This window comes from Campylobacter concisus (assembly GCF_003048605.1).
GTDB classification, from domain to species: domain Bacteria; phylum Campylobacterota; class Campylobacteria; order Campylobacterales; family Campylobacteraceae; genus Campylobacter_A; species Campylobacter_A concisus_BM.
This window is the reverse complement of record NZ_PIRX01000004.1, coordinates 114,848-228,019: the sequence shown is the minus strand read 5'-3', so window position 1 is coordinate 228,019 and position 113,172 is coordinate 114,848. Positions and strand designations below refer to the sequence as shown.

107 protein-coding genes, 1 tRNA gene and 6 pseudogenes (1 of these 114 running past the window's edge) are annotated in these 113,172 nt (G+C 40.0%); 60 read left to right on the top strand and 54 right to left on the bottom strand.

Features of this window, described 5'->3' with window-relative positions; all coding sequences use genetic code 11:
* Positions 1 to 565 precede the first annotated feature (565 nt).
* Positions 566 to 1,093: pseudogene (locus tag CVS86_RS04725) on the top strand (isoaspartyl peptidase/L-asparaginase); the annotation flags it as partial.
* Between the two features lie 54 nt (positions 1,094 to 1,147).
* On the opposite strand, the gene nrfD reads toward CVS86_RS04725, so the two are convergent.
* Genes nrfD through CVS86_RS04695 form a run of 6 tightly spaced genes read right to left on the bottom strand, consistent with a single transcriptional unit; the run spans position 1,148 to position 7,183 of the window.
* Complete coding sequence (gene nrfD / locus CVS86_RS04720) at positions 1,148 to 2,032, bottom strand: NrfD/PsrC family molybdoenzyme membrane anchor subunit (protein ID WP_103649806.1); 885 nt, start codon at positions 2,030 to 2,032, stop codon at positions 1,148 to 1,150.
* A gap of 10 nt (positions 2,033 to 2,042) precedes the next feature.
* Positions 2,043 to 2,681 (bottom strand): molecular chaperone, encoded by a 639-nt coding sequence (locus tag CVS86_RS04715; protein WP_107791134.1) that lies wholly within the window; start codon positions 2,679 to 2,681, stop codon positions 2,043 to 2,045.
* A gap of 10 nt (positions 2,682 to 2,691) precedes the next feature.
* Complete coding sequence (locus CVS86_RS04710) at positions 2,692 to 3,243, bottom strand: 4Fe-4S dicluster domain-containing protein (protein WP_012140509.1); 552 nt, start codon at positions 3,241 to 3,243, stop codon at positions 2,692 to 2,694.
* An 11-nt stretch (positions 3,244 to 3,254) separates the two neighbouring features.
* Positions 3,255 to 5,546, bottom strand: coding sequence for a molybdopterin-dependent oxidoreductase (locus tag CVS86_RS04705; RefSeq protein ID WP_107791133.1), 2,292 nt, complete (start codon positions 5,544 to 5,546; stop codon positions 3,255 to 3,257).
* Between the two features lie 22 nt (positions 5,547 to 5,568).
* A complete protein-coding gene (locus tag CVS86_RS04700) occupies positions 5,569 to 6,462 on the bottom strand; it encodes a hypothetical protein (protein ID WP_107791132.1) in 894 nt (297 codons plus the stop codon).
* 10 nt (positions 6,463 to 6,472) lie between these two features.
* Positions 6,473 to 7,183, bottom strand: a complete 711-nt coding sequence (locus CVS86_RS04695; protein WP_103559024.1) for a disulfide bond formation protein B — start codon at positions 7,181 to 7,183, stop codon at positions 6,473 to 6,475.
* Between the two features lie 473 nt (positions 7,184 to 7,656).
* Between CVS86_RS04695 and CVS86_RS04690 the strand changes: the two genes are divergently transcribed.
* Positions 7,657 to 8,805, top strand: a complete 1,149-nt coding sequence (locus CVS86_RS04690; protein WP_107791131.1) for a hypothetical protein — start codon at positions 7,657 to 7,659, stop codon at positions 8,803 to 8,805.
* Positions 8,806 to 8,807: 2 nt separating this feature from the next.
* On the opposite strand, the gene CVS86_RS04685 is transcribed toward CVS86_RS04690, so the two are convergent.
* Entirely contained in the window at positions 8,808 to 9,404 is a 597-nt protein-coding gene (locus tag CVS86_RS04685) for an effector protein (RefSeq protein ID WP_107791130.1), read from the bottom strand.
* Between the two features lie 147 nt (positions 9,405 to 9,551).
* Positions 9,552 to 10,394 (bottom strand): DUF3737 family protein, encoded by an 843-nt coding sequence (locus CVS86_RS04680; RefSeq protein ID WP_107791129.1) that lies wholly within the window; start codon positions 10,392 to 10,394, stop codon positions 9,552 to 9,554.
* 113 nt (positions 10,395 to 10,507) lie between these two features.
* Between CVS86_RS04680 and dcd the strand changes: the two genes are divergently transcribed.
* The 8 genes from dcd (at position 10,508) to CVS86_RS04645 (ending at position 18,485) form a co-directional block, all read left to right on the top strand.
* The gene (gene dcd / locus CVS86_RS04675; RefSeq protein WP_107791128.1) at positions 10,508 to 11,068 is read left to right on the top strand and encodes a dCTP deaminase; all 561 of its coding nucleotides are present in this window, start codon (positions 10,508 to 10,510) and stop codon (positions 11,066 to 11,068) included.
* A 217-nt stretch (positions 11,069 to 11,285) separates the two neighbouring features.
* The gene (gene pseB, locus CVS86_RS04670) at positions 11,286 to 12,281 is read left to right on the top strand and encodes a UDP-N-acetylglucosamine 4,6-dehydratase (inverting) (protein WP_107791127.1); all 996 of its coding nucleotides are present in this window, start codon (positions 11,286 to 11,288) and stop codon (positions 12,279 to 12,281) included.
* Positions 12,278 to 13,390: a UDP-4-amino-4,6-dideoxy-N-acetyl-beta-L-altrosamine transaminase gene (pseC, locus tag CVS86_RS09890; RefSeq protein ID WP_199906519.1), complete on the top strand. Its 1,113-nt coding sequence runs from the start codon at positions 12,278 to 12,280 to the stop codon at positions 13,388 to 13,390. The genes pseB and pseC overlap by 4 nt, the downstream gene beginning before the upstream one ends.
* A 3-nt stretch (positions 13,391 to 13,393) precedes the next feature.
* On the top strand, positions 13,394 to 14,071 hold the full coding sequence (gene pseF, locus CVS86_RS09885) for a pseudaminic acid cytidylyltransferase (protein WP_199906518.1): 678 nt from the start codon (positions 13,394 to 13,396) through the stop codon (positions 14,069 to 14,071).
* A 27-nt stretch (positions 14,072 to 14,098) separates the two neighbouring features.
* Complete coding sequence (pseG, locus tag CVS86_RS04660) at positions 14,099 to 14,944, top strand: UDP-2,4-diacetamido-2,4,6-trideoxy-beta-L-altropyranose hydrolase (protein WP_234399231.1); 846 nt, start codon at positions 14,099 to 14,101, stop codon at positions 14,942 to 14,944.
* Positions 14,929 to 15,387: a UDP-4-amino-4,6-dideoxy-N-acetyl-beta-L-altrosamine N-acetyltransferase gene (gene pseH, locus CVS86_RS04655; protein WP_107791125.1), complete on the top strand. Its 459-nt coding sequence runs from the start codon at positions 14,929 to 14,931 to the stop codon at positions 15,385 to 15,387. Before pseG ends, pseH begins: the two co-directional genes overlap by 16 nt.
* Before the next feature lie 3 nt (positions 15,388 to 15,390).
* Positions 15,391 to 16,422 (top strand): pseudaminic acid synthase, encoded by a 1,032-nt coding sequence (gene pseI / locus CVS86_RS04650; RefSeq protein WP_107791124.1) that lies wholly within the window; start codon positions 15,391 to 15,393, stop codon positions 16,420 to 16,422.
* The gene (locus CVS86_RS04645; RefSeq protein ID WP_107791123.1) at positions 16,419 to 18,485 is read left to right on the top strand and encodes a motility associated factor glycosyltransferase family protein; all 2,067 of its coding nucleotides are present in this window, start codon (positions 16,419 to 16,421) and stop codon (positions 18,483 to 18,485) included. The genes pseI and CVS86_RS04645 overlap by 4 nt, the downstream gene beginning before the upstream one ends.
* A gap of 319 nt (positions 18,486 to 18,804) precedes the next feature.
* On the opposite strand, the gene CVS86_RS04640 is transcribed toward CVS86_RS04645, so the two are convergent.
* Positions 18,805 to 20,316 carry a flagellin B gene (locus CVS86_RS04640; RefSeq protein ID WP_087581428.1) on the bottom strand — a complete coding sequence of 504 codons (1,512 nt, stop codon included), beginning with the start codon at positions 20,314 to 20,316 and terminating at the stop codon, positions 18,805 to 18,807.
* Between the two features lie 201 nt (positions 20,317 to 20,517).
* On the opposite strand from CVS86_RS04640, the gene topA reads away from it, so the two are divergent.
* From topA to crcB, 4 genes are all read left to right on the top strand, one after another.
* Positions 20,518 to 22,635 (top strand): type I DNA topoisomerase, encoded by a 2,118-nt coding sequence (topA, locus tag CVS86_RS04635; protein WP_107791122.1) that lies wholly within the window; start codon positions 20,518 to 20,520, stop codon positions 22,633 to 22,635.
* 59 nt (positions 22,636 to 22,694) lie between these two features.
* Positions 22,695 to 23,414: a leucine-rich repeat domain-containing protein gene (locus CVS86_RS04630; RefSeq protein ID WP_107791121.1), complete on the top strand. Its 720-nt coding sequence runs from the start codon at positions 22,695 to 22,697 to the stop codon at positions 23,412 to 23,414.
* Positions 23,415 to 23,807: 393 nt separating this feature from the next.
* Positions 23,808 to 24,647, top strand: coding sequence for a biotin synthase (locus CVS86_RS04625; RefSeq protein WP_107791120.1), 840 nt, complete (start codon positions 23,808 to 23,810; stop codon positions 24,645 to 24,647).
* On the top strand, positions 24,647 to 25,000 hold the full coding sequence (crcB, locus tag CVS86_RS04620) for a fluoride efflux transporter CrcB (protein WP_107791119.1): 354 nt from the start codon (positions 24,647 to 24,649) through the stop codon (positions 24,998 to 25,000). Before CVS86_RS04625 ends, crcB begins: the two co-directional genes overlap by 1 nt.
* Positions 25,001 to 25,006: 6 nt before the next feature.
* Here the strand turns inward: crcB and CVS86_RS09880 are convergent, their stop codons facing one another.
* Positions 25,007 to 25,150 (bottom strand): hypothetical protein, encoded by a 144-nt coding sequence (locus CVS86_RS09880; RefSeq protein ID WP_199906517.1) that lies wholly within the window; start codon positions 25,148 to 25,150, stop codon positions 25,007 to 25,009.
* A gap of 377 nt (positions 25,151 to 25,527) precedes the next feature.
* The gene (locus CVS86_RS04615; protein ID WP_107791118.1) at positions 25,528 to 26,010 is read right to left on the bottom strand and encodes a hypothetical protein; all 483 of its coding nucleotides are present in this window, start codon (positions 26,008 to 26,010) and stop codon (positions 25,528 to 25,530) included.
* A 115-nt stretch (positions 26,011 to 26,125) separates the two neighbouring features.
* On the opposite strand from CVS86_RS04615, the gene CVS86_RS04610 reads away from it, so the two are divergent.
* Genes CVS86_RS04610 through CVS86_RS04600 form a run of 3 tightly spaced genes read left to right on the top strand, consistent with a single transcriptional unit; the run spans position 26,126 to position 29,369 of the window.
* The gene (locus CVS86_RS04610; RefSeq protein WP_107791117.1) at positions 26,126 to 27,289 is read left to right on the top strand and encodes a cation:proton antiporter; all 1,164 of its coding nucleotides are present in this window, start codon (positions 26,126 to 26,128) and stop codon (positions 27,287 to 27,289) included.
* A 2-nt stretch (positions 27,290 to 27,291) separates the two neighbouring features.
* Complete coding sequence (locus CVS86_RS04605) at positions 27,292 to 28,569, top strand: citrate synthase (protein WP_009294940.1); 1,278 nt, start codon at positions 27,292 to 27,294, stop codon at positions 28,567 to 28,569.
* Positions 28,566 to 29,369: a 3'(2'),5'-bisphosphate nucleotidase CysQ gene (locus tag CVS86_RS04600; protein ID WP_107791116.1), complete on the top strand. Its 804-nt coding sequence runs from the start codon at positions 28,566 to 28,568 to the stop codon at positions 29,367 to 29,369. Before CVS86_RS04605 ends, CVS86_RS04600 begins: the two co-directional genes overlap by 4 nt.
* 2 nt (positions 29,370 to 29,371) lie before the next feature.
* On the opposite strand, the gene CVS86_RS04595 is transcribed toward CVS86_RS04600, so the two are convergent.
* Genes CVS86_RS04595 through CVS86_RS04560 form a run of 8 tightly spaced genes read right to left on the bottom strand, consistent with a single transcriptional unit; the run spans position 29,372 to position 35,396 of the window.
* Positions 29,372 to 29,836 (bottom strand): damage-inducible protein, encoded by a 465-nt coding sequence (locus CVS86_RS04595; RefSeq protein ID WP_107791115.1) that lies wholly within the window; start codon positions 29,834 to 29,836, stop codon positions 29,372 to 29,374.
* A 1-nt stretch (position 29,837) separates the two neighbouring features.
* Positions 29,838 to 31,394 carry a class I SAM-dependent methyltransferase gene (locus CVS86_RS04590; protein ID WP_107791114.1) on the bottom strand — a complete coding sequence of 519 codons (1,557 nt, stop codon included), beginning with the start codon at positions 31,392 to 31,394 and terminating at the stop codon, positions 29,838 to 29,840.
* 9 nt (positions 31,395 to 31,403) lie between these two features.
* Positions 31,404 to 31,901: a redoxin family protein gene (locus CVS86_RS04585; protein WP_103608543.1), complete on the bottom strand. Its 498-nt coding sequence runs from the start codon at positions 31,899 to 31,901 to the stop codon at positions 31,404 to 31,406.
* Positions 31,902 to 31,937: 36 nt separating this feature from the next.
* Positions 31,938 to 32,612 (bottom strand): molybdate ABC transporter permease subunit, encoded by a 675-nt coding sequence (gene modB / locus CVS86_RS04580; protein WP_107791139.1) that lies wholly within the window; start codon positions 32,610 to 32,612, stop codon positions 31,938 to 31,940.
* Positions 32,612 to 33,469, bottom strand: coding sequence for a sulfate/molybdate ABC transporter ATP-binding protein (locus tag CVS86_RS04575; RefSeq protein ID WP_107791113.1), 858 nt, complete (start codon positions 33,467 to 33,469; stop codon positions 32,612 to 32,614). The genes modB and CVS86_RS04575 overlap by 1 nt, the downstream gene beginning before the upstream one ends.
* A 2-nt stretch (positions 33,470 to 33,471) precedes the next feature.
* The gene (locus tag CVS86_RS04570; protein ID WP_107791112.1) at positions 33,472 to 33,861 is read right to left on the bottom strand and encodes a TOBE domain-containing protein; all 390 of its coding nucleotides are present in this window, start codon (positions 33,859 to 33,861) and stop codon (positions 33,472 to 33,474) included.
* Positions 33,858 to 34,613, bottom strand: coding sequence for a molybdate ABC transporter substrate-binding protein (gene modA / locus CVS86_RS04565; protein ID WP_107791111.1), 756 nt, complete (start codon positions 34,611 to 34,613; stop codon positions 33,858 to 33,860). The genes CVS86_RS04570 and modA overlap by 4 nt, the downstream gene beginning before the upstream one ends.
* Positions 34,614 to 35,396, bottom strand: coding sequence for a TOBE domain-containing protein (locus CVS86_RS04560; protein WP_107791110.1), 783 nt, complete (start codon positions 35,394 to 35,396; stop codon positions 34,614 to 34,616).
* Between the two features lie 154 nt (positions 35,397 to 35,550).
* Between CVS86_RS04560 and CVS86_RS04555 the strand changes: the two genes are divergently transcribed.
* Genes CVS86_RS04555 through CVS86_RS04545 form a run of 3 tightly spaced genes read left to right on the top strand, consistent with a single transcriptional unit; the run spans position 35,551 to position 39,322 of the window.
* Positions 35,551 to 36,267, top strand: a complete 717-nt coding sequence (locus CVS86_RS04555) for a VacJ family lipoprotein (RefSeq protein WP_103639566.1) — start codon at positions 35,551 to 35,553, stop codon at positions 36,265 to 36,267.
* Between the two features lie 2 nt (positions 36,268 to 36,269).
* Positions 36,270 to 36,872, top strand: a complete 603-nt coding sequence (locus CVS86_RS04550) for an ABC transporter substrate-binding protein (protein WP_103608536.1) — start codon at positions 36,270 to 36,272, stop codon at positions 36,870 to 36,872.
* Entirely contained in the window at positions 36,872 to 39,322 is a 2,451-nt protein-coding gene (locus tag CVS86_RS04545) for an efflux RND transporter permease subunit (protein WP_107791109.1), read from the top strand. Before CVS86_RS04550 ends, CVS86_RS04545 begins: the two co-directional genes overlap by 1 nt.
* Before the next feature lie 2 nt (positions 39,323 to 39,324).
* On the opposite strand, the gene CVS86_RS04540 is transcribed toward CVS86_RS04545, so the two are convergent.
* Positions 39,325 to 39,900: a BON domain-containing protein gene (locus CVS86_RS04540; protein WP_002940841.1), complete on the bottom strand. Its 576-nt coding sequence runs from the start codon at positions 39,898 to 39,900 to the stop codon at positions 39,325 to 39,327.
* A gap of 75 nt (positions 39,901 to 39,975) precedes the next feature.
* On the opposite strand from CVS86_RS04540, the gene CVS86_RS09820 reads away from it, so the two are divergent.
* Positions 39,976 to 40,073: transfer RNA gene (locus tag CVS86_RS09820), tRNA-Sec, on the top strand.
* A gap of 119 nt (positions 40,074 to 40,192) precedes the next feature.
* Here the strand turns inward: CVS86_RS09820 and CVS86_RS04535 are convergent.
* The 4 genes and pseudogenes from CVS86_RS04535 to CVS86_RS10240 form a co-directional block, all read right to left on the bottom strand.
* Positions 40,193 to 40,534: a hypothetical protein gene (locus CVS86_RS04535; RefSeq protein ID WP_103594608.1), complete on the bottom strand. Its 342-nt coding sequence runs from the start codon at positions 40,532 to 40,534 to the stop codon at positions 40,193 to 40,195.
* A 2-nt stretch (positions 40,535 to 40,536) separates the two neighbouring features.
* Entirely contained in the window at positions 40,537 to 41,859 is a 1,323-nt protein-coding gene (locus tag CVS86_RS04530) for an NFACT RNA binding domain-containing protein (protein WP_107791108.1), read from the bottom strand.
* 71 nt (positions 41,860 to 41,930) lie between these two features.
* Positions 41,931 to 42,455 (bottom strand): methyl-accepting chemotaxis protein, encoded by a 525-nt coding sequence (locus tag CVS86_RS10245; protein ID WP_103575376.1) that lies wholly within the window; start codon positions 42,453 to 42,455, stop codon positions 41,931 to 41,933.
* A 771-nt stretch (positions 42,456 to 43,226) separates the two neighbouring features.
* Positions 43,227 to 43,745 (bottom strand): annotated as a pseudogene (locus tag CVS86_RS10240) (cache domain-containing protein); the annotation flags it as partial.
* 554 nt (positions 43,746 to 44,299) lie between these two features.
* Between CVS86_RS10240 and leuC the strand changes: the two are divergent.
* Positions 44,300 to 45,565, top strand: coding sequence for a 3-isopropylmalate dehydratase large subunit (gene leuC / locus CVS86_RS04520; RefSeq protein WP_103598671.1), 1,266 nt, complete (start codon positions 44,300 to 44,302; stop codon positions 45,563 to 45,565).
* A gap of 325 nt (positions 45,566 to 45,890) precedes the next feature.
* Here leuC and CVS86_RS04515 read toward each other — a convergent pair whose 3' ends face one another.
* Positions 45,891 to 46,148 (bottom strand): SemiSWEET family transporter, encoded by a 258-nt coding sequence (locus CVS86_RS04515; protein WP_021093289.1) that lies wholly within the window; start codon positions 46,146 to 46,148, stop codon positions 45,891 to 45,893.
* Positions 46,149 to 46,368: 220 nt separating this feature from the next.
* On the opposite strand from CVS86_RS04515, the gene CVS86_RS04510 reads away from it, so the two are divergent.
* From CVS86_RS04510 to CVS86_RS04495, 4 genes are all read left to right on the top strand, one after another.
* Positions 46,369 to 46,944 carry a molybdenum cofactor guanylyltransferase gene (locus tag CVS86_RS04510; protein ID WP_107791106.1) on the top strand — a complete coding sequence of 192 codons (576 nt, stop codon included), beginning with the start codon at positions 46,369 to 46,371 and terminating at the stop codon, positions 46,942 to 46,944.
* Positions 46,937 to 47,905 (top strand): phospholipase A, encoded by a 969-nt coding sequence (locus CVS86_RS04505; protein WP_107791105.1) that lies wholly within the window; start codon positions 46,937 to 46,939, stop codon positions 47,903 to 47,905. Before CVS86_RS04510 ends, CVS86_RS04505 begins: the two co-directional genes overlap by 8 nt.
* Before the next feature lie 165 nt (positions 47,906 to 48,070).
* Entirely contained in the window at positions 48,071 to 49,465 is a 1,395-nt protein-coding gene (locus CVS86_RS04500; RefSeq protein ID WP_107791104.1) for a GntP family permease, read from the top strand.
* Entirely contained in the window at positions 49,462 to 50,592 is a 1,131-nt protein-coding gene (locus tag CVS86_RS04495; RefSeq protein WP_107791103.1) for a glycerate kinase, read from the top strand. Before CVS86_RS04500 ends, CVS86_RS04495 begins: the two co-directional genes overlap by 4 nt.
* A gap of 290 nt (positions 50,593 to 50,882) precedes the next feature.
* On the opposite strand, the gene CVS86_RS09815 is transcribed toward CVS86_RS04495, so the two are convergent.
* From CVS86_RS09815 to CVS86_RS04440, 12 genes and pseudogenes are all read right to left on the bottom strand, one after another.
* The gene (locus CVS86_RS09815) at positions 50,883 to 51,041 is read right to left on the bottom strand and encodes a hypothetical protein (RefSeq protein ID WP_159070810.1); all 159 of its coding nucleotides are present in this window, start codon (positions 51,039 to 51,041) and stop codon (positions 50,883 to 50,885) included.
* A gap of 43 nt (positions 51,042 to 51,084) precedes the next feature.
* Positions 51,085 to 51,189 (bottom strand): annotated as a pseudogene (locus tag CVS86_RS10025) (hydrogenase); the annotation flags it as partial.
* A gap of 75 nt (positions 51,190 to 51,264) precedes the next feature.
* Positions 51,265 to 52,125 (bottom strand): AMIN domain-containing protein, encoded by an 861-nt coding sequence (locus tag CVS86_RS04485; protein ID WP_107791102.1) that lies wholly within the window; start codon positions 52,123 to 52,125, stop codon positions 51,265 to 51,267.
* 5 nt (positions 52,126 to 52,130) lie between these two features.
* Entirely contained in the window at positions 52,131 to 52,313 is a 183-nt protein-coding gene (locus tag CVS86_RS10155) for a hypothetical protein (protein WP_180385140.1), read from the bottom strand.
* A gap of 104 nt (positions 52,314 to 52,417) precedes the next feature.
* Positions 52,418 to 53,668 carry a phosphopyruvate hydratase gene (eno, locus tag CVS86_RS04475; RefSeq protein ID WP_103633987.1) on the bottom strand — a complete coding sequence of 417 codons (1,251 nt, stop codon included), beginning with the start codon at positions 53,666 to 53,668 and terminating at the stop codon, positions 52,418 to 52,420.
* Positions 53,668 to 54,765, bottom strand: a complete 1,098-nt coding sequence (gene recA / locus CVS86_RS04470; protein ID WP_002940852.1) for a recombinase RecA — start codon at positions 54,763 to 54,765, stop codon at positions 53,668 to 53,670. The genes eno and recA overlap by 1 nt, the downstream gene beginning before the upstream one ends.
* Positions 54,766 to 54,827: 62 nt before the next feature.
* Positions 54,828 to 55,316 (bottom strand): addiction module antitoxin, encoded by a 489-nt coding sequence (locus CVS86_RS04465; RefSeq protein ID WP_107791101.1) that lies wholly within the window; start codon positions 55,314 to 55,316, stop codon positions 54,828 to 54,830.
* Between the two features lie 8 nt (positions 55,317 to 55,324).
* Positions 55,325 to 56,125 carry a UDP-N-acetylmuramate dehydrogenase gene (locus tag CVS86_RS04460; RefSeq protein WP_107791100.1) on the bottom strand — a complete coding sequence of 267 codons (801 nt, stop codon included), beginning with the start codon at positions 56,123 to 56,125 and terminating at the stop codon, positions 55,325 to 55,327.
* Positions 56,122 to 56,391 (bottom strand): annotated as a pseudogene (gene fliQ / locus CVS86_RS04455) (flagellar biosynthesis protein FliQ). Before fliQ ends, CVS86_RS04460 begins: the two are co-directional and overlap by 4 nt.
* Positions 56,388 to 57,203, bottom strand: coding sequence for an MqnA/MqnD/SBP family protein (locus CVS86_RS04450; RefSeq protein ID WP_234399055.1), 816 nt, complete (start codon positions 57,201 to 57,203; stop codon positions 56,388 to 56,390). The pseudogene fliQ and the gene CVS86_RS04450 overlap by 4 nt, the downstream one beginning before the upstream one ends.
* 112 nt (positions 57,204 to 57,315) lie before the next feature.
* Positions 57,316 to 57,813 (bottom strand): chemotaxis protein, encoded by a 498-nt coding sequence (locus tag CVS86_RS04445; RefSeq protein WP_107791098.1) that lies wholly within the window; start codon positions 57,811 to 57,813, stop codon positions 57,316 to 57,318.
* Positions 57,814 to 57,821: 8 nt separating this feature from the next.
* A complete protein-coding gene (locus CVS86_RS04440; RefSeq protein ID WP_107791097.1) occupies positions 57,822 to 58,910 on the bottom strand; it encodes a nicotinate phosphoribosyltransferase in 1,089 nt (362 codons plus the stop codon).
* 44 nt (positions 58,911 to 58,954) lie between these two features.
* Between CVS86_RS04440 and CVS86_RS04435 the strand changes: the two genes are divergently transcribed.
* The 3 genes from CVS86_RS04435 to CVS86_RS04425 all read left to right on the top strand — a co-directional run bounded on the left by CVS86_RS04435 (position 58,955) and on the right by CVS86_RS04425 (position 61,108).
* Complete coding sequence (locus CVS86_RS04435; RefSeq protein WP_107791096.1) at positions 58,955 to 59,239, top strand: molybdenum ABC transporter permease; 285 nt, start codon at positions 58,955 to 58,957, stop codon at positions 59,237 to 59,239.
* A gap of 85 nt (positions 59,240 to 59,324) precedes the next feature.
* Entirely contained in the window at positions 59,325 to 59,777 is a 453-nt protein-coding gene (accB, locus tag CVS86_RS04430) for an acetyl-CoA carboxylase biotin carboxyl carrier protein (RefSeq protein WP_002940019.1), read from the top strand.
* Positions 59,777 to 61,108 carry an acetyl-CoA carboxylase biotin carboxylase subunit gene (locus CVS86_RS04425; protein WP_107791095.1) on the top strand — a complete coding sequence of 444 codons (1,332 nt, stop codon included), beginning with the start codon at positions 59,777 to 59,779 and terminating at the stop codon, positions 61,106 to 61,108. Before accB ends, CVS86_RS04425 begins: the two co-directional genes overlap by 1 nt.
* A gap of 170 nt (positions 61,109 to 61,278) precedes the next feature.
* Here the strand turns inward: CVS86_RS04425 and CVS86_RS04420 are convergent, their stop codons facing one another.
* The 8 genes from CVS86_RS04420 to CVS86_RS04385 all read right to left on the bottom strand — a co-directional run bounded on the left by CVS86_RS04420 (position 61,279) and on the right by CVS86_RS04385 (position 66,579).
* Positions 61,279 to 61,830: a DUF2393 family protein gene (locus CVS86_RS04420; protein WP_103636268.1), complete on the bottom strand. Its 552-nt coding sequence runs from the start codon at positions 61,828 to 61,830 to the stop codon at positions 61,279 to 61,281.
* Positions 61,830 to 62,360, bottom strand: a complete 531-nt coding sequence (locus CVS86_RS04415; RefSeq protein WP_107791138.1) for a DUF2393 family protein — start codon at positions 62,358 to 62,360, stop codon at positions 61,830 to 61,832. The genes CVS86_RS04420 and CVS86_RS04415 overlap by 1 nt, the downstream gene beginning before the upstream one ends.
* On the bottom strand, positions 62,350 to 63,084 hold the full coding sequence (hisIE, locus tag CVS86_RS04410; protein ID WP_107791094.1) for a bifunctional phosphoribosyl-AMP cyclohydrolase/phosphoribosyl-ATP diphosphatase HisIE: 735 nt from the start codon (positions 63,082 to 63,084) through the stop codon (positions 62,350 to 62,352). The genes CVS86_RS04415 and hisIE overlap by 11 nt, the downstream gene beginning before the upstream one ends.
* A 2-nt stretch (positions 63,085 to 63,086) precedes the next feature.
* Complete coding sequence (locus CVS86_RS04405; protein ID WP_004317857.1) at positions 63,087 to 64,199, bottom strand: prohibitin family protein; 1,113 nt, start codon at positions 64,197 to 64,199, stop codon at positions 63,087 to 63,089.
* A gap of 16 nt (positions 64,200 to 64,215) precedes the next feature.
* Positions 64,216 to 65,130 (bottom strand): branched-chain amino acid transaminase, encoded by a 915-nt coding sequence (locus CVS86_RS04400; protein ID WP_002939975.1) that lies wholly within the window; start codon positions 65,128 to 65,130, stop codon positions 64,216 to 64,218.
* Between the two features lie 100 nt (positions 65,131 to 65,230).
* Positions 65,231 to 65,872 (bottom strand): thiol:disulfide interchange protein DsbA/DsbL, encoded by a 642-nt coding sequence (locus tag CVS86_RS04395; RefSeq protein WP_103630214.1) that lies wholly within the window; start codon positions 65,870 to 65,872, stop codon positions 65,231 to 65,233.
* Between the two features lie 9 nt (positions 65,873 to 65,881).
* The gene (gene bcp / locus CVS86_RS04390) at positions 65,882 to 66,379 is read right to left on the bottom strand and encodes a thioredoxin-dependent thiol peroxidase (RefSeq protein WP_107791093.1); all 498 of its coding nucleotides are present in this window, start codon (positions 66,377 to 66,379) and stop codon (positions 65,882 to 65,884) included.
* Complete coding sequence (locus tag CVS86_RS04385; protein WP_103633434.1) at positions 66,376 to 66,579, bottom strand: tautomerase family protein; 204 nt, start codon at positions 66,577 to 66,579, stop codon at positions 66,376 to 66,378. The genes bcp and CVS86_RS04385 overlap by 4 nt, the downstream gene beginning before the upstream one ends.
* A gap of 113 nt (positions 66,580 to 66,692) precedes the next feature.
* Between CVS86_RS04385 and CVS86_RS04380 the strand changes: the two genes are divergently transcribed.
* A complete protein-coding gene (locus CVS86_RS04380; protein ID WP_107791092.1) occupies positions 66,693 to 67,097 on the top strand; it encodes a hypothetical protein in 405 nt (134 codons plus the stop codon).
* On the opposite strand, the gene CVS86_RS04375 is transcribed toward CVS86_RS04380, so the two are convergent.
* Positions 67,094 to 70,414, bottom strand: a complete 3,321-nt coding sequence (locus CVS86_RS04375; protein ID WP_107791091.1) for a DUF748 domain-containing protein — start codon at positions 70,412 to 70,414, stop codon at positions 67,094 to 67,096. The genes CVS86_RS04380 and CVS86_RS04375 overlap by 4 nt on opposite strands.
* Before the next feature lie 175 nt (positions 70,415 to 70,589).
* Here CVS86_RS04375 and CVS86_RS04370 point away from each other — a divergent pair, with 175 nt between their 5' ends.
* The 15 genes and pseudogenes from CVS86_RS04370 (at position 70,590) to carB (ending at position 87,318) form a co-directional block, all read left to right on the top strand.
* On the top strand, positions 70,590 to 72,122 hold the full coding sequence (locus CVS86_RS04370) for an ABC transporter substrate-binding protein (RefSeq protein WP_107791090.1): 1,533 nt from the start codon (positions 70,590 to 70,592) through the stop codon (positions 72,120 to 72,122).
* A gap of 12 nt (positions 72,123 to 72,134) precedes the next feature.
* Complete coding sequence (locus CVS86_RS04365; protein WP_107791089.1) at positions 72,135 to 73,073, top strand: ABC transporter permease; 939 nt, start codon at positions 72,135 to 72,137, stop codon at positions 73,071 to 73,073.
* Positions 73,070 to 73,870: an ABC transporter permease gene (locus CVS86_RS04360; protein ID WP_107791088.1), complete on the top strand. Its 801-nt coding sequence runs from the start codon at positions 73,070 to 73,072 to the stop codon at positions 73,868 to 73,870. The genes CVS86_RS04365 and CVS86_RS04360 overlap by 4 nt, the downstream gene beginning before the upstream one ends.
* Positions 73,867 to 74,547 carry an ATP-binding cassette domain-containing protein gene (locus tag CVS86_RS04355; protein WP_107791087.1) on the top strand — a complete coding sequence of 227 codons (681 nt, stop codon included), beginning with the start codon at positions 73,867 to 73,869 and terminating at the stop codon, positions 74,545 to 74,547. Before CVS86_RS04360 ends, CVS86_RS04355 begins: the two co-directional genes overlap by 4 nt.
* Positions 74,544 to 75,293, top strand: a complete 750-nt coding sequence (locus CVS86_RS04350; protein WP_107791086.1) for an ATP-binding cassette domain-containing protein — start codon at positions 74,544 to 74,546, stop codon at positions 75,291 to 75,293. The genes CVS86_RS04355 and CVS86_RS04350 overlap by 4 nt, the downstream gene beginning before the upstream one ends.
* A gap of 194 nt (positions 75,294 to 75,487) precedes the next feature.
* Positions 75,488 to 77,179: pseudogene (locus CVS86_RS10015) on the top strand (molybdopterin-dependent oxidoreductase); the annotation flags it as partial.
* A gap of 123 nt (positions 77,180 to 77,302) precedes the next feature.
* Positions 77,303 to 77,980, top strand: a complete 678-nt coding sequence (locus CVS86_RS10010) for a molybdopterin dinucleotide binding domain-containing protein (RefSeq protein ID WP_320205273.1) — start codon at positions 77,303 to 77,305, stop codon at positions 77,978 to 77,980.
* A 3-nt stretch (positions 77,981 to 77,983) separates the two neighbouring features.
* A complete protein-coding gene (locus CVS86_RS04340) occupies positions 77,984 to 78,541 on the top strand; it encodes a hypothetical protein (protein ID WP_107791085.1) in 558 nt (185 codons plus the stop codon).
* 46 nt (positions 78,542 to 78,587) lie between these two features.
* Complete coding sequence (locus CVS86_RS04335) at positions 78,588 to 79,664, top strand: epoxyqueuosine reductase QueH (protein ID WP_107791137.1); 1,077 nt, start codon at positions 78,588 to 78,590, stop codon at positions 79,662 to 79,664.
* A gap of 110 nt (positions 79,665 to 79,774) precedes the next feature.
* The gene (gene fabZ, locus CVS86_RS04330) at positions 79,775 to 80,221 is read left to right on the top strand and encodes a 3-hydroxyacyl-ACP dehydratase FabZ (protein WP_004317884.1); all 447 of its coding nucleotides are present in this window, start codon (positions 79,775 to 79,777) and stop codon (positions 80,219 to 80,221) included.
* Between the two features lie 24 nt (positions 80,222 to 80,245).
* Positions 80,246 to 81,034 (top strand): acyl-ACP--UDP-N-acetylglucosamine O-acyltransferase, encoded by a 789-nt coding sequence (gene lpxA, locus CVS86_RS04325; protein ID WP_009295380.1) that lies wholly within the window; start codon positions 80,246 to 80,248, stop codon positions 81,032 to 81,034.
* The gene (gene clpX / locus CVS86_RS04320) at positions 81,034 to 82,266 is read left to right on the top strand and encodes an ATP-dependent Clp protease ATP-binding subunit ClpX (RefSeq protein ID WP_012140425.1); all 1,233 of its coding nucleotides are present in this window, start codon (positions 81,034 to 81,036) and stop codon (positions 82,264 to 82,266) included. Before lpxA ends, clpX begins: the two co-directional genes overlap by 1 nt.
* 9 nt (positions 82,267 to 82,275) lie before the next feature.
* Positions 82,276 to 83,313 carry a rod shape-determining protein gene (locus tag CVS86_RS04315; protein WP_107791084.1) on the top strand — a complete coding sequence of 346 codons (1,038 nt, stop codon included), beginning with the start codon at positions 82,276 to 82,278 and terminating at the stop codon, positions 83,311 to 83,313.
* On the top strand, positions 83,303 to 84,058 hold the full coding sequence (gene mreC / locus CVS86_RS04310; RefSeq protein WP_035142556.1) for a rod shape-determining protein MreC: 756 nt from the start codon (positions 83,303 to 83,305) through the stop codon (positions 84,056 to 84,058). Before CVS86_RS04315 ends, mreC begins: the two co-directional genes overlap by 11 nt.
* Entirely contained in the window at positions 84,058 to 87,318 is a 3,261-nt protein-coding gene (gene carB / locus CVS86_RS04305; protein WP_107791083.1) for a carbamoyl-phosphate synthase large subunit, read from the top strand. The genes mreC and carB overlap by 1 nt, the downstream gene beginning before the upstream one ends.
* Before the next feature lie 50 nt (positions 87,319 to 87,368).
* Here the strand turns inward: carB and CVS86_RS04300 are convergent, their stop codons facing one another.
* Together CVS86_RS04300 and CVS86_RS04295 are read right to left on the bottom strand one after the other, a co-directional pair.
* The gene (locus CVS86_RS04300) at positions 87,369 to 88,508 is read right to left on the bottom strand and encodes an NAD(P)/FAD-dependent oxidoreductase (RefSeq protein ID WP_107791082.1); all 1,140 of its coding nucleotides are present in this window, start codon (positions 88,506 to 88,508) and stop codon (positions 87,369 to 87,371) included.
* The gene (locus tag CVS86_RS04295; RefSeq protein ID WP_107791081.1) at positions 88,505 to 89,806 is read right to left on the bottom strand and encodes an MFS transporter; all 1,302 of its coding nucleotides are present in this window, start codon (positions 89,804 to 89,806) and stop codon (positions 88,505 to 88,507) included. The genes CVS86_RS04300 and CVS86_RS04295 overlap by 4 nt, the downstream gene beginning before the upstream one ends.
* 113 nt (positions 89,807 to 89,919) lie before the next feature.
* On the opposite strand from CVS86_RS04295, the gene CVS86_RS04290 reads away from it, so the two are divergent.
* Positions 89,920 to 90,561, top strand: coding sequence for a non-canonical purine NTP pyrophosphatase (locus CVS86_RS04290; RefSeq protein ID WP_107791080.1), 642 nt, complete (start codon positions 89,920 to 89,922; stop codon positions 90,559 to 90,561).
* On the opposite strand, the gene CVS86_RS04285 is transcribed toward CVS86_RS04290, so the two are convergent.
* From CVS86_RS04285 to CVS86_RS04275, 3 genes are all read right to left on the bottom strand, one after another.
* Positions 90,554 to 91,276: a tetratricopeptide repeat protein gene (locus CVS86_RS04285; RefSeq protein ID WP_107791079.1), complete on the bottom strand. Its 723-nt coding sequence runs from the start codon at positions 91,274 to 91,276 to the stop codon at positions 90,554 to 90,556. The two genes, CVS86_RS04290 and CVS86_RS04285, sit on opposite strands and share 8 nt — an antisense overlap.
* 70 nt (positions 91,277 to 91,346) lie before the next feature.
* Positions 91,347 to 91,910 carry a hypothetical protein gene (locus CVS86_RS04280; protein ID WP_021089388.1) on the bottom strand — a complete coding sequence of 188 codons (564 nt, stop codon included), beginning with the start codon at positions 91,908 to 91,910 and terminating at the stop codon, positions 91,347 to 91,349.
* Complete coding sequence (locus CVS86_RS04275; protein WP_021089423.1) at positions 91,900 to 93,297, bottom strand: AAA family ATPase; 1,398 nt, start codon at positions 93,295 to 93,297, stop codon at positions 91,900 to 91,902. The genes CVS86_RS04280 and CVS86_RS04275 overlap by 11 nt, the downstream gene beginning before the upstream one ends.
* Before the next feature lie 93 nt (positions 93,298 to 93,390).
* Here CVS86_RS04275 and CVS86_RS04270 point away from each other — a divergent pair, with 93 nt between their 5' ends.
* Both CVS86_RS04270 and rmuC read left to right on the top strand, forming a co-directional pair.
* On the top strand, positions 93,391 to 94,602 hold the full coding sequence (locus CVS86_RS04270) for a saccharopine dehydrogenase family protein (RefSeq protein ID WP_021086069.1): 1,212 nt from the start codon (positions 93,391 to 93,393) through the stop codon (positions 94,600 to 94,602).
* Between the two features lie 246 nt (positions 94,603 to 94,848).
* Positions 94,849 to 96,381 carry a DNA recombination protein RmuC gene (gene rmuC, locus CVS86_RS04265; protein WP_107791078.1) on the top strand — a complete coding sequence of 511 codons (1,533 nt, stop codon included), beginning with the start codon at positions 94,849 to 94,851 and terminating at the stop codon, positions 96,379 to 96,381.
* A 17-nt stretch (positions 96,382 to 96,398) separates the two neighbouring features.
* Here rmuC and CVS86_RS04260 read toward each other — a convergent pair whose 3' ends face one another.
* The 3 genes from CVS86_RS04260 to CVS86_RS04250 form a co-directional block, all read right to left on the bottom strand.
* A complete protein-coding gene (locus tag CVS86_RS04260; protein ID WP_107791077.1) occupies positions 96,399 to 97,031 on the bottom strand; it encodes a DUF6803 family protein in 633 nt (210 codons plus the stop codon).
* Positions 97,032 to 97,162: 131 nt separating this feature from the next.
* Positions 97,163 to 97,876, bottom strand: a complete 714-nt coding sequence (locus CVS86_RS04255; protein WP_107791076.1) for a molecular chaperone — start codon at positions 97,874 to 97,876, stop codon at positions 97,163 to 97,165.
* Complete coding sequence (locus CVS86_RS04250; RefSeq protein WP_107791075.1) at positions 97,869 to 99,542, bottom strand: 4Fe-4S dicluster domain-containing protein; 1,674 nt, start codon at positions 99,540 to 99,542, stop codon at positions 97,869 to 97,871. Before CVS86_RS04250 ends, CVS86_RS04255 begins: the two co-directional genes overlap by 8 nt.
* A gap of 154 nt (positions 99,543 to 99,696) precedes the next feature.
* On the opposite strand from CVS86_RS04250, the gene selA reads away from it, so the two are divergent.
* From selA to CVS86_RS04190, 12 genes and pseudogenes are all read left to right on the top strand, one after another.
* Complete coding sequence (gene selA, locus CVS86_RS04245) at positions 99,697 to 101,022, top strand: L-seryl-tRNA(Sec) selenium transferase (protein ID WP_107791074.1); 1,326 nt, start codon at positions 99,697 to 99,699, stop codon at positions 101,020 to 101,022.
* Positions 101,019 to 102,839, top strand: coding sequence for a selenocysteine-specific translation elongation factor (selB, locus tag CVS86_RS04240; RefSeq protein WP_107791073.1), 1,821 nt, complete (start codon positions 101,019 to 101,021; stop codon positions 102,837 to 102,839). The genes selA and selB overlap by 4 nt, the downstream gene beginning before the upstream one ends.
* A 53-nt stretch (positions 102,840 to 102,892) precedes the next feature.
* On the top strand, positions 102,893 to 103,600 hold the full coding sequence (locus CVS86_RS04235; RefSeq protein ID WP_004317675.1) for a thioredoxin domain-containing protein: 708 nt from the start codon (positions 102,893 to 102,895) through the stop codon (positions 103,598 to 103,600).
* Positions 103,601 to 103,879: 279 nt separating this feature from the next.
* A complete protein-coding gene (locus tag CVS86_RS04230; protein WP_004317725.1) occupies positions 103,880 to 104,086 on the top strand; it encodes a twin-arginine translocation signal domain-containing protein in 207 nt (68 codons plus the stop codon).
* A gap of 11 nt (positions 104,087 to 104,097) precedes the next feature.
* Positions 104,098 to 104,358, top strand: a pseudogene (locus CVS86_RS10005) (hypothetical protein); the annotation flags it as partial.
* Positions 104,359 to 104,418: 60 nt separating this feature from the next.
* Complete coding sequence (locus CVS86_RS04220; protein ID WP_234399229.1) at positions 104,419 to 107,073, top strand: formate dehydrogenase subunit alpha; 2,655 nt, start codon at positions 104,419 to 104,421, stop codon at positions 107,071 to 107,073.
* A 10-nt stretch (positions 107,074 to 107,083) separates the two neighbouring features.
* Positions 107,084 to 107,644: a formate dehydrogenase FDH3 subunit beta gene (fdh3B, locus tag CVS86_RS04215; RefSeq protein WP_021084543.1), complete on the top strand. Its 561-nt coding sequence runs from the start codon at positions 107,084 to 107,086 to the stop codon at positions 107,642 to 107,644.
* Positions 107,645 to 107,958: 314 nt separating this feature from the next.
* Positions 107,959 to 109,902, top strand: a complete 1,944-nt coding sequence (locus CVS86_RS04210) for an FTR1 family iron permease (RefSeq protein WP_107791071.1) — start codon at positions 107,959 to 107,961, stop codon at positions 109,900 to 109,902.
* Between the two features lie 20 nt (positions 109,903 to 109,922).
* Positions 109,923 to 110,444: an iron transporter gene (locus CVS86_RS04205; RefSeq protein WP_107791070.1), complete on the top strand. Its 522-nt coding sequence runs from the start codon at positions 109,923 to 109,925 to the stop codon at positions 110,442 to 110,444.
* Between the two features lie 51 nt (positions 110,445 to 110,495).
* Positions 110,496 to 111,875 carry a Fe-S-containing protein gene (locus CVS86_RS04200; protein WP_107791069.1) on the top strand — a complete coding sequence of 460 codons (1,380 nt, stop codon included), beginning with the start codon at positions 110,496 to 110,498 and terminating at the stop codon, positions 111,873 to 111,875.
* Positions 111,872 to 113,164 (top strand): ABC transporter permease, encoded by a 1,293-nt coding sequence (locus tag CVS86_RS04195; RefSeq protein ID WP_009294899.1) that lies wholly within the window; start codon positions 111,872 to 111,874, stop codon positions 113,162 to 113,164. Before CVS86_RS04200 ends, CVS86_RS04195 begins: the two co-directional genes overlap by 4 nt.
* Positions 113,151 to 113,172, top strand: the start of a protein-coding gene (locus CVS86_RS04190) for an ABC transporter permease (protein WP_107791068.1). The gene runs 1,121 nt beyond the window's last position; the window shows 22 of its 1,143 coding nt (coding positions 1–22); the start codon lies at positions 113,151 to 113,153; the stop codon falls past the right edge of the window. Before CVS86_RS04195 ends, CVS86_RS04190 begins: the two co-directional genes overlap by 14 nt.

Sequence of the window (113,172 nt, the reverse complement as noted above, 5' to 3'; positions counted from 1 at the left end):
TGCTCCATCTCGAACCAAGAAGCTAAGCTCGTCCTGGCTGATGATACTCTCCCTTACTGGGATGTTGGAAAAGTAGGTCGTTGCGGGCTTTGTTGTTAATCTGCTTTTAATTCTTATATTATTAATCTTGGTTTTTTATTAGTATTTATTTCTGTTTAAGTATATGATATTAGTTTTTACTTTTTTTAATTAGTTTTTATTGATTAAATGTAGTAAATTTTTTATATTTGTTTTTATGTTATTGGGTTTATTCATTTTTTAATTTAGTTTCTTGTTATTTCTAAAAGTTTTTTATTTATTATTCTTTATGGATTTTTTTGTTTGGTTTAATCTGTTTATTTTTATGAAGTAGTCTTTTTAATGGAAAATTGCAAATCATGACGAGATAGTGTTAAGGTATGATTATGATACTCTCGGTCTATGAAAATATTAATAGTATGAAATAGGTCTTTTCAAAAAAATACTTATATGATGATGTTAAATTTTTAAGTATAAAAAATGTATAGACTGCTAATTGGCCAAAGAAAACGGCCTAGAGATGGTTGATTAAAAGTACTTTTTCACACAGTTTAGATATGACGCACTCCAAAGGGCAAAAGAGAAACAAAAGCTCATGCTTGATAGTGAAAAGACAAAGAAAACTTCACTAAATTTATATGAGCGTCCATATCTTGGCACTGTTGGAGCGATAGCACTTGATAAAAATGGCAACCTAGCTGCAGCAACAAGTACTGGTGGCATGACAAATAAAATGACTGGCCGAATAGGTGATAGTCCGATAATCGGCTCTGGAACCTATGCAGATAATGATTCAGTGGCAGTCTCTTGTACGGGCACAGGTGATATTTACATGCGTGTAAATGCTGCTCATGAGGTCTCAGCTCTTTATAAATACAAAACTTCAGATGTGCAAAAAGCAGCCGGAGAGGCTGTAAAAGAGGTAGCAGCACTAGGTGGCAGTGGTGGTATCATCTCTATTGATAAGTTTGGCAAGACTGGCTTTGCTTGGACTAAAGATAAGTTTGGTATGTATCATGGTGAGGCAAGACTAGGAGTTAAACCAGTTGTTTACTGGCCACTTGGCGAGAAATGATTAGATAGCTAGGCCAGATCCTATCCGGCCTAGTTTTTAAAGGGAGAAAGTTTATTAAAATATATAAATTGCTCCAAGAACGATAAATGCTCTTAGGCAAAAACCGCCGACTAAAACACCATATTCATTATATACGCAGCTTTTGATGCCTTCGCTACATCCGCATACTGCTCCGTCTTTTGTTACGCTACATCTTTGTAGCATAAATTTACTGCCGCCAATTAATGGCAGTGCAAGACCAAGCACTATAAAACCTATCCAAAACATCGGTGCTAGAGAGCCTGATACTATTTTGGTTATGCTAGCCATGCCAGCAGCTTCGTTTCTAACGCTTGCAAATAGCATCAAGAGGGCAAAAATTTCAAGCGCTACTAAGATAGTGTGAAATTTATGCGACTCATGGCTTAAAACGCCACCACCACTTAGCACAGATATAGCGTTTGCGCTAAGACCTGTTGATATGGCTGAGATAGTAAATAGTATCGGTAGCCATATACTTGCCCATAGTGGGATCGCTTTAACAACATATAAAAGTAGTCCAGTATAACCCATCACTCCAATAGCTAGTAGCGAGCCAAGGCTAAGCATCATATCGCAAATTTTGCCACCTTTTTTAACTTGTAAAAGCACGAGTACGCTAACTATTATGAAAAATGTTAGAAGATATGTGCCGATACTCATTATAGAAACTGGTCTTGTGTAAAGGCCTATGATCTTAGCTGGATTGATCGCCGCACTTGGTGCTAGGTCAAATAGCAAAAGTAAAGTTCCAACTATGACCGCTATTGGCGCTAGCAAAAATCCAAATTTGTAAAATTTCTCATCTAGTTTGCCCAAAAAGCCTTTATAGGCTAAAGCCGAGCACAAAAATGCCCCAGCACCTAAACCGCCCAAAAACAGATATATGACTATGAGCCATCCCCAAGTTGTTTGTTCCATTGTCTATCCTTTAACTCTTAAAAGTTAGAAGAGCTCTTGACTGCTCTATCTCGTTTTCAAGATATAAATTTAAAAAATCAGCAAAGCTCACATAGGCTTCTAAATTTGTAGACTCCTTACAACGAGAGCTAAATTTATAAAACCACTCAAACGGATGAGTGCGGATGAAGTCATATTTTTTATGTAAAATTTCATCCATTTTCTCTTTTTCGTCTGCTTGTAAGGCATTGAAACTTAGAAAGTAAAGGTATTGCAGCTCGTATCCGATGAAATCATCTGGAAATTTATCAAACTGCTCTTTACTAAGCTTTAGTCCAGAGCTCTCATAAAAGCCACGCACCTGCATAGTCTTCTCACCAAACATCGTTTTATAATCAAAATAAACCGACTCGTATGGCTCAGCTTTTGGGTGTCTTGGCCCTACAAATAGCCTATTAAATTCATATCTTAGCTCGTCTAGCAAATTTAGATCATCTTTGCACTTATTTATCCAAAGTATGAAGTCATGATTTTTAAATTTATCACTAAAATTAAGGCTTATGCTTATGAGCTCATCTAAATTTTGCTCTCTAAGCTCTACTAAGAAAAATCGCCTTAAAAAGTCTTCAACACTAAGGCTAACGCTAAGCTTTTCTTTGACCTTATCCATCTTTTACTCTTTAGTGTATGAATTCGTTTCGCTTCATTCTTGGATAAAAGCGGATGTTTGGCTTGGTAAAGAAGTGTTTAAAGCCTGGCATCTCTTTTTGCATACCAGCGCTGTCGCTAACGTTGCTATCAACTAGTTTTAGTACTCCACATGGACAGCCTGCTACACAAGCTGGCTCTTCGCCACGCTCAAGTTTTTCGGCGCAGAGATTACACTTTTGAGCTTTACCGTCTTTACCTTTTGTGATAGAGCCATAAGGGCAAGCCATCAAGCAGTATCCGCAGCCTATGCACTTATCATGGAGTGGCTGTACGACACCATTTTCTAGCTTGATATAAGCCCCAACTGGGCAGACATCCATACAGGCTGGCTCGTCGCAGTGATGGCAAGAGTGAGTTATAAAGATCTCTTTTTCTATGCCATCTTCATGTATCATAAGGCCATCAACATGTCTCCAGTTTATATCTGGATCTTGGTTATGATAGACTTGACATGAAATTTCACAAGCCTTGCAGCCTATGCAAAAGTTATAATCAAATAAAAAACCTTGTTTTCTTTTCATCTTAGACCCCTTTACATCTCTTGTTTAGCTGCTTTTTTTACTTCACAAAAGCTAGCTGTATAAGTTGAGCCATTTCCTAGATCGCTAACGCCATCAGAGCAAAGTATGTTTGCTCCAGTTCTTGATTTTGTCACTTTTACCCAGATGTTGTTCCACGCATAGACTATGCCTGGGTTCATTTGATTTGTCTCGACTGCTGTAAAGACGGCTGTTCCTTTTTCGTTTGTTGCCTCAACTGTATCTCCATTTTTTATACCGCGTGCTTCCATATCTTCACGTGTCATAAATAGCTCAGCATTGCCCTTAACGATAACTCTTTTTAAGATATAAGGCATATTGCCCCAGTTTGAGTTGTCTTGGAGCTGAGTACCTGGCGTCATGAAGTAAAGCGGATATTTTTTAAGATAGTCTTTTCCAAATTTATTGCTCTTTTCATAGTAGTCCCAGTCAGTTTCAAGGTCTATTACTGGATGATATCCTGCGTCTTTAAAGGTTTGCGAATAAAGCTCGCATTTTCCACTCTTTGTACCAAAGACTAGTTTGTCTTTTGGCGCATAAGGGTAGTATGGGAACTGATCTTTCATCGTTTCAGGCGTTCTAAATGGTTTGATCCAGCCGACTGACTTTAGTTTTTCATAGGTGATATTTTGTTTTTTGGCAAATTCTGTATCCAAAAAGCGTCTGCAAACCGTTTCACTATCCCAGTTAAAGCACTCTTCTGTATAGCCCATAGCTTTTGCAAGAGCGTTAAAGAACTCTAAATTTGTCTTAGCTTCACCAAGAGGTTTTACACTTTGAGCGTTGTAGCAGACATATCCAGAAATTTGGTCGTTTTGGATATCCTCACTCTCCATAAATGTAACACCAGGTAGAACATAGTCGGCATAGTCACAGGTATCTGTTTCGTAAGGATCAATTACAACCAAAAAGAAGTCATCGTCCATTACACGCTTTTTGATCAAATTTGTATTTGGAGCTGTTACCATTAAATTTGAGTTGTAGTTGATGCATGCTCTAATGACCGTGTTTATAGGCTTATCAAGATATGTTGGATTTTCTTTTTGTATGCCTTTACCAAATTCTATATAGCTTACTTGCTGTCTTTCTATCTTTTTGCCATCTTTATCTTTTGGAGAGAGATCTGGCATGCAGTTGTCGAAATTAAAGCAGCCTTTTACATGCACATACGCCCAAAATAGTCCGCCACCAAGCTTTGTCAAGGCGCCAGTTAAAACTGGTAAAAATGTAACCGCACGAACAAGTCTTGCTCCGTTAAAGTGTCTTTGTCCGCCGTCGCCGTGCATGATAGCTGGTGCTTTTGCGTGAGCGTACTCTCTAGCAAAAACTTTGATCTGATCCACACTTGCTCCGCACATCTCAGATAGCTCGCCATAGGTGTAGAGTGAGCACTCGTGCACTAGATCTTCAAAGCCTGTTGTATATTTTTTTACAAATTCATGATCATATAGATCTTCTTCTATTAAAAATTTACAGACCGCTAGACAAAATGCAGGGTCACTAGATGGTTTTAGCTGGATAAACATATCTGCTTGGTTTGCTAGAGGAATTCTTATTGTATTTATGACGATGATCTTTCCGCCTCTTTTTTTAACACGGTGAGCAAATCTTATCCAGTGTACGGCCGTATAAGCTTCGTTTGATCCCCAGCTAATGTACATATCGCTCTCATCGATCTCAAGTGCATCTTTTGAGAAGTCGGTACCTATAACGCTAGGAGTACCAGCGTATCTTGGCCAGTCACAAGGGTTTCTAACAAGTCTTGTGGCTCCATATTTTTCAAAGAAATTTCCTGGTGCGATAGTTTTTGAGATATGTCCCTCGTTGCCAGAGTAGACAAACTCGGTCAAGGCTTCGCCGCCAAATTTCTCTTTTATCTCAGTTAGCTTTGCAGCTATCTCTTTTAAGGCTTGATCCCAGCTTATCTTCTCCCATTTTCCTTCACCTTTTTTACCGACTCTTTTCATAGGGTGCATGATGCGATCAGCGTTATATAGGTGCATGGCATAGGTGTGACCCTTGACGCAGACTGTGCCTTGCGTTAGCGGGTGCTTCGGATCTCCTTTTATGCTTACCATTTTGCCGTCTTTTATCTCAGCGATCATCGAACAGGCATCGCGGCAGTTTCTAGGACAGGTTAGGTAGTGGTACTCTACATTTTCCTCGTTCTTATAGGATTTTGGGTTAAAATCCACCTCAAATTGCTCCATACCAAATAGGCTAGGAGCTGTTCCAACTGCTGCTAGAGCTGCTCCGGTGCCTTTTAGGAAAGAACGTCTTTGCATGTTTTCTCCTTAAATTTGATAGCTATTTCATCTCAAAGATAAAAACTTTATTCTCTTTGCCTTCTCGTGAGAATATGTAAAATTTATTATCTTTGATTGCTAATGCTCTTGGGTTATTTACCCCACTAAAACTAAATGCCTCGTCTATCTCTTTGGTGGTTAAATTTAACTTTAAAATAGTTGAGAAATTTTTGCTTAAAAGATAGAGCGCATCAGGCTCTGCGTCGATGCCAGTAATATAGTAGTTGTTTAAATTTCTACCCTCTTTTAGCTGCAAATTTGCTCCAGCTTTTGGCACAAATTCTTCTAAGATCATCTTGTCGTCACCATCAAATATAGTCACACTCCAGTAGTCTCTAACGTCATTTGGCACGCTAGCTGTGAAAAATTTATTCTCACTTTCTAAGTAGTCCCAGCCTAAGATGTACTGCTGTTTTGATCTAATGGTAGAAAATCTACCCTTGTTGCCAAGGTCATTTAGCTTCCACGCGTCATATCCAGCCAATAGGTGCCTCCACTGGCTATTTTGCTCATCTTTACCAAGGTTGCTAGCTGGCTCATAAAAGACAAAAGTTTTGTTGTAACTTATCATGCCAAGCTCATTTTTATACCAGCTAGCTCCAACTGTTGCTTCCATTTCCATTATAAAATGACGGTCGTGTTTGGCGTAGCTAACTGGCTTTAAATTTTCATCTGCGATGTAAAATTCGTTGTCGTTTGAGACAAGAGCGAACTGCTTTTTGCCCTCATCGTAGTCAGCTCCAGTTATTGCATTATCATTTTGCAAATTTAGAGTGATCGTCTCTTTAAGGCCTAGCTCTTTTGTGTTTTGGATAGCTCCATTTTTGCTATCCATGTCAAAGCTAAAACCAAAAGCAAGGCTTGCCAATGCGATAAAAAATATTAGCTTTTTCATCTTTTACTCCTTACTTTGCTAGGTCTGGAAGCTCAGGGTTCCAGTCAAATCTAAAGTCAAGTGAGCTATCCCAGTGGTCTTTTTCCCAGAACCATTTTGAAGGATCGATGCTCATTCTTGGTGGTGTGCTAGATCCTAGATATGGCGGTGGACCAGAAGCTATAAAGGCTTGAACGCAGTTTGCAAGTATGATCACGATAAAGACTAAATTTGCAAATTTGCCAAGTGGCAAGTAGCTTAGAAAGTTGCCATATTCGCCATTTGAGCTTTTTTGCATTATAAGGCCCAAATTTTTGCTAAACAAAAATATAAGAGCCAAAAATATGATCACACAAAAATCAACAACCATAACCCAAAACTGGGTGTGAGCACCTAAAATTTCAAGGCCAAAACCTTGTTTGATGTCAAGATAGCCGCCAAATGTTCCATCTAGGCTGTAGTGGATAAAGCCATTGAATATGCCCCAGCAAGCCATTAGTAAAAGTGCTGCTAGATAGCCAGGCTTTAGTCCGTACCTGATGATGAAAAGCGCTATTAGGCTGATAGCTATCATCGTGATCCTCTCGGCCCAGCACATTATGCAAGGGTTATCGCCTAGTCCAAAGCCAAGCACCAAGCAGGCGATACCGACTGGAAGTGCCACAAGAGCGGTGATGGCTAACGACATAAGGTTGAAAAAGCCTTGTTCGTTTGCTGGGATTTCATTTTGTTTTGTTTGCATCTTGCCCCCCTAAAAGTTGCCTATTGGCAAGACTACCCATAAATTTACGTAAAACTCTAGTGCAACTAGTATTACGCACCCCAAAGCCATACAGGACGTTGCTATTTTCTTCATTTGTGGCTTTATGTATAGGATAAGACCACTGATCAGAAATAGCGTCAAAATTAGAAATTCCATTTTGAGCTCCCAATTTGTAAATTTTAAAATCTAAGCATGATTATCTGAGAAAAATAATATAACTATAATTATTAAATTTAGTTTAAAATATATATTTTTATAGCTAATTTTTACTTTATATAATAAAAATTCGTAAATAAAAATAGATTTATACAAAAATATTTTATATAATTAAGCTATATTTAATTAAATTAATATTAGTTTTTATAAAATTATTTTTATTAGCTAGCTTATAAATTCAAATTAGCTTAAAGAATAGTTATGTAATATTTTTGCAAAGGTAAAAAGGGGTAGTAATGGAAAATATATTTTTAGAATCATACGATGTTTTTAAGGTATGTAAATCCCCAAGCAAATTAAAAATTTATGATGAATTTTTGCAAAATAACAAAAGGTACTCTATAACGCGTTGCTACTACGTAATTGTAGTGGATAATACCTTTTTAACCTACTCACATCTAATGGTCTATGAGCAGCTGCTCTATCTTTTATACTCACAAAACAAGCTAAAAAATGGCGACTTTTCGCTCACCCTTAAAAAAGCAGAGCTTGCTAAGAAATTTAAAACAGATATCACCAAAAGTGCCACAGATACGATAAAGTGCTTTTACGAGATGCAGGATGTGAAAATTTCAATCTTTGTTAAAGACAAGATCGAAAAGCAGATGAATATCATCGAATTTATAGATGCAGATCAAACTGAAAAATATGGCGATCTACAAGATGAGATAAATGTTAGGCTAAACCCAGAATTTGTAAAGCTTTACCGATGTATATACCTTGATAAGATCGAGTATTTAAACAGCTTTGACATAGAGCAAGGCAGCTTCATAAGATACTTCATGCAGCACGAGCTAGATGGTGGCGTAAGAAGCTCAGCTATTATCGATAAAATGGGCGTTTTAAACTATTTGCCTTTTGCTTATAAAAAGCGTTTCGAGCAAGAGGTGGCAAATGTTAGCTTTTATTATAAAAATGAAAAATACGAGATAAAAGATGGCTTTGTAGTCGTCACAAATCACGAAAATAGAGTGATGGATAATCAAAATGCCTCTATTGAGCTTTTTGGTCTTATCTACGAGCAGATCACCAAAAACTGCACCAAAAACATCGTGCTAAATGATGCAAATTTGCAAAATTATTACGCAAGGTTTGGTAAATTTGAGACAAATCAAACTATATTTAAAATTTTTAGTAACATGGAGCTCATGCTAAATCACTCAATGCAAAAAGAAAATGCCAAAATTTCTTTCTTCTCTCACTTTTTTGAAAGCATAGTCTGCAAAAGAGATACGGAGCTTGAAATTTTGATCGAGCTAAATCAAAAAGGCTTTGAGTATATCATCTCGCGAAGTGCGAATTTAGACTTTTATAACGTTGAGTCAGCTGACTACGGACTTACTTCATATCCAGCTAGCTCGTGTGCGGTGGGTGGAAATTTCTAAATTTAGTTGATTTTAGCTTTTAGTTTGGTGATCACTTCGTCAAGCTTGCCGCTATCTTGAGCGTTTTTTAGGCATTCGTTTATCTCGGTCATCTTTTTTGTAAATTCGTTTTTTATAATGTCAGCCACAAAGTCCTCGCTGCTAGTCTCGTCCAAGATAGGATACATGTCTCGCCAGATATCTTTGATCCACCAGCCGCATTTTGATATGCAAGGAAACTCTTTAAGCTCGCCAAGCTTTAGGCTCATCATAACCTCATCAGAGCATTTGATATCGTCTGTGACAAAGTCTTTATGAGCGCTATCAAAGCTCGTAAACATGCGGTAGCCAAGGCTTGATACGTTGTTTTCAGAGCAAATTCTAAACTGAAAAATATTATCTTCATAGTCTAAATTCGATATGCAAATTTGATGTTTCTGGGTGAAATTTGGAAATGAGTTAAACCTTTTATCATCTATGCTAAGCTGCCACTTTGAGCCACTATCGCTAGTTAAAAACTCTTTAAAGCTTAGTTGTACAAATTCTTTATAGCTCATCTCATCAGCTGTGAAAAAGTCATAGTTACTACTGTTTTTTTCTTTAAAATCTTTAAATTTCATATCATTTCCGATCAAAAAAGTGTAACTATTTTACTACTTCTTAGGATAAAAGTTATTAAATTTTATGAAATTTATAAGAACTTTTATTAGCGAGGTATTTCGGCTTTAGAAATTTAAGTTGTGTAGCAAATGTTTTTTAAAAATAAATCAAATTTCATCCGTGATGATCTCTATCTTGCTTGCATCGACTAAGCTGCCATCTATGATGATCTCCTCTATCTTGCCAGCTCTTATGACGCCACTTTTTGGGTTTTTTACGCTTTTTATCGTGCTTTTTGTGTTAACATCGAGGCTTGAATACTCAAAAGCAAGGCTAGTATCCATAAAAATGCAATCTTTTACAACCAAATTTTCTACGTAGCAAAGCGCTTGCAAGCTCTTTATTGTGCAGTTTATGAGCGTCACATTTTTCGCGTTCCAGGCTAGGTATTCGCCTGAGATGAGGCAGTTTTGCGCGAGCACGTTTTCGCAGTTCCAAAAGGCGTCTTTTGAGATGAGTTTTGAGTTTGTGATGCGAAGATTTTTGCAGCCGTCAAAGCAGTAGTTGCCGTCTAAGCTTAGCCCATCAACCTCTAAATTTTCACTATTTGCCCCAAAGTAATCCCCTTTTGCAAAGACATTTTTAAGCTTTACGTCCACACAACCCCAAAGTGTCTCGGCAGCGTCTGAGAAATTTACATTTTCTAGCAAAATTTGCGAGCTTTTTCTAAAGCTTTTTGGCGCATTTATGAGCACGTCTTTGAAGCTTAAATTTTTACTGTACCACATGCCAGCCCTTGCTAAAGGCTCGAGGTAGCCGCCATTTAGCGTGATATCACTTGCATACCAGAGCGGATACTTGTAGGCAAAAACGCACTCATTTAGCTCTAAATTTGAGCTGTGCTTTAGCGGTGACTCGCCGTCTTCAAAGATGCAGTTTGTAAATTTTGCCCCTTTTGCGCCAAACATCGCGCGTTCTCCTGTGAAAATTTCTGCATTTCTCTCTTGCATTTTTGTCCTTTATGAAATTTCGCTCTCAAAATTATACTAGTTTTACTGCAAAGTGCCATTAAATTTACTTTAAAGACGCAAAGCGTTATAATCGCCCAAAAAAAGGAGCAAAAATGGGTTTAAAATCAGACTCTTGGATAAGGAAAATGTCGGTTGAAAAGAAGATGATCGTGCCATTTGCCGAGGAGCAAGTGGGTCGTGGCGTCGTTAGTTACGGCGTTTCTAGCTACGGCTATGATATCCGCGTGGGTGATGAGTTTAAAATTTTCACAAACATCGGCGGAACGGTCGTTGATCCAAAGAATTTTGATGAGAAAAATGTGGTTGATTTTAAGGGCGACGTCTGCATAGTGCCACCAAATTCTTTTGCCTTAGCACGCACGGTCGAGTACTTTAACATGCCTGATAACGTGCTAGCGATCTGCCTTGGCAAGAGCACATACGCAAGGTGCGGCATCATCGTAAATGTGACACCTTTTGAGCCGGGATTTAAGGGGCATATCACGATTGAAATTTCAAATACGACGCCACTTCCTGCTAAAATTTACGCAAACGAGGGCATTGCACAGGTGCTATTTATAGAGGGTGATGAGCCTTGCAAGGTGACGTATGCTGATAAAAACGGCAAATACCAAGCTCAAGAAGGCATCACGCTGCCTAGAATTTTAAAATAATTTTCATGCCTTTGCGACCTTGCAAAGGCTAAATTTATCGCCCACTTTTTATAAAAACCCTAAACAATAACGAAATTTTGACGAAATAGAAGCTAGAAATAGCGAAGCTTTGATAAATAAATTTTAAATTTGGCACAGCTTTTGCTTAAAAATTTATAAAAAATAATTCAAATTAGCCATTTATAAATCAAAAAAATGACTAGCAAAAAGGCGCAAAATGTTTAACAACAAATCGATATTAATCACCGGCGGAACAGGAAGTTTTGGTAAAAAGTACACCGAAATTTTGTTAAAAAAATATAAGCCAAAAAGGCTAGTTATCTACTCGCGCGACGAGCTAAAGCAATACGAAATGGCCCAAATGTTTAAAGACAAGGCCATGCGCTTTTTCATTGGCGACGTGAGAGACTATAAGCGCTTAAGAACCGCGATGAATGGCATAGACTACGTCATCCACGCAGCTGCGATAAAACACGTACCAATCGCAGAATACAACCCAATGGAGTGCATCAAAACAAACATAGATGGCGCTCAAAACGTCATCGACGCCTCTTTGGAGTGTGGCGTTAGCAAAGTGATCGCACTCTCAACTGATAAAGCATGCAACCCTGTAAATTTATATGGAGCTACAAAGCTAGCGAGCGATAAGCTCTTTGTCGCTGCAAATAACATTGTTGGAGACAAAAAAACAAGATTTAGTGTCGTAAGATATGGAAACGTCGTTGGCTCTCGTGGTTCAGTCGTACCGCTTTTTAAAAAGCTGATCGCACAAGGAGAAAAAGAGCTTCCTATCACGCATGAGAAGATGACTAGGTTTTGGATCACGCTTGAACAAGGCGTAAATTTCGTCCTTAAAAACTTTGAGAGGATGAAAGGCGGCGAAATTTTCATACCAAAGATCCCATCAATGACGATGGTCGATCTCGCAAAAGCCCTTGCACCAGATCTTGGCGTCAAGATCATAGGCATTCGCCCAGGAGAAAAGATGCATGAGATGATGATCTCAAGAGACGACGCGCATCTTACATATGAATTTGATGATTACTACGTTATTAGTCCATCTATCCAGTTTTTAACAGCGCAAGACTTCTCAACAAATGCTCTTCATCAAAAGGGCAAACCAGTTAGTGAGGACTTTGAATATAGCTCAAATACAAATAAAATTTGGCTCGATAGAGCAGGCCTTCTTGAGATGATAGGAGATGCTAAATGATCCCTTACAGCCGTCAGCAGATCACAGAAGAGGACATAAAGGCAGTCACAGATGCCTTAAAAGATGACATCTTAACAGGTGGCCAAAAGGTCAGTAAATTTGAAGAGGAGCTGGCAAAGTATGTTGGCGTAAAGCACGTGATCGCTATGAACTCAGCCACTTCGGCCCTTCACGTAGCCTATCTTAGCCTTGGCGTAAAGGCTGGCGATGAAGTGATCACGACACCCATCACCTTTGCAGCCACTGCAAATGCGGCTTTGATGGCAGGAGCACAGGTCAAATTTTGCGACGTAAAAGCAAATGGCAACATCGATGAAGAGAAAATTCCAGCTCTAATCACGCCAAAAACAAATGTGATAACAGCGGTTGATTACGGCGGTAACCCAGTGGAGCTAGATAAGATCATAAATTTAGCCAAAAAGCACGGCATAAAAGTGATAGATGACGCCTCTCACGCCCTTGGTAGCGTGCAAAACGGCGTAAAAGTGGGCGTTAAGGCTGATATTAGCATATTTAGCTTCCACCCGGTTAAGCCTATCACCACGCTTGAGGGTGGCGCACTTGCCACAAACGACGATGAACTAGCAAGGCTAGCAAGGCTATATAGAAGCCACGGCATCGCTAAAACAAAGCTTTGGGATAGCGACATGAGCCTGCTTGGATACAACTACAGGATAACAGACGTGGCCTGCGCTTTGGGGCTTAGCCAGCTAAAAAGACTGGACGACTTTATCGCTAAAAGAAATGAGATAGCTAAATTTTATGATGAGAAATTTAGTGGATGTGAATATTTTAAAACCATAAAAATCCCAGCAAATACAACTAGCTCAAGGCACCTATATCCAGTGCTTTTGGATGAGAAATTTTGGGATAAAAAAGAGCAAATTTTTGAAGCGCTTTTGCAAAAGGGCGTTGGTGTGCAGGTACATTATAAGCCAACATATAAATTTAGCTTTTACAAAGCGCTACTTGGCGAAATTTCACTACCAAATGCGGAGAAATTTTATAGCGCCGAGCTTAGCTTGCCGTGCCACCATGGCATGAGCGTGGATGATGCCAAATTTGTCGCAAGCACGCTTTTTGATGTGCTAAAAAGCTTTAGCGAGTAAAAAATGATCTGTATCATACCAGCAAGAGGCGGCAGTAAGAGAATACCTGGCAAAAATATAAAAGACTTTTTAGGCAAGCCTTTGATCGCTTATAGCATCGAGGCTGCGTTAAATTCTAAAGTTTTTAGCGAAGTGATCGTAAGTACTGATGACGAAGCGATCGCAAATGTGGCTAGAGAATTTGGAGCTAGCGTGCCATTTTTTAGAGATGCGAGCCTAAGCGATGACTACGCGACAAGCACTGACGTGATAAAAGACGCGATAAGGCGCGTAAATTCTGGCTTTGACGTCTGCTGCCTTTATGCCACAGCACCGCTCATAACGGCTGAAATTTTAAAAGAGGCCGCAGGAGAGTTTAAAAAGCAGGAGTGTAAATTTTTATTTTCAGCGACTGCGTTTGATTTCCCTATACAAAGGGCGATAAAACTTGATGAAAATGCTAGAGTTAGCATGTTTTACCCGCAGTTTGAAAAGACACGCTCGCAAGACCTTGAGCCTGCGTTTCATGACGCTGGGGCCTTTTATTTTGGTAAAAAAGAGGCTTGGTTGGAGTGCAGTGCTATCTTTGCGCCACACTCAAAGGCATATTTATTGCCAAGAAATTTAGTCTGCGATATCGATACGCTAGAGGATTTTGAGTTTGCTAAGAAGCTTTATTTGATAAATAATGGAAAGATCTGATTGAAAGAATTTAAAGGACTCTCCTTGATAAAAACGCTCGTGCGCGCTGATAGTAGCAGCAAGATAGGGCATGGGCACATCAGGCGAGACCTTTTGCTTGCTAAAAAATTTAGCAACATCTCATTTGCATCTTTAAGGCTAGATGGTGACATTTTTGATGAGATAAACTACCCTAAATTTAGTTTAAGTAGTGGCGAGATAGATGAGCTTTGCGAGCTTATCAAAGATAATAAATTTGAACTTCTCATCATCGATCACTACGGCTTTAGCTTTGAAGATGAAAGAGCTATAAAAGAAAAAACTGGCGTTCAAATTTTATCATTTGACGACACTTACGAAAAACATTTTGCAGACTATATTTTAAATGTAAATTTATATGCGCAAAAGGCAAGATATGAGGGGCTTGTAGAAAAAAGTTGTGAGGTATTTTGTGGGAGAGAGTTTTTGCTAGTTAGAGATGAGTTTTATGAAGAAGCGCAGGTAAAAAGGGAGAAAATTTACGACTATGCTATCATTCTTGGAGGCACTGATATTTCAGGTCTTAGCGCTAAAATTTCAGAAAAACTACTCTTAAAAGGGCTAAAAACAGCGGTCATAACAACTAGTGGAAATAAAAACTTAAGCGCACTAAAAGAGTTATCAAGTAAAAATGAAAATTTTAGCCTTTTTGTAGATAGTAAAAATGTAGCAAAGCTGATGAATGAAGCCAAAATGCTCATCATAACAGCAAGCTCGCTTGTAAACGAGGCTTATGTTTTAGGAGCCAAATTTAAAGCCATTTGCGTAGCGGAGAATCAAAAAAAGATCTTTGCTTGGCTCAAAGAAAATGGATATGAAGCTTACTGGGGAGATGAAATTTGCTTGAGCTTATAAATTTTACCTTGCTTAGTGACGAGCAAAAGCTGATGGTCTTAAAGTGGCGAAACGACGAGCGCATAGCCAAATTTATGAAAAACAAAAGCGTTGGCAAAGAGGAGCATTTTGCTTTTTTAGAGAGATTAAAGAGCATTCAAGATAAGATCTATTTTTTAGTAAAAGATGAGAGCGAATTTATAGGAGTGATAAGCTTTGTTGATATCACGAAAGAGAGTTGTGAATTTGGCGTTTATAAAAACCCAGAGCTAAAAGGAGTGGGCAAAAAGCTGCTTGATCTCATAAAAGACTACGCTTTTTTTACATTAAAAGTTGGCTCGCTAAAGGCAAAAGCTTATAACAACAACGAAAAAGCGCTCGCACTTTATGAAAATTTCGGCTTTAGGATCTACGCAAAAGATGATGAATTTAGCTATCTTGAGCTTAAAAAAGAAACGGACTAGCGGATGAAAATAGGAAATTTTGATACAGACAAAAAGGTCTTTATAATAGCAGAGCTCTCTGCTAATCACAGCGGTAGCCTAAAAACGGCGGTAGATACGATAAAGGCGGCTAAGCACGCTGGAGCTGACGCGATAAAGCTTCAGACATATACGCCCGATAGCCTGACTCTAAATTCACGCCTAGATGATTTTGTCATAAAGGGCGGACTTTGGGATGGGAGAAATTTATACGAGCTTTACCAAGAGGCGCTAACGCCAAGAGAGTGGCATGCTGAGCTTTTTAAAGTGGCAAAAGAGGAGGGGCTTGTCTGCTTTTCAAGCCCATTTTGCAAGGACGATGCCAACTTCTTAGAGCAGTTTAACCCGCTAGCTTATAAGATCGCAAGCTTTGAAGTGACGGACTATGATTTTGTAGAGTTTGTAGCCAAAAAAGGTAGGCCCATCATCATCTCAACTGGCATAGCCTATGAAGAAGAGATACAAGACGTGGTGCAAATTTGCAAAAATGCGGGCAATAGCGACATCGCCCTTTTAAAATGCACTTCAAGCTACCCAGCGCCGCTAAATGGCATGAATTTACAAACGATAGCTGATATGAGAGAGAAATTTGGCGTTGAAGTGGGCTTTTCAGATCACACTTTAGGCGTGACAGCCCCAGTTGTTGCGGTTAGTTTGGGCGCTAGGATAGTTGAAAAACATTTTATACTTGATAAAAGCGTAAAAAGCGTTGATAGCGCATTTAGCCTTGATGAGAGTGAATTTGCTCTTATGACAAAGTGTGTTAGAGAGGCCGAGGAGCTTTTGGGCAAAGTAAGCTATGAACTAGATGAAAAAGCGGTTTTAAACAGGAGATTTTCACGATCACTTTATGCAAGCGAAGATATAAAAAAAGGTGAAATTTTTAGTGAGCAAAATGTAAGGAGCGTGCGCCCAGGATATGGCTTGCACCCTAAATTTCTAAAAGAGCTAGTTGGCAAAAAAGCAAAAAGAGATATAAAATTTAGTGAGAGGATAACAAAGGAGGATCTGATATGAGTGATGAAAATAAAGTTTATAAGCTAGATGACCTTGAGGTATCTAAAAATAAAAAACGTAAAAAGATAGATGAGGCAAAGAGAAAAGTACTCGAAAGTAAGATGACAAATATAAAGAATCCTATCTTTCAAAAAAACCTCCAAGCACTTTTTCAACAAGATGAGATTTTAGCTGCTAGGCTTTGGTCTATTGTTGGCAATAAAGATTACGAAATCTTTATAGGAAAAGACCCTATTGATATAAATTTAATAAACAAACATACTTTTAAATATATATATGATAATCCAGCTACCGATATACTAAAACTACTTGAAGATACAGAAAAGGACTATAAACGTTATCCGATGTTATTTTTTTATGGTCTGGGCAATGGCATACTTTATAAAGCACTAGCAAAAAATGAAACTCATCAAAAAATAGTAGTTATAGAACCAGAGATCGAAATTATATATCTTGTTTTAAATGTCGTTGATCTTTCAAATGAGCTAGCAAGTGGGCAGATAATACTTTTTTACTCAAAATTTGCAACATATACGCATTTTTATTACCTAGTGACAGAAGCTAAGCTAAATTCGTATGCCAAGACTTACGATCTCAAGGTTCATGCACCTTTTTATGATCAATATGAAGAAGATTATATAAGGATAAATAAAGAGATTACAAGAGCATTTTCTCAGATAGTAGTATCTCATGGTAATAGTATTGATGATCTTTTGCTTGGCACAAGGCAAAACTGCGAAAATTTAACGCCTATGATTAAAAATTATTGTTACGCAAGTCTTGTAAAGAAAAGACATGGCTTGATGGATACAGCTATCATCGTCTCAACTGGTCCGAGCTTGGACAAACAGCTTAAAACGCTTAAAGAATTTGCACCATACGCTACTATTATAAGTGTTGATGCTTCTTACCCAATCCTTGCAAAGCATGATATAGCTCCTGACTATGTAATATCTATGGAAAGAGTATTGCCTACTTCAACTTTTTTTGAGAAAAAATATCCAAAGATCGATGATAATATTTATTTTATAGTTGCCTCTGTTACACATAAACAAACTATAAAAAACATCTTGCCAAGAAGGCTAGTTTTAACCATGAGACCTCAACAAGAAGAACAAATGTTTGGTATGAAAAGATATGGATATTTGGGCGTTGGACATAGTTGTGCCAATATGGCTTATCAACTAGCTTATGTTTTAGGTCACAAAAACATTGTTTTTATAGGGCAAGACTTAGCTTTTGGAAAAGATGGTGCAAGCCATGCAAAAGGACATGCTTTTGCGCGAGCTGATGAGAATTTATATGTTAAGGCTTATGGAGGAGTTGGAGAGGTTAGAACAACATATGTTTGGACATTATTCAAAAATCAGTTTGAAAATGACATTGCTCAATCAAGTCTGGAAGGCATTAAGTCTTATAATTGCACAGAAGGCGGTGCTAGAATAGAAGGAACCACAGAAAGACCATTTTTAGATGTTATGGAAGAACTTTGCAAAGGCAAAAAGGTAAAGACGCTACCTAACATCAGAAAAGATAGTGAAACTACTTTAAATAAAAATTTACTAAAAGCCTATGAAGTAATAAAAACAAAGGTAAAAATCCAAAGCCAAGTAAAACATCAAATAGAAAAAGTCTTTTTAGATGTAGTGCCTAGCATAGATAAGCTACTCAAACTAAACAATGAAAATAAAATAACCGAAAAGCATTTTAATGAGCTTCTTAAAATAACTAAAAAAATAGATAGGCTCAAAGATACAATTGCAAAAAAAAGTTATCAAAAATATATAGAAAATGTCATACAAATTTCAGTTTATTATCAAGAGCTTGAGCTTGCTAAAATTGCAGTAGCTCCTAGCGATACTAAGATTCAAAAAGTAAATAAACTACTCGAGTGGGTTGAAATGCACAAGTACTGGATGTTCTCTGCAGCAGGCGGGCTAAATGCTGATATAGAAGTAACTAAAAAAGCTTCAAAGCCTCTTGTTGCTGAGCTAAAAAAGAGAAAGCTAATAACTAAAAATGAGATAGGAAACGCAAAAGAGGATTTCAAACTAAGTATATAGATAAATTTGCAAGTAAATTTTTGCTTGCAAATTTCTATCAAATTTATTTGCTTATACAAATGCTATTAATATTTAAATTTAAAAATACAAACCTTTTAAGAAACTAATTAAAACCAACAACTGTAAATTTAACTTTTATTTTTTTTGAATTAGAAAACCCCAAAGACAAGCTTTGGGGCTGGGGGTTTGCGTATTGTAAAAGCATTAACACATTTAAGGCTTTGCTACTGCAACAAAGCCTTATTTAAAACTTAATTTAACTAGCTACGTTATTGTAGAAGTTTCATTACGTTTTCAAGGAAACTTCACTCAGCTCCTACTATTGTAGTAGCTTCATTACGTTTTGTTGAACGCTGTTTGCTTGACTCATAGCATAAGCACCTGATTGAGCTAGGATGTTATGTTTTGAGAAGTTAGCAGACTCGCTAGCAAAATCTACGTCCCTGATTTGTGATTCTGCTGATTTTACGTTAACTTGAGTTACAGTTATGTTGTTAACTGTAGCTTGAAGTTGGTTTTGAACTGAACCAAGGTCTGAACGAACTTGATCAAGTGTTTTTTGAGCTGACTCAGCGATACTCATAACAGCCATCGCACCGCGAAGTGTCATAACACCTGCAGATTGAGCTGCTGTTAAGGCACCACTCATTCTTTGAAAGCCCATAGCCATAGCTAGTTTGCCTTCTATTTGACCTCTTACGTCTCTTAATGATACTGATTGCTCTGAGCCACCATTTGAATAGTCAAATGCTTTGTCTAGTTTAAAAGCAGTTGTTCCTTCTAGCTTGATATCTCTACCATCAAGGCGAACAAGATTTAGCCTACCAACAAAGCCAGCTGTTAAAGATGTACCTTTGGCACCTGTACCTTTGCCGCCAAGACCTTTTGATATACCAGTTCCAGTAGCTACGATAGCACGACCATCACGACTTGTTAGTACCATCTTACCTGTCTCGGCATCAACTGAAGCTTCAACGCCAGTTTGATCTTTTACAGAGTTGATAGCATTTACAAGTGCACCATTTGAGTCATTTGCTTTAACATCTAAGTCGCCAATGATTACACCATTGATTTTTAGATCTTTGATTAAACCACCAGTAATAGCAGCACTAGCTTTCCAAGTAACATCAGCTGTAGCTCTAACACCAGTTTTATCAGCAACTTTGTTGATATTTTCAACCAAAGCACCAAGACCTTTACCAATACCGGTTGAAATAGTAGCAGATGTGACACCTACATCATTTACGCCATCAACTTTTAAAAATTTAAGGTCTATTTTGCCCATAGCTGTAAGTAGTTTTGAACTCTCAAAACGTGTAAGACCGATCTTGTCAGATGTAGTCGCACCAATACTTGCTTTAACAGTTTGGTTTGAATAAGCACCTATTTGGAACTCTTTGTTTGTAAATGTTCCGTTTAGTAGTTGCTGACCGTTAAATGAAGTAGTGTTACCGATATTGTCAAGCTCCTCCATTAGACGAACGATATCAGACTGTAATGATTGGCGTGATTGAGTTGTTTGGCCGTCTTGAGCTGATTGAGTAGCTTTAGTCTTGATAGTATCAAGAATTTTTAGCTGCTCGTCCATAGCTTTGTCGGCAACTTGAATGATACCAATAGCATCATTACCATTTGCAATAGCTTGACCTAGAGCTGAAGCTTGGCTTCTTAAGCTATCTGCGATAGATAGACCTGAAGCGTCATCTGCAGCTGTTTGAATTCTAAGACCAGAACTAAGTTTGTTAAGTGACTTAGATAGGTCAACGTTGTTGCTAACTGCGTTAGCGTGTGTGTTAAGTGCGTTTACGTTTGTGTTAATACGAAAACTCATTGTAAATCCTTTTATGTTTTAAGTTACGACTTCATGTCGCACGAAAACTATATCGATCGGTTTTTAAAAAAGTTTAGAGCTATGCATAAAAATTTTTATAAAAAACAAAAATCGCGCTTCACCTAAAAATTTTTCACACGTTACACTCTAAAAAATTATTTCTGCTACAATTACGCCAAAAAATTCAAAGGCTATATATAAATGAAAAGCTTAATCATCGTGGAATCTCCCGCAAAAGCAAAGACTATCAAAAATTTCTTAGACAAAAGCTACAACGTCATAGCCTCAAAAGGCCACATCAGAGATCTGCCAAAAACTAGCTTTGGCATCAAGATAGAGGATGATAAATTTACCCCAGAGTATCGCATCAGCAGCGATCACTCTGCCATCGTAAAAGAGATAAAAGAGCTTGCTAAAGGTGCAGATGAAATTTACCTCGCGACCGATGAGGATAGAGAGGGTGAGGCGATCGCGTTTCACATCGCAAATGCCATCGGCAAAGAGCCAACCAGCCTGCCTCGCATCGTCTTTCACGAGATCACCAAAAGCGCCATACAAAACGCTCTAAAAAGCCCAAGACACGTCGATATGAACAGCGTCAATGCCCAGCAAACAAGGCGCTTACTTGACCGCATCGTTGGCTACAAGCTAAGCCCGCTTTTAAATTTAAAGATACAAAAAGGCTTAAGCGCTGGACGTGTGCAAAGTGCAGCTCTAAAAATAATAGTTGACCGCGAGCGTGAAATCCAGGCGTTTAAACCAGTCGAATACTACACCATTGACACCGTTTTTAAAAAAGATCTAGACGCCGAGCTAGTTAAATTTGAAAATCAAAAGATCGAAAAGCTAACCATCCAAAATCCAGACCGCGCAAAATACATCATTGAAAATTTACAAAATGAGAAATTTAGCGTCCGTGAGATCGAGAGCAAGGATAGAAAGATCCAGCCAAGCCCGCCATTTATGACCTCAACACTTCAGCAAAGTGCGAGCAACCGCCTTGGCTTTAGCCCTAAAAAGACAATGATGATCGCGCAAAGCCTCTATGAGGGCGTGCAAACAAACGAGGGCTTCATGGGTGCGATCACTTACATGAGAACGGACAGCTTAAATTTAGCCAAAGAGGCCGTCGCAGCCGCTAGAGAGCATATCCTGCAAAACTATGGCAAAGAGTATCTGCCAGCCAAAGCGATAAGCTACACGACAAGCTCAAAAGGCGCGCAAGAAGCCCACGAAGCGATTCGCCCTACAAATTTAAACTTCACACCACAAATCGCCGCTAAATTTTTAGAAAAAGACGCGCTCAAACTCTACACACTCATCTACAATAGATTTTTAGCCTGCCAAATGAGCGCATGTGTGAGCCAAACGCAAAATGTCTATGTCGCAAGCGAAAAAGGCGAGTTTAAGATAAGCGGCAGAAAGGTGCTATTTGACGGCTTTTACAAGGTTTATGGCGAGCTTGACAAGGATAAAATTTTGCCAAATTTAAAAAAGGGCGACGAGATGAGTTTGCAAAGCATAAAAAGCACGCAAAACTTCACCGAGCCACCAGCCAGGTACTCTGAAGCTGGCCTTGTTAAAAAGCTAGAAAGCCTTGGCATCGGCCGTCCAAGCACCTACGCACCGACCATCTCGCTACTAACATCAAGAGACTACGTGAGGATCGAGAAAAAGCAACTCATACCAAACGAGATCGCATTTAGCATGATAGGCGTTTTAGAGGAGCACTTTAGTAACATCGTAGATAGCGAATTTACCTCACATCTTGAAGAAAAGCTCGATGAGATCGCACTTGACAAGGCTGACTGGCAAAAGGTGCTAAGCGACTTTTACTATCCATTTATGGAAAAAATAAGCGCTGGCAAAACTGGCATAAAAAGCCTAAAAACAGCAACTCCGATCGGCGAGAAGTGCCCAGAGTGCGGAAGCGAGCTAGTGCTTAGAAAGGGCAGATACGGTGAGTTTATCGCTTGTTCAAATTTCCCAAAATGCAAATACTCAAGAAACGTTGCAAAAGATAATGAAAAGAGCGCAGATGCAGGCGCTACTACTGCGGCTGCTAAGCCAAAACGCGAGCTTAAAAAGCTTGACGTGCCATGTCCAAAATGCGGTGGCGAGATCGTCGAGAGATTTAGCAGGCGTGGCAAATTTTATGGATGTGCCAACTATCCAAAATGCGACTTCATCTCAAACTACGAGCCAGTCGCGCAAAAATGCGATGAGTGCGGCGGCGATATGATCAAAAAAGAGCTTAAAAAAGGCACTTTTATAGAGTGCACAAAGTGTAAGAAAAAGACACTTATCTCTGAAAATTAAAATTTCTAGCCAAATTTGAGCCTTTGAGCCTAAATTTGGCTTATAAATTTGGACTTTAAATGCCTGAAACTATCGTAGAGGTTAGCCAGTATAAAGGGCAAAAGAGCCTTGTGATAAACTGCACGCAGCTAGGGGACAGCTTCACACCGCAGTATAAAACCGCCAAGCAAAAAAGAGCGGTGCTTGATGAGTGGTGCGACTTTTTAAGAAGCGAGCAGGAGGCATTTGATGAGCTTAACATTTGCACCAAAATGCCTCAAGAGCTCTTTGACGCGGTGTGCTGCCAAAGAAATTTAAAGAGCCTTCACATCAAATGGGGCTCGTATGAGAGCCTTGACGCGCTAGCAAATCTTTCTAGCCTAGAGAGCCTTTTTGTAGGTTCTGGTGCCAGCGTAAAAAGCATCGCGCCGATCGCGACACTTACTGGGCTTGAAAGCCTTACGGTGGAGAATTTTCAAAAGATAAGCGACTACTCTGCGCTTTCAAATTTGCAAAATTTAAAGAGCTTAGAGATCAGTGGCGACGGACTTTCGCCTAAATTTATCCGCATCGAAAGCTTAGAGTTTTTACGCCAGATGCCTGAGCTAACCAGCCTTGTGATATTAACGGCTAGGCTAAAAAGCAAGGACTACTCGCCTATCTTGTCTCTAAAATCCCTCACCCACCTCAGTCTGCCACCACAACATGCACTTTTTGGACTTTTCGACGAGCTTAGCGCTTTACCAAATTTAAAAACAGGGCTTTTAAAAGAAAGGGCGGAAATTTATAAGAAAAGATGATGCTGTAAATTTAAGTTTTTGCTCGGCTTGCAGTAAATTTGATAGTTTTAGGCAAATTTTAAAATTTCACTCACTCGCAAAAGTTGGCTACTAAAATTTGGCTTTGCTTATCGCTTAGCTCAAATTTTAGAGCCGAAATTACTCGTTTATGAAATTTTAAAATTTACTTGACACTTATTTGACTTGAGAAAGCAAATTTGCAAATTTTAAAACTTTACTCACTTGCCTTAGCAGACCACCGAATTTAGACCTCGTAGTCACTCACCACTAAATTTGGAGCCGTGATATGCCAGCTCTAATTTTAAAATTTACCTATTTTTCGTAAATTCAAGACGATCATACTTAAATTTTAAACCTACCAAAGCTATAATACGCCCCAAAAAAGGATCAAAAATGAAAACAATCATGCTTTGTGCGATATGCTCCGTCACGCAGGGAAACTGCGCTGAGGACTGCGCTTATTGCACGCAAAGTGCCAAAGCTGGCGCTGATATCACAAAATTTAAAGAAAAAAGCGTGCAGCAGGTGGTGGACGAAGCCAAAATGGCTTATAAAAACCACGCTCTTGGCTTTTGTTTAGTCACAAGTGGCGCTAGGCTAAATGACAAAAAGACCGACTACATCGCTTCTTTGGCGCGCGCCGTAAGCAAAGAAGTGCCAAATTTGATGCTCATTGCATGTAACGGCATGGCAACTTACGAGCAGCTTTGTGAGCTTAAAAATGCTGGCGTTTTTAGCTACAACCACAACCTAGAAACAAGCCGCGAATATTTCTCCAAAATCTGCACAACGCACTCTTGGGACGAGCGATATCAGACAAATTTAGACGCAAAAAGGGCTGGGCTCATGCTTTGCACTGGCGGCATTTACGGCGTTGGCGAGAGCGAGGCTGATAGGGTGAGCTTTAGAGCTAGCCTAAAAGAGCTTGAGCCGTTTTCGTCGCCTATAAATTTTTTCATAAAAAGTGACGCCCTGCGCCTTGTTCAGCCACCTCTTAGCGCGGATGAGGCCCTAAAAATCGTGCGTGAGACCAAAAGCGCACTGCCAGAAACTAGGGTCATGATAGCTGGTGGCAGGGAGAAGATATTGGGCGAGAGGCAGTACGAGATCTTCGAAAATGGCGCAGACGCGATCGTGATAGGCGACTACCTTACCGCAAAGGGAGAGAAGGCAAGCAAGGACATCGAGGAGCTTACAAAGCGCGGTTTTAGCTTCGCAAGCATCTGCCACTAATGCTTGTAAATTTACTTTTTGCGGGGCTTGGAGGTTTTATCGGAGCTGGGTGCAGGTTTTTAGCTGGCGAGCTACTTAAATTTAGCCACTTTCCCCTAGCCACGCTTGGCGTAAATGTGCTTGGTAGCTTCATTATCGGCGTTTTATTTTGCCTAAATTTAAGCCAAAGCGTGAGAGTGTTCTTAGTCGTTGGCATACTTGGTGGCTTTACCACATTTTCAAGCTTTAGCCTTGATAGCGTGAAATTTTTACTAGAAGGCGAACTCATAAAAGGCTTTTTAAATATATTTTTAAACCTTAGCCTTTGCCTGCTTGCAAGCTATCTTGGCATTTTGCTTGGCAAAAATTTATGAGTTTTTTTAAGGTGTGTAATAAATAACTTCTTTTATACCATTTTGCAAATTTGCAAATTTTAAAATCTTACTCACTCGCCTTAGCAGACTACTAAATTTAGGCTGCACTACGTTTAGCACTAAATTTAGAGCCGTGATATGCTCGCTCATAAATTTTAAAATTTGTTATAAACTCCTTTGACAAAAAACACATGCGGCACGATAGTGCTATCGCATGCCCCTTGAACGTGCGAGGGGATTGAGGGATCTAAAGGGAGATAAGGGGACGGCTTCGTGTCTGCCCCGCAGTTGCGAGCCTGCGAAGCAAAATTCAAGTCCCCTTGTCTCCCTTTTTGATAAATTTATATCGCAGAGTAAATTTTTAAAATTCCATTCACTCGCAAGAGTTGGCTACTAAAATTTGGCTTCGCTTTCAGCTTAGCTCAAATTTTAGAGCCGAAATTACTAGTTCATGAAATTTTAAAATTTACTTGACGCTCACCGATATACAAACGCATGCAGTGCGTAGTACCGCTACATTTGCCTCTCTACCTAGCCTCTACCTTTGGCATCTGTAGCATAAAATTTCTAGCTTCGCTTAAAAGCACCGGTTTAAGCGCATCTGCTAAGGTTTTTGGATCGTAAATCCTCTCATACGAAAGCATCATAACTCCATCTTTTTTAAGTAAAAAGTGGATTATTTCTATATTTTTGCTCTTAGTTTCATCTTTTATAAGGGCTAAAATTTGATCATTTTCTTCACTAAAAAGCACGTTTTTATCTTGCTTAAGAACCCTTTTTAGCTCTTCTAGCTCACTTTTTGTCTTGACATCTTTGTCAAACTTTACTCTAAAAGAGGCAAAGTGCTCGTCCATGTTTTCATTTTTTAAAAAGTAAAAACTCTCATTTTTAACCACTTGCTTTTTATAAAATGTGCTGCCATCAAACCTAAAACTCTCAACCAAGCTTAGCTCATCTGCCAAAGAAAAGACGCCAAAAAATATCAAAATAAAAAGGCTAAATTTACGCATAAAATTTCACTCCAAATTTCTAAAATAGCCACCATTTTGCCCAAATTTCGCTTAGCTTAATCAAAAAATAACAAAGCTTTTTATACAATCAGGCATTTTTATTTTAAGGATCTTTTTGCAGTTACACCAAGCAAGCGAGCTTAGCATCCTTGTCGTTTTGGCATTTATCGTCTTTGCTTCGCCTTATATTTCTAAAATTTTACGCATCCCAGTCGCGCCTGCTGAGATACTACTTGGAGCGGTTGCTGGCTACATCGGAGTTGTCGGCGAAAACGAGATGTTTAAGCTCATCAGCGAAGTTGGCTTTTTCTTTTTGATGTTTCTAGCTGGCATGGAGATCGATCTTAGGATGCTCATAAACATCGACCGTAAAATTTTGCGCCTTGGGCTCATCTACCTAGCGCTCATCTACGCTCTAGCCACGGCCTTGACGCTAGGACTTGAGCTAAGCCTGCTTTACATCATCATCATCCCGATAATGGCCGTTGGTATGGTATTTACACTATTTAAGGAGTATGGCAAGCAGCAAGAGTGGCTAAATTTAAGCATGCTAATAGCAACTATCGGCGAGCTTTTAAGCATCACGCTTCTAACATTTACCGCTGCTTACTTGCAGTTTGGAGCGAGCATAAATTTATGGCTAACGATTGGCTATTTGATCCTATTTTTGGCTATCAGCGTGCTTAGCTTTAAAATTTTGGACGTGCTTTTTTGGTGGTATCCAGGGCTTAAAGTGATTCTCATGCCGCACTACGACAAGGACGAGAAGGATATCAGGCTTTGCATCGCGGTATTTTTCACGATGATAGCCTTGATGCTCTACCTAAATTTAGAGGTCGCCTTTGGTGCGTTTATCGCAGGTATGTTTATCACGACATTTTTTGATCACAAAAAGGACTTGCCACACAAGCTTTCAAGCTTTGGATTTGGCTTTTTGGTGCCGATATTTTTCATCCACATAGGCTCTACCTTTAAGCTTTCAAGCCTAGGATCTAGCGAAGTGATAAAGGATGCTATTTTTATATTTTTAGCGATGCTTGGCACCAGAGTTGTATCTAGTTTGCTCTTTTTGGGCAAGCTTGGCTTTAGAGGGATATTTTTATTTTCAGTTTCACAGTCTATGCCGCTCACTCTTTTGATCGCAGTTGCTACTATCGCACACAAATCAGGCGAGATAAGTGACTATTCTTACTCATCTTTCATCCTAGCAAGCCTCGCACAAGCTATAATAGGAGCTATAATCATCAAAATTTTAATGCAATCAAAAAGCAAGGAGTAAAAATGTCATCAAATACAGCCACACTAATCGACAACCGAACTGGCAAGAGCTATGAATTTCCTATCCTAAAAGGCACTATGGGGCCAGATGTCATCGACATATCGACCTTCTTTAGTGACACTGGGATGTTTACCTTTGACAGGGGCTACACCTCAACTGCGATGTGCCGCTCAGCCATAACCTACATCGATGGCCTAAAGGGTGAGCTCATGTATAGAGGCTACGACATCGCATATTTGGCTGAAAATAAGACATTTTTAGACGTTGCCTACCTGCTTTTAAATAAAGAGCTACCAACTAGCGAGCAATACAGGGGCTTTAAAGATGAGCTCAAAAAAAGAAGCTTCATACACGAGGGCATGATGAAGCTTTTTGATGCATTTCCAGACAAAGCGCACCCTATGGCGATATTGCAAGCAGCGGTCTCAGCGCTAAGTGCCTTTTACTCAGACCACCTAAATATGGATAAGCCTGAAGAGTACCACGAGATGGCTATGCGTATCATCGCTAAGATCCCAACGATAGCGGCTTTTAGCTATCGCTACTCACGCGGGCTTCCTATCATCTATCCAAATTTAGATCGTGGCTTTACTGAAAATTTCCTCTACATGATGAGGGGCTATCCATACGAGCACGTCGATCTTAAGCCTATCGAGATCAAGGCGCTTGACACAGTCTTTATGCTCCACGCTGATCACGAGCAAAACGCCTCAACGACTACTGTTAGGACCGTTGGCTCTACGCACGCGCACCCATACGCATGTATAAGTGCAGGTATCGGCGCCCTTTGGGGCTGGGCTCATGGCGGGGCAAACGAGGGTGTCATCCGCCAGCTTGAAGAGATCGGCTCGGTCGCAAATGTCGATAAATACATCGCTAGAGCAAAAGATAAGAACGATCCATTTAGACTAATGGGTTTTGGTCACAGGGTCTATAAAAACTTCGACCCTCGCGCAAAGGTGCTTAAAAAGATGAGAGATCAGCTGATGGATGAGATTGGCATTAGCTCAGAGCTCATAAAGATCGCCAACCGGATCGAAGAGATCGCGCTAAATGACGACTACTTTGTAAGTAGAAATTTATATCCAAACGTCGATTTTCACTCAGGGCTCATCTTAAAAGCGCTTGGCATACCAAACAATATGTTTGCCGTCATTTTTGTCATCGGTAGGACGCCAGGCTGGATCAGCCAGTGGATCGAGCTAAAAGAGCAAGACACTATAAAGATCGTCCGCCCAAGACAGCTCTACGTCGGAGAGACAAACAGAACACCAAAATGAGCGAGCTTTTAAATTTAGCCATCAAGGCAGCCATCAGCGCTGGGGGTGAGATAATGAAATTTTACTCATCTAATAGCCAGGCGCTTAAAGTCTGCCTAAAAGATGACAGCTCGCCGCTAACTAGCGCTGATCTAGCGGCAAATGAGGTGATACTAAAAGAGCTAAGCAAAAGTGGGATAAAAATTTGCTCTGAAGAGAGCATCTTGCAAGAGAGTGACAAAGATGAGTTTTGGCTAGTTGATCCCCTTGATGGCACGAAAGAATTTCTAGCTAGAAATGGCGAATTTTGCGTTTGTATAGCGCTTATAAAAGAGGCTAGGCCGGTGCTTGGCGTCATTTTTATCCCAGTTAGCAAAGAGCTTTTTTACGCTGATGAAAACGGCGCTTTTAAAGAAATTTTAGGCGCAAATGATGAGGTCGTAGCAAGAGATGATCTAAATGAAAAAGCTAAAAGCTTAAATAACTTCATCTTTTCAAGCAGAAGAGGCGAGACGAAGAGGGCCACGCTTATAAGAGATAGTTTAAATTTAGAGCAAAAATGCATCGGATCTGCCATTAAATTTTGCCGTTTAGCCGAGCTTGGCGGGATATATGTGAGATTTAGCCCGAGCTATCTTTGGGACAACGCTGCAGGCGAGGCGGTAGTGAAATTTAGCGGTGGCAAGGTCTTAAATGCTAGCGATAGATGCGAGCCAAGCTACAAGCTAGCGGATCTAAAAAGCCCATTTTACGTAGCTTTTGGCAAAAATACTTTGGGCTTAGAAGATGAAGTTTTTAAGCTTATAGAGCAGGGCAGATAAGGCTACTTGCACCTTATCTCACCACTCATCTTTAAAAATGCGCTCTCGTTTTGCTCTAAAAATTTATTTGCCGCTTCTAAATCCTGAAATTTATCTTTTAGTCTGATCACTAAAGTGCCACATTTTAGCTCTCTAGCTCGCTCTAAACTAGCATCAAAGCTTTGCGCGAGATCATTTACGCTTTTTATCAAAAGATCGTTTTTACCTAGCTCTTTTACGCTAAATTTAGCGTGTCTCTCAGCTCTTACTACGCCAAGATAGTTTGCGACTTTAGCGTTACTTATGTAGATGAAAACTCCCTCACGCAAGTTGCTGCTAAATGCCACTGCATCATCTTGCTCAAGTATCTTTGCAAGCTCTTCGCCGCCATAGTTTAGACTGCTTTTAATATTTAGATTTTTCACGCTTGGCTTGCTAGCACAACCTGCTAGAAATATACAAAATATAAGAGCAAAAGTTCTTTTCATTTTAAATTTCCTCAAGCAAATAGAGCATGCTAGCTATTCTTATAGTGCCTGCTACATAGTTCAATATATTTGATACAACCTTGTTTCTTTTTATCTCCTTGCCATTTGTTTCAAAAAACTTGACATCATTTTCTTTTATAAATTTTAAAGCTTTGGTTACAATATCTTCTAAGTTATTTTTACCATCTAGTAGTAAAAATATATAATAATCAACCAAATTTAGTTTTTCAGAAACTCCAAATTTATTTGCAAAAACAATATCCGTCTTATCTTTATGTTTTAAAAAATACTTAACATAATTTATCAAATTTGGGTTTAGCCTTGAATACCCTGGCCTATACTCTATATCTTTTAGATCATCTTTTAACGTCATCACATTGCCTGAATTTGTTAATATTCTTATAAACGAAGCATAAACTGTAAGCTTATCTTCTGGTAAAATTTCTAAAATTTGAGAGAGATTTATGCTGGCTGGAAACATCTTGTTAAAGACTTCACAAAGCCAAGATATATCTTGTGGCATGATATGAAATCTATCATACCATCCATCATCTCTTTTTATAAAATCCGCCACAACGTGAAGTTTATTTATATCACTTGGACCTATCTGCTTTGCCTTAACAACATCAAAAGTATTTTTATGAACGATTAGGCTCTGCCTAAAAAGCCTCATATTTAAAATATCCAAAAATTGCTCACTTTGTATACGATCAGTAAAGTGTGTATTTTTAAAATCATCCACAAGATCATTTCCAAAGTTTGGAGCAAAAATATCTTTAAGGTCACAATCGCAAAGATAAGCTAAGTCAAATTTATCTATTTTTTCGCAAAAGTCTTTAAAGTAAAATGGGTCATTTATATCTTCTAAAAACTCATGTGCTACGTAGAAGTCATCTTTACTAAGAATATCATCTATCCAATTAATAAGCGACTTAACTGGCATGACACTTTCAAATTTTTCATTATCTCTTGTTAGCAAGACCTCTTTATAGACTAAAAGCGCCTCTTTAGCAGCTTTTAGCTGCTCTTCTGTGCTATCTTTATCTTTTGCGGCGAGCAGCATGAGATCACGCACGACATCTTTTACTTTCCAACCTGGGTATGTGTTATAAGAGATAAACGCCACGCCGTTTTGGCTTAAATTTTCTCTTACGACCCTTAAAATAGCATCTTTTACAAAGTCAGGCACCCAGCTAAAGACGCCGTGAGCGATGATGTAGTCAAATTTCTCATCACTTTTAAACTCGCAGATATCGCCGTGGATTAGCTCTAAATTGCTTAGACCTATCTCTTTTACGATCTCTTTGCCACGTCTTATTTGCTCGCCGCTAAGATCGATGCCAACTACTCTTGCGTTCTCGTTATTTACGGCAAATGGGATCAAATTTCCACCAAAACTGCACCCTATCTCTAAAACTTTTGCGTTTTTGCAAGGCGGTGGGTTGATGCCAAGAAGCGTAGCGCAAGCCTCTAGTTTATAGGGCGATGACTGCGCAAATGCTGCTGATTTATATGTTAGCTCGTCGTAAGACTTTTCGATCTTGCTATTTTTGTCCATTTTCTATCCTTAGTAGTCTTCGTTTTTTATCTTCTCCAGCATATTTTTAGCGTCGTTTTCAGGCTCATCAACGATATATGCTCGCCTTATATTGCCACCTTTTATGATAAGTGTTTGACGAAAGTAAAATTTATGCCCATTTGAAGCTGCAAATACAGGTAGTTCAAGCGCGCGCTCTAGCATAAACTCGCTATCGTTTAAAAACATCACGCCAGTTGCGGTCTCTTCTTCAAATTTCTTCTGAGCAGCGATATCTTGGGAGCCAATAGCTACTATCATAAAGCCAAGATCGTTAAATTCTTTAAGAAGTTTTTTGTAGTTTATCGCTTGCTTCGTGCAGCCTTTCATGCCCGCAGTATTTTGCAGCTGCTCGCTTAAAAGCTCAAAGTCCTCGCCTATCTTTGGATAGATAAAAACTACGCAGTCGTGGGTCCTTGCAAAGGCTGAAAAGTCAAATTCTTTACCGTCTAAAGTCCTTAGATAGATGCTTGTAGGCACTTTTATCATGTTTCGTCCTTTAAAAATTTTATCTATTATATATCTTTAAGCTTTTTTAGAATTTAAGAGATAGACGATAAAAAGAATGAAAAAGCTGATTATTAGCATCAAAAGTGCATAGATGTGAGCTTTGGTATAGTCAAGCATCTCAACTGCTTCAAATATCGCGATACTAGCGACCTTGCTCTCGCCAGCCACGCTGCCACCTATCATCAAAACTACGCCAAACTCACCCATCGTGTGAGCAAAACTAACGACGATCGCGGTTAGTAAATTTGATCTGATACTTGGCAAAATGACCCTAAAAATGGTCGTAAGCTTGCTTTTACCAAGGCTGTAACTCGCCTCAAAAAGGCTCTTTTTTAGGCTATTTAGTCCAGCGTAAATGGGCCCAAACATAAATGGCAGCGAGTAGATGCAGCTTGCTACGACAAGGCCTGTGAAGTTAAAGACTAGCCTCACGCCAAAGAGCTCTTCTATAAATTTGCCAAAAAATGAGTAAGGCGAGAGAAAAATGAGCAGATAAAAGCCAAGAACGCTTGGCGGCAGCACCAAAGGCAGCGAGATGATGGACTCTAAAAACGCCTTGCCAAAGAATTTCTTTTGCGACATAAAATAAGCAAGCCCTACGCAGAAGAAAAATAGTATAAAAGTCGTGATAAAAGAGAGCTTTAGCGAGAGCCAAAATGACCCATATTCAATATTTGCTAGCTCACTCATCATGCTTTTACCAAATTTACGCCAAAGGCTTTTGTGCTAACCACCACCGTGTCGCCAGCTCTTAGCCCACTAGCTTCTGCGCTACTTAGCACGACCTCGCAAATTTGGCGGTTTATTAGCACGCTTGCCACAAAAATGGCATCACGCTTTTTGATCTCCAAAACCTTAGCGTTAAATGCAAATTTCTGCGATCCTGCACTTTTTAAAAATATCTCGCTCGCACTGCCAGACCTTGAAATTTTGCCATTTTCAAGGACAAAAACCTTGCTGCAAAGCTTGTAAATTTCAGCTATGTCGTGACTTACTAAGATAACGCTCATCTTAAACTCATCGTGAAGTGCTAGCAAATAGTCTTGCAGCTTCTCACGCATAGCGTTATCTAGGGCGCTTAGTGGTTCATCAAGTAGTAAAATTTCTGGCTTTCTCATCACCGCACGAGCAAGTGCCACGCGCTGCTTTTGACCGCCTGAAAGTTCGCCTATCTTGGCGTTTTTTAGGCTCTTTAGCTCGCAAATTTCAAGCAGTTTGTCCGCTAAATTTTCATCATTATTTGCAAAGAGCAAATTTTTAAAGACATTCATATTTTCAAAAAGGGCGTAGTCTTGAAACAAAAAGCCGATATTTCGCTTTTGCGGGGCTAAATTTGTATTTTCATCAAAAAATATCTTATCTCCAACCTTTATCACGCCACATTGCGGGACTTCAAAGCCAGCGATGAGCCTTAAAATCGTCGTTTTACCTCCGCCACTTGCTCCATAAAGTGCGACAAACTCGCCACTTTCAAAAGCAAGCTCAGCCTCAAGCATAAATTTACCGCCACCGCCATTTAGCTCTTTTTTACAAGAAATTTCTATCATTTTTAAGCGCTTACGTGGATACTTGTTGATTTAACATAGGCAAATACCTGCTCACCTAACGCTAAATTTAGCCCTTTTAGAGCGTGATCTGAGATGATAGCCTCAAAGCAAAGTTGCTCACACTTTAGGCTAACTATGCTTAAAATTTCGCCGTGATTTATGTCAGCAACCTCGCATTTTAGCTCATTTTCAAGCGAACTAGCCTCAAGTCTAAGCCTTGATAGGACGACATCTGAGCTTTTGAAATTTAAGCTCACCTCATCATTTAGAGCAAATTTGCTAGCCTCATTTAAGGCTAGCATAAATAAATTTGTCCCTAAATTTAAGCACTCAAGCTCAAAAAAATTGACGCCATCTTTAGAAGAAATTTGAACGATCTTTGCTTTTATCATTTAGCTGGGACGTTATAACCAAATTTCTTGAAAATTTCTCTTGCTTTATCGCCTAGGACAAACTCATAAAATGCTTTAGCATCAGCGTTATTATCAGCATGTTTTAAAAGCACGATACCTTGATCGATCGGAGTGTAGAGCTCTTGAGGCACGAAGATGTAGTTAGTGCCCTCTTTGTATTTTTCCATTTTTTTGTCAAACAATGCACTAGCAGCGATAAAACCAACATCTGAAGCGCTCAAAGCTTGAGAAAGTGTCTCAGAAATTTTTTGAGCATAGACGATGTTTTTCTCTACTGCGTCATAAAGTTTTGCATTTTTAAGAGCCTCGATACTAGCTTTGCCGTAAGGTGCAGTCTCTGGATTTGCTATTGAGATCGCTTTTAAGCCGCGAACGACTTCGATGCCCTTTTTAAAATCCACGCCTCTGATAGAAAAGATAGCCACAGCGCCTTGTGCATAAACTTTTGGTGCAGCCACTGCAAAGCCTGTGTCGTAGGCTTTTTGCGCAAAGCCCATATCAGCAGCCATGAAGATATCAGCTGGGGCTGAGTTTTGTATCTGCGTGACAAGGCCGCCGCTTGCGCCAAGAGTTAGGTTGATCTTAGCGTTTGGATGAAGCTTGTTAAACTCTTTTATAAGCTCAGGAAACGCATAGGTCGTGTTTGCTGCGGCATAGACATTTACCTCTGCGCCAAAGGCGTTTATAGCTAGCAACGCCGCCACACATAGAAATTTAAAAACCTTTTTCATTTATACTCCTATTATGATTTGAGATGATTTTACTATTGCTAAAAGCGTGTCGCCAACGCCTATTTGCATATCCATCGCGCTATCTTTTGTGATGATGGCAGTTAAGGTCTGCTCGTCACTTAGTTTTAGCGTGACTTCGGCATTTACAGCGCCTATCTTTGCCTCGATGACCTCGCCTTTTAGCTGATTTTTAGTGCTTATTTTTAGATCAAGATCTTTTGCGAGAATGACTGCTGGCGCTTTAAAGATGAAAACTACCTTTTGACTCACTTTTAGGCCTAAATTTTTCTCGCTCTCAACTGTTATTGTCGCTTCAAGCGTGTTGCCATTGCTTAGCTTTGCGGTGATTTCAGAATTTACAGCGCCTCTATTTATACTAACGATCTCACATGAGAGCTGATTTCTCGCACTTAAATTCATACTCATCCTTTGTAAATTTATGATATCAACATCCTCAAAATCAACCTTTTGACAAATTTTTTGCAAAAAGTCCTTTTGCGTCTCGAGGATAGCGTCGTAAATTTTTATCAGTTTTTTGGCGTATGGGCTAAGCTCTGAACCGCTATTTTTCTTGTTGCCATCAGCTCTTATGATGAGAGGCTTGCTGCTTTTGTTGTTTATCGTATCTAAGCAGTCCCAAGCGTTTTTGTATGATATGCCGACAACCTCAGCCGCTTTTGTGATACTTTTTGTCTCTTTTATCGCCTTAAGTAGTGCTATATGCTTTGCCAAAACCTGCGTATCTTCGCCTAGAAATAGCTCTAAGTTTATATCTGCTTTCAAAATTTTAACCTCTAAATATATAATAATAATTTGCAAAGTATATCTAATTATATTAATACAAAAACTTAAAATTACAAATTTTCTTTAACTTTTTGTAAAGTTTCAAGAGGATAAAATCAAGCTGTATTTTATAAATAAATTTTAAGGTTTTATGATGAAATTTTTGCTTGCTATCTTTTGTAGCCTGCTTTTAGCCTGTGCCAGCGCCGATATAAACGCGACTAATGGCAATGAAAATGATGATTTTGATATTGAATTTGAGGCAAGAAGTGACGTTTTTGACCCGCTTAGTGGCTACAACAGAGTGATGACAAATGTAAATGACTTTATCTACATAAACATGCTAACTCCAGTGGCAAAAGGCTACGCTTATGTCGTGCCAGCCACAGCTAGAACGATGGTTGCAAATTTCTTTGACAACCTACTTTTCCCAGTGCGTTTTGTAAATAACCTGCTTCAGTTTAAATTTCAAAACGCCGGCGAAGAGACTTTGCGATTTTTAGCAAACACGATAATTGGCTTTGGAGGGCTAACAGACGGGGCAAAATACTATGATCTAAAGGCTCACAACGAGGACTTTGGACAGACCCTTGGATACTGGGGGCTTGGAAGCGGCTTTCACATCGTTTGGCCACTTATCGGACCATCAAATTTAAGAGATACTGGAGGCCTAGTTGGCGACTATTTTGCCGATCCTATTAGCTACGTAGACCCTATGCTTTTATCGCTTGGTATTATGTCTTATAGGACGTTTAATAGCTTTTCACAAGATCCAACCGCTTATGAAAAACTAAGAAAAGACGCGATCGATCTATATCCATTTTTACGCGATGCTTACGAGCAAAGACGCGATAAACTTATCAAGGAGTAAGTATGAAAATTTTAAAAATTATAGCGGCAATTTTACTTTTAGCAACTAGCCTTTTTGCCCTCTCAAAAGAGCAGATAAAGCCTGAGATAGAGGCAAAGACAGTTAAAGTGATCGAAATTTTAAAAAATACAAATTTAGATAACAATGCAAAGACAAAAGAGATTTTCGCTCTGCTTGATCCACTATTTGACTACAAACAGATGGCAAAGATCAGCCTTGGCAAACGCTACAACAGCCTAAGCGCTGACGAGCAAGCTAAATTTGACGCTGCATTTGAGCAAAAGCTAAAAAGCTCATACATAGATAAACTCTTAGGCTACAAAGACCAACAGATCCACATCACTGGAGAGAGTGAGCCTCAAAAAAATAGATACTGGCTCACATCCGAGCTTCTAAATGACGGCAAAAACTATGAATTTGTCTATAAATTTTACGATGCAAAAGAGCGTGGCTGGCTCATTTACGACCTTGATATCGTTGGTGTAAGCATCATTCAAACTTATAGAAGTCAGTTTGGCGACGTGCTAAATAATGCTGATTTTAATACGCTTTTACAAAAACTAAACGAAGCGGTTTTGCCTGATCAAAACAAAACTAATCCTTAATGCGACAAATTTTTAAATTTATCATTGCCAAAAACAAGCTTGTTATCTCGCTTGTGCTAGTTCTAAGCGTAGTTTTTGGCTACCTTAGCACAAAGCTTAGCATCGATGCTTCGGCTGAGACCTTGCTGCTTGAGCATGACCCTGATCTAAAAGCATATAGGCAGATCGCAAAGCGCTACGACTCGCCGGGGCTTTTGGTGGTCGCTTTTACTCCAAAAGATGATCTTTTTTCGCCTAAAAATTTAGAGCTTATTAAAAATTTGAGTGGCGAGCTAGCCAAAAACGATATGGTTAGCAGCGTCATCTCTATCTTAAATGTGCCGCTTCTAAATAGCGTAAAAGGTGGAGTTACAGGCATCTTGGATCACACGCCAACGCTAAGTGATAAAGATATAAATATCTCAAAAGCAAAGCTTGAGTTTGCAAAAAGTCCTATTTATAGCGGAAATTTGATAAGCAAAGATCTAAAAACCACAGCGATCGCGCTAAATTTAAAGCAAGATGAGAAATTTAACGAGCTTTTAAATGAGCGAAATTTACTTAGCCAAAAAGAGTCAAACGGCACTATCACGCAGGCAGAAAAGCTTAAATTTCAAGCACTTGTGGCTGAATTTAAAGCCTACCGAGATGAGCTTAGAAAGAGCGATCACAGCAACCTTGAAAAAATAAAGGCAACTATCGCTAAATTTAACGCAAACGATGAGCTGTTTTTGGGCGGCGCAAACATGATCGCTGATGATATGATAGGCTTTATAAAGAGCGATCTTTTGGTTTATGGGCTAAGTGTTTTAGCGCTTCTTAGCTTTAGTTTGTGGCTATTTTTTAGGCAGATTAGATGGATCGTTTTGCCGATGTTTATCTGTGCGGTAAGTGCCATTTTTACGACTGGAATTTTTGGTATGTTTGGTTGGGAAGTGACGGTCATTAGCTCAAACTACATTGCACTTCAGTTAATTATCACCATCTCAACAGTCATCCACCTAGTCGTTAGCTACAGAGAATTTTACGCAAGGCATCCAAAATACAGTCAAAACCAGCTCATCTATCTGACACTTCGTGACAAATTTTCTCCATCTTTTTGGGCGATATTTACAACAGTTATTGGCTTTAGCTCACTCATGAGTGCCGATATAAAGCCAGTTATCATGCTTGGCATTATGATGAGTGCTGGTATCAGCGTTTCACTAGTGCTTGCATTTTTGTTATTTGGCGCGGTAAATGTAAATTTAAAGAAGCTTGCCCCTGTTAGGACATTTGAAAATAGCTTTAAATTTACAAAATACTGCGAAAATTTGGCGCTAAACTCAAGAAAGATCATCTACGCAGTTTGCGTGCTAGTCGTCTGCTTTGGCGTTTATGGCATCAGTAAGATAAAGGTCGAAAACAGCTTCATTGGCTACTTTAAAGAGAGCACGCAGATCCGCCAAGGCATGCAGGTCATCGACACAAAGCTTGGTGGCACGATCCCAGTTGATGTGATAGTGAAATTTAAAGAGAGCGAGCCAAAACAAGAAAAAAATGATGAGAAAGATGACTTTGAAAGTGAGTTTGAAAACGACGCAAAGAGTGCAAAATACTGGTTTAACAGCTACCACACAAGAGTTGCAGAGAAAATCCACGACTATCTAAAAGAGCAAAATTTTGTAGGCAACGTAAGCTCTCTTGCAACGCTTATAAAGGCGATAAAAGAGCTAAATAACGGCGTTAGTGATGATTTTTTGCTAGCTGCGATGTATGAAAAGCTACCACTTGAGTATAAAAAGATCTTGCTAAGTCCTTACGTGAGCGTTGAAAACGACGAGCTTAGATTTAGCCTAAGGATCGTTGATAGCGATCCAAAGCTTAGACGAAATTTATTTCTAAAAGAGCTTAGAGAAGGGCTTTTAGAGCTAACTAAAAACGATAACGTAAGCATCGAAGTTGTCGGTATGATGGTACTTTATAATAACATGCTTCAAAATTTACTTAGCTCGCAGGTTGATACATTTGGACTAACGGTTGCGATACTTTTTGTCATATTTTGTTTTGTTTTTAGAATTATCAAGCTAGCAACCATCGCGATAGTTTCAAATTTGATCCCGCTTTGCACGCTCTTTGGCGTGATGGGATTTTTTGGCATACCGCTTGATGTGATGAGCATTACGATTGCTGCCATTAGTATAGGTATCGGTGTTGATGATATCATCCACTACATCCACCGCTTCAAAGAGGAGCTGCTTACAAAGAACGTTTTTGAGAGCATTAAGGCTGCGCACGCGAGCATAGGATACGCGATGTATTACACCTCATTTACTATTTTCCTTGGATTTAGCGTGATGATAACTAGCAACTTTATACCGACTATTTATTTTGGCTTGTTAACTGATCTTGTTATGGTCTTTATGCTACTTGGTGCGCTCATCATCTTGCCAAGTTTGATAGCAAGCTTTGTGAAAAAGCGCGAGGTATAAATTTATTTGATAACTTTGATAAACGAATAGACATCAGCCACGCCGTCAATGTGCTTAGCGTACCAAATGGCGTGCTTTTCTTGCTCGATGCTATCTACCACACCGCTAAAAACAACGTCACAGCCAACGATGCTAACACGCACATTTGTGCCCTCAACGACGCTATCTTTGAAGAGATTTTGCTTTAAATTTGCAAGAATGCTTAGGCTATCGCACGGATACTCGCTCTTTTTTACCCTAAGATAGGTGTAAATTTTTCGCACTCCGTCCGTGCTTTTGGCAAGCTCAACTAGCTTGTCGCCTAGCTCTTTGCTATCAACAAGCCCTATAAGATAGGCGTCGCCATAAAAGACCTCTATCTCGATGTCGATGTTGCTAAGCCCTTTTGAAAACAAAATTTTGCTTTGTAGCTTGCTTTGGATAAATTTATCACGAGAGATCGAGTAGATGCCGCGTTTATCACGAGAAATGGAGTATGCGTCATATACATTTAGCGGCGCTGTTGCTGGAGTGAGGACTGAGGAGCAAGAGCAAAAAAATAAGACCAAAAATGCAAAAACGCTAAATTTAGAAATCATAAATCCTTTTGTAATTTCAAAAAGTTTATAGAAAATGGGCTAAAATTTATCTAAATCTGCTAAAATAACGTGCACGGAGGATAAAGTAATCTGGTGATGCTCACGGGCTTCAAACCCGATGACTGGGCGGTTGACCGTCTGGTGGGGAGTTCGATTCTCTCATCCTCTCGCCACTTTTACTTCTTTTAATTTCTACTTTTTAAATGATTTGTTTTTATGATTTTAGGCGCAGTTAGCTAGTAAATTTTAAAAATAATTGTGTGATTTAAACAACCATCTTTAAATTTAAAGTTTAAATTTTTATATCCAAAACGTGCGGTTCTTCGCTCTCTTCTTCGCTATCAAGCTCATCTTCCAAATTCTCTTCATCTTTGGCTTTTGCGTTTTGTTCTTCGTTCTCAAACTCGCTCGCCTCTTCTTCACTTTTTTGACGCTCGTGCTCTTTTTCAGGGTCTATTTTGTATGACTCCTCCATCGGACGCACCTCTTTGATCTCCTCGTTTTGCTGGGTGGCTAGCTCAGATGCCATTAGCGCTTGCATGTCAAAGCGTGCTTGCTGGTTTGCATGCACCTGCGAGACGACTGGGGCGTTTTGGTTGATGAAGTTGCTGTTTCCTAAAGGTGTTACCGCCATTTTTAGCCTTTATTTATGATGATCGTTTTGTAGTTTGTGTAAGTGACGTTCGCGCCATTTTCACGCCTTAAATTTTCGCGTTTGGTGTAATCCACCTCGTATCTGCCAGCTCCTTTTACGCTAAATTCCACGCAAAATTTAGCAGCCATCTCTAGCACATCTTCTGGTACTTTGCTCTTGTTTGTCTTGATGATGACATGAGCGCTTGGGGCGTCTTTTAGATGAAGCCAGATGTCGTCTTTTTTGGCAAGATCAAGTAAATTTATATTGCCTTTTTCATTTCTGCCAACTAAGATTTTAAACTCTCTAACGTAAAAAATTTCAGCATTTTCGCTCACATCTTTTATCTGGCGCTCTCTTTGTTTTGCCTTGTTTTTTGGGCTTAAAATTTCAAGCTCATAAGCATTTTTTGCCTCTTTTAAAAGTGACTTTAGCCCTTCTAAAAACTCGATCTTTTCACTTAAATTTCTCTTTTCTATCTCCACTCCAAGGGCTTTTGCGCGAAGTTTTTTTGATCTTGAGTAAAATTCATTTGCGCTACTTTTTGGCGTATCACTAAGAGTTAGTTTTATCTCGTTGCCGTCAAAATCTTTCAGGCAAATTTCTCTCTCATAGCCCTTAAAATTTGCCAAATTTGCAAGCAAGAGCGTGCCGTAGTTTGCAAACTCCTCGCTCTTTTTCATAAGCTCATCTTTATCTTCAAGCGAGTTTAAAATTTCACTCATGCTATCTATCTTTTTTTGCACGCTAGTAAGCTTTGCCTCTTTTAGGCTAGCTATCCTTGCTTCATTTATCCTAGCCGCTTCTCTTTTAAAAAACTCATCAAAGTTGGTTATTGGCTCGCACGGCTTTTCTTTGATGGCGATGGCTGGCAGCTCTTTTAAAACCTCGCCAGTTTCTATCTTGCGGTAGCTATTATCGATGTGCCTTAGCGCCTCGATGATAACGCTATTTTCATCAGTTATCACGGCATTTGTAAAGCGGCCAGTAAATTCAAGATAGAGGATGAAATTTTCGCTTTTATATGAGCCACTTTGTGTGCAGGTAAATTTTAAAATTCTATTGTCTTTTAGGCACTCGACGCTTTTTATATGTGAGGCGTTAAAGCGCTTTTTTAGGACGTTGTCAAAGGGTGCTTGATAAATTTTCGCCTCTTTTAGCTCTTCATCTTTATAGATAGCAGAGTTTGACTTATTTAGATCAAAAATGATCTTTTCGCCGCTAAATTCGATAAGTATAGCCATATCGCTTACGCGCTTTGCTTGGCTTATCTTTTTAAATTTTGATAGATAACTTGCTATTTGAACTAAATGTGCGTACTTCATGCGGGGATTATATCAGAAATGTTGCAAAAATGTTTTAACAAAGAGTCCTAGCTGGTTTGCTAGGACAAAAGTTAAAATTTGTTTTTAGCGACCTCTTTAACGATCTGATCAGCTATCTCATCGACCTCGTTTGTGGCCTTGTTTGTTTGGTTTGCCACTTCAAGATTTTCTTTTGTTAGATTATCGATGTCGGCAACTAGCGTATTTATCTGGGCGATCGCTATGGTTTGCTCATTTATCGCTGCGCTCATATCGTCGATGTTTTGAGTTAGGATATTTGCATTTGCTTCGATCTCACCAAGGCTTTTTTGTGTGCGCTCGGCTAAATTTCTAACCTCATCAGCCACAACCGCAAAGCCCCTGCCATGCTCGCCCGCACGTGCTGCTTCTATTGCAGCGTTAAGGGCTAGTAAATTTGTCTGATCGGCGATGTCGTGGATGATGGTGATGATATTTTTTATCTCCTCAGACTGTCTTTTGACATCATCAGACCTTGCATTTACCTGCCTCATAGATGCGCTCATTTGCTCAACCGCAGCCGCACCCTCAGAGAGCGATGTGGCACTCTTGTTTGCTTTAGTCGTTAGCTCTTGCATGTAGCCTTTTAGCGCTTTAGCGCGGTCTTCTAGCAGTTTTGCGACATCTTCATTATTTTTTAGCATCTGCGCGATCTTATCACCAAGTGCGTCGATGCCTTTTGCGATGACGCCCTCGTCGTTTATCCTAGCTGTAAAGTCGTTTTTAAAGTAAATTTCTAGCGCTTTCAAGATATCGTGCTCATTTGAAGCGATATTTGTCTTTAGTGAGTCACGTAGATCGCCAAATGCCTCTTTTAGCTTTAGCAGAGCTTGGCTATTTGTCGTCGCTTCAAGCGTCGCTCTAAAGTCGCCACCTTTTATTTTGCTTACAAATTCTTGCGTTTTGGCTAGAAATTCTCGCTCGTTATTTAAATTCTCTTTTGTGCTTTCTATGTTTTCGTTGATGATGCTAGCCATAACGCCTAGCTCGTCGCTGCTTTTTAGCTTGATAGGCTCGACGTTTGAAGTTTTGTTGTTTATAAATTTAAAGACTTCGATTAGCCCATTTTGTATCGTTAGAACTGGTCTTAAGAAATATCTAACAACCACGATGATAGCGATGATGACTGAGATCAAAAACACACTAAACATCAAAATTTGCTTGTTTGAAGCGCTTTGAATTTCAGCCACAAACTCATCAGCGTCAGCTACTATACAGACGTTCCAGCCTGTTAGCTTTTGGTTTTGGCAGTAGATGACGTTTCTCATGCCGTTATAGAAAAATAGCGAAACCTTGTCGCCTTCTATGCTGTTTTTCATATTTTCTTTGATGAGGCTTTTGTAGTTTTCATCTTCTTTTGTGATTAAATTTGCATCAGGATGAACTATCACTTTTCCGTTGTCATCGGCGATCATGATACTTGAAGTCTTAGTCGTTTTTATCTCTAAAAGCTCCTGACTAAAGCTGTTTAAGAAGATATTTGCGCCAATTACCGCTACTAGCTGGTGTTTGTCATTAAAAATAGGAGCGTAGGCAGTGATAGTTAAATTCTTTGTTGTGACATCTACGTATGGCTCTGAAAATCCAGGCTTGCCGCTGCTGCTCGCACCCTGAAACCAAGCTCTCGTGCGACCATCAAAATTTGGTATCAAAAATGGCTCGTTGTTTTTCAAAAGATCAGTCTTTATGACGTTGCCATTGTCTGCGTAGCCCACAAATAGCGCATCAAATGGCGAAATGATAAGCGCACCCTTTAGTGCCTCAGCTATATCGTCCCTGCTGGTATAGAGCTTTTTATCCTCTAGCTCTTTTGCAAAGTTTTGCACCATGTGAAGTCTTGACTTTAAAAACTCATCGACAAAGTACATTGTCGATTTAAGCCCTGTTTTTCGCACGTTGTTGTAGGACTGAATTTTTTCCGACTTGGAATTTGAGTAGTTTATGCTAAAAAATATGCCTATGCCTATTAGCATCCAAGCTGTCAGCAAAAAGGCTATCTTGTTAGACAAGCTAGAAAAGAGTTTTTTCATCTTAAATCCTTTTAAAATTTTCGGCGTATTTTATAATAAAAGTTAAACAATATCTCTTAATTTTTATTTTTAAGAAAAAATGGCAAAAAGTAGCTATACAACGCTAGTTATGATAAATTTTACTAAATTTTATTAATTTAATTATCCAAAGTAATAAATATAGTATTTTAGGGATTTAGCATAAAATTTAAGGCTAAATTTTACGTTGAATTTATTTTAATTACTTAAATTATAATTTTAAAATATATAAAAAGAAAATGCTATCTTGTAAATCTTATCTGCCCAAATTTTTAGCATAAATTTTTTGTCAAATTTATAGTGATTTAAAGCGCTGGCTAAATATCTTTTTATACAAATTTCGTTAAAATCGCCTCAAAATTTAAAGGAAATTTATGAAACAAACTATCACCGAGAAAATATTTTCAGATCACGTTGGCAAAGAGGTAAGCGCAGGAGAGATTATCGAGAGTAAGATTGATATGATCATAGGCAACGACATTACGACGCCTATCTCGATCAAGCAGTTTGAGCGAAGTGGCGCAAAAAAGCTAGCTAACCCAGACGGCTTTGCCATCGTGATGGACCACTACATCCCGACAAAGGACATCCTAAGCGCAAATCAAGCCAAAATTTCACGCGAATTTGCCTACAAACACGACCTTAAAAACTATTTTGACGAAAAAGATATGGGCATAGAGCACGCGGTTTTGCCTGAAAAAGGGCTAGTCATCCCAGGTGACGTCATCATTGGCGCAGACAGTCACACCTGTACGCACGGCGCTCTTGGGGCGTTTAGCACCGGCATGGGCAGCACCGACCTAGCTTATGCGATGATCACTGGCAAAAACTGGTTTAAAGTGCCTGAGAGTATCAAAGTCGTCTTTAAAGGCAAGCTTGATAAGCACGTCTATGGCAAGGATCTCATCCTTGAGATCATCCGCCAAATAGGCGTTGATGGCGCACTTTACAAGGCGCTTGAGTTTAGCGGTGAGGTGATAGATACTCTTAGCATGGATGATAGATTTTCAATGTGCAATATGGCGATCGAAGCTGGCGCAAAGAGCGGTATCATCGCCGTTGATGAGATCACAAAAGAGTTTTTAAAAGATAAAAATTTACGCAATAAGCCAAAATTTTTCTACTCAGACGAGGGCGCAAAATACGATAAAATTTTAGAGATAGATGTTACAAATCTTGATCCAGTCATCGCATATCCATTTTTGCCAAGTAACGGCAAGAGCGTAAGGCAGGCGGTTCGCGACGATCTAGCTATCGATCAGGCATTTATCGGCTCATGCACAAATGGCCGTCTAAGCGACCTTCGCATAGCAGCGCAAATTCTAAAAGGCAAAAAAGTAGCTCGCAAAACAAGGCTCATCATCACTCCAGCGACGCAAAAGATCGCAAGAGCTGCTGAAAAAGAGGGACTTATCGACATTTTCATCGAAGCAGGAGCGGTTGTGAGCAACCCAACATGTGGTGCTTGCCTTGGCGGATATATGGGCATTTTAGGCGCAAATGAGCGCTGTATCTCAACGACAAATAGAAATTTCGTCGGCCGTATGGGCGATAGGACGAGTGAAATTTATCTCGCTAACTCGGCTGTTGTGGCGGCGAGCGCGATAGCAGGTAAAATCGCCGATCCGCGTGATCTTTAGAATTTAACGGCTCGCCTCGCGAGCGCTTTTAACGGAGCTAGTAAAAATTTAGCTCGATAGACTGAATTGTCTTATCTTTGCTAAATTTTTACGTCGCTTCTGCTTGCAGTTGCGACCTCAAGGGGAGTAAAGCCTTTAAACCCATCTCACGATACTTTGCCTTATATTTTTGATAAATTTGGTGAAATGTTTTTCTTGTGAAATTTTCGTTGTAATATCTGGTTTTATCTGTAAATATCAAAGAAATTCAAAAGTATTTTGTATAACCGATAAATTTGTAAATTTATCGGCTATTTTTTAGCACAAAAGGTTTGAAGCTAGCGCATTAAAACGCTGTTATAGTTGCCAAAAGTCCAAAGATTATACCTGGCAAGTTTGCAGCAGAAAGTGGATAGTCTTTTTTAGCTTTTAGCAAGCCGTAACTTGTCCAGATCGTGCAGTTTATCGCAGCAGCTAGTGGCTGTATAAAAGGTGTTTTGTGGCCATCAAGGTTGCCCATTATTTGTGGGATGTATGAAAAATACATAATAACAGATAGGCATGTACCTATCCAACCTAAAATTTGTAAATTTCTTTCACTCATGTGATCTCCTTTAAAAATAAGCCATTATATTATTTTTTAGCTTTATGATTAGCGAGGTAAAAATTATTTTATCTGCTAGAAAGCAACCCTTGCTTTGGCAAAAGCGCTTTTTTACAAATTTAAGGGCGAAGCTTTTATCAAGTGATAATAAATTTAAAACAAGATGAGTTAGAAAATTTGGTTATACTTTTGTAATTTTTAAAATTTAAAAGGATAAAAGATGCAAACTTGCGTCATTTTAGCAGGGGGCAAGAGCTCGCGCATGGGTCAGGACAAGACGCTTTTGCCATTTGGTGGCTTTGAAACGCTTACGCACTATCAAGCCTCTAAATTTAGCAAAGTCTTTGATGAGGTTTTTGTAAGCTCTAAATTTGAGAAATTTAACCCACCGCTAGAGCTCATAAAAGATGAGAGCAGTGAGGATTTTTCGCCGATGCTAGCGCTTTACTCTGTGCTAAAAAGCTTTGATCGCAGCGTCTTTATCATCCCAGCTGATATGCCATTTTTTGATCTAAAAAGCTTAGAAGAGCTGGCTAAATTTAAAGATGAATTTGACATGGTCGTGGCTGGTGATGATGAGCATATACACTCGCTTTGTGGCTTTTTTAACCCAGGCTTAGCCCCACTTGCGCATGAGCTTTACCTAAAAAATGAGCATAAAATCGGACTTTTACGAAAAAACTGCAAGTGCAAGATAGTAAATTTTGATGATAAAGAGCAGTTTTTTAATGTAAATTTCCCGGAAGAATACAAAATAGCAAACGAAATTCAAAAAAAGGAGCAAAAGGATGCGTAAGTTTATACTATTTTTGGCTCTTGCCTTTAGCCTTCTAACAGCAAGCGAGCTTAGCGAGTTTCAAAGGGCGCAGGCACTTGAGCAAAGTGGCGATATAAAGGGTGCTATGCAAATTTATAAAAGCATCGCCGCAAACTCTATAAACGCGCAAAGCATGGCTTCTCGGGCTAGCCTAAATGCTGAGCCAGCGACGCCAGAAGCAAAGATAAAGCAGGCTAAGATCACACAAGAAAACAAGGCTGATCATCATCTGCAAAACGCACTTGGCATCGAGCTTTATAAATTTAACTACCTTTTGCCAGTAACTTACGCTAAAACTGTGCCAGATGATGGGCGAAAGAGCGTTGAGACCAAGTTTCAAATAAGCCTTGCAAAGCCGCTATTTTACGACGTTTTTGGACTTAGAGAGAGCCTTGTGGCAGCCTATACGCAGACCTCTTGGTGGCAGATAACAAAAACATCAGCGCCGTTTCGCGAGACAAACTATCAGCCAGAAATTTTCTTAAATTTTGCCTCTCCAAAATACCTAGAGCAAATAGGCGTGAAGAACCTAAAATTTGGACTTTTGCATGAGTCAAATGGACGAGATGGCACCAACTCAAGGAGCTGGAACAGAGCCTACGTGCAAGGTGATCTCGTCTATGGAAATTTAACCATCTCGCCAAGAGTTTGGAGCGTGATCGGCGAAAAGAACGACAACAAAGAAATTTTAAACTACATCGGACACGGCGACGTAAGGCTTAGCTACAACCTAAACGACCACATCTTTAGCCTAATGCTAAGAAATAACTTACATTTTGATAAAACAAATAAAGGTGCAGCTGAAATTTCATATATGTTTCCGATATTTTCAACCGGCATTTATGGCTATTTGCAGTATTTCACTGGATATGGCGAGAGCTTGATAGACTACAACAGGCACACAGATAAGGTCGGTCTTGGCTTTGTTATTTTAAAATAGCCTTAAAAATTTAATCTTATAAAGTGGCTAAATTTGGGTAGATGATGCAAATTTCAGAAAAATAATGAAAAAAATTTAACTAATAGAAAAACTTAAAAATATTAGAAAAAATATAAGCAAATTTTGCTAAAATCACTAGCAAAATCTCACAATAAAGGAGTTTTCATGAGCGGTATAGCTTTGATTGTCTGTTTTGCTATAGCAATCATCCTTATGATCCTTATGATCTCAAAGTTCAAGGTGCATCCATTTTTGGCACTTATGAGTATATCTTTGGTGCTAGCAATAGTCGCAGGTATCGATCTATCCAAGATCCCAGCGATGATAGGCGTTGGTTTTAGTGGCACATTTAAGAGCATCGGCATCGTCATCATCTTTGGAACGATCATCGGTACAGTTCTTGAAAAAACGGGAGCTGCGCTAAAGCTAGCTGACATGGTTGTAAAGCTAGTCGGACAAAGACGCCCTGAGCTTGCCATGCTTATAATGGGCTGGGTTGTAGGCATACCGGTATTTTGCGATAGCGGTTTTGTCGTTTTAAACTCTATCCGCGAGGCACTTTATAAGAAAATTTCAGCAAGCCCAGTTGCGATGTCAGTAGCACTTAGCGGCGGTCTATACGCTTCTCACGTCTTCATCCCACCAACTCCTGGCCCGATAGCTGCTGCTGGCACGCTTGGCCTTGGAGGGAATTTACTTCTTGTCATCATCATGGGTACAGTAGTTTCGGTGCCTGTTTTGGTAGCTGTTTATTTCTTTTCAAAAAGCATCGCTAAAAGCGTAACTATCAGCGACAAAGAGGCTGACGCTATGATAACAGCTAGCTACGAGGAGCTTTTAAATAAATTTGGCAAATTACCTAGCGGATTTTTGAGCCTTGCTCCTATCATCATGCCTATCATTTTCATGGCGGTTGGCTCTGTGGTTGATGTTTTAGCAAAACAAGGCATGCTTGATAAAGCTGCGCTCTTGCCAAAGATATTTTTATTCTTAGGTAACCCTATCATTGCGCTTGCTATCGGCGTGATCTTTTGCGTATTTTTACTAGCTGAAACTAAAAAGATGAGAGAATTTGACCATATAACAAACGAATCATTAAAGATCGCAGGTCCTATACTCTTTATCACCGCAGCTGGCGGCGTTTTGGGCAACGTCATCACCGAGGCTGGCTTTGTAAATTTCATCAAAGAAAATGCCTCAACTATAAAAGCGGTAGGAATTTTCTTCCCATTCATCATCTCAGCTGTGCTAAAAACCGCTCAAGGAAGCTCGACTGTGGCTATCATCACGACAGCCTCTATCATGGGCGCATTTAGCGATGGCAACTCGCTCATGTACATACTTGGCTTTACGAGCGAAATTTCAGCCGCACTTTGTGTCATGGCGATAGCATCAGGTGCGATGTGTGTATCTCACGCAAACGACAGCTATTTCTGGGTCGTAACAAACTTTAGTAAGATGACCGCAGATCAAGGATATCGCACACAAACGGCGATGACATTTATCATGGGCGTTGTTGGTATGATCAGCGTTTATATACTATCTTTGGTGCTTTTATGAGAATTTTGGTTGCGATAGATTCATTAAAAGGCTCGCTAAGTTCGCTTGAAGCGGGCCTTGCTATAAAAGAAGCCCTTGAAGATTTTTGTGACGTCGTCGTAAAGCCAGTGGCTGACGGCGGTGAGGGTAGCGTGGAGGCTATGGCTGACGCACTTGATGCTAAATTTATAGATACCATTGTAAAAAACCCACTTGGCACTGAAATTCTAGCTAGATATGCTCTAAAAGACGACCTTGCCATACTTGAGATGTCAAGTGCTTCAGGACTTACTCTCATAAATCCTGATGAGAGAAATCCTATGAAAACTAGCACATTTGGCTTTGGTCAGATGATAAAAGATGCCATTAGCAAGGGTGCTAGGAAATTTATCATAGGTATTGGTGGAAGTGCGACAAATGACGCTGGCACAGGTATGCTAAGCGCTTTAGGGTTTAAATTTTATGATAAAAATGGCGCTTTGCTTGAGGGCAAAGGCGAGGATTTGGCTCAAATTTGTGAGTTTTCAGATGAAGAGGCGCTAAAAGAGCTAAAAGAGTGCGAATTTTTAATCGCCTGTGACGTGGATAATCCACTTTACGGACAAAAGGGCGCAGCCTACGTCTATGCCCCACAAAAGGGCGCAAATGGCCGCATGGTAAAGCAGCTAGATGATGGGCTAAAGCACTTTGCAAGCCTTGTAAAAGAGAAAAATGGCACCAAATTTCACACGCAAAAGGGCGCTGGAGCAGCTGGCGGACTTGGCTTTGCTTTTGTGGCATTTTTGGGAGCGAAGCTCAAGCCTGGTATCGAGATCATCACGCAGACAATAGCACTTGAAGATGAGATCAAAAAGGCTGATCTTGTCATCACTGGTGAGGGCCGCATGGACTTTCAAAGCACCATGGGCAAGACCCCAACAGGCGTGGCAAAGCTAGCCAAGAGGCATCATAAGCCAGTCATCGCACTTGCTGGAAGCGTGCAAAGGTGCGCCAAAGACTGCCATAAACACGGCATAGATGCCTATTTTTGCATACTAAATGAGCCAATGAGCCTTGAAGAAGCCATGCGAAAAGATAATGCCATTAGAAATTTAAAGATGACTGCCGAGCAAGTCATCCGCCTTTATATGCTAAACCATAAAGCATAAATTTAAAAAGATAGAAGCTAAATTTCTATCTTTTTCTCTCTAAAATTAACTTCAAATTTTACTTACAAAGTGCTACAAAAATTCTCAAAATTTAATACATTTTGTAAAAACAAAACCACTTAGAAGAAATGGCGAATTTAGCCTAAATGACCGGTTGGTTGGTACTTGCGCTGGGCAAACGTTACCTGCAAAGATAAGAAAGATAGGCTAGTTTGATAAATTTGGCGAGCAGAGTAAAATTTGCTTGCCAAATTTCATTTTCGTGAGAGCTTTTGTCTTGTGGCGTAAATTTATATGCATAGCAAGCTTTGGGCTGCTTGCAAGCTAAAAATTCTCACATATTTATAGGGCTTTATAGTTAAATTTGATGTTTTAAATTTTGTATTGGTTAAATTTAGTATCATCTGAAGCGTGCCAGCTGGTCTTTCAAGCAGCGTTTTAATTTGCATGGGTTAAATTTAGTATTGCTAGTTTGCTCTATCTTTGAGCGCTCTAGTTTGCCAAGTCTTCAGCCACTTTTGCAGCGAGTTTTAGCTTCTTGCTATCAAAGTGCGTGTAAATTCACGATGTATTTAGGCTTGCATGCCTAAAAGCTTCTTACACTAGTGTCGGCTTTTTTGGTTACAACCAAGAGAAATTTAAAAATAGCAGGCTTAAATTTAAATATAAAAACTATAAAAGCTTAAGCACATATCCATTTTCAGCTGTTTCAAGCTTATATTTATGCATCTTGTCAAGCTCTAAAACCACTCTGAAATACTTATCATGCCAGCCGATTATGACGTTTTTAAATATCTCGTTTTCAAGCTTTAAATTTCTAGTTTTAAAGCTTCTTGGAGGTTTTGCAAAGTCAAGTACGATCTTGTTTTTCTCGTAAGCAAAGTGCTTTAAATTTTTAGCTTTTGTGACGATATTTAGCTCTTTTTCATGTGTTAAAAAGCTGATAAATCCTAAGAATTTAATCTCTTTTTCGCTACTTTTTATCTCTTGAACAGGCTTTGAGGCTGGCTCGATCTTTACTTCAACTACCTTTTGCTCAGGCTTAGCTGGCTCTTTTGTTTTTTTTATGCCAAGGTCGATCACTACGACATTTGGAGTTGGCACATCTGAGGTTTTATTTCTATCTTTGTTTGAAATTTTAGTCTCATTTTTTTCTATTATCACTGGCGTGCTAACCTTTTGAGCTGGCACCTCCGCCATCGTGACAGAAACGTCTAGTTTTTTAGCTGCGACTGGTTCTGGATTTTTCATCTTGCTTATGGCAAATTCATCGTTCCAGTCGATAGTTTTGTTTATATCAGTTAGTCTTTTTTCTTTTATGCTGCCGTCATTTGCTCTGTATCTTATGGTGACATCAAGTAGTAGCATCGCATCGCTTGGAAATTTAAACGAGAGCGAGTTGAAGCTGTCATATTTTTCTACGACGTTTGTCGTCATGACGCTTGTATTTAGCTCGCTAATAGGCATAAATGGGTTTTCTCTAGCGCATAAGCTCGCTGCTAATAAAGGTAAAACTAACCAAATTTTCTTCATCGTTCCTACTTTTTGTTGGAGTCTGGCTCAAGGCCTTGCAATTCAAAATAATCTTTCTGCAGACGTGCGTTTAGTTTTTTTAAAATTTCCACGTCTTCGCTAAGCCTCTCTTTTTTGCTCTGAAGGCTTAGCATCACATCAAGTGAGCGTTTGCCAAACATCATATTGCCCACGTAAAAGGCAAACATAGCCACGCAAATGGTGGCTATGACGTAGCGTAATGTCGGCCGAACAAATTTTATGATTTTATGAAATATGCCATCTTCTTTGCCATATTCATCTAAAATTTCGCTCAAATATTATCCCCTAAAAACTCACCCGCCTCAAGCTCGATCTCAAGCAAGCGGTTGTATTTCGCGTTGCGCTCGCTTCTTGAAGTGGCACCTGTCTTTATCTCGCCAGTGTTTAGTGCGACCGCAAAGTCAGCGATAAACGCATCTTCGCTCTCGCCGCTTCTGTGGCTCATGACGCAACGGTAGCCGTTTCTTTGAGCAAGGCGGACAGTTTGCATAGTTTGCGTGACTGAGCCTATTTGATTTGGCTTGATTAAGATTGCATTTGCTATCTTTTTCTCGATGCCTTCGCGTAAAATTTTCTCATTTGTAACGAAAAGATCGTCACCAACTAGCTGCACCTTGCTGCCAAGCCTTTTTGTAAGCTCAGCCCAGCCGCTCCAGTCATCCTCGCTAAGGCCATCTTCGATAGAGAATATCGGATATTTTTCGCAAAGTTTTTCATAGTAGCTAATGAGCTCGTCGCTGCTAAATTTCTTGCCTTCAAGCTCGTATTTGCCGTCTTTGTAAAGCTCGCTTGAAGCGACGTCAAGGGCTAGTTTGATCTGGCTGCCTAGCTCATATCCAGCCTCTTTTACAGCTTGCGAGATCAGTTTTAGCGGCTCTTCGTTGTCTTTTAAATTTGGAGCAAAACCGCCCTCGTCGCCGACAGCCGTGCTGTGTCCAGCTGCGTTTAGGATAGATTTTAGCTTGTGATAAATTTCAGTTGCAGCTCTTAGTGCCTCGCTAAATGTGCTAAAACCAAATGGCATGATCATAAATTCTTGAAAATCAACGCTGTTATTTGCGTGTGCGCCGCCATTTATGATGTTAAACATCGGCACTGGTAAGATGCTAGCGTTTGCACCGCCAAGGTAGCGATAAAGCGGGATATTTAGGCTCTTTGCAGCTGCGCGAGCTACTGCCATAGATACGCCAAGGACTGCGTTTGCACCTAAATTTGAGTAGTTGTGCGTGCCATCAAGCTCAAGCATCTCCGCATCAACTGCTTTTTGGTTGTAAGCATCAAGGCCTATCACCGCTTCAGCGATCTTTTCATTTACATTTGAAACGGCTTTTAAAACGCCCTTGCCAGCGTATCTCTCGTCTTTGTCACGAAGTTCGAGCGCCTCACGCTTGCCGGTGCTTGCGCCACTTGGTACGATCGCACTTGCCTCAGTGCCGTCGCTTAGTCTAACTGTCGCGCGGACTGTTGGGTTGCCTCTACTGTCTAAAACCTCGTGAGCTTCTACATCTTCAATAAATACCATTATTCATCTCCTGCTTCGTTTGTGTCGTCGTCTTCGTCTTTTGCGCCGCTACTTATTAGGTGATCTATACCCATTGAGCCTTTGATCGCCGCTACTATCTCATCAGAAATTTCTGGGTGCTCTTTTAGATAGGCCTTGGCGTTTTCTCTGCCTTGACCTAGTTTTTCAGCCTTGTAGCTAAACCACGCACCTGATTTGTCGATGATGTCGAGCTTTACGCCATAGTCGATGATCTCGCCCTCTTTGCTCACACCCTCGCCAAACATGATGTCAAATTCAGCCACTTTAAATGGAGGCGCGACCTTGTTTTTAACGACTTTCGCTTTTGTGCGGTTGCCGATAGGCTCGTCGTTTTGTTTAAGTGTGGCTATCTTTCTAACGTCTATTCTTACAGATGAGTAAAATTTAAGCGCATTACCGCCAGTTGTGGTCTCTGGCGTGCCATATCCCATCATACCGATCTTCATACGAATTTGGTTGATGAAGATAACAGTTGTCTTCATCTTGCTTAAAATTCCAGTTAGCTTTCTAAGCGCCTGACTCATAAGCCTTGCTTGCAAGCCAACGTGCTGATCGCCCATATCGCCGTCTATCTCGCTCTTTGGAGTAAGAGCTGCGACGCTATCAACTACGATAAGATCGATCGCACCGCTTCTTGCAAGTGTTTCAACGATCTCAAGTGCCTGTTCGCCAAAGTCTGGCTGAGAGACATAAAGATTGTCGGTATTTACGCCTAAATTTGAAGCGTATTTTACGTCTAGTGCGTGCTCAGCATCGACAAACGCACAAATTCCGCCAGCTTTTTGCGCTTCAGCGATGATGTGAAGTGTTAGAGTAGTCTTACCAGAGCTCTCTGGTCCGTAGATCTCGATGATCCTGCCTTTTGGGACGCCGCCTATGCCAAGAGCCAGATCAAGCCCTAGCGAGCCAGTAGGTATAGACTCGATAGCCTCAACCTCTTTGTCGCCAAGTCTTAAAAGCGTGCCCTTGCCAAAAGCTTTATCTATCTGCTTTAGCGCAAGCTCAAGCGCCTTTTTCTTGTCCGCTTCGCTCTCTGGGATAGCTATCTTTTTGTCACTATCTTTTTCTTTTGCCATTTTTTACCTTATAGTTGAAATTTGGCTTGATTTTATCTAAAAAGAGATGAATTTTACTTGATTTACTCGCAAATTATAATATTTTCGCCAAGCAGCGCAGCGCTATCAATAAGAGCAAAAAGCTGCTCTTTTTCAAACAAAAATCCATAAATTTGATCTTCGTTTTTTAGTATCGCAAGCTTAAATGGCTCTATAAGCGAGCTCGCGCAAAGGTTTAAAAAAGTTTCATCGATACTGTTTTGTGAAATTTGGGGTTTGGTTTTGAAATTTTCATCTTTTATAAAAGAGAGAAATTCATCTTGCGAGGTAGATTTATTAAATTTAAAAATTAATTTTTCTTTTAAGGCCTGGGCTAAAATTTCATCAAATTTAACTAAGTCGATGTGATCTTTTACACCTAAAATTTTGGCGAAATTTAGCAAGTTTTTATCATAATCAGCCACATTTTTCTCATGCTCGCTTTGTGCCTTTTTAGCCCTATAAACGGCATAAAAACCAATGATCATAAACAAAATAGAAAGTGTTAAAACTTCTGCTAAAAACTCACTCATCACTATCCTTATAAAATGCAAACTTCAGTCTTAAGCTCTACGCCAAATTTATCTAAAACTCTAGCTCTAGCCAAATTTATAAGGCTAGTGGCGTCCTCAAAGCTTGCGTGGTTAAAATTTATCAAAAAATTTGCGTGCTCTTCGCTAAATTTCGCTCCGCCGATCACGTATCCCTTTAGTCCAACTGCCTCTAGTAATCCCCCTGCAAAGTGCCCTTCTGGATTTACAAAGCAGCTACCAAAGCTAGCTCCTTTTGGCTGATTTGCCCTTTTTGCGCTTATAGCTTCAGAAACGCTTGCGTCAAAGCCGCTGTGAAGCTCAAATTTAGCCCCCAAAATAGCCTCATCTATGCCGCTGTGGCGGTAGCTAAAGCTTATCTCATCTTTGCTCACCAAGCCACGACGAGCCAGACGCACATGCGTGAGGTTGTCACTTATGCTAAATTTAAGCAGCCCAGCGTTCATTTTTATAAGTCCGCCAAGTGTGCCAGGGATGTTTTTTAAAAACTCAAGGCGAGCTATGTTGTTTTGCTTGCAGAAGTTATAAATTTTAGCGGATTTTGTCGCAGCACCTATCTCAAGGTAAATTTTCTCATCACAAATTTCTAAATTTATATAGTCAAAGCTCTTGCCAAGCATCGCCATTTTTGGGGGATTTGGCGAGATAAGAAGGTTGTTGCCACCGCCTATCATCACAGCGCCTAAAAAGTGAGGCGAGCTTAGATCTTCAAGGCTATCAACCTCGAAAATTTCATGCACGCCGCCTATCCTAACCGAGGTAAATTTAGAAAAATCAACAAGCCTCGTCACTGGATAAATTCCGGTATAAAATCAAGCATGCGAGTGGTAAATTCAACCATCATCGAGATCATTCAAGGCATTAAAAATATGATGACAACGACGACTAACAAGATCTTTGGCACGAAGCTTAGCGTGGTTTCGTTTATCTGCGTGGTCGCTTGAAAGATGGAGATGATAAGACCGGCTATTAGGCCACTTAGCAGCATCGGAAGGCTGATATAAAGGGCGATCTTAAAGGTTTCAACTCCAAGTGAGACAAGCGTACTTTGCATCAGCTAAACCTTACTTCGTTGTATTCAGTTGGGATTAGGTAGTCATTTACGTCGATAGCTTTTTCAAAAAAGCCTTTGTCATAGCCTATTTGATAGAGCTTGTTTAGCGCTTTTAGCTGCGTTTCGTTCATGCTTATTGACTCGTCATTTGCGTATAAATTTAGATACGTTTTAAGCTCCTCTTTGCCAACTCTGATGAGATTTCGCTCCATTAGCATGTGAGATAAAAATGGCTTGTGAGAAGTGGCGATCCTAACGGCCTCGCTAAGCACTCTCTCGCACTCGATCGCGTCGGTTATAGGCAGGCTTCGTCTAAGCGCCATGCCACCAAGTGGAAGCGGTAAATTTTCGCCGTTTAGCTCGCTCCAGATGTCCCAAATTTCACGCTCTACGCAGAGCTGGTCCGAGAAGTTTAAGATACTTTCATGTATAAGCACGCCAGCATCGACTTCACCGCTAAGCACGGCATTTTCGATCTCTAAGAAATTTTTATAAACGATCCTTGCCTCTGGGTAGGCTATGCGAAAGAGTAGGGCATTTGTCGTGTTTTTGCCAGAGAGTGCGACCTTGAAATTTCGCTTTAGCTGCTTATCTTTTAGCTTGATAAGCTTTGGGCCATATCCGTTACCAAAACTCACCGCACAGCGTAAAAGTGCAAATTCATCACAAATTTTAGGATATAGTGCAAAGCTGATCGCCGTTGCTTCATAAGTGCCTTTTAGCGCCTCTTCGTTTAGCGTTTCTATATCAAGTGCCTTTGAAGTAAAGGCTAAATTTTTACTGCTAACCCAGCCAAATTTGACCGCGGCATACATGAAAATATCGTCAGCATCAGGTGAGTGAGCGACGTTTATATTCTTGAAATTTTGCAAAGATGATCCTTTTTTTGATTACGCCATTTTAATGAAATTTATTTAAAATAAAGTTTTAAGGGTGGTTTTGAAACGATTTTACCAGCTTTGCTTCTTTGAAATTTAGCACGTATTTCACGTCTATGGCGTCTTTAGCACCTTTTCTTCGCGCTTGGAGCGTTGAGTAAAACGGATGCTTAAGCTCAAGCATCTTAATCAGTTTTTGATCACTATCTTCTTTTTTTATATTTTCAACGATTATTGTCGTTATAAATTTGCCCTCAAACTCGTAAAATGGCCAGACAATCACGCCTGCATCGCTTATCTTAAAGTCGTTTATTTTAGAATTTTTAGGGATATTTAGCATGGAGATGATCTTTTTGCGTGAGTTGTCCGCATTTTGCACGGAGATCACCTTTACAAGCAGGTCTTTTTTGACTCCAATGCCGTTTTGGCTAAAGCGATAAACTCCGTCTTCAAGTATGCCAACTTTTTCAAAGGCGTTAGCGTAGTTTGCAGCGGCGCAAGCAGTCAGTAAAAGCGACAGAATCGTTAAAATTTTTATAAATTTCATCTTCTCTCCTAAAATTTAACTCTTTTTAGCCTATCTGAAGCGAAATTTTTTCTGCCAAATTTAGCCTCACTTTTGCCATTTAGCTCGACTAGATCGCCTGTAAAGCCACAAATGTCATTTTTAACAAGATAGCTTCCCACACCGTAAATATCAACTGGGGTGTTAAATTTCTCAAATTCGCTCATTTTTTGCGGGTTAAAGCCTGAGCTAACGACGATTTTAACGTGCTTAAAACCAGCTTTATCAAGCGCCTCTCTTAGGGCAAATATAAGCTCCTTGCAAACGCCATGCGGGTCAAATTTACTCGTATCTTTGCCTTCAAAATACTTATCTATCAAATTTTTACTAGTATCCACTCTAACCGCGCCAAGTCTCTCTTTTAGGGCATTTGCAGCCTTTAAAGCGTCTGTTATCACATCGTTGTTGTAATCAACCAAAGCTGTGATCTGCTCGTTTTCAAAGGTTTTAGCATAAATTTGACAAGCCTTCACCACATCTCCGCCACACATTTGTATGAGCGCGTGAGGCATGGTGCCACCACCTTTTAGCCCTGTAAGCTCGCCCTGAGCGTCTGTGGCGACCTTTTTGATGCCGCCGATAAATGAGGCATATCCGTCGCCTGGCTGCGTGCAGATGTCATCTTGCCTGTCTGCCATGCTAAAGACGTCCTTGCCATTTGCTGCTTTTATCACGTCTCTGGAGTTTGTCGCCACGCAGCTTCTTCTAGTAAGCGTCGCGTCGATGACGTTTTCTAAAAAGCCGAAATTTTCATACTTGCCGCTTATCTTTAAAACTGGCTCATTTGCGTTTATGATATCGCCATCATCAAGTGCGTAAATTTCAAGCTCGCTTGGGTTTTTGGCAAATTTATTGATTATCGCTAAAACCTCGTCGATACCGCAAAGCAGGGTATCATCACGCCTTTGGAAAAACTGCATCGTCACGTGCTGATCAGGCAGGTTTTGCTTAATTATCTCATTTACTTTTAGAAAGTATTTCGCCGTGAAATAGCCCTCGCCGATCCTAGGATCTAGCCTAAAAGTCTTATCTGTTAGCCTATCTATCTTGCCTTGCATTTTTAGTTCAAGTTCGTTCATGTCTGTCCTTTTGTTTTTGCGAGATTATACCATTTTGGCAAAATTTGGCGCAGGCAAGAGGGCTAGTAAATTTATGCAAGCAATCTTTATGCCTCAAAAAAAGCGTAGCAGCCTTTATCCTAGCGCTCTCGCGAGGGTTTGGCGAAGTTGGCATAACGCTCATTTTAGGTGGCAATATCATAGGCAAAACAGACACCATCTCGCTTGCTATCTACAACGCAGTCTATGACAGCAGAAGCGATCAGGCACTCACTTTAAGCCTTGTTTTGGTTGTGCTTAGTTTTGTCTTATTTTTCATTATAAATTTGCTAGAAAAAAGTAGGCTTTAGCACAAAATTTATGCCAGCTAAAAATTAAATTTATTTAAATTTCGCTACAATTAAGGGCTTATATAAAAATTTAGGAGAATTTTCTATGAAAAAAGAAGATATAAAAGAGCTTATCGAATTTTTTAATGGTATGGAGATGAATCATATCAAGATAAAAAGTGGTGATTTTGAGGTCGAGGTAGAGAAATTTGCTGATTATTGCGCGCCTGCAAAGCCAGCGGCACAAGCAGCAGCTCCAGCGCCAACACCTGTAAATGTTGTTGTTAGCTCAGAGGTAAAACCAGCTGCAAATTCGCCAAAAGATAGCATAAAATCTCCTATGGTAGGTACTTTCTACGCTGCTCCAAGCCCAGGCGCTGCTCCATTTGTAAAAGTGGGTCAAAGAGTGAGAAAAGGCGATGTAGTGGGCATCATCGAAGCTATGAAGATCATGAACGAGATCGAGGCTGAGTTTGACTGCCAGATCACTGAGATGCTAGTCTCTGACGGACAGCCAGTTGAGTTTGGATTGCCGTTATTTGGCGTGGAGAAAAATTAATGGAATTAAAAAGAATTTTAATCGCAAACCGCGGTGAGATCACTCTTCGTGCTTTGCGAACGATAAAGGAGATGGGCAAAGAAGCCGTTGTAGTTTATTCAACTGCTGACAAAGACGCGCTTTATGTAAAATACGCTGATGTGGCCATTTGCATCGGTAAAGAGCGCTCAAGCGACAGCTACCTAAACATCCCAGCTATCATAAGCGCAGCTGAGATCAGCGAAGCAGATGCTATCTTCCCAGGTTATGGCTTTTTAAGTGAAAATCAAAATTTTGTTGAAATTTGCTCACACCACAAGATTAAATTCATTGGACCAAGCGTTGCTGCGATGGCTTTAATGAGCGATAAGAGCAAGGCAAAACAGGTCATGCAAAGAGCTGGCGTGCCAGTCATCCCTGGCTCAGACGGCGCTGTGGCTGATACAAAAGCTGCAAAAGAGCTAGCTAAAAAGATAGGCTACCCTGTCATCTTAAAAGCTGCGGCAGGCGGCGGCGGACGCGGTATGCGCGTGGTTGAAAAAGAGGCTGATTTAGAAAAAGCGTTTTGGTCTGCTGAGAGCGAGGCGATGAGTGCATTTGGCGATGGCACGATGTATATGGAAAAATATATCCTAAACCCACGCCATATCGAGGTTCAAATCATCGGCGATAGCCACGGCAACGTACTTCACATAGGCGAGCGTGACTGCTCTATGCAACGCCGTCACCAAAAGCTAATCGAAGAGAGCCCAGCCATCTTGCTTGATGAAAAAACAAGAGAGAGGCTACATGAAACTGCCATAAAAGCGGCAAAAGCGATCGGCTACGAGGGAGCAGGTACGTTTGAGTTTTTGGTTGATAAAAATTTAGACTTTTACTTCATCGAGATGAACACAAGGCTCCAAGTCGAGCATACTGTGAGTGAAATGGTAAGCGGACTTGATATCATCGAGCTTATGATAAAAGTGGCTGAGGGCGAAAAGCTACCGTCACAAAAGAGCATCGAGCTAAAAGGCCATGCGATCGAGTGCAGGATCACAGCTGAGGATCCAAACACCTTCACTCCGTGCCCTGGCAAGATCACAAAATATGTCTGCCCAGGTGGCCGCAACGTGAGAATGGATAGTCACATCTACCAAGACTACTCTATACCGCCGTATTATGACAGTATGATCGGCAAGCTCGTTGTTTGGGATACTGATAGAAACAGAGCCATTCACAAGATGAAAGTTGCTCTTGATCAGCTCATAATAAGCGGCATAAAAACAACAAAAGACTTTCACATTGCCATGATGGAAAACAAAGACTTTTTAAGCAACAACTACGATACAAACTATCTTTCAAGACATTAAAACTAAATTTTAAACCATTGCCTTTTGGCTTTGGTTTAAAATTTCATATTTAAATTTATTTTATATAAGCCAAATTTTTGTGAGTTGAACTATTTTTAAATTAAGAGAAATTTAGCCAGTCTATGACTATTTGCAAAACGTAATAAATACTAAAAATTTATCTAAATTTATTAGTAGCAACTAAGTTTTGTGATATTCATACCATTTTTAAAATATGGCGGATAGGGCATAGTCACGGTAAATGGCACTGCTTTTTGCTTTGGTAAATTTTGAGCTACGTCAAATTTATATGCCACAGTGTTTGGTCTCTCCTCCTCATCGCCTCCAAAAACCCATGAGAAAAATGAGATCCCGCTTGGTTTAAATAGCGCCTCGCCACCGAGGTCATTTTTATTTAGTGGTTGATTTATGAGCTTAATTGTAAGGGTGCATTTGCTAATGGTAAATTTGCCAACATTTCTTACTTGACCTCTAAAGACGATGCTTTCATTTCTTAACACTCGCTCGCTTTTTACGCCTTCGACTATGCCTTTTTTGGTGTATTTATCAAGAACTAGCATCAAAAAAATGGCAAGCGTGGTTGAGACCAAAATATTTGTAAAAAGTAGTGATAAAAATAGCTTTCGCTCAGCTCTAAGCGAGAGCACAAGAAACAAAATAGAAAGTAGTGCGATCGCAAAAAGCACGATGATATGAACGATAGTAAAGTAGTTTGAACTCATCAAAAACACTCCGCTTTTTTGGTGATATTGTAGTCAATGAAGGCAAAATCATTGACAAATTCTCTTATCTGCTTGCTCTGCTTTGGCAAAAGCACTTCATTTAAAATGATCCTTTTTTTAGCAAAAGGGTTTAGTGAATTTAGAAAATTTCTCGTGCTTTGCTTTGAGCCAAGGTAGAAGCCAAGCTCGATTTTGCAAATGTTTAATGTGTAGTTTGAATTATTTGTGATGTTAAAATCAACCATTAGCGCATCAACGTATTGAAGCTGTTTTGTATTTATTTTGCTTATGCTAACTGATCTTAGATTTTCATTTATATATTTGTTTGCATAGTAGTTGCCTGCGAAAAGTCCTAAAAAACCAGCTAGGATAAATAAAAATCCTATCTGCCACCATGATTTTATCGCGACGAAAATTCCTAAAAGCACGATAAATATAAAGGCTAAAAACACCCAACCATAGGCTAGAAAGTCGATAAGTTTGGCGTTTTGAAGTATGAAAAGTATGTTGTGCTTGATGCTATTTAACATCTCGCGATCTTTTTTCTTCGATGCCACTCATGCCAAAACGTCTTGCAAGCTCGTTTTTGACGGCATCTGGATGTATGTTGTGGGCTGAAAGTGCCACAAGCGCGTGAAAGCAAAGATCAGCTGCTTCATAGATGAGGCCATTTTTTGCCTTTTGCTCATCTTGTTTTGTCTGCTTGGCAAAACTAAGCTCTTTTGCCGCCATGACAAGCTCAGTAGCCTCTTCGCCAACTTTTTTTAGAATTTGATTTTCACCCTTTTTAAAAAGGCTGGCTACGTATGAGCTTTGCGGATCTGCGTTTAGCTTCCTATCTTCTATAACGTGATAAAGCTCGTCAATGACTCCGTAGCTTGGCTTTTTGACCTCGCTTTTTTCATCTGAAATTTCTAAATTTTCTAAATTTATCTCGTTAAAAAAGCAAGACCTTGCCCCAGTGTGACAAGCAGTGCCTCCGTTTTGAACGACTTTTAAAAGCAAGGTGTCGTTGTCGCAGTCTAAAAACGCAGCCTTAATCTCTTGCGTGTTGCCACTCTCTTCGCCTTTTTTCCAAATTCTATTTTTAGTTCGTGAAAAGTAGTGAGCGTAGCGGCTAGATAGAGTTAAGCTTAGTGCTTCTTCGTTCATATAAGCAAGCATCAAAACCTCGTTTGTAGCGTGATCGCAAACCACCACCGGGAGCAATCCACCAACCTTTTGCCAGTCTATACTTTTTGCTACGCTATTCATTTTTACCTTTCGCTAACTGAGCTAGCTTTTGCCCTATCTTTTGCATCTAGCCAGATATTTGGCACAGCCCCACCAGGTGTTAAGAAAATTTTGGCATCTTTGTTCTCTTTAAGAGCGTCGTTAAATCTATTTTGCGTCTCGATCTGCTTTAAATTTAATAAATTTTGATCGACACTTTTTGCGATCTCTTTGTTTGCATACGCAGTCGCATCAGCTTCGATCTTGATAGCATCTGCCTTACCTTTTGCCTCGATGATAGCAGCTTTTGCACTACCTTCTGCAAGGGCAGCTTGTTTTAGAGCCTCTTGATTTGCCCGCTCGACCTCATATTTTGTCCTTTCAGCCTCTTGTTTAGCGATCTGGACGCGCTCGATCTGCTCTTTTACCTTCGAAGGCAAGATGATCTCACGAAGCTGCACAGTTAGAAGCTCGACTGGCTTGTTTGGCTGAGAGTCGATGTCTTTTCTTATGCCCTCATCGATCTGCCTTGCAAGGTCATTTCTTTTAGTTGGCAGCTCTTCGGCTGTATATTTACCAGCGATGCTGCGAACCACGTCACGCACGACAGGATCAACGATCTTGCTCTCCCAGCTAAGACCCCAAGATGCGATAGTTTGTGGTGCATTTTCTGGATTTAGACGGTACTGCACGGTGATATCGATACTAACTGGTAAATTTCTAGCGTCCAAAACCGAGATTGAGTTTTTGCGTAAAATTCCAGCTCCCTGATAAGACTTTTGCAAGCTCTCGCCCATATCTTCGCCTGAAGTGTAGTTGATGATCCTAACTCTAGTATCAACTACGATGATATTTTGGATAAATGGTAAAAAGAAGTGAAATCCTGGTTGCAAAGGATTTGGCTCATATTTACCCGCTGTGGCTTTGATACCGACCTCGCCTGAGTGTATCACTTTAAATGGCTGAGTGATAGCAAGGATCGCGATAATGGCGATTATTATGTAGGCTAGCGCACCAAATTTGCCAAAGCCGCTTGGTATATTTGGCATTTTAAAATCCTTTTTAAAAGGTGGCTCTTTGTCGTTATTTTGACCTGAGCCCCTGTTGTCATTACCTGGCTTTTTTTTGTTGAAATAATCATTTAAATCAGCGGGCATTTCGTTCCTTTAAATCTTAAATATATGTTAAAAATGATTCGTATTTTTTGTTTAGACCATAAACTACGTCAAAGTAAGCTTTTTGTAGTCTCTTTGTCACTTCGCCTCTAGCACCGTTGCCGATGATGCGGTTGTCTATGCTGTTTATCGGCGTTACTTCAGCTGCAGTGCCAGTGAAAAATGCCTCGTCAGCTGTGTATGCCTGATCTCTTGTGATGCGCTCTCTTCTTACTTCGATGTCAAGGTCGTGAGCTAGTCTTATGACTGTATCTTGAGTGATGCTAAGTAGACTGTTGTCGTTTGGCGGAGTGATCAATGCGCCATTTTCAACGATAAAAAAGCACTCGCCTGGACCTTCAGCTACAAAGCCCTCGCTATCAAGAAGTAGCGCCTCATCGTATCCAGCCTCTTTTGCTTCGTAGTTTGCCATTTGTGAGCTTAGGTAGTTTGAGCTAGCCTTTGCTCTGTTCATTTGAGCAGCAGGGGCTAGTTTAGCAAAGCTTGAAATTTTAACTCTAATGCCTTTTTCTAGGCCTTCATCGCCAAGATAAGCACCCCATTCCCATGAAGCGATAGCGGTTTGCACTGGTGCTTTTGTGTGAGCTACGCCCATTACGCCGTATCCTAAAAATATAAGTGGGCGGATATAGACGTTGCTGTTATATTTATTTGCGCGAAGTAGCTCGATCTGTGCTTTTTCAAGCTCTTCTTCAGTGTAAGGCACGTTTAAAACGGTCATTTTTGCTGATCTTAAAAGTCTTTTTGTGTGGTCTTTGAGTCTAAAAATAGCTAGACCTTTTTTTGTTTTATAAGCTCTTGTGCCCTCAAATACGGCGTTAGCATAGTGCAAAGAGTGAGTTAGAACGTGTACTTTCGCATCGTCCCATTTTACTAGTTTTCCATCCATCCAGATGAATTCTGAAGCGTTCATAATTAAACCTTTCTTTTTTAGAAATTTGATCCGAGTTTATCTAAAATTGCTTTAAATTTACATTTCTAAGCCCAAAATGTCCGTAAATTTTAGGCTAAAGTTACTTATTTAAAAGCTCTTTTATCGTCTTTGCCATCTCATCGATCGATGATGCTGCGTTTAAATTTATCAGATACTTGCCGCTTACTACAAAGGCTGGCACACCGCTAATGCTAGCTACATCATAAGAGGCAAACCACTCGTTTAAAAGCTCTTTTGCACGATCTGAGCTTAGCGCTTTTTCATACTCGTCTTTGCTAACGTGAGCCGCATTTAGCGCTAGATCTATAAATCTTTGCTTATCTTTGCCATCATTAAAGTCATCTTTTTCATCGTGTCTTGCTTTATAGATCGCAAATTTAGCTTGCTTAAATTTAGACTCATCGCTTAGCAGATCAGTCCCATTTGCCTCGTCTATCGATATAAGAGCGGCGAAAATTTTACTTGTAGTCTCGCCAAGCTTGCCTTTGGTGCTTAGGTGATATGGGATAAATTTAACCCCGTCAAGCTTTGACATCAGCTTTCTTGTGATCGTTCGGTCAAATTTATAGCAGTGAGGGCAGTCGTAGCTAAAGACCTTGACGACTGAGTTTTTAGGCACGTTAAGCGGTTTTGCTAGAGTTTGATACTCCACGCCTTCAGTCAGTGCTGATAAATTTAGCGCAAAAAACGCACTTAAAATTAGCATTTTTATAAGCTTCATCTTTGCTCCTTATTTTACTAGATCAGCTAGCACTTTTGCGGCGTGGTCTTTGGCTTTTACGCTTTTGTAAATTTTAGCTATCTTGCCGTCTTTGCCGATCACAAAGGTGCTTCTAACGATACCAAGATACTCTTTGCCGTAGTTTTTCTTGACCTGCCAAACACCATAAAGCTTTGAAATTTCTTTATCCTCATCGCTTAAGAGAGTGTGCTTTAAATTTTGCTTTGCGATAAAGCCAACATGCGACTTTACGCTATCTGGGCTAACGCCGATGATAACGGTATCATTTTTGATAAACTGATCGTAGTTTGCGCTAAATTCGCAAGCTTCAGTCGTGCAGCCTAGAGTGTTGTCCTTTGGGTAGAAGTAAAGCACCACATTTTTGCCTATAAAGTCCTTTAATGCGACCTTTACGCCGTCTTGATTTAGCGCTTCAAACTCTGGCGCTTTATCGCCAACTTCAAGCGTTATCTTTCTTTCAATGTCTGCTTTGCTAAATTCGCTCATTTTATCCCCTTTCTTTTATCCTCTACACTCTCGCCACCTGCGCCGATATTGCCAGCGTCGTGAGTTTCGATAAAGATCATAACCGCCTCTTTTTTCTTGCCAAGCACTCTTACAAGCGTCTCGGTTACTTCTTTAAAAACTTGATCTTTTTGCTCTTTTGTAGGCTCTGGGCCTGCTATTTTGATATTAACATAAGGCATTTTTGCTCCTTTTTTAAGATGCAAAATATTAGCCAAAATGAGTGAAATTTCAGATTAAAGCCGTTATTTAAGAATTTGGCATTAAAATAAGCAAACTTCCAAAAGGAGCGAAAATGGACTATAACAGGCAAAATAAGGGCTTTGTTTGCTTTATGTATGGCTTTGGACGAAGCAGGGCGGTTTATGCAGTTTTGATGATACTAATGGCACTTTTAGCTGGCCTTTTAACACTTACTTCAAGCACTCAAGCTGACGTTTCAAATTTGCAAATAGCCCTTGGCATCATACTTTGTGGCCTTTTGCTGATCCTTGTAAATCCTAAAATTTTCATTATCAAGCTAATTGGCTACTTAATCGCTTTAGCTGGCGTTATGATCGCCCTTCACAACGCAAATTTGCTAGGAGCTGATTTTAATTTATATTTTTATGCAAGCCTTATTTTTGGGGCATTTATGATGCTTATGCTTCTTAGCTGGTTTGTCTATAACGCAAGAAGCAGCGAAATAAATGAAATTTAGTTCGCCACTCCCATTAGCACGCTTGTGTAGGTGTTTTGCTTAGGCTCTGAGCTTGTTGCATCGTTTATATTTATGCGGCCAGCCTCAAGCCCAGCCTTTATAAGCGCCTCTTTTACCGCATTTGCGCGCTCATTTGCAAGCTCTATTAGCTTTGCTTTATCGACCTCGATGCCTTTTAGCGCCTCTTCTCTTAAGGCTTTTTCGTTTCTATCTTTTAAATTTGGCACAAGCTCATTTAAAACCGCGATGTAGTCTTTGCCACTTGAAGCGATGATTTGATTGATCTTTTGATCTAGTTTTTTGTTCTTATAAAAGCTCTCATCTAGTTTTGAGTATGTTGGCGTTATGCTAAGCTTCATTTTAGGTTTTGAGCCAGTTAGCTTTATAAAATCAGCTATCTTAGGCACTTCTGAGCTTATGAGCTCGCTACTTCCAGCAAGAAAATCAATAGAGCTAAGATCTTTGCTGCCAAGTCCTAAAGCGTTGCCTAAAAATCTAAATGGAGCTAGCGTGATGTCAGCAAAGAGTTTTTTCACAGCTGCCCAGATGACTCCGCCATATTTAAAGTCAGGATCGTCTAAATTTCCCTCAACTGGCAGGTCGATGTTTATTTGATTATTTTGATCGCTAAGTATCGAGATAGCAAGGGATAGCGGTAAATTTACAGCGTCTTTTGAATCAACCTTTTCTCCAAGTGTAAGTGAGTCAAAATTTATAAAATTTGAGCCATTTAGTTTTGAGTCGGTGACGCTATAGTTTAGGTTTAAATTTAGCTTGCCTTTTTTGATCTTATAGCCCACAAACTGCCCGCTATAAGGTGTCACGTTAACTAGATCGATATTTTTAAAATCAAGCTTTATATCGGTATTTTGCTTTAGCTCAAATGGAAAGAGTTTTGCAGTGATCTGTGCAAAGCCATTTTTGCCAACCACACCTTGAAACTCGCCTGAGCTTGGGCGCTTTTTATCGATGTCGGTGAGCTTGCCATTTAGCTTTGAGATCGTTGTGGCAAATGGCATAAATAGCGATGCGTCCGAGAAATCAACCTCGCCATTTTTAAGAGAGAAATTTTTCACACTAAATTTTAGCTCGTCCTCTTTTTTGCTAGCCACTTTTTTGGTCTCAGGTTTTGCCTCAGTTTTAGCTTTATTTTTATCCTCTTTTACGATCTGAGATAGGTTAAATTTACGCTCTTTGCTTAGATGAGCCTTGATAAATGGCGAATTTAAGCTCACTCCGCTTATGGCAAGGTCATTTTTGGCAAATGAAATTTTTTCAAGATCAAGGCTTTTAAGGGCGATTAGTTTTTCAGATTTTTTGCCATTTAGCCTTATATCTTTGATGCTAACTTTTGCGTCTGCTTTGATATCTTTTGCGTAGCTTATCTCAGCGCTACTTTCTAGCTGTCCGCTAGCTAGATCGGCCTCTAAAAAGGGCTTTGCGTAGGCAAAATACTTTGGTAAATTTGTATCATTTAGCTTGATTTTTGCGCTCACGTCAAGTGGCTCGATCTTTATCTTTGAATCAACATCCAAATTTAGCTTTTGTGAGCTTTTCATCGCCACTTTTGCATCAAATGGCTTGCTAAAATCGCTACTTAAATTTGCTACTTTTACAAAAAGATTATCAAATTTATGAGCGATCTTTTCGCCTTCAAAAAGGTGCGTCAAAGCGATATCTGCGTTATTTACGCTTAAATTTTTTATATCAAATTTAAACTCATTTTCTTTGCTTTTTGAAGCACTTTTATTTTCAGCCTTTTTCTCCACTTTTTTAGTGTGTTTTGCCGCTTTTGTAGCTTTTGCGCTCTGCTCGCCAAATCCTAGCTCATTTACAGCGCTTAGACCATTGCCACTTAGTTCTGAAGTAAATTTAGGCTTATTAACATCGACACTAGCGATATTTAGAACCATTTTTAAAAGATCAAAGCTTATGCTCTTTACCCCCACATCAGCGACGCTTGCTATATCTTTATTTTTTGCTTTAAGCTCTATGTTTTTTACGTTTAGCTCATCAAGGCTAGCAAGGCTTTTGTTACCATCCATTGTGAAGCTTGTATTTGTCACGCCAGCACTTGCTACATTTGCACTTGCGCTTTTGCTAAGTGGCGCATTGATGCCATTAAGTGCTATTTTTTCAAGCGTTAGAGCGGTTTTGTTATTTGCTAAATTTAGATTTAAATTTGAAGCATTTATATCTTTTAAATTTGCTAAATTTCTATCTGCTTCATCTATTTTAAGAGCGTTTGCACCTATGCTTTTTAGCTTGGCTGTGGCGTTTAGCTCGCTTTTTTCATTTAAATTTGCAAGAAGCGAAATATCACTTAAATTTAGTGATTTTACGCTCGCAGCGATAGCATTTTTAAAAGAGATATCATTTAAATTTATAGCACTTAAATTTAGCGCAGCCTCCGTTTTATCAGCTATCTTACTATCAAGATCAAATTTTGGAAGCTCAAGTTCGCCAAGGCTAAGCTCATTTGCGCCTTCATCTAAACTTAGTCCTTTTACACTTAAAAAGCCATCTTTTAAATTTATCCCAGTTGCGTTCTCATCGGCTTTTAAAGCGTAGTTTATCTTTAAGTTTATGATGGCATTTTTTAGATTTAACGTGTCATTATCGATAAAACTTATCGCGACTGGCTTTATGCTAAAGTCTTTTATGCTGACGTTGCCCTCTATTTTTAGTGGATTTAGCTTGATATCGCCATTTAGATCGATCTTGTGCGCTAGGCTTGAGTTTGAGTCAAAGATGTGACTGCCAGCGCTATTTTTCTTCGTATTTAGCGAGCTTAGCTCGTAGTTTATATCATCAAAGCTTACATTAAATGGCTTTGTTAAATTTTGATCGCTATATGAAAATGAGCCTTTGATGATCTTGGCGTTATTTAGCGCGAAATTTACCGAGCTGGTGCTGTTATCTTCGCTAGTTGCGTTATCATCGCTTATAAAATTGCTAAAGTTAAAATTTGCTTTTTTATCTCTTGCGATCTTTACTTTTGGCTCATCTAGCCTAAAAATGTCTATCTCAACTAGCTTTTTAAAGATAGAAAATGGCTTTAGCTTAAGGTCGATCTGCTTCGTGCTAAAAAGCGGCGAAGTGGTGTTTAGCTCGGCATTTGTAGCGTTTAGCTCGAAGGTAAATGGGTTAAATTTAGCATCACTTACAAAAAGCGTTGCGTTGTAGTCTTTTAGGTATTTTGGCGCGATATTTTTGATAGCATAAGGCAGACCAAAAAAGCCAAGAAGCGTATAAATAAGCAAAAGTGAGACTACGCAGATGCCGGTGATTAGGGCTATTTTTTTCTTTTTATCCATTGTGAAATTTACCTTTTTGTTAGCTAAAATGAGCCCTGATTTTACTTTAAAAAAGGTTAAAAGTTAGTTAGAAATTTCAAATTTTCTATACATTAAATTTACATTTATCTTAATAATACTTTTATGCATTTCGTATTACTATTCGTCAAATATTTTTTAAACAAAGGAGCGAGTGATGAAGAGATTTTTGGCTTTATTGTTTTTGTTGTTTTCTGCCTTTGCTTATGCAAATGAAAATGCCGTTGTGGTCGCTATCGAGGAGCAAACACCTCGTATAAATCCACTCTACGACGAGGATCACGATCCTACGCTTTCGCTGGTTTTTTCTGGACTTACTAGCCACGATGAAAATAGCCACGTCGTGCCTGAGCTTGCCAAGTCTTGGCAGGTGAGTGATGACGGGCTGGAGTATGTTTTTGAGCTAAGAGATGATGCTTTTTGGCATGACGGAGTGAAATTTAGCGCAAAGGATGTTAAATTTACCATCGAAGCGGCTCAAGATAAGAAGCTAAACGCACCTGCTATCTCAAACTACGAGGTGGTAAAAAGCGTTGAAATTTTAGGCGATTATAAGGTAAAGATCACGCTAAAAGAGCCTTTTCCGCCGTTTCTTGACGCACTTAGCTTTGGCGTTTTGCCTGAGCACATTTTAAAAGGCAAAGATATCGCGACTGATAAATTTAATGACGCACCTATCGGAACTGGCGCATACAAGCTTGTAAAATGGAAAAAAGATGAGAGTTTGGAGTTTGTGGCAAATGATAAATTCTATAAAGGTGAGCCAAAGATAAAAAGGCTATTTTTAAAGATAGTTGGCGATGAAAATTTAAGACTTGTAGGCCTTAAAAGCGGTGAGATCGACGTTGCGCTCATCTCTCCAACTGGTGTAAATTTCATAAAAGATGATAAAAAATTAAGCTTGCTTAAGTTTAAAAGTGCAGACTACAGAGCTTTGATGTTTAACTTTAATGATCCTCTTTTTCAAGATAAAAATGTAAGGATAGCCCTAAACTACGCGGTCAATAAAGATGAGATAGTTAAAAAACTATTTCACGGATATGCAAGCGTAGCGAACAACCCGATAGAAAAAAGCTTTGCAAACGACAGCGAGTTTAAATTTAGCTACGATCCGCAAAAGGCTAGGGAGCTACTTGAAAAGAGTGGCTTTAAGAAAAACAAGGCTGGCTTTTTTGAGAAGGACGGCAAGGAGCTTGGCTTTGACATCTATGCCTTTAATAACGACATCTTAAGGGTCAATTTAGCTAAAATTTTAAGCAGCGAGTTTGAGAAATTTGGCGTAAGAGCCAAAGCCTACGCAAAGCCAAAAACAGCCTTTGATATAAGTAAGGTCGATAGCTTTGTTATCGGCTGGGGAAGTCCGTTTGATCCAGACTTTCATACATATAGAATTTTTGGCGGATTTGCCGATGTGAGCGTAAATGAAAATGGCTGGAACTTTAGCCACTACAAGGACGCAAACGTCGATCTTGCCCTAAAAAACGCGAGATATACAAAGGACGTGGAGCTTAGGAAAAAATACTACAAAGAATTTCTAAAAGCGCTTTTTGAAAATCCACCTTACATTTTTATAGCCTATCTTGACTATCCGCTCGTTTTTAACAACAAAATTTCAGGCATAAAGACGCAAATTTTAGGCCACCATGGGGCTGGATTTTTATGGAACATAAGAGAGTGGCAAGTAAAATAGTGGATAAAAACTTTGTTTAGAGCCATTTTAAAAACAGCGATCTCAAGCCTTGGGTTGCTGTTTTTTATCTCATTTTTTCTATTTTTGCTCATATATTTTTTGCCAGGAAACGTCACTGATGCGATGTTTTTGCGAAGTGAGGCGGTGAGCGTGGCTATAAAAGAGCAAATTTTAGAAAATTTGGGGCTAAAAGATGGCTTTTTTGTGCAGTATTTTAGATGGCTAGCTCACTTTGTCACAGGGGACTTTGGCACTAGTTTTGTAAGTGGGGCAAGTGTGTCGCTGCTCATTAAAGAGAGGCTCTTAAACTCGCTTATTTTATTTTTTGCTTCGTTTTTTTTGATAACTCTTTTGTCTTTTTTCTTAGGGCTTTTAAGTGCCATTTATAAAAACAAATTTGCCGATATCTTTATAAATTTTAGCTCCTTTTTGCTGGCATCACTGCCGCATTTTTACATCGCACTCGTGCTAATAGCGATCTTTAGCGTCTATCTAAATTTGCTGCCAAGCTCTGGCGCAAACGAGCTAGGATCTAGCGGGGTGGGAGCTAAATTTATCATCTTGCCAACGCTTGCCATCATCTTGCCACACCTTGGCGCAAACGTGAAATTTGTAAGAGACACGCTAAATCAAAGCCTAAACGCTGACTTTATCCAGACGGCTCACGCTAGAGGTTTGGGGCGGGGCAAAATTTATCTCTTTGCCATAAAGCACGCAAGCACCGATATAGTCTATTATTTCGCAACCCTTGTGGCTGGCGTTTTTGCTGGCTCATACGTCATTGAGAGCATTTTTTCATTTCCGGGCATAGGCAAGCTTAGCCTTGATGCAGTCATCGCCAAAGACTATCCAGTCGCACTTGCGACCATTTTGCTAACGGCTGTTTTTGTCGTTTTTGCAAATTTACTTGCTAAAATTTTTGCCATATTAGCAGATAAGAGAAATTTATGAGAAAAGTTATATTTTTCCTGGCCTGTTTTGTCTTTTTAGCTCTTGTCACATTTGCCTTTATGACGCCGTTTTTTTCTAAATTTGAGCCAAATTTCACTGACTTTATGGCGGTAAATTTAGCCCCAAACGGCGAGCACATCTTTGGCACTGACATCCTAGGCAGAGACAATCTCATAAGAGTGGCCTACGCGCTTAAAAACTCGCTTCTTATCTTGCTTTTAGCTGGCTTTTTAACGACGCTTTTTTCGCTCATCTACGCATATTTTGGCACGAGCAAGAGTAGAGCTTGTGAGAGCCTTTTTGATAAGGGGCTTGATGCATTTTTAAGTATCCCTAACATCATTTTTATCATGCTTTTTAGCTCATTTAGTAGCGGAGATCTGCTCATAACCTCTTTTATCATCGCTATTTGCTCGTTTATGCAGGGCGCAAAAGTTTTTATGCAAAATTTAAGACTTAGTAAAAAGTGCGACTACGCCGAGCAGGCCGTGATAAATGGGGCTGGTAAATTTAGCCTTATCTGCTTTGAAATTTTGCCAAATTTAAAGCATCTAATAGTTAGTATCTTTGGCATAAACGCGATAAACGCGGTCGTCATGGAGGCTACGCTTGGCTTTTTTGGCGTGGGTAGCGACGCAAATAAAATAAGCCTTGGCATCATGCTAAATGAGAGTAAAGAAGCGCTTTTTCTGGGCTCTTGGTGGATGGTGCTTTTCCCTGGCGTGACGCTCTTTTTGCTCATCCTTGCAACCTCGATCATCACGTCAAATTCAAAAAATGGCAATATAAAAATATGATAGAGATTAAAAATTTAAACGTTTTTTATAAGGATAAGAAGCTTTTGCGAGAGCTTGATTTTGCCATGAGTGAGGGTAAATTTATAGGTATCACGGGTGCAAGTGGCAGTGGCAAATCGCTCTTTGCAAAGAGCTTAATAAGGCTTTTTGATGATAAATTTAGAGTGAGAGCGGATAAATTTAGCATTTATAAAAAAGATATCTTAAAACTTAGCCAAAATGAGCTAAAAGAGCACCGAAAAAATGTCGCTGCGCTCATCTTTCAAAACTCAGTTGCAAGCCTTCATCCGCTCTTAAACGTGGGCGATCACTTTAACGCCTATCTTGGTGGCGATAATAAAACAAATAAAGAGCTTGCATTTGCTTATTTTAGGGAGTTTGGGCTGGGTAATGCAAATCTCATCTGGCACAAATACTCATACGAGCTAAGTGGCGGCGAGGCGAGCCGTGTGCAGATCGCTCTGGCGCTTTGCCTGAAGCCAAAAATTTTAGTCTGTGACGAGATAACAAGCGGGCTTGATAGCATTAGCGGTAGCCACGTGGCTGGCATCTTAGAGAGCTTAAAGGGCAAGATGAGCGTCATTTTTATCTCGCACGATGAGGCGCTGACAAAATATCTTAGTGATGAAATTTGGCAGATGAGAGATGGGCGGCTAAATTTAAAGGAAAATGCGTGAAAATAAGGCTTGAAAACGTCTCAAAAAGTTTAAGCTTTAAGGAGCATTTTAACGCTAGAGCTGAAGTACTGCACCTTTTAGAGGGGATAAGTTGCGAGCTTGATGATGGCGAAAATTTAGCCATTTTGGGTCAAAGTGGCAGTGGCAAAAGCACGCTTGCAAAGCTCATATCATTTAGCGAGCCAAAAAGTGGGGGCAAAATTTATATAAACGATAAGGAGATCACAGACAAAAATGAGCTCAAAAAAGATATCAGATATATCTTGCAAAACCAAAAACAAGCCCTAAATCCAGCGCTAAAAGTAAAAACAGCCATCGCTCATGTGAGGTCATATCTTAAGCTTAGCTTTAGCCAAAATGAGCTCAAAGAGCTTTTAGCGAATTTAAATTTAAAAGATGAAATTTTAGAAAAATATCCATCGCAACTAAGTGGCGGCGAGGCGACAAGGGTTGGGATACTGCTAGCGCTTCTTTCAAAACCAAAAATCCTAATCTGCGACGAGATAACAAGCGGGCTTGACAACGAGACAAAGCAAAAGATCATAAATTTGCTTTTAAGCTTGGATGAAAAGATCAGCATTATCTTTATCACGCACGATATTTTAAGTGCGATGAAAATAGCGCAAAAGGTGCTAATTATCGAATCTGGTAAGCAAGTGGCGTGGGGTAAATTTGAAGATCTTGCAAGCCAAAATGTCCTTAAAAAATACCTTGACGCAGCTAAATTTTATGACGTCAAACTTTGATGTAGTGTTAGCTTTAAATAACAAAAAATAACCACTCTATTCTAAAAATAATAAAAATATTCAAACGCTATTTCTTATATAAAAATAAAAATTATTATTTACTTTAAAAAATTTATAAATATTATAAATTTTAAGTAATTGCTAAAATTTAGATAACTATAATCGCTGTAACCAATTTCATTAAGGGAGAAAAAATGAAAAGACGAGAATTTCTAAAAGGTGCAGCTGCAAGCGCGGCGTTTGCAAGTAGTGCAAGTGCCACTGCCTTAATTAGTGACAACCTAATGAACGACACTTCTGCAAAGATAAGTGCTTCACACTTTGGTGCTATAAGAGGCTTAAGCAAAAATGGTAAATTTGAGGGCATTGCTGATGTCAATGAGCTTGATTTTTATCCAGTGACACTAAGAGAGGGAGTGCTAGCAAGAACATATGATGAGACTCGTATCGCTAGACCTGCTGTTAGAAAAGGATATCTTGAAAAAGGATATAAAAGTGATAAGAGCAAGAGAGGTAAAGATGAGTGGGTTGAAGTAAGCTGGGATGAGGCTTATAAGATCGTAGCAGATGAGCTAAAACGTGTTTATAAAGAGCATGGTGCTAGTTCAATATATGGCGGAAGCTACGGTTGGTATAGCGTGGGAAGTGTAAATAACCCGCAAACGCTCCTTGGTAGAATGCTAAACGTACTTGGTGGCTAAACAAGAACACTTACTTATTCTACTCATGCAATACGTGCTATTACACCTTATGTTACTGGTACAGACGAGAGCGGCGCACTTCAAACTGCATGGCCTGTGATATTAAAAGAAACCGAAGTGGTTGTTATATGGGGAGCAGATCCGATAAATACAAACCAAATCGCATGGGGCGTGCCAGATCACGAGAGCTATATATACTTCAAAAAGCTAAAAGAACAGATGAAAAAACGTGGTGTCAAAGTTATTTGCATAGACCCAGTTTTAAATAATACTTCTATGTATCTTGGTGCTACTCATATTCATGTAAATCCTACAACAGATGTTGCTTTGATGATGGGTATATGCTATGAGATGATGAAAGCTGGTGTTAGCGATGAGAAATTTTTAAAACGCTACACTAGTGGTGTAGCTGAATTTAAGGCCTATCTAAATGGAGAAGCTGAAGATAAAATAGTTAAAAATGCTACTTGGGCTAGTAAAATTTCTGGTGTTAATGAAGAAGATATCAAAACTTTAGCAAGACTTTTTAGCGCAAAAAGAACAATGCTAATGTGTGGTTGGGGTCCTCAAAGAGCACACCATGGAGAGCAGTTTCACTGGATGGCGACAGTTCTTGCTGCATTTATCGGTCAGATCGGACTTCCTGGTGGAGGATATGGCTTTGGATATCACTATTCAGATGGCGGTTGCCCATCTCCAGCAGCTCCAGTTGGTAGTGCATTAAGTTTAAGTAGTGGTAAAGCTCAATCAAGCACGGCTTTCCCTGGTCTTGGAAGCATAAGTATCGTGCCAAGCGTTGATGGTGATTGGAAACATAGGGATAATATCGCAATACCTGTTTCAAGAATAGTTGATTGTATAAACAATCCTGGCAAAGAGGTAGAATTTAACTGCAAAAAGATAACCTATCCTGACATCAAGCTAGCTTATTGGGCTGGTGGCAATCCTTTTCATCATCACCCAGATACAAAACTGATGGCAAAAACCTTTGAAAAACTTGATACATTTATCGTTCAAGACTGCTTTTGGACAGCAAGTGCTAGAATGGCAGACATAGTCTTGCCAGCAACAACCGAGCAAGAAAGGGACGATATAACAAAATCTCACACTAATAAATTTATAATTGCTATGCATAAAATCGCTGAGCCTTATATGGAGGCTAAAAATGACTATGAAATTTATAGTGGGATATTAAAACAATTTGGTCAGACTGAACTGAATGCCTTTACTGAAGGAAAAACCGAGTTTGACTGGATCAAGCAATTTTACAACGCTTCAAAGAAAAAAGGCGATGCAAACAATCTAAACATGCCAAGCTTTGAAGAATTTTGGGAAAAAGGTTATGTTGAGTTTAAGGTGCCAGATTATGCATATGAATATGTAAAAATGGCTGATTTTAGGAAAAATCCTATCATTAACCGCTTAGGAACGCCATCTGGTAAAATTCAAATAGTCTCTAAAAAGATAGGCAAAGCTATGTATGAGGATTGCCCATCTCATCCTACATGGATGGAACCTATGGAGTGGCTAGGCAGCAAAGAGGCAAAAAAATATCCACTAAATTTAGTTTCTCCTCATCCAAAATATCGCTTGCACTCACAGCTAAACAATACTTGGCTTAGAAATTTAGCTGAAGTAAATGGTAGAGAGCCTGTTTGGATACATCCAAATGATGCAGCCTCTAGAGGCATAAAAAATGGAGATATTGTCCGCGTATTTAATGGTAGAGGAGAAATTTTATGCGGTGCTATAGTGACAAAAAATGTGAAAGTAGGTGTTGTTAGGATAGAAGAGGGAGCATGGTGGGATCCAGACAAAAAAGAGCTTTGTGTTCATGGTAACGTAAACGTTTTGACCCCTAATGAACCAACATCAAAACTAGCTATGGGAAATCAAGCAACAGCTCTAGTTCAGATAGAAAAATTTGAAAAAGAGTTGCCTGAGATCAATGTATTTTCACAACCTAAATTTAGTAAAAAAGGATAAAAAATGAGAAAAATTTTAACTCTTTTAGTGTTTTGTGCTTCACTATTTGCCAGTGATGCATATGTGATCTCAAAAACACCACTTTTAGATAAAGCAAATGGCAAAGAGATCGCTATAATGCATGTTGGAGCGAAGTTGAATGTTATAAAAGATGATGGCAAATTTGCTGAAGTAAGCTACAGCGGTTTTGTGCCGCAAGATAGCATAAATGCTTACTCAAAACTTGGAATTTTAGAGCTTGATGTAGAGGCAAAAGATCCTAAAATTTTAAAAACCGTTAAAAAGACTATGGATGAATATGATAATGAGTGGCTTCAAGTTAGCATTACTGGTTTTGTTGCAAAGGATGCTTTAACAAGCGATGGAGCTCAAGTCTTGACAAAGGGTGAAGCACTTTTTAAAGAGAGATGTGGAAACTGTCATGCTTTACATGGATATGACGAGTTTAGTGTAAATGTTTGGCCAAGTGTCATTGAAACTATGGTTGGTAATGCAGGTCTTGTAGGAGATGAGACGGAATATCTTGTTAGATTTTTACAAAGCAAGGCTCCATTAGAGTAAAACATAAAAGGCCTTTTTGGGTATAATCTGCCCAAAAAGGTCAAATTTGCTAGTTCATATCTGCTGCTCGGTCGATAGCCACTACTTTTTACAGCGCCTACGAAAAGACTATCCAAATGAACGAATAGTAGGCTATTTTTATGATCCAAACATACATCCATATAGCGAATTTTTACTGCGTTTTGAGGACGTGAAGCGAAGCTGCGAGAAGCTAGGCATCGAGCTAATATGCGGCGAATACGACTACGAAGCGTGGCTTGGCGGCACAAAAGGGCTTGAAGATGAGCCAGAAAAGGGCAAAAGGTGCGAGTACTGCTTTGATTTTCGCATGAAAGACTCCGCCAAAAAGGCGCTAGAACTTGGTCTAAATAAGATCACGACAACGCTTTTGATGAGCCCAAAAAAGGACTTTACTCAGCTTAAAAAGGCGCTTGATGAGGCGGTGGCTGGCTCAAATTTAGAGGCGGTTGCGGTTGATTATAGAAAAAATGGCGGCACAAGCGAGCAGTTTATCCTCGCTAAAAAGGACAAGCTTTATCACCAAAACTACTGCGGCTGCGTCTTTGCCTTAAAAAAACAGCGCGACTCGCAAAATTTGCCCCAAAGTGAGCTTATGAGTGAGCTACACGCAAGAGCGCTTTATGGAAGCATTGAGGCGAGACTTGAGCTTTACAAAAAGGTGCGCGAGTGCGAGGCGAGAGGTGAGAAATTTCACCTTTTTAGAAGGCGATTTTTAAACTACAGGCTTTTGCGTGCTAGTGTTAAATTTGAAGCAGTTGTGGTGCCAAGCTACTTTGTGCTCTACTCTGGCTTTAAAAGAGAGAATTTAAAGCTAAATGTGGAGCGTGACTGCGAAATGGACGATGAGCTAAAAGAGGGCGCGATATTTATGAGTATAGAGTGCTTTAATAAATTTACAAATAGCAAATTTAAAAGCGTTGATGAGCTTTGTAAAAGGCCGCTTGAGCTTGACGCTGAGATGAAATTTCGCCGTGATATAAGCGGGGAGTTTTCGCAAAACCCTATCATCATCTTAGACGAGGTCAAAAAGGGCAGCTACGAAATTTACGCAAAGGCTGTTTTTTACAACGACAGCGAAGAAATTTTGGTTTTAGAGGGCTAAATTTAGACCCATTAAGGCTAAATTTCAGAGATTTTAAAAGAGGCTAATAATTTTTTTCTTAGTATAAATTTGTTACAATCTGCCAAAATTTACATTACTAAGGCTAAAACGTGATAGACGTCGTAGAAATTCAAAAAATTCTCCCACATAGATTTCCTTTTTTGCTTATCGATAGAGTTGTCGAGCTAGAGCCTGCAAAAAATATCGTCGCTTATAAAAATGTAACCATTGGCGAGCCGATATTTCAGGGGCACTTCCCAGGTCACCCGATCTATCCAGGTGTAATGATCATTGAGGGCATGGCGCAAGCTGGTGGCGTGCTAGCGTTTAAGAGTATGAGCGACGAGCATCAAGCTGGCATCGAGAACAAAGTGGTCTATTTTATGAGCATTGACGGAGCGAAATTTCGCCATCCAGTCCGCCCTGGAGATAGGCTAGAGTATAGATTAAATGTATTAAAACATAAAGGCAATATCTGGGTGCTTGAGGGCAAAGCATACGTCGATGATGTGCTATGCGCCGAGGCTGAACTAAAAGCGATGATAGTCGATAAATAGGCTTTTGCTTAAAAAAGAGAGACAATGAAAAATATCCACCAAACAGCAGTTATAGAAGATGGAGCGATCATTGGAGATGACGCAAATATCGAGGCTTACGCATTTGTAAGTAAAGATGCGGTCCTTGGCAACAACGTCACGATAAAACAAGGCGCAAGGGTGCTTGGTAAGACGAGGATCGGCGATAACTCTCGTGTATTTAGCTACGCGATCGTGGGCGACATCCCGCAAGATATCAGCTATAAAGATGAGGTCGATACTGGCGTCATCATCGGTGAGCACGCAACTATACGTGAGTTTTGCACGATAAACTCAGGCACGCACAAGGGCGATGGTATAACAAGGATCGGCGATAACGCCTTTATCATGGCATATTCTCACATTGCACACGACTGCATAATAGGCAGCAACGTCATTTTGGCAAATAATGCAACTCTAGCAGGCCACGTCGAGCTTGGCGACTACGCTGTTGTGGGCGGTCTTACGCCTATTCACCAGTTTGTTAGAGTAGGTGAGAGCTGCATGGTCGCAGGGGCTAGTGCGCTCAGTCAAGATGTAGTGCCATTTTGCCTAGCTGAGGGCAACAGAGCTTATATAAGAAGCTTAAATTTAGTTGGCATTAGGCGTAGATTTGACAAAGAGCAGGTTGAAGAGCTTGTTCGCGCTTATAAATTTTTGTTTAATCAAGGCATCAGCCTAAAAGATCAAGCAAACGAGCTGATCGCAAAAACTAGCGACGAAAATGTTAAAAAAATGTGTAAATTTATATTAGAAACGACAAGAGGAATTCCGCTTGCAAAAGGAAGAGATTAATGGCTAGAAAGTGTAATTTTTGTGGCGAGGCTGAGTCTGCTGAGAGAAGATTATTAGCAGATATCGAAGGAAACGCCTATATATGCGAGTACTGTATAGCAGCAGCATACGATATGATACATGGTGATACGAGTGTAGAAGAGAGCAAAAACGAAGAGGCGATAGAGTATCAAAAGCTCACACCAAAGGAGCTAAAAGCGGTACTTGATAACTACGTGATCGGTCAAGATAGGGCTAAAAAGGTCTTTAGCGTCGGCGTATATAACCACTATAAGAGAATTTTTAAACAAAGCGACATCAAAGACGACACTGAAATTTCAAAGTCAAATATCTTGCTTGTTGGTCCAACTGGTAGCGGCAAGACGTTGATGGCTCAGACTTTGGCGAGATTTCTTGATGTACCTATCGCGATTTGCGATGCGACAAGCCTAACTGAGGCTGGATATGTCGGCGAGGACGTTGAAAATATCCTTACAAGGCTCTTGCAAGCTGCAAATGGCGACGTGAAAAAGGCGGAGCAGGGCATTGTATTTGTCGATGAGATCGATAAGATCGCTAGAATGAGTGAAAACAGAAGCATCACAAGAGACGTTTCAGGCGAGGGCGTACAGCAAGCACTTTTAAAGATCATCGAAGGTAGCGTAGTAAATATCCCACCAAAAGGCGGCAGAAAGCATCCAAATCAAGACTTTATCCAGATAGATACGACAAATATCTTATTTGTTTGCGGCGGTGCATTTGACGGACTTCTTGATATTATCGAGCGCAGAGTTGGTAAAAACGTACTTGGCTTTAACCAAGAAAAACGTGGCAAAAATGAAAAAGAAAATTTACTAAGCCTGCTTGAGCCAGACGATCTTGTAAAATATGGCCTCATCCCAGAGCTCATCGGCAGACTTCACGTGGTTGCTACATTAAATGAGATAACAAAAGAGGATATGGTTAAAATTTTGACCGAGCCAAAAAATGCGATATTAAAACAATATCAAAAGCTCTGTGCGATCGACGGCGCTACGCTTAAATTTGATGATGAGGCGCTTGAAGAGATAGCAAGCCTTGCTATCGAGCGAAAGACTGGGGCAAGAGGGCTTAGAAGCATAATGGAAGAGCTCATGACAGATATAATGTATGATCTGCCAGAGCTAAAAGACTACGATATCGTGATCTCAAAAGAGACGGTAAAAGATAAGGCAAAGCCGATTTTGGTAAAGCACAATAAATTAACAGCGTAAAGGAAATAGATGTTTTTAGATCAGGTTATAGGTTTTTTCTCAAGTGATATGGGTATAGATTTAGGTACGGCAAACACTTTGGTTTTGGTAAAAGATAAGGGAATAATCATAAATGAACCATCGGTTGTTGCAGTAAGACGTGAAAAATATGGAAAACAAAAAATTCTAGCAGTCGGCCACGCTGCAAAAGAGATGGTGGGAAAAACTCCTGGTGACATCGAGGCGATAAGACCGATGAGAGATGGCGTTATCGCGGACTTTGACATGACAGAGAGGATGATACGCTACTTCATAGAAAAGACTCATAGAAGGAAAAATTTCTTACGCCCAAGGATCATCATCTCAGTTCCTTATGGACTTACTCAGGTTGAGAGAAAGGCTGTTAGAGAGAGCGCACTAAGTGCTGGTGCTAGAGAGGTATTTTTGATAGAAGAGCCTATGGCAGCGGCTATTGGAGCAAATTTACCAGTTCGTGAGCCACAAGGAAACCTTGTAGTTGATATCGGCGGTGGTACGACTGAGATCGGCGTCGTCTCACTTGGCGGTTTAGTTATCTCAAAGTCTATCCGCACAGCTGGCGATAAGATAGATAGCAGTATCGTTAACTACATAAAAGAAAAATACAACTTACTAATAGGCGAGAGAACAGGCGAGGAGATAAAAGTTGCCGTAGGCTCTGCTGTGCAGCTAGAAAAAGAGCTAAGTGTGGCAGTTAAAGGACGCGACCAAGTGAGCGGTCTTTTAAGCAGGGTTGAGCTAACGAGCGAGGATGTGAGAGAGGCGATGAGAGAGCCGCTAAAAGAGATCGCAGATGCGCTAAAAACTGTGCTTGAGATGATGCCGCCTGATCTTGCTGGCGATATCGTCGAGACTGGTATCGTGCTAACTGGCGGTGGAGCGCTCATTAGAGGGCTTGATAAGTTCTTGTCTGATATCGTTAAACTTCCAGTATTTGTAGCTGATGAGCCGCTTCTTGCTGTTGCTAGGGGCACAGGCAAGGCACTTCAAGAGATCGGACTTTTACAACAGCTAACAAATGAAGAGTAAGATTGTTCTTTTTGTTTTTATAGCGTTGCTTGCTGGCGCCTCGATGTTTAAGGGCGAAATTTTAAGCAACATCTCTATCAAATTTAGCAACTACGCTATAAATTCATACGACAATTTTGCCAAAAGCGTGAAAGATTATATAAATGAATATTTTAGGCAGGCTAGCGAGATAGAAAAACTAAGAGCGCAAAACAAAGAGTTAGAGCGCTCAGCTACGCTTTTATCTACTTTTGCAAACGAGCTGAATCAAATTTTAAAAGATAAAAACTCAACTGCCTACGCCCCAGCTGTAAAGCTAGTAAAAGGGCTTAGTTACGTGCATATCGGGGATTATAATAAAATTTGGATAAGCGAGTTTGAAGGATACGACCCAAATAAAATTTACGGTCTCATATATCAAGGAAGTAGCGCTGGCATCGTCATCGCAAAAGACGGCAAGCCGCTAGCCTACTTGCAAAATGACCCAAAAAGTATATTTGCAGTCTATATAGGAAATGAGAAAATTCCAGGCGTCGCGCATGGAAATCAAGGTCAAATAATGGTGAAATTTATCCCACAATGGCTCAGCCCAAAAGAGGGCGACGAGGTCTTTACGAGCGGGCTTGATGGGATATTTTTTAGTGGGGTGCCAGTAGGGCGCGTGAGTAAAATTTTAAAAGAGAGCTCCTATCAAAGCGTGATAGTAGAGCCCTATGCAAAGCTAAACATACCAAACTACCTATACGTTGTAACAAAGGAAAAATGATGCCAAAAAGAACAGATATAAATACCATTTTACTAATCGGCTCAGGCCCTATCGTCATCGGTCAAGCCTGCGAATTTGACTACTCAGGCACGCAAGCGGCCAAGACGCTAAAAGAGCTTGGATACCGCGTAGTGCTCATCAACTCAAACCCAGCCACCATCATGACTGATCCAAATTTCGCCGACGCAACGTATATTGAGCCGATCACAAAAGATAGCATTTTAAAGATCATAGAAAAAGAAAAGATAGACGCCATTTTGCCAACTATGGGCGGTCAAGTGGCACTAAACACCGCCATGGAGGTCTTTGAGAGTGGCCTTTTAAAGGATGTGAAATTTCTTGGTGCAAACCCAGAAGCGATAAAAAAGGGCGAAGATAGACAAATTTTTAAAGCGACCATGCAAAAGATCGGCATGGACCTGCCTGAAAGTAGATATGCTTATAACATGGACGACGCGCTAAATGCGGCAAATGAGATAGGCTTTCCGCTAATCATAAGAGCTAGCTATACGCTTGGCGGCGCAGGAAGCGGCGTGGCTTATAATATGGATGAGTTTAAAGAGCTAGCCAACACAGGCCTTGATGCAAGTCCGATACATGAAATTTTGATAGAAGAGAGCTTGCTTGGCTGGAAAGAGTACGAGATGGAGGTTATCAGAGATAGAAATGACAACTGCATCATCGTATGCTCGATCGAGAATTTCGACCCAATGGGTGTGCATACAGGCGATAGCATCACGGTCGCACCAGCACTCACACTCACAGATAAAGAGTATCAGGCTATGCGTGACGCTAGCTTTGCCATACTTCGTGAGATCGGCGTTGATACTGGCGGCAGCAACGTGCAGTTTGCCATAGACCCAAAAACGGGTCGCATGATCGTTATCGAGATGAACCCACGAGTTAGCCGCAGCTCAGCGCTAGCAAGTAAAGCTACTGGCTACCCGATCGCAAAGGTCGCGACGTTGCTTGCAGTTGGTTTTAGCCTAGATGAGATCAAAAATGATATCACTGGCACGCCTGCTAGCTTTGAGCCTGTGATCGACTACATCGTGACAAAGATCCCACGTTTTACATTTGAGAAATTTCCAGGATCAAACCCATATCTAGGCACTGCGATGAAGTCAGTTGGCGAGATTATGGCGATTGGTAGGACATTTAAAGAGAGTATCCAAAAGGCGCTTTGCAGCCTAGAGCGCGATCTTAGCGGTTTTAATAGCTTAAATTTAGAGAAAAATGCCCTAGTTTATGGCATCAGAAATGCGAACGAGCAGAGAATTTTATATATCGCGCAGGCATTTAGAGATGGCTTTAGTGTGGCTGAGGTGCATGAGTTTAGCAAGATCGATCCTTGGTTTTTAGAGCAAATTTATGAGATAGTTAAATTTGAAGATAAGATCGACATGGATATCTTAAACAACGAAGAGTTGCTTAGAGAGGCCAAAAGCATGGGCTTTTCAGACAAGATGATAGCGGTGCTTATAAATGAAAAAGACGATCTTGAGCTTAGTCAAAATGATATCTATTTTGCTAGGCAGAAGCTTGGCATCGAGCTTGAATACAACGAGGTTGATACTTGTGCGGGTGAGTTTAAAGCGCTAACGCCGTATCTCTACTCATCTACAAATATCACTAAATTTCCTAAAAAAGAGCCAGTAAAAGAGGCTAAAAAGGTGATGATAATAGGCGGCGGTCCAAACAGGATCGGCCAGGGCATAGAGTTTGACTACTGCTGCGTGCATGCAAGCTACGCCCTAAGAGACCTTGGCGTAAAGACGATAATGTACAACTGCAACCCAGAAACCGTCTCAACCGACTACGACACGAGCGATATTTTGTACTTTGAGCCGATAGATTTTGAGCACGTGAGAGCTGTCATCGAGCGTGAAAAGCCAGATGGCGTCATCGTGCATTTTGGCGGTCAAACTCCGCTTAAATTTGCAAAACGCCTAAGCGTGATCGGTGCTAAGATCATCGGCACAACTGCAAGAGTGATCGACGTGGCCGAGGATAGAAAGAAATTTAGCGAATTTATAAATAAAATAGGCGTCCTTCAGCCTAAAAATGACACCGCTACTAGCTTAGAAGAAGCCTTACAAAAGGCAGCAACCATCGGCTATCCAGTGCTTGTTCGTCCAAGCTACGTACTTGGTGGCAGGGCGATGAGAAGGGTGCATAACGAGAGCGAGCTAAAAGAGTATATGAGTGAGGCGGTAAAGGTTAGCAACCACTCACCAGTGCTACTTGATAAATTTTTACAAGACGCAAAAGAGCTCGACGTAGACGCGATATGTGACGGCAAAGAGGTCTATATAGGTGCGATAATGGAGCACATCGAGGAGGCTGGAATTCACTCAGGCGATTCAGCTTGCATATTGCCACCGATGAGCTTAAGTGATGAAATGATAAAAAAAGTGGAGAAGCAAACCAGAGATATCGCGCTAAATTTAGGCGTTGTCGGCCTTATGAATATCCAGTTTGCTATCTATGAAAATGAGCTTTATATGATCGAGGTAAATCCTCGTGCGAGCAGGACCGTTCCGTTTGTGAGTAAGGCCACTGGCGTGCCTATGGCAAAGGTAGCTACAAGAGTTATGTGGCAGGGAAATTTACGTGAGGCGCTTAAATTTTATGATGATTACAAGGTCGTTTATGAGGACGGTGATATCTTAAAACCTCGCGTTAGCTCGCATGTTTGTGTAAAAGAGTGCGTGCTGCCGTTTAACAAGCTAAGTGGCGCTGATCTCATCCTTGGCCCTGAGATGAAGAGCACGGGCGAGGTCATGGGTATCAGCCACGACTTTGCAAGCTCATTTGCAAAGAGCCAGATCGCTGCGAGCAACACTTTACCAAGCAAGGGCAGGGTATTTTTAACGCTAGCTGACGCTGATAAGTCTTACGCACCCGATCTTGCAAAAGAGCTAATAGCACTTGGTTTTAGCATCGTCGCAACTGGCGGTACGCATAAAATTTTAATCGAAGCTGGCGTGGAGGCTGAGTTTGTCTATAAGATAAGCGAGGGCAGACCAAACGTCGAAGATAGACTTAAAAATGGCGACATAGCACTTGTTATAAATACAAGCGATACTAAATCAAGCGTGGATGATGGCAAAAAGATCCGCCAAAATGTGCTTAGATTTAAGATCCCATACTTCACAACTATCCGTGCAGCACTTGCAGCTGCCAAGTCGCTAAGCACAGTTCAAACTGGCAAAGCACTTGAGGTAAAAAGCTTGCAAGAGTATCTAAGCGAGAAATAATAAATTTAGTGGCAGTTTTTGCTGCCACTAGCTAAATTTCACTCTGATTTTTAGCTATTTTTTAAAGCGTTAGCCACCTTTAGAGCGCTGGCAAATGCAAAGTGCAGGTTGTATCCACCAAGCATACCGGTGATATCTAAAACTTCACCTATAAAATAAAGCCCTTTTACGCTTTTGCTCTCTAAATTTTCATCTAAAAACTCTGTTTTTACACCACCTTTTGTAACTTCAGCCCTTTCAAAGCCAAATGTCCCAGCCGGGGCAAATTCATAGGCAAAAAGCCTTTTTATGATACTTTTTTCATCATCATTAAATTCATAAAATGCCCTATCTTTTAAGCCAAAATTTCTTAAAAACTCCAGTACAAATCTCTTTGGCAAAGGCAAAACCGAACTAAGCTGCTTTTTACCATTTACTAAATTTTTCTCACTAAATTTAGGCAAAAAATTTATGCAAATTCGCCCCTTTTGCCAAAAAAGTGAGGCGTTTAGTATCGCTGGACCGCTTATGCCTCTGTGCGTAAAAAGCACGTCGCCGCTAAATTTATGGCTCTCTTTTTTGCCATTTATCTCCACGTCCGCACTTAGACTAACGCCGCTAAGCTCTTTAAACCAAAACTCATCTTTTTGCACGCTAAAGCCAACAAGGGCAGGCGCAGGCATTGAGAGCTCAAGGCCAAATTCGCTAGCTATCTTGTAACCAACATCGCTTGCGCCAAGGGCTTTGTAGCTTAGTCCGCCACTTGCGATGACTAAATTTCTAGCTCTAAATTTCTCATCTCTAGATGAAATTTCAAAAATTTCATCTACTTTTTTAGCGCCGATAACCTCTTTATTATAAAAAATATCTGCATTTTGTCTTTTTAAAAGCAGGCTCAAAACGCTCTTTGCACCGCTGTCACAGAAAAATTGATTTTGTTTTTGCTCGCTAAATTTAAGCTCACTAAAAAATTCCAAAACCTGATCCGGGCTTAACACTTTTAAAATTTGCTCTATAAATTTTTGCTCGCCAAGGTAGTTTTTGGCGCTTACAAAGCGGTTTGTGATGTTGCACCTGCCACCACCGCTTGCCAAGATCTTTTTGCCAGCGCTGCTGTTTTTCTCTAAAATGGCAACCTTTTTGCCCTTTAAATTTGCCCCTAAAAAGAGCCCGCTAGCGCCAGCACCAACGATGATGACGTCGTAGATCAAAACTTCAAGCTCTCTTTTAAGGCCGCCTCGCTTGTTAGGCGAGAGTCAAATTTGATCACTTGATTTTTCTCGTTTTTGTAATAATCCACCACGCCTTTTTGGCTATTTAGAAGCTCTAAATTTAAGCTCGCTTCTGGGCTTAGGTAGATATTTTTAAAAATTCTTGGATCGCTTAGGCTAAATAGCAAAACAAGCCAGATCACGCAAAGCACCACGCAGACGATGGCAAGCACTTTAAAACTAAAAGCATGCATGATATATCCGCCAAACGCGCCCCCAACGAAGCTTCCAAAGTAGCCAAATGAGTTAAAGATGCCAAGAGCGGTGCCTTTTTGTGAGGATTTTACAAATTTTGTCGCGGTTGATTGCATGATTGGCTCGTGGAGGTTAAAACCTATAAAAAATATCGCGATGCCAAGCACAAAGACAAATAGCGTAAAGCTCAAGACAAAAATGGTGTAGGTTATGGCAAAAAGCAGCGTGCCTGCTATCAAGATGACCTTGCTAAGCCCCTTGCCATCGCCCAAAGCGCCAGCTAGCCCCATAGCCAAAAAGCCAAGCACAGCGCCAAGCGTATAGACCTTGTAAAGCTCGCTGCTCTCATAGCCATACTCTCTTACCAAAACGATCGGGATCACCAAAAATGCGATGCTTGTGAGCATCTTTTGCATGAAAGAGGTGAAATTTATGATCATATAGTCTTTTTGTAAAAAGAGCTTGCCAAATGGCACCTTCTGGGCCTTTGCGCTCACTTTTATCTCTTTTGGCACGACGGTGTAGAGCAGCACGACGCAAAGCAGGCTAAGAGCAGCGCTTAGATAAAAGAGGCTTGATAGGCCGTAGCTTCTAGCAAGAAGCGGTCCAAGCACCATCGAAAGCGTAAAGCTAAGCCCTATAAAAGCGCCCATGATCGCCATAGCTTTTGAGCGGTTTTCTTCTGTTACAAAGTCGCTTATCATCGCTGTTGCCACGGCTCCCACGGCTCCCACACCTTGTAAAAATCTACCAAAAAGCATCGTGTAAATTTCACTTGCCAGCGCGCAGACGATAGAGCCAGCCACAAAGATCAAAAGGCCTATGGTTAGCGCTTTTTTGCGGCCGATCTTGTCTGAGAGAGCGCCAAAGGGCACTTGAAATATCATCTGTGAGATCGCATAGACGCCTACTATTAGCCCCACTAAAAACTCATTTGCGCCGCTTAAATTTAGCGCATAAAGGCTAAGCACTGGTAGGACTATGAAAAGCCCAAAAAATCTGCTAGCTACGATAAAAGATAGTGGCAAAACGCTTTTTAACATAAATTTTTCCCTTATTTTTAAAAGGACTAAGTTTATCATTTTAACACTAATTTAAATTTAAAAATTTAATCTACTTTTTTGTAAAATACGCCCAAAAATCAAGGAGTTTTGCGATGAAAATCGTGCTTGCGACATCAAATTTAGACAAAGTAAAAGAGATAAAAGAGTTTTTAAAAGGCTATGAAATTTACGCACTAAGCGAGATTGTAAAGCCATTTGAGATCGTTGAAGATGGCAGCACTTTTCAAGCAAATGCGCTCATAAAATCAAGAGCTGTCTTTGCAAAGCTTAAAGAGCAGGGACTTGATGGCGAATTTGTCTCACTTAGTGATGATAGTGGCATCAGCGTGGATGCGCTTGGTGGCGAGCCAGGGATCTACTCTGCGCGTTACTTTGACCTTGATGAAAATGGCAAAGTGCGCGGCAAAAACGCAAATGACACAAACAATAGAGCAAAGCTAATTAGCAAGCTAAAGGCGCTAAATTTAAAGAGCTCACTAGCTCACTATACCGCCTGTATCGCCATTAGCTCAAAATTTGGAGATTACACGACGCATGGCTTTATGTATGGCGAGGCGATAAACGAGGAGCGCGGTACAAACGGCTTTGGCTACGACGCACTTTTTATCCCAGATGGCTTTAACAAGACGCTTGGCGAGCTAGATAACGAGACAAAGCTTAAAATTTCTCACCGCTCAAAGGGGCTGGAGCTTGCAAATTTCGTGCTAAAAAGTCTAAAGAAAAACTTTAGTTAAGCTCTTTTAGCCCCTTCTTTGCGCGCTCCAATAGATCAAGGGCGCGATGGTTTTGCTCTTTGCCTTTTAAAATTTCAAGCACTTCTTTGTAGTTTTTGGCGGCTTGATCTTTTCCATCAAGCTTTGCTAGGTCGTTAGCGACCTCTATTAAAAGCTCTGATCGCACAAGCTCGTTATTGCTTAGATCTGGCGTGATATCAAGTAAATTTAACGCTAAAATGTGGTTTTCGTAAGCTTTTGCAAAGTCATTTTTCATGTAGTAGGCGTTACCGATGGACTTTATGCAAAGCAGCTCGTCGCGCATCGGCGTATTTGAGTTGGTATCATAAATTTTTTGAGCTTCTTGAAAATTAGCAAGCGCTTCGTCATATTTGCCTAGCGCCTTTTTTGCTGCGCCTATGTTTTGATAAGAGCGCGCTAGCAGCAGTTTGTCACTAACGTTTGCCGCGAGCTCTAGGGCTTTTTGTGAGAGCTCTAGTGCCTTTTGTGGCTCTTTATTTACCATGCAAATGCTGGCGCCATTTATGAGTGAAGTGATCGCCTGCTGGGCATTGCCAGCCTTTAGGCAAGCCTGGGTCGCTTGCGTGGCTAAATTTATAGCGCGAGCTAAATTTCTATCACTTTTATAAAACTCATTTACGCTCTCTTGAACTAGCTTGTCACAGCTACTTGCAAAGAGGCAAATAGGCGCTAAAAATGGCAAAATTTTCTTCATCTTTTTACATTTAATCTTAACATTTAGTAGCAAATTTGAACAACAATATTGACTGTAATACCAACTTTAACTATTTAAAAAACGAATAGCCATTAGGAATATCAACTATTCCATCTTTATCAGCACTAACTGCTTCCATTAATATATCAGAACAATAGCGAACTGGTTTTTTACTGGATATATTAATCTTGGGATAAATATAATATTTTTTAGAGATATCATCTAAATTGAATTTAGTAAAACAGTCAATATTGAAGTAGTCTCTATAGCAATTTAGTAAATACTCTAAGAAAAGCTTTGAAGACTTTAACTGTAAAACGGCTTTATCTATGTGTTTAATACTTGATTTAATTTCGCAAAAATATATTCTTAAGCCATCTCTTAAATTTAAAAAAACTATAAAATCACAATGTGAATCAGTTGAAACACTATCCCCTTTAAAAAACTTAATTGTATGAGTTTGTTCCTTTTGTCGTAGTATTACAACATCATCTTTATTTTTAAATGTAAAATTTATTGTTTTAATAAAACTTTCTTTTTTTTCTTCCGTTATTTTAAATGAGTTGCCGCAGGGTTTAATTTTTAATTCATCACAAATATTTTCTACAAAATCTTTTAAATTTTTATTCGTCATTTTTATTACTCTCTATAAGTGCAGCAAAAATTAAGCTTTGATTTTCATTTTGCATATCTATTGGAGAATCGAAAGTATTCATAAAAATTCCGCGTTCATTGATATCAACGCTACTCAAAATGTTTTTACCTTTTTTATTCTCTGCCAAATATGCTTTTACTTTTTGATGGTTAATTTTGTACTCTTTTGTATAACCTTTATTTTTAAATTTATCTATCTGGTTGTCAGTTAAACTTTCAAGCATTATACAATTACTTATTTCGCGAACAATATAATCACTATGAGTTGTTATAAACACTTTTATACCCGCATTTGCAAGTAATACCAAAAGCCTAGCAACTAAAATCTGATTATTTGGATGTAGATTTAATTCAGGCTCATCAATCATAAGGATGTCTTTCTTGCTGGCCGTATTAAGAATATAGAAATTTAACATTAAAAGAGATCTAACGGAGCTAGAAGCTATCTCTATATTGTAACCTTTTCTTGATTTTTTGGGTTGAAATAAAATTCCTATATCTGTAACCTTATATTTACCTCCAACTAAATTGCTTAATACCTTTAGGATTTCTTGATTCTTGCTATTGTCCTCTTTAAAACAACTATCTTTTTTAGATAGTTGTTTTAAGCTCCTTATAAAATTAATATTGTCTCTAACCGGTTTTGGGTATAGTTGTTTTTTTTCATCTAATATTTCAAATACATCAACATCTTCATCTCTTGCCATTCTTTTTAAAGTTTCCAATTTTGCTATTTTTGTAAAGTCAAGTTCTTCTTGAAAAATTGATGCTCCAGTCCTTTCAACGCTCAAAATAAAATTATTTCTTAAAATTATATGTAGTAAAGCGTCAGATAAAAGATTCATGTAGTCAGCAATATATCTTTTACCTATAATACTATTTATGGGTTTTATTATAAGTCCATCATCATATAGAATATGTTCAAACCTTCTTTTTGCCCTTACCAATAAATTATCTGATATTAAAAATACATTAATGGCGTCTTTTATTTCATCCATTGAAATTGAGATTTCAACATTAAATTCTAAATTCGCAAAGTCATCTTCTTTTCCAGCCATAACTCCAATTAAAAAATATTCTTCGTACATTTTTGACTTGCTTAACATATGTTTTTGTAATCGTTCTTTGATTTTATTATATGTAAGTTTTATTTCTTGTATATCATCATGTTCTACATTATCAGAAATATCCCCTCTAGCTCTATAATAAGGTACCTCTCGTATATTGCGCATATAGTCTAAATAGCCATACAAACTGTAAGTAGCGTAAGTTTTGCCTGTATTATTTTCACCACATATAATAGTCAGATCGCCTACCTCAAAATTTGCCTCATCAAGCATTCCAACATTTTTCAGGCTTACTTTCATCAATAATCCTTTGAAATTTTTAAATTTATAATTATTTAAACGGGATTGTATCTAAAAAAAGATAAAATCGAAGGAAAATTAAAGGAGCCAAAAATGTCAAATATCTTAATCATCGGAGCAGGTGGCGTGAGCCAAGTCGCAACCGTAAAATGTGCGATGAACTCGGACGTTTTTACAAATATCACCCTAGCAAGCCGCACAAAAAGCAAGTGCGACGCGATCGCTAAATTTATAAAAGATCGCCTTGGCGTGCAGATAAATACCGCGCAGATCGACGCTGACGACACAGCGGCTGTGGTGGAGCTCATCAAACAAACAAAGGCTGACTTGCTACTAAATGTCGCACTGCCGTATCAAGACCTAACCCTTATGGACGCTTGCGTAAAGGCTGGCATACCTTATATCGACACCGCAAACTACGAGCACCCAGACACCGCAAAATTTGAGTATAAGCTTCAGTGGGCGAAGGACGGTGACTTCAAAAACGCTGGCACCATGGCGCTTCTTGGCTCTGGCTTTGACCCAGGCGTGACAAACGTATTTTGCGCCTATGCACAGCAAAATTTATTTGACGAGATCCACGAGATCGATATCCTAGACTGCAACGCTGGCGATCACGGATATCCATTTGCGACAAATTTCAACCCAGAGATAAATTTACGTGAAGTTAGCGCAAATGGCCGCTACTGGGAGGCTGGCAAGTGGATCGAGACAAAGCCGATGCAGATCATGTTTAAGTGGGACTATCCAAAAGTAGGCGTCAAAGATAGCTATCTGCTCTATCACGAGGAGCTAGAGAGCCTAGTTAAAAACATCAAAGGGCTAAAGAGAATTCGCTTTTTTATGACCTTTGGACAAAGCTATCTAACCCACATGAAGTGCCTAGAAAACGTGGGAATGCTACGCATTGACGAGGTCGAGCATAATGGCATGAAAATCGTGCCGATCCAGTTTTTAAAGACGCTTCTACCTGATCCTGCAAGCCTTGGCCCTCGCACAAAAGGCAAAACAAACATCGGCTGCGTGATACGTGGGCTAAAAGATGGCAAAGAGCGCCAAGTCTATATCTATAACGTCTGCGACCACGAGGCTTGCTACGCCGAGACAGGCGCGCAGGCTGTTAGCTACACCACAGGCGTGCCAGCGATGATAGGCTCACTAATGGTCGCAAAAGGCATCTGGAGTGGCAAAGGTGTCTTTAACATGGAGAATTTCGACGCAAAACCTTTCATGGACGAGCTAAATAAGCAGGGGTTGCCGTGGGAGGTAATAGAAATGAAACCAGGAGAGAGATACGAAGTTTAAATTTTAGACTCGCTAGGCTTGTCTTTTTCTACTTATACTTCGTTGAAATTCGATTTTTAATGCTCACGTATCACATATACGCTCCGCTTAAAAATCGAATTTCGCCTTGTCTAAGCGAAAAATACTTCGCCTAAATTTAGTTCCGCAACAAACTGCCCGCCTAGTCTTAAGAATTTGCTCATTCATTTCACAACTCTTTTACAAATTTTCAAATATAATAAAGCCAAAATTTAAAAGGAAATTTTAGTGCTAACGATAGAAAATTTATATATTTTGGTGGCAGCTCTTGCGCTTATTTGCGTGATGCTAACAGCTTTTTTGATAAGTGCAAATTTGAAAAATGCAAAGCAAAGAGAAGCTTTAGAAAATTTACAAGATGAGCTAAAAGATAGTGAGCGGCTAAATATCGAGCAAAGAGCAAAGCTTGAAGCAAATAGTGACAAGATAAATGAGCTAGCTAAAAATTTAGACGAGTATAAAATTTCGCTCAAGCAAAAAGATGAAAAAGAGGACGAGCTAGAGCGCGAGCTAAGGCGCCTAAACGAGGAGCTTGGCAGCCAGACAAAGATGGCTGAGATGGCAAAGACGCTATCTTTAAATTTGCAAAACGAGCTTGGTGCAAAAGAGGATGAGCTAAAAAGATCAAACGAGAGTGAAAATGAGCTAAAACGCGCTATCGTCGCACTAAAAAGTGAGATCGAGGCCAAAGAAAACATCCTAAGGTCGCAAGAAGAGAATTTAAACAAGGTGAAAAACGAGCTAAATTTAGAGTTTGCAAACCTTGCAAATAAGATATTTGAAGAAAAAAGTGCAAATTTCTCAAAAAATAGCAAAGAGTCGCTTGAACTCTTGCTAACGCCACTTGGAGAGAAGATAATAAGCTTTGAAAAGAGGGTAAATGACGCCCACAGCGACTCGCAAAAGAGCGCAGGCGAGCTTAGCGCGCAGCTAAAAGAGGTGGTCGAGCTTGGCAAAAATATGTCAAAAGAGGCAAACTCGCTAAGCACGGTGCTAAAAGGCAGCAACAAGGTTCTTGGCAACTGGGGCGAGATGCAGCTTGAGCGAACACTGGAAGCTGCAGGGCTAGAAAAGGGCACGCACTACACTACGCAAGAGAGTTTTGACGTGAGCGGCAAAAAGCTCATACCTGACTTTGTCATAAATTTCCCAGACGACAAACAGATGATAATAGACAGCAAAGTCTCACTCCATGCCTACGAAAAAGCAGTTGCGGCGGCTGACCCGGCGCAGAGCAAACTAGCTCTTGGTGAGCATATCGCCTCAATAAAAAAGCACATCGACGAGCTAGCTAAAAAAGACTACTCATCGCTTGTAAAAAGCCCTGATTTTGTGCTGATGTTTGTGCCAGTTGAGCCGGCATTTTTGGAGGCTTTGAAATTTGATCCAAATTTGTTTAACTACGGCTATGAGAAAAAAGTGGTGCTAGTCTCGCACACGACGCTCATGCCGCTACTTCGTGTGGTGGCAAATTTATGGCGCATGGAAAATGGCAATAAAGAGGCGAAGGAAATTTTAAAAAGCGCAAATGAAATTTATGAGAAATTTTGCACCGTCGCTGAGAAGCTAAATAGGCTTGGAAACTCGGTGAGATCGGTAAATGATAACTTTAACGAGGTCGTTAAAAGCGTGAGCGGTCAAGGTGGGCTTGATAGCAGGCTGGAGAAATTTAAAAAGATCGCTATAAATCCCAAAGATACGCAGATAAAAGAGCTTGAAGCAAGACCTAGAGAGATCTTGCTAGCTAGCTCTAAAGAGTAAATTTGGAGCTTTTAAATTTAGTGGTGCATATGCATATTAGTTGAGTTATCTTCACTCATATTTTGCATCATCATATTCATATGCATCTCACCCATATTTTGCATCATCTTGTGGTGATCGTGCATTGGCATATCTGCTGGCATGTTCATCGGCATATTCATATGCATATCCATCGTGCCGTTTTCAGCCTTGTAGCCCGTTATGGTAGGATCAACCATGCCAAATATCATAGCGACGTGTCCGACGATCAAGAAGAATATGAGTAGACAAAAGTGAAGCTTTAGCTTTGCCTTTTCGCTTGCGTTTTTGTAGATCAAATTTAGCTCTAAAAGTGCGATGCCAAGAAGTGGTATGACGCCGATGAGATATGAGTAGATAGCGATGACATCGGCATATCCACGCCATTTTATACTTGGATAAATTTTTGCCATAAAATAGATCACAAGAGCTGTAAAATAGACCCCAAGCACTATGCCAACAAATTTGCTAATAGCTTTAAAGCCAGCATTTTTGCCGCTATCCATGTGATACATCGTAAAAAACTCCATCGCCACCAAAAGCTCAGCAAGCCCCATAGGTATCACCATGTAGAGGATTAGATTGTAAGGTTGGTCGAGCGATAAAAGCTCCATGTAGTGTGTCATTACCATTGTAAATCCTTTGTAAAAATTTAAAGAAATTTACTACCAAAGGGCTAAGATAGTTAAAAAATATTAAAAATAGTTGCGAAATTTAAGCGGATGTTAAATTTACTCCTAGCTTGACTAAGAGTAAATTTAAGCTAGTCTTTAAACTCGTGTGAGATGACTGGGGAGAATTCCTCCCAGTGAAGTTTGGTTTTAATGGTTGGCATCTTGCTTTGATAAGGCTCTTTTTTAAGCGCTGCCATAGCGACGCTATCGCCTTGTGGCTTGGCTGGTGCTTCTAGGCTTAAAACGGCTCTTTCAAGCTCGATGAAGTCTTGCAAGATGAGCGCATACGAGCGGAAGAAATTTGCATCTTTATGAGCCAAAAGTAGCGAGCCAAACTCATCTATAAATAAATTTAAAGTCTCGCCAAAGAGCTTGTCGCTGATATTTTTTGCGCCGTTAAATTCATCGCTTAAAAATGTCGCCATCGCTAAAAATATAAATCCAACGTAGTCCTCGCTATCCTTGCAAAGCTCCTTATCACGCCTATACGGGCTAAGCTTTAGGCAGTGTATCACCCTAAGTCTAGCCGCACCGTTATCTCTACCCTCTTCATAAAATGAGGCGCTTAAAGGGATATTTGTAAAGCCAAAAAGAACGTCATTTTGCTCGCTTGCAAGCTCATCAAAGCTAAATTTATCTAAATTTGCAAACGCCTCTGCACTTTGCTGGCTCAAAGGATTTTGCGCTAGGTAGCTAAGCTGCTCTTTCCATCTAGCAAACCCCTCATCACTGGTGTGAAAAAAGAGTGGATATGCTAAAAATTCATAAAAATATGACCTTGCTTTTATGATGTTTTTATCCATTTAATAAATCCTCTTTCATCGCGTTTAGCTGGGCTTGCACCATGATCTTTGCCTTGCAGTCAGCGCAGCAGTAAAGTGACTTGATCTTGGCTCTGTCGTTGCCAAAACGTGGCTGCATGATCGATGCGATCTTCTCGACCGCCTTTTTAGTCGCAAACTCTTTTCCGCACTCTACGCAGGCAAATAGCTCATCGTGCGCAAGCTCGCTATAAACGAAAAACTCAGGCTTAAGAGCGATCTTGCCGACCTCAAGTGAGATGGTGTTTTTCTCAGCGCAGCTTAGCTCGCAGTAGCCGCAGGCGGTGCAAACGCTTGGGTTAAATAAAATCGAATTTGTCTTTTTATCAGCCACCAAAGCGCTTACATTACAAGCTCCAACACAGCTAAGGCAGAGCGTACAGGTGTCAGTGTTTATCGCTACCTCGCCATATCTTATCATCTCGCCAGTTTTTACCACGCCAAGATCACTCTCTCCTACGATAAACTCAAGTCTTTTGGCAAAAATTTCTCTCTTTGGCAGTGCGTATTCGTTAATTGAGTGCTGAGAGCCAGCTATTAGTTTAGCTTTTTTAAGTGCGATTTCAAGCTCAGCCTTGTCTTTTGCGTGGTGTATCGCTTGCTCTTTAAATTTAAGCTCATAAATTTGATTTAAGATGCTAATGGCGTCTTTTTCGCCCTTACCAAGGCTCTTGCTATATAAAATCACACTCGCGCCACTTTCTTGAAGAAGCGTTAAAAAGTGTGTTTGGCTTAGCAGATGTGGGGCTAGGATGACAAAAGGTAGGACGTTTTGCGGTAGGCTGACGTTAAGCTCTTCTAAATTTATCTCTTCAGATACGATGAGAGCGACCTTATCTTTGTAAAGCTTAGCGATAGTGGCAAACGAGCTTTGTGGCATGAGCGTTGAGTCTAGCGAGCCGCTAGGGCAGACGCTGATGCAGTTTCCGCAGTTAGTGCAGTCGATCGCTGAGAAGACAAGGTGCTTTGTCTCGTCCTCTTTTAAGATAGCAACCGTTGGACAAACCTCGGCGCAACGACCGCAAATTTCAGTCCTGCGCTCGTGATACTGGCAGATTGATGAGTCGTATTGCGTAAAGCTTTTGTATCTAAATTTTGGGCTTTTTGCGTTTAAAATTTCAAGCACTTTTTCATCTTTTAGCCCTGAAATTTCGTAGCAGCCGCTTTGCTTTAGCATATAGTCCCTTGCGTTTTCAACTAAGAAAAAGTCGCAATCAACCTCAAATTCGTCATTTGCTCTAAGCACCAAAACGCTTAGCTCACCAGCTGCGCCGTATATAAATTTGACTTCAAAATGCGTGAGCTCAATAACTTTGTAGCCATTTTCTTTTAGTAAATTTGCTAGCTCTGCTCGGCCTGAGTTGCTTACTATCACAACATTTTTGCCGACCTCTTTTTCGTAATCCACATCCTTTGCCATGTCAAAGGCGCTCGCTCTTGCCTCATAGAGTAAAAGGGTATTTTTGGCTTTTTCTAAGACGCTTGCGGTGGTATTTTTAAGGTAGAAATTTATCTCAGGTGCGATGATGTTTGCTTTTAGCTTTGGAGAGTTTGAGACTAGATAGTCGCCATTTTCGTTGTTGATCTCTATCTGCTCGTTTAGCATCAAAGCATCGTCAAAATCGTTATAAAAGCCAAATTCTTTCATTGTTTCTCCTATTATCAAAAACGGGCTTATTCTAATATTAATGGGATTAATAGACTCTGAAATTTATATCCTCTTTTTTTGCTCTAAGTTTTAATTTATAATATTTTTATGTTAAAATCACGCCTTGGTAAAACTAACTTACTAGGAGCGCAAATTGAACGATTTAAGAAATATCCCACAAGTTGATAAGATCATAAAAAACGAAGTATTTTCGGGGCTTGATACGAGTTTAGTCACTATGCTTGCAAGGCAAATTTTAGATGAGGTTAGAGCTAAAATTTTAAATGAAAATGCTAGCTTTGAGAGCGAAGAGATAATAAATTTGATCCTAGATGAGTATGATAAATTTAACGAAGCTAGCCTTCAAAGGGTGCTAAATTTAACCGGCGTTGCCATACATACAAACCTCGCTAGAAGCGTTATAGATAAAGAAATTTTAAGCCGTGCGACACCTGTTATCACAGGATATTCTAACCTTGAATACAACCTAAAAACAGGCAGCCGCGGCAATAGATATGACTACGTTGGCTCGCTCATTGCAAGGGCTTTTGGTTTTGAAGACGCCATCGTTGTAAATAATAACGCAAGCGCTGTATTTTTGGTGCTAAACACCTTTGCAAAGGGCAGAGAAGTGGTCGTTAGCAGAGGCGAGCTAGTCGAGATCGGCGGTAGTTTTAGAGTGCCAGAGGTGATGGCAAATGCAGGCTGCATCCTAAAAGAGGTCGGCACGACAAACAAAACTAGGCTAAGAGACTACGAAGAGGCGATAAGTGACGAGACGGCGATGCTTGTGAAGGTTCATAGATCAAATTTTGACATCGTTGGCTTTAGCGAAGAGACCACGGCAAATGAGCTTAGCGAGCTAGCAAGCAGGCAAAATTTGATAGATTATTTTGATCTTGGCAGTGGATTTTACGGAAATTTACCATTTAACTTAGACAAAAACGAGCCAGATCTAAAAAATTTAAAAGATGTTTCGCTAGTTAGCTTTAGCGGCGATAAGCTGCTTGGCGCGGTGCAGTGTGGCATAATAGTCGGCAAAAAAGAGCTCATCGCAAAGCTTAGGAAAAATCAACTCTTAAGGATGCTTCGCGTCGATAAGGTGATCATCTCGCTTTTGGCTGAGAGCATGAAAGCCTATCTAAACAAAGAATTTGAGCTAATCACAACGCAAAAGTTGCTTCACAAAAGCGTAAAAGAGCTTGAAAGCTTAGCAAATTTAATAAATAAAAATTTAAAAACGCCGCTTGAGATCGTGCGCACATCTACCTTTGTAGGGGGCGGTGCTATGCCAAATAAAAAGCTGCCAAGCGTGGCGCTTGCATTTAGTGGCGATGCAAATTTAAACGAGCTAAAATTTAGGCAAAAAAGGGTGATCGGCCGCATAGAAAATGATAAATTTATGCTCGATCTTAGATCGCTTTTAGATGAGGACATAGAAGTGCTAATAAAAATAATAAATGAAACGGAAGAAAAATGAGTTTAATAATAGGAACAGCAGGGCATATCGACCACGGAAAAACCGCGCTTATAAGGGAGCTAAACGGCTTTGAAGGGGACAATCTTGAAGAGGAGAAAAAGCGTGGTATAACGATCGATCTAAGCTTTTCAAATTTAAGCAAAAACAGCGAAAATATAGCATTTATCGACGTGCCAGGACATGAAAATCTCATAAAAACGATGATAAGTGGCGCATACGGCTTTGACGCGTGCTTGTTTGTGGTGGCGGCAAATGACGGGCTTATGCCCCAAAGCTTGGAGCACCTTGAAATTTTAAATCTCCTTGGCGTGAAATCTGTGATCGTGGCGCTTACAAAGTGCGATCTCGTTGATGAAGCCACTATAAATTTAAGAAAAAAAGAGATAAGAGATGAAATTTCTAAATTTAAAAACCTGCAAATTTTAGAAATTTTCGCCGTTAGTATAAAGGATAAGGCAAGCACCGATGAGCTTAGAAACTATCTCTTTACGCTAAGAGCCAAAAAGCGTGATGAGGACGGCGTTTTTAGATACTACATCGATAGGGTTTTTAGCCTAAAAGGTATCGGAAATGTCGTAACTGGCACCGTTATAGAGGGAAGCGTTAGCAAAAATGAGAAGCTTTTTAACTACGACGCTGGCAAAGAGGTGCTAGTAAGAAGCGTGCAAAGCCACGATGAATTCGTAGAGCGTGCAGGTGTTAGCAGCCGTGTGGCGCTAAATTTGACTGGTGTGGAGCTTAGCGAGCTGAAAAAGGGTCAGCTACTTAGCAAAAAGGGCTTTTTTAGGGGATTTAGAGAGGTTGATGCGGTCGTAACTGCTAAAAATCTCATCCACTCTCAAAGCGTGACCTTTTGCGTGGGTGCTAAAAACGTGCCCGCAAAGGTGCTAATACTAAGCCAAAAAGATGATAGCTACTTCGTGAGCTTTAAATTTCAAAGCGATATGTTTTTGAAATTTGACGAGGCCTTTGTGCTTATCTCAGATGCGCGCGTGATAGGCGGCGGTAGGGTGCTAAACCCTGTACTTGAGCCACTAAAAAAGGCTGGCAAAATTCTCTTTTTAGCCGCACTTTTAAAGCATGATTTTGTTGAAGCCTTTTCTATACTTAAAGAGGCTCACAAAAATGGCTTTGGCATCATCTCTTCTTATCAAAGATTTGGTCTAAATCACGAAGAAGCCGTAAGTGTAGCTAAAAAAGTCTCAAATGTTTTTGTCGATGAAAAGGCTTTAAATATCTACGATCTAAGCGCGGTTGAGCGGATAAAATCAGCCATTAAATTTATGATAGAAAAGAATGAATTCGCTGTCTTTTCAGCTCAAAGTATCAGCCTAAAACTTGCTTGGGCTAGTCAAAATTTAGCCCAAAAAGCGCTTGACGAGCTTGAAAGTGCAAATTTGATCGCCAAAGATAGCGGTGTCTATACCAAAAAAGGCGTTGATCTTAGCAAGCTAAAAGTTAGGCTTGAAGAGAAAATTTATGAAATTTTAGAAAGTGGCAAGCTTGCTCCAACAGCGCCATATAATATATATGATGATCTTGAGATCGATAGAGTTAGTGGCGACAATGCCCTTAAAAAACTAACCGCAATGGGCAGGGTCATAAGGCTAGAGCATAACCTTTTTATCACTAGAAATTCGCTAAAAATGGCACTTGATAAACTAAGAGAGATCATAAAAAATCAAGGCTTTGTAAATGTCACAAACGCGAAGGATGCGTTAAATTTAAGTAGAAAATATGTAATCGCTTACCTTGAGCAGCTCGATCTTGAGAGTGACATAATGAAGCAAGGAAATGATAGAGTTTTTCGCAGTTAGTATTCATTTACAAAAAGCAAATATAATCCGCCAAATTTTTAAAAAGGATAAAAATGAAAAAAGTGATCTTAGCCTCAATCATCGCGGCAACTAGCCTAATGGCAGCAAGCGATAAGCAAATAGAGGACTTCTACTCTCAAATGGTTGATAGCAGCGTAAAAGTAAAGGTAGCTGATCGTCACAAAGTGGCAGGCGACATCGAAGCTGTCGTGGTAAAATTAAGCAAAGATGGCAACTCACAAGATGAGATCGTTTTTACAAAAGGTGACTTCATCTTCCCAGATGTGATCGATCTAAAAGAGCAAAAATCATACCTAGCTGAAGTGAAAAAAGAGGTCATCGCAAAGGGAATTTCTAAAATTTATAAAGATGAAGACAAGGCAAATATCATCGTTCTTGGTAGCGACCCTAAAAAGCCAACTATCATAATGTTTTCAGACCCTGAGTGCCCATACTGCAGAGCTGAGCTAGCAAAGATCGAGACAACGCTAAAAGATAGCAACGTAGAGATCGTCCTAACTCCAGTCCATGACATCTCATCACTTCAAAAAAGCTCACTAATCTACAAAGATGCAAAAGCTGCTAAGAGTGACAGCGATAAGGTTAAAATTTTAAGAAAATACTACGCTGAAGACTACAATGTAGATGATAAGAGCGTTAGTAAAGAAGATGTCGCAAAGATCGATAATCTACGCAAAAAATACTTTGCAGCTGGCGTTAGATCAGTGCCATTTATCGTAAATAAAAGCGATCTAAAATAACATTTTCTAGGGAGCTCTCCCTAGAATTTCTACTACAAATAAATTTTATAAATTTAAAGTATATTTAACTATATTTTTAATAAATACTTAACATTCTTAATTAAACTTTTATATTTACTTTGCTTAACTTAGAAATATGCTAAATTTACACAGTTTAACTTTAGGGCGCTAAAATGCCATAAAATAGGCTATTTGCGATATTTTAGAAATTCTAAATATGCAAATTTTACATATTATTGAACCAAATTTCTCAAAAATTTTGAGGCATAAGGAGAAAAAATGCAAGGATCAAGAAGAGATTTTCTCAAAAAATCTCTAAAAGTCGGTGCTGCCAGCGGAGTACTCGCAGTCTCAGCCGTAGCAAAAGTGACTAGCGATGACTTGGCTCCTGATGACAATGGCGTTGTCGTAGGCAAGTCTAACAAAAAAGAGGTGCTTTATAAAAAAAGCAAGAACTGGGAAACCTACTATAAAATCGCATACTAAGGGAGAAAACCATGAGTGATGCACGTATAGGAAGACGTTCATTTTTAAAGCTAGCCGCACTAGGTGCTGGCACCACAATGGCTTTTGGACAAAATGATACGATAAGACACGCTAGCGCAGAGGAGATAAAAGATCCTTTCCCTGGCTCAAAAAAGGTTAGAACTATTTGTTCTATATGCTCAGCAGGATGTGGTATCGAGGCTGAGGTACAAGATGGCGTTTGGGTTCGTCAAGATATGGCGATGTTTCACCCGATATCTCAAGGCTCACACTGCTCAAAAGGTATCGATCAGATCGACCTTACACACAGCAAACAACGCATCAAATATCCTATGAAAAAAGTTGATGGCAAATGGCAAAGAATTTCATGGGATCAAGCTGTAAATGAGATCGGCGATAAGATGCTTCAGATCCGTAAAGAAGACGGTCCTGATAGCGTTATATTCTTAGGATCTGCGAAATTTAACAACGAGCAAGCATATTACTTTAGAAAATTTGCTGCGTTTTGGGGCACAAACAGCAACGACCACGTAGCAAGAATTTGACATAGCGCAACAGTCGCCGGTGTGGCGAATACTTGGGGTTATGGCGCGATGACAAACCACTTTGGAGACATGGCTGCAAATTCAAAATGTATATTTATAATAGGTGCAAACCCAGCTGTGGCAAACCCAGTTGGCGGTATGAAGCACACTTTGCAAGCAAAAGATAGAAACAATGCAAAGGTGATCGTAGCTGATCCAAACTTTACAAAATCAGCTGCACACGCTGACCTTTATCTAAGACAAAGATCAGGCACTGATATAGCACTTGTTTATGGCCTTATCCACATCATCTTAAAAAATGGCTGGGAAGATAAAGAATTTATAAAAAATAGAACTTATGGTATCGACGAGATAGCAAAAGAGGCTGAGCACTGGACACCAGAGGTCACATCTGACGTTACAGGCGTGCCGGTTGATAAGCTAATGGAAGCTGCAAATATCCTAGCTCACACCAAGCCAGGCACGGTGATCTGGGCACTTGGTATCACTCAGCACTCAGTTGGTAGCTCAAATACTAGAATTTTACCTATCCTTCAACTAATCCTAGGCAACATGGGCAAACCAGGCGGTGGCTGTAACATCATCCGTGGTCACGACAACGTTCAAGGCTCAACCGATATGTGTAACCTCTCAGATAGCTTGCCGATGTATTACGGACTAACTGACGCGGCTTGGAAGTACTACTGCCAAGGCTGGGGTGTTGATTATGACGAGTTTATCAAACGCTTTGCAGTCTCAACTAAAGAGCCAAAACAAGGCGGCACACCAGTTAAAAATACTGTTTTTGAAGAGTATTACTACCACGATCCTAAAAATCCAGAGGATAGAAACTGGAGAAATGAAAAAGGCTGGTCGCTTTCAAAATGGTGGCAAGGCGTCTTAAAAGAGGAAAATACCTTTAGCAGTGGCGCGTTAAGAGTTCTTTGGGTTCAAGGAACTGGCCTTACATCTATGGCGCACCTAGCTAAAATCCAAGAAGCAGCCTCAAAACTAGATATGATCGTAGTTGCTGAGCCATTTGTAAATGAAATTTCTATCCTTTCAGATAGAAAAGATGGCGTTTATATCTTGCCAGTGGCAACTGCCTTTGAAAACGAAGGTCACTTAAACGCTACAAACCGCTCAGGTCAGTGGAGAACAAAAGTCGTTGATCCACTTTACGAGAGCAAGGGCGATCACGAAGTAATGTTTGCATTTGCTAAGAAATTTGGCTTTTACGATGAGTACGTAAAAGGCATGAAGATGGCTGTCGTAGATAGAGAGCTAAAACAAGTAAAAGATGACTTTGTATGGCCAGATGATGCGACAAATGAGATAGCAAGGGTTGGAAATTCTATCGGTTATGGCGGCAGAACTGCTGAGATGTTTAGACGTCACCAAGCAAACTGGGATAAATTTGACCCAGATACGCTAATAGGTCTTGGCGGCGAGGTAAAAGGCGAGTACTACGGCAAGCCATGGCCAGCATGGGATGAAAAACACCCTGGCACACCGATACTTTACGATATGAGCAAGCCTTACGCAGAGGGTGGCTCTGGCTTTAGAAACCGCTTTGGCTTAGAGCATAACGGCGTTAGTCAGCTAGCTAGCGAAGAGGCAACTTTGGTTGGATCAGCTATAAAAGGTGGCTACCCACAAATCACAAAAGATAACATAGAAAAAGTCCTAGGCATCACTCTAACAGAAGAAGAAAAAGCTAAAATAGGACCAAGCTGGAGCATGGACTACAGTGGCGTCATCTTAGAAAAATGCCGTGAAAAAGGGGTCGTGCCGTATGGTAACGCAAGGGCTAGAGCTATCGTTTGGGAATTCCTTGATCCTATCCCAAAACATAGAGAGCCTATCCACTCACCACGCTGGGATCTTGTTCAAAAGTATCCAACATTTGATGATCAAGCTAGAAATTTTCGTGTTTCTACTAAATTTAAGTCAGAGCAACAAGCAAAAGACTGGTCAAAAGAATTCCCTATCGTATTTAGCACGCAACGCGTCGTAAATTTAAGTGGTGCGGGAATGATCGAAAGAACAAGTAAATATCTCTCAGCCATCACACCTGAGATGTTTGCTAACGTTCACCCTGAGCTTGCTTTAAAATACGGCATAAAAGATCGCGATATGATGTGGATCCACAGCCCACAAGGCACGAAGATCAAAGTAAGATGCTACCACAGCTATATGGTAACTCCAGATAGAATTTGTATGCCTTATAACTTCGCTGGCGTTATGCAAGGTGTCGATCTCTCAGCTCGCTACCCAGAGGGCACTAAGCCTTATGTTATCGGCGAGAGCTTTAACACAGTTACTAACTACGGATTTGACCCTGTTACTCAAATTTCAGAATTTAACGCAGGTCTTTGCCGCATAGAAAAAGCTGAAGAGAATACCTTTAAAACATCGTTTTATCACGAGTATGGCGAGAGAGACGCCTTAGGTAAAGAGTAAGGAGAGAAAAATGGCAAGAATGAAATTTTTTGTAGATACTAATAGATGTATCAGCTGCTTTGGATGTCAAGTCGCTTGCTCTTCTGCTCACGAGCTTCCGGTTGGAATTTATAGAAGAAAGGTTATCACACTTCACGATGGTATCGAGGGCAAAGAGGTATCAACTACTATCGCGTGTCAGCACTGCACCGATGCACCTTGCGAGCAAGTTTGTCCGGTTGATTGCTTCTACATTAGAGCTGATGGCATCGTACTTCACGATAAACACAAGTGCATAGGCTGTGGATACTGCTTATATGCTTGTCCATTTGGTGCGCCACAGTTTCCTAAAGATGGGGCATTTGGCGTAAAAGGCGTAATGGATAAATGCACTATGTGCGCAGGCGGTCCAGAGCCAACTAACTCACACGAGGAGAGAGAGCTTTACGGTCAAAACAGAATGGCTGAGGGCAAAGTGCCTATGTGTGCGGCTATCTGTTCTACAAACGCACTTTTAGTTGGCGACGCTGCTGAGGTTTCAAATGTATATCGCAAACGCGTTATGCTAAGAAATACAGGACTAAACGTATAACATTAAGGAGGGCGCTTGCTCTCCTTTTAAATTTATAAAATTTAAATTATTTTTATGATTTTTATAATCTAAAATTTCATCAATAATTTTTCTTATCTATTAAAATTATCAAAAATATATAACTTTTTTATCTCAATATGAAATTTTACTCTAACCCTCTAAAGCCCTAAATTTACGTAAAGTTGATTATTAGATTGTAAAAAATATTATTTATGCTTTCAATTTACATTCTTTTATGATAATCGTTTTTATTTTAATCAAAGTAAAGGCTTGCTAATATTCGGGCAAAATATATTTTACAGGTGGTTTAACTAATGAATAAAATTTTTAAATTTATGCTTATCATGCTACTGCCTATCTGGCTTGTAGCAAAAAATGACGACTACACACAAGTCGCAGCTCAGATAAAAGAGTCATTACAAAAAGTAATAACAGAGTATAGAGCTGGCAACGTCGAGCAAGCAGTTAGCGATACTCAAAATGCTTATTTTGGCCTATTTGAAGATGTCGAAGCTGGCATCAGAATAAATTTAGGTCAGAAAAAAGCTTACTCTATGGAGAAGCAGTTTGGCGAGATCAGAAAGGCGATAAAAGCTGGCGAAGCACCAGATGACGTGCAAAAAAGAATAGATCAGATAAATAGCGAAATCGCTGAAGTTTTGCCAGTTATTTTAAATGGACATAAGCTTGTTGGTGAGTACTCAGACACCCCAGCACAAGCTGCTACAAGTGGCTATGACACTTCTAAATTTATCCCTGAGTGGAAGGTGGCATTTGAAAATTTATCAGCAACTCTTGATAAAGCCATAGCAAGCTACGAGAGTGATAAACAAGATGATGCTAAAAATTCTATCCAAGATGCTAAATTTAATGATTATAGAAACACTCAACTTGAAATCGCCGTTCGCCAATATATAGAAAATGGCAAAAGCATAGATGCTGACATCCAAAGAAAGATGGGTGAAGCGATCAGTGGCATCACAAATGGCATAAGCAAAGATGACTTTAAAGTAAAGCTAGAAGAGATCAAAAAGCTAGCTTATGATGCCGTTGCAAAACTTCCAGCTGAAACAGTAAAACTAGCAAAAGTTGATATGAGTAGTGCAGCATCTAGCGATAGCAGCGAAGATAGTGGCACAGACTACACTCAAACTGTTAAAAACATAAATGACAAAATTCAAGCAGCCATCGCACTTTACAAAGGTGGCAATAGCGCTAAAGCTATGGGCGATATCCAAGACATCTACTTTGATGAGTTTGAAGGTAGCGGCATGGAGAACAAAGTAGGTGCGATAGATGTAAATTTAAAAACAGCTATCGAAGCTACATTTGGTAACCTTGTAGCCCTTATGAAATCAGGTGCAGACGAAAAAACACTTGAAGAGAGTGCAAGCAAGATGTCATCTCAGCTAGCAGCTGCACTTGAGAAAACTAGCGGTTCAAGCTCACCTTGGACGCTATTTATCTGGGCACTAACTATCATCTTAAGAGAGGGCTTTGAAGCTCTTATCATCGTTGCAGCCGTCGTTGCATATCTTGTCAAAACTGGCAATGCAAAAGCTATGGGCAAGGTCGTATATAGCTCAGTTGGTGTGGCTGTCATCTTAAGCTTTGTCATGGCTTGGATAATGAACATAATCTTTGGCGAGGCAGCAGGTCAAAAAAGAGAGCTTATGGAAGGCATCACGATGCTTGTTGCTGTGGGACTTCTATTTTACGTTGGCTTCTGGCTTCTTTCAAATGCTGGTGCTAAAAAATGGAACGACTACATCAAATCACATGTGTCTGAGTCTATCTCAAGTGGCTCAAGCACGGCGCTTTGGTGGACTGTATTTTTAGCGGTATTTAGAGAGGGTGCTGAGACAGTGCTATTTTATCAAGCGCTTATCTTTGATGCAAAAGACTCAGCTGGCTACTTAATGATCGCAGCTGGCTTTGTTGTAGGTCTTATCGTTCTTTTGATAGTCTATTTCTTATTTAAAATTTTCGCTATTAAAATTCCTATTAAGCCATTTTTTATATTTACATCAGCTATCATCTTTTACATGTCGATCGTCTTTGTTGGCAAGGGCGTTGGCGAGCTAGTTGAGGGCAAAATTTTCATCCCAACTATCATAAAAGGACTAAATTTTCCTGACTGGATGAGAGACTGGCTAGGACTTATGCCATATTACGAGAGTTTAATACCTCAAATCATTATGGTGCTTGCCCTAATTATAGGCATCGTTATCATGAAATCAAAACAAAATAAAAACTAATCTTATTAAAAGGAGAGGAAATGAATAAAATTCTTAGTTCAGCTCTAGCACTTAGTCTAGCAGCTGGTTTTGCACTTGCTGGAGAGCACCCAATCGGCGATCCTGTAGAGGCTAATGGCATGGAGATAGCTGCTGTTTATCTTGAGCCAATCGACATGGAACCAAAAGGCGTTGATCTAGCTCCAAGCTTAGCTGATCTTCACTTAGAAGCTGACATCAAGGCTATAAAAGGCAACAAAAACGGCTTTGGCGAAGGCGAGTGGATCCCATATCTAAAGATCAACTATGAGCTAAAAAACCTTGATAATGGTAAAACTAAAAAAGGTACATTTATGCCTATGGTTGCAAGCGATGGCCCACACTACGGCGCTAACGTAAAAATGGATACAGGTGTAGGCAACTATGAGCTTAAATTCCACATCGACAATCCAGAAAAACAAGGCTTTGGTCGCCACGCTGACAAAGAGACTGGTGTTGGTAAATGGTTTGAGCCTTTCACAACAACTTATAAATTTCAATGGACAGGTGGTCCTGTTAAATAATCACTTTGGGGCGTTCTCGCCCCTTTTTAAAAATTCTCATAGGGTTTAGTTATGTCAATTTACTTCTATCAGGTCTTTTTAGCCCTCCTTGGATTTACGCTTTTTGCTGCCTTAAATAACAATGGCAAAAGTTTAAAAACGATCTTTTTACCATCATTTCTTGGCGTTGTTGCCGGTGTGCTTATCTTTAAAGCTGCTCGTCATGCGCTTGTTGATGACCAGTTTAAAATTTTCATAGATTCAGTGACACTGGTTTTTCTACTAATTAGCATTTTATGGATATTTTTCGAGCTTAAGATAGCAAAAATCGTAACATTTTTTATTTTAGGCATCGGCTTTGGCTTTGGTTATAGCTCAAGTAGCGCATTGTTCCCACTTTTTGGCGGCGAGTTGCTTGACACGCTTTCAGTTATTAGCTTCTTTTTGATGATCTTTGCGATGATCTTGATGCTGTTTTTATTTTTCTTCATTTCAAATTTAAAAGCTAGCATCCCATCATTTGTAGCTAAAATTTTAGCTCTTATCACACTAATATTTTTACTAGTTGATAGAAGCTCACAAACTGCACTCGAGCTTTTACGTGCAGGCGCTTTAAAGATAAGTAGCGAGCTAAATTCTCAAATTTTATCTATCAGCGCAAAAGGCATCTACGTCACAGAATTTAGTGCCTATTTTTACATAGTAGTGATCCTACTTTTATGCATCATCGCACTTTGCTTTATGCCAAAAAGTATCGATAAGAGCACGTTTGGCTCTATCAAATACCGCTTTACAAAAGCCATTAGAGAAAATGTCTTTGACAATGCAAAATTTGCATTTTGCAGCGTTTTAATAGCACTTGGCTTCTCTCTTTATTTTGATCTTTACGCATCTCGCCCACCTCAAATTTCAGAGCCAGTTTTGGTTGAGCCAGTGGGAGATAAATTTATATTTGATGTTGATATGTTAAAAGATAATGAACTTCACAGATTTGCCTACATCACAGATGAGGGCAAACAGATAAGATTTTTCTTGCTAAACCGCTTTAGCGACCGCCCATCTCCAGTCATCGTCTTTGACTCGTGCATGATATGTGGCGATATGGGCTACATAAAAAGAGGTAATGACCTTATTTGTATCTCTTGTAATGTTAGAATTTTCTTGCCGTCAGTTGGCAAAGAGGGCGGTTGTAACCCGATCCCTATGGCATTTACCTTTGATGGTAAAAATATCATAGTGGATTACAAAACGATCGTCGCAGGGGCAAACTACTTTAGCAAAGTCGTCGAAAAGATGGTGCTTGACCCTGTAAGCCATAAAAAGGTGAGCAATCTTGATTCAAGATCATATTTATACTACGGACGCACATATTTCTTTGAGAGCAACGAAACTCAGGCGAAATTTGAAGCAAATCCAGAAAAATATGTAGAAACAAATGGAACGTTAAAATGAAAAATATGCAACTAAGAATGATAAAAAGCTCGATCACTGGCTCAAAGGTGCAAAAGACGATGGCGTTTATCACCATCTTACTAGCTGCTCTTTTGATAGCTTGCATGCTAAATATCACGCTAAAAATCGGCGATCAAGTGGCAAGCGAGCTTAGAGGATATGGCTCAAATATCGTCGTTTTACCACGCGGTGAGAGCCTAAGCATCGAGATCGAGGGTAAAAATTTCACCCCACTAAAATCACAAAATTTACTCCCAGAAGCTGATATCTACAAGATAAAAGAGATCTTTTGGCGAAATAACATCGTCGCTTTTGCTCCGTTTTTAGAGACAAAGGTAAAAGACGCTAAGGGCGATGAGTTTAGCTTTGAGGGGACATATTTTGATAAAAATATCGGACTAAAAGATGAGCCAGAATTTAGCACAGGCGTTAAGAGTTTGTATGGATTTTGGGGTGTTGAGGGCGCTTGGCCAAAAGATGAGAGCATGGATGAAATTTTAGTAGGAGATGAGCTTGCAAAGGCTAAAAATTTAAAAGTTGGCGACAAGCTTAGCCTTGTGGGCAAAAACGGCACAAAAGAGGTTAGCGTGGTTGGCATCTTAAAAGGGGCAAGCGACGAGGCACATAAGCTAATAGGCTCGCTCAAACTTGCTGGCGATCTCTCAGGTCACGCTGGCTCATACACAAAAGCTGAGGTCTCAGCCATGACGATCCCAGAAAACGATCTATCGCTAAAAGCAAGAAGAAATTTAGACAACCTTGATAGCGCAGAGTACGATAAATGGTACTGCTCAGCCTATGCAGGCTCGATCGCATTTCAGATAGAAGAAAATTTACCAAATGTTAGCGCAAAAGCAAGCCTTCAAGTAAGCGACGCTGAGAGTAATATCGTAAAGAAAATTCAAAGCCTAATGGGCATCGTTAGTATCATCGCTCTTGTGGTCTCAGCCATCGGCATAACATCGCTAATGACAAGTGAAATTTACCGCCGCAAAAAAGAGATCGGTCTTTTAAAAGCCATAGGCGCAAGTAACTTTGAAATTTACGCTCTTTTTGCTAGCGAGAGCCTTGTGGTTGCCTTTTTTGCAGGCATCACTGGAGCATTTTTAGGATACGCGCTAAGCTACGTGATGTCTTACATCATCTTCTCTCACGGCATAGGCATAGCATGGATCGTGCTGCCAATAAGCGTGGCATTTGCCTTGCTCATCTCAGTCGTTGGCTCGCTAATGCCAATGAGAAACGTCATAAATTTACTACCTGCGGAGGTGCTATATGACCGCAAATAGCAAATTCT

Coding starts and splice junctions, on each gene's coding strand:
- nrfD (WP_103649806.1), bottom strand. CDS start 2,032: ATGGAACAAACAACTTGGGGATGGCTCATAGTCATATATCTGTTTTTG.
- CVS86_RS04715 (WP_107791134.1), bottom strand. CDS start 2,681: ATGGATAAGGTCAAAGAAAAGCTTAGCGTTAGCCTTAGTGTTGAAGAC.
- CVS86_RS04710 (WP_012140509.1), bottom strand. CDS start 3,243: ATGAAAAGAAAACAAGGTTTTTTATTTGATTATAACTTTTGCATAGGC.
- CVS86_RS04705 (WP_107791133.1), bottom strand. CDS start 5,546: ATGCAAAGACGTTCTTTCCTAAAAGGCACCGGAGCAGCTCTAGCAGCA.
- CVS86_RS04700 (WP_107791132.1), bottom strand. CDS start 6,462: ATGAAAAAGCTAATATTTTTTATCGCATTGGCAAGCCTTGCTTTTGGT.
- CVS86_RS04695 (WP_103559024.1), bottom strand. CDS start 7,183: ATGCAAACAAAACAAAATGAAATCCCAGCAAACGAACAAGGCTTTTTC.
- CVS86_RS04690 (WP_107791131.1), top strand. CDS start 7,657: ATGGAAAATATATTTTTAGAATCATACGATGTTTTTAAGGTATGTAAA.
- CVS86_RS04685 (WP_107791130.1), bottom strand. CDS start 9,404: ATGAAATTTAAAGATTTTAAAGAAAAAAACAGTAGTAACTATGACTTT.
- CVS86_RS04680 (WP_107791129.1), bottom strand. CDS start 10,394: ATGCAAGAGAGAAATGCAGAAATTTTCACAGGAGAACGCGCGATGTTT.
- dcd (WP_107791128.1), top strand. CDS start 10,508: ATGGGTTTAAAATCAGACTCTTGGATAAGGAAAATGTCGGTTGAAAAG.
- pseB (WP_107791127.1), top strand. CDS start 11,286: ATGTTTAACAACAAATCGATATTAATCACCGGCGGAACAGGAAGTTTT.
- pseC (WP_199906519.1), top strand. CDS start 12,278: ATGATCCCTTACAGCCGTCAGCAGATCACAGAAGAGGACATAAAGGCA.
- pseF (WP_199906518.1), top strand. CDS start 13,394: ATGATCTGTATCATACCAGCAAGAGGCGGCAGTAAGAGAATACCTGGC.
- pseI (WP_107791124.1), top strand. CDS start 15,391: ATGAAAATAGGAAATTTTGATACAGACAAAAAGGTCTTTATAATAGCA.
- CVS86_RS04645 (WP_107791123.1), top strand. CDS start 16,419: ATGAGTGATGAAAATAAAGTTTATAAGCTAGATGACCTTGAGGTATCT.
- CVS86_RS04640 (WP_087581428.1), bottom strand. CDS start 20,316: ATGAGTTTTCGTATTAACACAAACGTAAACGCACTTAACACACACGCT.
- topA (WP_107791122.1), top strand. CDS start 20,518: ATGAAAAGCTTAATCATCGTGGAATCTCCCGCAAAAGCAAAGACTATC.
- CVS86_RS04630 (WP_107791121.1), top strand. CDS start 22,695: ATGCCTGAAACTATCGTAGAGGTTAGCCAGTATAAAGGGCAAAAGAGC.
- CVS86_RS04625 (WP_107791120.1), top strand. CDS start 23,808: ATGAAAACAATCATGCTTTGTGCGATATGCTCCGTCACGCAGGGAAAC.
- crcB (WP_107791119.1), top strand. CDS start 24,647: ATGCTTGTAAATTTACTTTTTGCGGGGCTTGGAGGTTTTATCGGAGCT.
- CVS86_RS09880 (WP_199906517.1), bottom strand. CDS start 25,150: ATGAGCGAGCATATCACGGCTCTAAATTTAGTGCTAAACGTAGTGCAG.
- CVS86_RS04615 (WP_107791118.1), bottom strand. CDS start 26,010: ATGCGTAAATTTAGCCTTTTTATTTTGATATTTTTTGGCGTCTTTTCT.
- CVS86_RS04605 (WP_009294940.1), top strand. CDS start 27,292: ATGTCATCAAATACAGCCACACTAATCGACAACCGAACTGGCAAGAGC.
- CVS86_RS04600 (WP_107791116.1), top strand. CDS start 28,566: ATGAGCGAGCTTTTAAATTTAGCCATCAAGGCAGCCATCAGCGCTGGG.
- CVS86_RS04595 (WP_107791115.1), bottom strand. CDS start 29,836: ATGAAAAGAACTTTTGCTCTTATATTTTGTATATTTCTAGCAGGTTGT.
- CVS86_RS04590 (WP_107791114.1), bottom strand. CDS start 31,394: ATGGACAAAAATAGCAAGATCGAAAAGTCTTACGACGAGCTAACATAT.
- CVS86_RS04585 (WP_103608543.1), bottom strand. CDS start 31,901: ATGATAAAAGTGCCTACAAGCATCTATCTAAGGACTTTAGACGGTAAA.
- modB (WP_107791139.1), bottom strand. CDS start 32,612: ATGAGTGAGCTAGCAAATATTGAATATGGGTCATTTTGGCTCTCGCTA.
- CVS86_RS04575 (WP_107791113.1), bottom strand. CDS start 33,469: ATGATAGAAATTTCTTGTAAAAAAGAGCTAAATGGCGGTGGCGGTAAA.
- CVS86_RS04570 (WP_107791112.1), bottom strand. CDS start 33,861: ATGATAAAAGCAAAGATCGTTCAAATTTCTTCTAAAGATGGCGTCAAT.
- modA (WP_107791111.1), bottom strand. CDS start 34,613: ATGAAAAAGGTTTTTAAATTTCTATGTGTGGCGGCGTTGCTAGCTATA.
- CVS86_RS04555 (WP_103639566.1), top strand. CDS start 35,551: ATGAAATTTTTGCTTGCTATCTTTTGTAGCCTGCTTTTAGCCTGTGCC.
- CVS86_RS04550 (WP_103608536.1), top strand. CDS start 36,270: ATGAAAATTTTAAAAATTATAGCGGCAATTTTACTTTTAGCAACTAGC.
- CVS86_RS04545 (WP_107791109.1), top strand. CDS start 36,872: ATGCGACAAATTTTTAAATTTATCATTGCCAAAAACAAGCTTGTTATC.
- CVS86_RS04540 (WP_002940841.1), bottom strand. CDS start 39,900: ATGATTTCTAAATTTAGCGTTTTTGCATTTTTGGTCTTATTTTTTTGC.
- CVS86_RS04535 (WP_103594608.1), bottom strand. CDS start 40,534: ATGGCGGTAACACCTTTAGGAAACAGCAACTTCATCAACCAAAACGCC.
- CVS86_RS04530 (WP_107791108.1), bottom strand. CDS start 41,859: ATGAAGTACGCACATTTAGTTCAAATAGCAAGTTATCTATCAAAATTT.
- CVS86_RS10245 (WP_103575376.1), bottom strand. CDS start 42,455: ATGCAAGAGCTAACGACTAAAGCAAACAAGAGTGCCACATCGCTCTCT.
- leuC (WP_103598671.1), top strand. CDS start 44,300: ATGAAACAAACTATCACCGAGAAAATATTTTCAGATCACGTTGGCAAA.
- CVS86_RS04515 (WP_021093289.1), bottom strand. CDS start 46,148: ATGAGTGAAAGAAATTTACAAATTTTAGGTTGGATAGGTACATGCCTA.
- CVS86_RS04510 (WP_107791106.1), top strand. CDS start 46,369: ATGCAAACTTGCGTCATTTTAGCAGGGGGCAAGAGCTCGCGCATGGGT.
- CVS86_RS04505 (WP_107791105.1), top strand. CDS start 46,937: ATGCGTAAGTTTATACTATTTTTGGCTCTTGCCTTTAGCCTTCTAACA.
- CVS86_RS04500 (WP_107791104.1), top strand. CDS start 48,071: ATGAGCGGTATAGCTTTGATTGTCTGTTTTGCTATAGCAATCATCCTT.
- CVS86_RS04495 (WP_107791103.1), top strand. CDS start 49,462: ATGAGAATTTTGGTTGCGATAGATTCATTAAAAGGCTCGCTAAGTTCG.
- CVS86_RS09815 (WP_159070810.1), bottom strand. CDS start 51,041: ATGCAAATTAAAACGCTGCTTGAAAGACCAGCTGGCACGCTTCAGATG.
- CVS86_RS04485 (WP_107791102.1), bottom strand. CDS start 52,125: ATGAAGAAAATTTGGTTAGTTTTACCTTTATTAGCAGCGAGCTTATGC.
- CVS86_RS10155 (WP_180385140.1), bottom strand. CDS start 52,313: ATGTTTGCCTTTTACGTGGGCAATATGATGTTTGGCAAACGCTCACTT.
- eno (WP_103633987.1), bottom strand. CDS start 53,668: ATGGTATTTATTGAAGATGTAGAAGCTCACGAGGTTTTAGACAGTAGA.
- recA (WP_002940852.1), bottom strand. CDS start 54,765: ATGGCAAAAGAAAAAGATAGTGACAAAAAGATAGCTATCCCAGAGAGC.
- CVS86_RS04465 (WP_107791101.1), bottom strand. CDS start 55,316: ATGAGTGAGTTTTTAGCAGAAGTTTTAACACTTTCTATTTTGTTTATG.
- CVS86_RS04450 (WP_234399055.1), bottom strand. CDS start 57,203: ATGTATGCCGCGGTCAAATTTGGCTGGGTTAGCAGTAAAAATTTAGCC.
- CVS86_RS04445 (WP_107791098.1), bottom strand. CDS start 57,813: ATGAAATTTATAAAAATTTTAACGATTCTGTCGCTTTTACTGACTGCT.
- CVS86_RS04440 (WP_107791097.1), bottom strand. CDS start 58,910: ATGAACGAACTTGAACTAAAAATGCAAGGCAAGATAGATAGGCTAACA.
- accB (WP_002940019.1), top strand. CDS start 59,325: ATGAAAAAAGAAGATATAAAAGAGCTTATCGAATTTTTTAATGGTATG.
- CVS86_RS04425 (WP_107791095.1), top strand. CDS start 59,777: ATGGAATTAAAAAGAATTTTAATCGCAAACCGCGGTGAGATCACTCTT.
- CVS86_RS04420 (WP_103636268.1), bottom strand. CDS start 61,830: ATGAGTTCAAACTACTTTACTATCGTTCATATCATCGTGCTTTTTGCG.
- CVS86_RS04415 (WP_107791138.1), bottom strand. CDS start 62,360: ATGTTAAATAGCATCAAGCACAACATACTTTTCATACTTCAAAACGCC.
- hisIE (WP_107791094.1), bottom strand. CDS start 63,084: ATGAATAGCGTAGCAAAAAGTATAGACTGGCAAAAGGTTGGTGGATTG.
- CVS86_RS04405 (WP_004317857.1), bottom strand. CDS start 64,199: ATGCCCGCTGATTTAAATGATTATTTCAACAAAAAAAAGCCAGGTAAT.
- CVS86_RS04400 (WP_002939975.1), bottom strand. CDS start 65,130: ATGAACGCTTCAGAATTCATCTGGATGGATGGAAAACTAGTAAAATGG.
- CVS86_RS04395 (WP_103630214.1), bottom strand. CDS start 65,872: ATGAAGCTTATAAAAATGCTAATTTTAAGTGCGTTTTTTGCGCTAAAT.
- bcp (WP_107791093.1), bottom strand. CDS start 66,379: ATGAGCGAATTTAGCAAAGCAGACATTGAAAGAAAGATAACGCTTGAA.
- CVS86_RS04385 (WP_103633434.1), bottom strand. CDS start 66,579: ATGCCTTATGTTAATATCAAAATAGCAGGCCCAGAGCCTACAAAAGAG.
- CVS86_RS04380 (WP_107791092.1), top strand. CDS start 66,693: ATGGACTATAACAGGCAAAATAAGGGCTTTGTTTGCTTTATGTATGGC.
- CVS86_RS04375 (WP_107791091.1), bottom strand. CDS start 70,414: ATGGATAAAAAGAAAAAAATAGCCCTAATCACCGGCATCTGCGTAGTC.
- CVS86_RS04370 (WP_107791090.1), top strand. CDS start 70,590: ATGAAGAGATTTTTGGCTTTATTGTTTTTGTTGTTTTCTGCCTTTGCT.
- CVS86_RS04360 (WP_107791088.1), top strand. CDS start 73,070: ATGAGAAAAGTTATATTTTTCCTGGCCTGTTTTGTCTTTTTAGCTCTT.
- CVS86_RS04355 (WP_107791087.1), top strand. CDS start 73,867: ATGATAGAGATTAAAAATTTAAACGTTTTTTATAAGGATAAGAAGCTT.
- CVS86_RS10010 (WP_320205273.1), top strand. CDS start 77,303: ATGCCAAGCTTTGAAGAATTTTGGGAAAAAGGTTATGTTGAGTTTAAG.
- CVS86_RS04340 (WP_107791085.1), top strand. CDS start 77,984: ATGAGAAAAATTTTAACTCTTTTAGTGTTTTGTGCTTCACTATTTGCC.
- lpxA (WP_009295380.1), top strand. CDS start 80,246: ATGAAAAATATCCACCAAACAGCAGTTATAGAAGATGGAGCGATCATT.
- clpX (WP_012140425.1), top strand. CDS start 81,034: ATGGCTAGAAAGTGTAATTTTTGTGGCGAGGCTGAGTCTGCTGAGAGA.
- CVS86_RS04315 (WP_107791084.1), top strand. CDS start 82,276: ATGTTTTTAGATCAGGTTATAGGTTTTTTCTCAAGTGATATGGGTATA.
- mreC (WP_035142556.1), top strand. CDS start 83,303: ATGAAGAGTAAGATTGTTCTTTTTGTTTTTATAGCGTTGCTTGCTGGC.
- carB (WP_107791083.1), top strand. CDS start 84,058: ATGCCAAAAAGAACAGATATAAATACCATTTTACTAATCGGCTCAGGC.
- CVS86_RS04295 (WP_107791081.1), bottom strand. CDS start 89,806: ATGTTAAAAAGCGTTTTGCCACTATCTTTTATCGTAGCTAGCAGATTT.
- CVS86_RS04290 (WP_107791080.1), top strand. CDS start 89,920: ATGAAAATCGTGCTTGCGACATCAAATTTAGACAAAGTAAAAGAGATA.
- CVS86_RS04285 (WP_107791079.1), bottom strand. CDS start 91,276: ATGAAGAAAATTTTGCCATTTTTAGCGCCTATTTGCCTCTTTGCAAGT.
- CVS86_RS04280 (WP_021089388.1), bottom strand. CDS start 91,910: ATGACGAATAAAAATTTAAAAGATTTTGTAGAAAATATTTGTGATGAA.
- CVS86_RS04275 (WP_021089423.1), bottom strand. CDS start 93,297: ATGAAAGTAAGCCTGAAAAATGTTGGAATGCTTGATGAGGCAAATTTT.
- CVS86_RS04270 (WP_021086069.1), top strand. CDS start 93,391: ATGTCAAATATCTTAATCATCGGAGCAGGTGGCGTGAGCCAAGTCGCA.
- CVS86_RS04260 (WP_107791077.1), bottom strand. CDS start 97,031: ATGGTAATGACACACTACATGGAGCTTTTATCGCTCGACCAACCTTAC.
- CVS86_RS04255 (WP_107791076.1), bottom strand. CDS start 97,876: ATGGATAAAAACATCATAAAAGCAAGGTCATATTTTTATGAATTTTTA.
- CVS86_RS04250 (WP_107791075.1), bottom strand. CDS start 99,542: ATGAAAGAATTTGGCTTTTATAACGATTTTGACGATGCTTTGATGCTA.
- selB (WP_107791073.1), top strand. CDS start 101,019: ATGAGTTTAATAATAGGAACAGCAGGGCATATCGACCACGGAAAAACC.
- CVS86_RS04235 (WP_004317675.1), top strand. CDS start 102,893: ATGAAAAAAGTGATCTTAGCCTCAATCATCGCGGCAACTAGCCTAATG.
- CVS86_RS04230 (WP_004317725.1), top strand. CDS start 103,880: ATGCAAGGATCAAGAAGAGATTTTCTCAAAAAATCTCTAAAAGTCGGT.
- fdh3B (WP_021084543.1), top strand. CDS start 107,084: ATGGCAAGAATGAAATTTTTTGTAGATACTAATAGATGTATCAGCTGC.
- CVS86_RS04210 (WP_107791071.1), top strand. CDS start 107,959: ATGAATAAAATTTTTAAATTTATGCTTATCATGCTACTGCCTATCTGG.
- CVS86_RS04205 (WP_107791070.1), top strand. CDS start 109,923: ATGAATAAAATTCTTAGTTCAGCTCTAGCACTTAGTCTAGCAGCTGGT.
- CVS86_RS04200 (WP_107791069.1), top strand. CDS start 110,496: ATGTCAATTTACTTCTATCAGGTCTTTTTAGCCCTCCTTGGATTTACG.
- CVS86_RS04195 (WP_009294899.1), top strand. CDS start 111,872: ATGAAAAATATGCAACTAAGAATGATAAAAAGCTCGATCACTGGCTCA.